Here is a 115,343-nt window from a genome sequence, read left to right as displayed (position 1 = left end):
CCGACGCCATGCCGGCCAGCGTTTTTCCGGTATGACAAAAAGGAATGCCGCAATCCATGCAACGGGCACCCTGATTTCTGAGTTCGTCATCCGTCAGGTGATCGTGAAATTCGTTCCAGTCAAGAATGCGCAATTCTGGTTTTCTGTCAGCACCCAGTTCTCGCGGAAATTCCATAAAGCCCGTTGGCTTACCCATAGTTCTATCTCACTCTTAAAAATGTGTTAGCTCTTGATTCTGATGAAGAAATCTTGTCTCGGAAAGACGTTCCTGCCGCCCGGATCGGGTCAGACAGGAACGATTTGTTTTGCTAGACGCTGGCAGCTGCTTCTGCCTCTTCAGCTGCCATTTCCAGCAAAGCCCGTTTGTAATCCACAGGCATGACTTTCTTGAACAACTCAAGCTCGGCGTCCCAGTTATCGATGATCGACTTGGCGACAGTCGAACCGGTAAACTTACGATGATTGTCAATCAGCGTTTTCAGTTCGGCGATATCTTCCGCCTCTTCCACTTGTTCCAGTTCAACAGTTTCCAGGTTGCAGTTTTGAAGCAGCAATCCTTCGGGATCGTAGACATAAGCCACACCACCCGACATCCCGGCTGCAAAGTTTCTGCCGGTTTCTCCCAGAATCACAGCACGACCGCCGGTCATGTATTCACAACCATGATCGCCGATGCCTTCGACGACAGCTTTCGCTCCCGAGTTTCTCACACAGAAACGTTCGGCTGCCTGACCGCGAATGTAAACGTCCCCTTCGGTCGCACCATAGAGGTTCACGTTACCAACGATAATGTTGTCTTCCGGCTCGAAGGTAGAACCTTCTGGCGGATAGATAATAATCCGACCGCCACTGAGACCTTTACCGACATAGTCGTTCGCATCACCTTCGTGTTCGATCGTAATCCCGTGTGCCAGCCAGGCCCCCAGACTTTGTCCGGCGGAACCTTTACTGTTGATGTGGATCGTCTCATCAGGCAGCCCCTCCGCCCCATGGTGCTTCGAAACTTCATGACTGAGCATCGTGCCGAAAGTACGATCTGTATTCTTCAGTTTCACATCCACCACGACCGACTCACGATTCTTTATCGCAGGCTGACACTGATCGATGAGCACGTTATCCAGAACGACTTCCAGACCATGCTGTTGATCCTGAGTACAATAGGTGCCCACATTCGGATGCGGTTTTTCAGCCAGTTTCAGAATTGGTGTCAGGTCGAGGTGCTTCGCTTTCCAGTGTGCGATGCCCTCATCCAGCTGCAGCACGTCGCTACGGCCCACCATTTCGTCCATGGTGCGGAAGCCCAGTTCTGCCATCAGTTCGCGGGCCTCTTCTGCCAACAGGAAGAAGTAATTCACCACGTGTTCCGGCTGACCGGCAAACTTCTTGCGGAGTTCCGGATTCTGAGTCGCAATTCCCACAGGACAGGTATTGAGATGACACTTCCGCATCATGATACAGCCCATCGTAATCAGCGGACCGGTTGAGAACCCGAATTCTTCGGCTCCCAACAGACAGCCAACCACAATATCACGGCCCGTTTTCAACTGACCATCAGTCTGCAATCGGACTCGGCTGCGGAGATCGTTCATCACCAGAGTCTGGTGCGTTTCGGAAATCCCCAGTTCCCAAGGCAGGCCGGCATGCTTGACGCTGGTCAAAGGAGAAGCCCCTGTACCACCGGACGCACCCGAGATCAGAATATTATCTGCATGACCTTTGGCTACACCTGAGGCAATCGTACCCACGCCGACTTCGGAAACCAGCTTGACGCTGATCCGTGCGGAGGGGTTCGTATTCTTCAAGTCGTAGATCAACTGCGACAAGTCTTCAATCGAATAAATGTCGTGGTGCGGAGGCGGACTGATCAACCCCACGCCCGGAGTCGAGTGACGGACCGAGGCAATGATCTTATTGACCTTATGCCCGGGCAATTCACCCCCTTCTCCCGGCTTGGCACCTTGAGAAATCTTGATCTGCAGTTCATCAGCGTTGGTCAGATACCAACTTGTTACACCAAAACGCCCGGAAGCGATCTGCTTGATGGCAGACCGTTTGGAGTCGCCATTGTCCAATGGCTTGAAGCGCGAATAATCTTCGCCCCCTTCACCGGTATTACTCTTGCCGCCTAGACGATTCATGGCAACCGCCAGTGCTTCATGCGATTCGGCTGAGATCGAACCGTAGCTCATCGCACCGGTACAGAAACGTTTGACGATTTCGGTAACTGGTTCGACTTCGTCCAGCGGAATCGATTCGCGTTGCTTAAATTTCAACAAACCACGCAGGTGACATTCGCGCGTCGTCTGCTCGTTAACGGCTTTGGCAAACTGCTTGTAGGCACTCTTGTCACCCGAACTGGCAGCTGCCTGCAGATTGGCGATATTTTCCGGAGACCAGGAATGCTTTTCGCCATTGGCGCGCCAATGATACACGCCGGGGTTAGGCAGACCGGGAACGCGATGCTGTTCCCGATGCGGATAACCGATGTCGTGCCGCATTTCGCATTCTTTGGCAACCACATCAAAGCCGATCCCCTTGATTCGGCTGGCAGTACCAGCAAAACAGGTATCGATGATTTCCTTATTCAAACCAACGGCTTCGAAGATCTGGGCGCCCTTATAACTTTGCAGCGTTGAGATGCCCATTTTGGCCATCACTTTCAGCATGCCTTTGCCAACCCCTTTGCGATAAGCGGCGACGATGGAGTCCCGGTCCCACTTGGCAGCATCCAGCTCGCCTGCTTCCAGAGAATGCCAGAGCGCTTCAAATGCCATATACGGATTGATGGCATCAGCACCGTACCCAAACAGCAGACAGTGATGATGCACTTCGCGGGCTTCGCCTGTTTCCAGTACGATTCCGATCTGGGTTCGCTGTTCGTTACGCACCAGATGATGGTGAATGGCACCACAGGAAATCAGTGCCGGCAGACCGATTCGATCCCGGCTCACCGCACGGTCAGACAGTGTGATCAGACTGAATCCGTCAGCAATCGCCTGTGATGCTTCTTCCCGGATTCGATCCAGGGCGGCACGGAAGCCGGCCTCCCCTTCTGACTTGGGATACGTCACATCGATGGTCTTATTTTTCCAGCCACGATAATCCATTGATTTGATCGCAGCCAACTCTTCATTACTGATGATCGGTTCGGGAATCAACAGCCGGTTACACTGCTCTTCCGAAGAATCGAGCAGGTTGCCTTCCGGACCGATGTAGCACTCGAGCGTCATGATGACTTCTTCACGAATCGAATCGATGGCCGGGTTTGTCACCTGGGCAAACAACTGATGGAAGTAATCATATAGCAAGCGAGACTTATCACTCAAACAAGCCAATGCCGCATCGTTGCCCATGGAGCCAATCGGATCTTTCTTGGCTTTGATCAACGGAATCAACATGAACTTCAGAGTTTCGAAAGTAAACCCGAATGCCTGCAAACGAGCGAGCAGCTCAGACGTGGGAACTTCTTCCACTTCATCAGCGGGCGGAAGATCATTCAGATGAATTCGCTGATTCTGCAGCCATTCATGGTAAGGCCGCTTTGTCGCGTACTTTTGCTTGATCTCTTCATCGGGAATCAGGCGCCCTTCTTCAAAGTCAACGAGGAACATTTTCCCCGGTTGCAGGCGGCCTTTTTCTTTGACGATTTTCGGATCAACTTCCAACACGCCGACTTCACTGGCCATGATGACCCGGTCATCGTGAGTGACATAATAACGGCTGGGGCGTAGACCGTTTCGGTCCAGCACAGCGCCGATACACTGACCATCGGTGAAGGAGACAGACGCCGGCCCGTCCCACGGTTCCTGCAGGGCCGAGTGATATTCATAGAAGGCACGCTTCGCGACCGAAATGGAATGATGGTTCTGCCAGGCTTCGGGAATCATCATCATCATGACTTCCGGTAAAGGACGGCCTGACATCAACAGCAGTTCCAACGCATTGTCAAAGTTTCCGGAGTCCGAACAGTGCGGCTCAATGATCGGGAACAACTTCTTCAGATCGGCCCCGAACAGGTCGCTGGACATCATCCCCTGTCGGGCATACATCCAGTTGGCGTTTCCGCGCAATGTATTGATCTCTCCGTTATGAGCCATGAAGCGGCATGGCTGAGCACGGTCCCAACTGGGGAACGTGTTTGTGGAGAAGCGGGAGTGAACCATCGCCAGATGGCTGGTGAAGTCTTCTGCCTGCAAGTCCGGATAGAAGGGCATCACCTGATCGGGAGTGAGCATCCCTTTGTAAACGACGACCTTACTGGAGAGCGAGCAGAAGTAGAACATCAACCCTTGAGGCAGGCTGCCTTCACGCAACTGTCGGCTGGATGACTTCAAAATGATATACAGCTGGCGTTCCAGATGTTCCTGATCAGCGATCTTGCCGTTAGGAGTCGAGATAAAGACCTGCTCCATGTGTGGCATCGCCCGCAGCGCAGAAGGTCCGATGTCGGCCTTTTCCGGGCTGACTGGCAATTCACGCCAGCCCAAGACAACCAGTCCCTGATTCTGAACGGTTTCGGTGACGACCTTTTTACAATGCTCCCGCTGGGCGGCATCGGTCGGTAAAAATACAACCCCCATGCCGTAATTGCCCTGCTCAGGCAGATCCAGACCCAGGTCCTGCTTGACAACCCGGGACAGGAAATCATGCGGAATCGAAACCAGAATTCCGGCACCATCGCCGGTATTTTCTTCGCACCCACATGCCCCACGGTGAGTCATATGACGCAGCATTTCGTCGGCATCCAGCACGATCTGGTGCGAACGCTCGCCTTTAATATGGGCGACAAATCCGACACCACAACTATCGTGCTCGAATTCCGGATCGTACAGCCCGTGAGCTTCCGGTAAACGTCCCACTTGAAAAATGGAGTTGCGTGCTTTGTTTTCGGAATCAATTCCACGTCGAACGGTTCGACTCGTCATCTTACTTCACCATTCAAACTAATGTTTAACTAAATCGATGCCAGTCTGGCATCCTGTTATCGCGAACAGACGTCGCACTCTTGTTTTCCTGTTGGCACCCTGTCCTGGAGAGACAAAGGCCTGACTCTTACCGGCGTTCACCGGAACGTTTTCTGTCAAAGATCTACTATCGATTCTTCTGAGTCGCTTCACTGGAGAGTCTTCTCCTGACTCAGAATCGCTGGATCCATCCGACCAAGAAAAAATACCTGCAGAGAAACAACCGATTTACTCTCGCGCTATCAAAGGACCGAATGAAAACGCATCCCGGTTCGAAGATTTCTCTCCGTCCGATGCATTCACCTCAGCCGATTCTCTGCGAGCGTGAGAGAAATTCGCGGGGTCTTCATGCAAGACTTCTATGAACTTCGATACCACATCGGGCGTCGATTTCTGTTTTCTTTGAATGATTCCAATCGGGCGAAACCATTCGACTTCTTCCAGGTGCACTACTTTCAGTGATTGATCCTGAACTTCTTTCGTCACCGTAGGCAAAGGCAGAATCGCAATGCCGGCTTCTGCTTCCACGGCACGTTTAATGTTTTCAATATTATCAAACTCATGAATCAACTGAACGTGAACACCAGCTTTTCGTAACCAGCGATCTATCTTTTGTCGAACGACTAGTTCTGATGTGAATGCCACAAAGGGCTCATCTTCAATGGCGCTGACCGGACACTGTCCCCGATCTGCCAGCTCATGACTGGGAGGAACCACCAAAACCATCGGCTGTTCCTGCCACAAAATGCTGGTGAGATCTTTGTCCTCCTTCGGAAAGGAGACTAAACCCAGTTCGGCCTGGTTTTCGCAAACCCGCTGGTAGACTTCATCCGGATGCAGGTAATCTAATGTAATCATGACATCCGGATAAAGAAACTGAAAATGCTCTACATAATCGTGCATTTGTGCTAATCCGACTGAGTAAATCGCAGCGATCCTCACTCGGCTTTTGGTTTGACCGACAGCCTGTCGTACGCGCTCTTCAACCTGTTCGAACGACCTTAATAACTGCTGGCAACCATCAAAATAAATCGCACCGGCCGGTGTCAGTTCAAATGGACGCTTGGAACGGTCAATCAGTTGCGCCCCCAGTCGCTTTTCCAGTGCATGCACGGCCTGACTGGCTGCCGACTGGGATACACGACGAACCTCAGCAGCTTTGGAAAAGCTGCCTTGCACGACGACATCACAGAAAAGCTCGGCATTACGCAGATGCATGGAAGTGAAACCTGCCCTATTTATAAGGAAAACTAATAATAGCCGGTTTGAAGTATTTCAAATTCGAATACCGCACAGTGTAGGGATCAAAGGCGCAGGAAGTCAAGCGCACGCCAGATTGAAAATCGCCCCCTGTAAACCTTACGAGAATACTGATTTACGCAAGATCAACATTATTAGATACTTACACAGACACCACTCTCTGAAACGCCAGACCAAAATAACCCGAGCCTTGGAACGATCTGGAATCACCTGATGTGAATAATGAGGAAAAACAGCCTTCCCTGAGCACTTTCTTTAATCCTATCACTAATTTTACACGTTGGCTGTATTAAATTTGCTAATAGTACACAGGAAGCGCGGGCTCAATTCTGTTTTTGAACTATGCTTGTCATAAACTGAGTCGAAATACAGCAGCGAAAAATACAGGAATCTCAAACATCGGACTCAGTTTATGTACAAACACCAATTTAGAAATCTGAAAAGACAAAACGATTCGCAAACCTACTCAACTCGCCCATGCAAAGTTAAGATCAACGTCTGCTACTGCAAATGAATACAGTTGGTCCTGTTCACATCCCGTCTTTGTCTTTCACTCGAACTAAAGGAACTCTGATGAAGAAATCACTCTCATTTCTCACCCTGCTGGCTCTGGCCTTTACCTTTCCGTTACTGACTGGCTGTGGAAAACCGGCAGAACAAGGCGCACAAGAAGCAGGACAGCCCGCCAAACCATTGGGGCCGGCAGAATCAATGCAGGCATTGATCGACGGCGTTAATAACCAGGAGATGCAAGCCGTCTGGAATTTCCTACCTGGCACCTATCAGAAAGATGTGAATGGCCTGGTACATGAGTTTTCCACAAAAATGGATCCGGAAATGTATAACGGCACGTTTCAAACAGGCCAGCGTCTGACCAAGCTGCTGAAAGACAAAAAAGAATACATTCTCAAAAACCCCATGATCCAGGGGCTGCCTGTACCCCAGGAGAAAGTCGAGCAATACTGGGCTCCCACCGTCAACATCCTGTCTGGAATCGTCAACAGCGACATTTCCAGCCTGGATAAACTGAAAAGCTTTGATGGCGGAAAGTTTCTCTCTACCACCGGTAATCAGGTAGCAAAAGATGTGGTTGTTTTCTCGGACCTGATCCCTGTAAAAGAAGGGGAAATGAGTCTCTCCGAAAAGATGAAACAGACCAAAGTCAGCGTTGTTTCCACCGAAGGCGATACCGCGACAATTAAAATCGAAGCGCCTGGCGAAGAGCCGAAAGAACAGGTCATGGTCAAGGTCGAAGAAAAGTGGATTCCTAAAAATCTGGCAGACAAATGGCAATCCCAGATGGAAGACGCCCACAAGAAATTGGCCGAACTCACACCGGAAAAAGTAACCGCTCAGAAAGAACAGACACTGGCGGGACTCAAGAAGACCAATGATGTTCTGGCTCAACTGGAAAGCGCGAAAACCGAGGAAGAATTTAACAAAAAGCTTTCTCCGATCCTCGCACCGGTCGCCATGCTTGCCCCGATGATGATGATGCAGTTAGGTGGTCAGCCAATGATGGGCGGTCCCGGCGGTCCCAGTCTCGGGGACAGCAAACCTGCTGACCCGAACACAATGGTGACCATCGTGATCGCCAAAAAGCTGTCGAATGCAGAGCAAGACCCGATTATTGAGGAACTCCTGCAATCCGCCGACGATTCTGACAACATCAATGTTGTTCCGACCGTTGAAGGAGAAACCACGATCTTCCAGATCTCTCCTGTCGCAGACGTCGAAGGCTTTGCCAAGAAAATCAAATTTGGTAAGGCCACCAAGGTCGATCCCAAAACCCGCTCGATTACCGTGGAACTTAAAAAGTAAACGTTGAGCCCACTGAGTAAGTAAGAACGAAAAAAGGCCACTTCCTGTGAACAATAGGAAGTGGCCTTACGTTTTGCTGGTTTGCGCAGCAATCATTGAATCGTCAAACGGAATCAGGCAGCTTCTGAGAGATCTTCGTCTTCTTCGCCGCAGGCTTCCACTTCGGAATCAAGTTCTTCTTCTTCTTCTTCATAAACGAGATAGTAAATCTCGTTCATCGCTTCTTCCAGATAAGAACGAATATTTTCGCTGTCTGTAGATTCGATTAATGTTTCCAGTTGTGCGACAACACGGTCAACTTCTTCACTGGTGATTTCTTCGAATTGCTCTTCGTTTTCTTCTGACATCGTTACCTCCATGTCCTGTGATAGAATACAATAAGCAGGAAAAGCACGAATGTATTTATCGGTCTTCCAGGCTTAAAGCATTAGCACTGCCCTGTGCAAAAATTACCAGACAAATCAACGAATTCCAAAAATCCGTGATTCGCCTCACGGTTCAATTTTTCAACTGACTCTGTCGGAAAAGAAGCGAAATGCATCATCATTTCTTTTTCTTTTTCGAATCCTTTTTAGCGGTTGTTTTTTTCTTGGTTTTCTTCTTTTTTTTCTCTTTCTTGACGGCCTTGTCACCAAAGATTTGGTCCCATCCCTTCGAGAAATCTTCTGTCGAACCTGTGTGGACCGTATACCCCGTCACGTGAGCTTCCTCCCTTATGAAAAATACAATCGAATCGAGTTTGCGTCTTAGGTAAATTATTTATGAAACCAGAATTTGTAGCAAGCCTAAAAATCGGTGAGCCCATCTTCCAGAAACGGCCTTCAATCAAACTTGACCACTTCCCCCTCGATCGAAAAGCTAGACTCCCGCCATGCAAGAAACACGTAAAACGCCCTGTTATGCGGTCATTTTCACATCAACCCAGACCGATACACAGCAAGGTTACACAGAAATGGCAGCCCGAATGCAGGAACTGGCCCAGCAACAGCCGGGTTTTATTAGAATGGAGTCCGTTCGTTCACCAGAGGGAAAAGGCATTACCATCTCGTACTGGCAAGATTTGCCCTCAATCCGAGGCTGGAAAGAAAACCCGGAACATCAGGAAGCACAACGACTTGGGAAGCAGAAATGGTACCGGGATTTCACCATCGAAATCGCCAAAATTGAATCCGTCTCTCACTTTCCCCAAGACTGAGTTCACGAAACCAGAACTACTTTTTGTCCTGCTGCTTCTCTTCGCCCTCTGATGCCTTGCTCTTTCCTTTTTCCTTTTGCTGTTTCTGCATTTCGTTCTTTGACTTTTTCGATTTTTCCAATTGGAAAAAAGATTTGCCAATTGTCCGTGGAAACTCATTGTTGGAAAGCTGCGTATCGGCGGTTTCCCGATGCGGATCAAGCGTCAGGCTCTTGAGAGGTTTTTCCGTTAAAATCAATTTGGACACACTCTGATTATTCAAACGCCAGATTTCTGCCGGGATCCGCAGCATCTGCGTCGTGTCATCATCAAACGTCAGCTTCAAAATCACCGGCATCACCAGTCCGCCATAATTTTTCAAATCGACCAGATAAAAATAGTGTTGCGTCTCCAGCAGTTTCTTTTCATCTGCATCTAACTGCTTGAGATGCGCTTCGAATTTTTTTCGATCGGCGTCAGTCACATCCAGATCGTCGTATTCATTATAGAAATCTTTCAATTCCGGGAACTGATCGGTTCGCTTGGGAAGTTTTTTGTTGCGAATCTTGGAGAGTGACTCCGGTTCTTCATCGCGTTTCTTTTTCCGCCGCACTTTATCGACGTAAGGGTCACCGGTTTCCAGCAGGTACTGCCGAACATTCTCGACCGCAATATCAGTATGGTCGGTCGTATAGAACCAGCCACGCCAGAACCAGTCCAGGTCTACGCCGGAAGCGTCTTCCATCGTGCGGAAAAAGTCAGCCGGCGTCGGGCGTTTAAACATCCATCGCCGCGTATATTCCTTGAACGCATAATCGAACAGTTCCCGCCCCAACACCGTTTCACGAAGCACATTCAAGGCCGTCGCCGGCTTGCCGTAAGCATTATTCCCAAACTGCAAAATCGACTCAGAATTAGTCATGATGGGAACCTGATAGCCGCTTTTCATATAGTTGACCATATTGCGGGGCTCGCCGCGACGTGAGGGATAATCAGGCTCCCACTCCTGCTCGGTCAGAAACTGCAGAAATGTGGTAATTCCTTCATCCATCCAGGTCCACTGCCGTTCGTCACTGTTCACAATCATGGGAAAGTAATTGTGCCCTACTTCGTGAATGATGACCGAAATTAAGCCATACTTGGTCCGTTTCGAATAGGTTCCATCCTTCTCCGGCCGGGGACCGTTGAAACAGATCATCGGATATTCCATTCCCCCTACCGGGCCATTGACGGAAATTGCCACCGGATACGGATAGGGAAACGTGTATTTCGAAAATACATTCAGCGTATGAATGATGGCATGCGTCGAATATTTACTCCAGAGCGGCTCACCCTCATTGGGATAAAACGACATCGCCATCACCGGGTCCTTCTTTCCCTTCAGTTGATGGCCTTGTGCATCCCAGATAAATTTACGCGAACTGGCAAACGCAAAGTCACGGACATTCTCGGCTTTGAACTCCCACGTCTTTTTGCCTGTCGGTTTTGACGATTCATTCTTTTTGGCTTCTTCCGGCGTGATAATAAACATCGGTTTTTTCGCCATCTCAGCCTGCTTCAGCCGCTTCTGCTGTTCTGCCGTCAGCACCTTTTCCGGATTCTGCAACAGTCCTGTCGCTGCCACGATGTGATCGTCGGGCACTGTAATCCGCACCAGATAATTTCCGAACTCAAGCGTGAACTCACCGCGTCCCAGAAACTGTTTATGCTGCCAGCCCGTGTTATCGGTATACGCCACCATTCGCGGAAACCAGTGGGCGATTTCATACAGAAAGTTTTTGTCCTTTTTGAAGTATTCATAGCCGGTGCGTGCGGGCCTGCTTTGAGAGTCATTAATCAGATAACTCCAGCTAACCGAAAACTGAGTACTTTCTCCACTGGCTAAGGGACGTGGCAGATCAATCCGCATCATTGTTTTGATCACGGCGTAAGGCAGCGGTTCCCCTTTCGCATCGCGAACCGCTTCGATTTTCATACTGCCATCAAAGGATTCTTTCGCGAGTAACTGCTTCATCGATTTATATCCGACTTTACCCAGCGGCGAACTGGTGCCGGTCAGATGCGCGTCCGAATCAAATGAGAGAATATTGGTGTCCAGCTGCAGCCAGAGATAGCTCAAAGTATCGGGGGAGCGGTTGGTATAGGTAATTTTCTCCGAGCCGATAATTTTCTGCAGCTTGTCATCCAGCTCGACATCAATTTCATAGTCGGCCTGCTGCTGCCAGTATTTTTCTCCCGGCGCACCAGAGGCATTTCGAAATCCGTTCGGCGTTGGCAGTACTTCGTCTAACTGCCGGAATTTATCTTCCTGCTTGAATTTCCCGTTGCTCACAGCCTGGCCATACACGAGAGATCCCGATGTCAGCAACAGTACCCAACACAGCAAACTGGTAAAAGGAGTCCCTTGAACAAGGGTCCGGCAATTCGTTTTCATGAAGTTCATCACGGTCCGTTTTCTTTATAATCACGCGTCAGGAAATGCGAGCAGAGAAACCAATATCATCATCACAGGCCCATTCTAACCGGTTTCATACCGTACATTGCAAGTGATTTCCCCTCGCCAGATCGACTTTCCTCCTGATGTCTTACGCCAGGAAACCGCATTTAGCGGGCCAGAATCTGGAGGATTCCCTCCCAGGGCTGCATATAAGTCAGAAAAGGAAGCCCATCAACGGTCGGCTCCCGCTGTTTCGTCACTCCGTCGACGGCGTTGGCCTGGCTGACCATCGCTTCCAGAACAGTTTGCTGTTCGTCTCTCTGCCACTCGAACAGAATCCCCGTTTCTTTTTTCTGAAGAGCAACCGCTGCCGCCAGCGCCGATGCCCCCCAGTTGCTGGTTCCTGCGACAATATTCCAGTCAGTTGCGATCCGGCAGGGAATCAATCCCGAATGATCGGAGGCAATCCGGCGGTCCAGTTCTTCCCAGGAAATCGCCCCCATTCCGATTTCATTGCCCCCATCCCCCACGCCAATTGTCTGCGCTTCCGGAAAAAAATCTGGCAATCGCTCAAATAATTGATGCAAGGGAGCCGTGAATGCATCGATGATTTCGCCTCGCATATTATGACAACAGTCAAAATGGTCCTGAGGGACCTTCGTATGAAAATCGCCTTGCTCGGTGCCGGGAGCCTTCTGCTGACCGGCCCAGGTGTCCGGCGTATGACTTGGCCCGACACGTTCGACCGAAATTAAATGGCTGACATTTTGTCGACCAAAAAATAACTCCACCCAATTTTCCTCATCGGTCTGCAGCACGTTTAACTGCGACTTGGGATAAGAATAGGCGTCCACAGCAGCAGACACGACGGGTGCACACAACTCATCGGTAACAACTGATGTATTGATTCCACAGGCTTCCAAAACCAGCGCCAGTAAAACAGCCCCTGGCGGGCCATCGGTTTCTGCCGCGGGAATGTCAGCTGAAGGAACGTAAAAACCTGTTGTAATCACGACTTGTGAAGAGTTTTGTACCAATGCCCGGGTGGCATTCAGTAAATGATCCTGACAGAGAGGCCCGAACTGAACTTCTGAGTCAATCAGCCCCCGTTTACCTGGATCGCGACGAATCAGGCGATCAAATTCACGAATGATGTCTATCTCTGAGTTGTCCATTCAAGCCCATTCACTTGCACAGACGTGCGGAACACGGGGGATCGATTGAAAGATCAAATGCCTGACGAGAAGTCAAAGCCAGGCCACCATCAAATCAAAAATTCATAGCGGAACGGCCTGTTTAGCCAGTTTACTCGGGTTCATAAGGAAACAACAGGCTGTACCGATTGAAAAAAGGGGACAAAGAAAATACCATATTCCGTGTGCGATTCCCGCGATTGGGACCATCACCATATTGACCTTCCTGCTTGTGAGAAAAGGTTCTCTTAAGGGAAACGCTGGTTGTCAGAACGTCTGGGCATTGCCAGAATTACTTAAGTAATCAGGCAGTAATGCCTCCCACCCCGCGCAAGCAAACCTGTCAGAAAATTATTGCGGATTTGAACAGCTCAGTCTCAGTATTTTTCTTTACAAAGTGAAAATTGTTGGCGTACCAGGATCGCCTGCAGGCTGTGGGGATCAGTAAGTACCTGTGGTTCTGTGGTATCCCGGCATACACGGGGATGGAACTGTTTCCATCAGAAAGAAACCGGTTTTCTGTCATAAATAAAAAGTGAGGATTCACTTCTGTGAGATTTGGGTTCAGTCGTCTAATCTTGTTGCTCCTCTTTCCGCTGATCAGCTTCCCGGGTTGCGAACAGCCGCAAGTCGAGTTCGTGTTCTCTAAAAAGACCAACGAGCTCATTCCGGAAGCCGCCAAGCCCGTCAAAGAAGCATTGGTGAAGCAGTTCGGAAATCCGTTTGCGCTCACGCAGTTTGAAGGCCTGCCAACCAACTTCGGCGATATTGAGGGAACGGTCAAAACCGTTGAACCGAGCGGAGCCGACCAGCCTTTGATCCGTTTTCAAGTCACCGGCCTGTCAGACGCTTACGACAAATTACAGGGACTGCCTCTCGAATGGACGTCCGGCAAAGGACAGGGACATTTTTCACGGATTAAAGAATACAATTTTGAGACCGGCATGATTGCCGTTGAAAAATCAGAGGAAATCGATCCTCAACCAGGCGATACCTTTCTGGTTGAGTGTGTCCGGTTGCAGTTTGGCCGCGATTTATATAACCGGCACTGCATGCACTGCCACGGGATGAGTGGCGAAGGCACCGGCCCCACATCACGCTATCTGAATCCCCCGCCCCGTGACTTCCGACTGGGCATTTACAAATACACGTCGACCAAGTCTACCAGCAAAGCCCAGGAGGCAGATCTGGAACGAACCGTCAAAGAAGGCATCGCCGGCACATACATGCCCTCTTTCAAACTGCTGACGGAAGATGAAGTCTCCGCGATTGTCAACTACGTGATCTGGCTTTCCATCCGCGGCGAAACAGAAAAGAAGCTCGACGACGAGCTGTTTCTCGATTATTCCCAAGAAGTGTACGACGAACGCACCAGTGAAGAGGGTGGCGAGACACGTGAAGAGGTCCTGGAAGAGTTAAAAGAATTTATGGAACTCGATTTTCCTGATACATTGGAATTTGCAACCGAGAGCGTGTCAGAAGCCTGGGAAGAAGCAAACGAAGAAGCGGCACTGGTCATTCCGAAAACGCCCCGGGTTCCGGATACGCTGGAATCCCGCGAGCGCGGACGCATACTCTATCTCAGTCAAAAAACGAAATGTGCTTCCTGCCACGGTCCGCAGGGTCGCGGCAATGGAACGGCTACCCAGGATTTCTGGACCAACCCCGCAACGAACGAGAAATACAAAAATCGTGGTCTGCACGATATCTGGGGAAATCAGCTTCCACCACGAGATCTGCACCGCGGCATTTACCGGGGCGGCCGCAGACCAATCGATACATACCGCCGTCTGGCTGCAGGCATCAAAGGCACACCAATGCCCGCCTTTGGTGGTTCTTTATCGGATGAAGAATTATGGGATCTGGTCAACTATGTCATGAGCCTGCCCTACGATGGAAACCGCTGATTCCTGACAGATCAATCGCGCTGACTGAATAACTGATTTTAAAATGACTTTGACAACCAATTGTATCCTCAACATGAAGACCGAACGGGAGACCTGTAGTGGGTAAAGGATGGTGTTTATTTTTTCTGTTCTGGCCAATCGCGGCCGTCGTGTCTTGCGCGATGGCTCCCTGGATCGGCTGGTCTTTCCCCTATGATAATGCACAAGCCGCCAGTAACCTGGGCATTCGCATTGACGGGTTGTTTTATTTAATCCTGGTCATTACCGCCATCGTGTTTGTCGGCACTCAGGCCGCAATCGTATATGCCCTGTGGCGTGGCGCCAATAATCGTGAAGAACGGGCCGACTGTGTCCACGGCAACCATAAACTGGAACTGGTCTGGTCGATCATCCCCGGAATCATTCTGCTGTTTCTGGCCATTTATCAGATGAATATCTGGGCCGACTTTCGTATCAAAAAATACTATCCGGAAGTCGCTGTGAAAGACCCGATTGCCGAAGTGACTGCACGGCAGTTTGAATGGCGTTTCCGTTACCCTGCCATCGGCAAAAAACTTCAGCAAAAGCCCCAGCCCGACGACCTGCATTCCGTGAATGAACTGCACGTTCCCTTCGGCAAACCGGTGATGATTCAGCTCCGCAGCGACGACGTGCAGCACTCGTTTTTTCTGCCCGCATTAAGAATCAAACAGGATGCCCTGCCCGGTTTACAGATCCCGGTCTGGTTCGAAGCCAACAAGCCCGGCACCTATGATCTGGTCTGTGCAGAGCTGTGTGGCTGGGGACACTATAAGATGAAAGCCCATGTCATTGTGCAACCTGAAGACGAGTATCAGAACTATCTGAAAACTCTCACCGAGCAACAATTCTATGACGGACTTGGAAAAATTGCCGCCACGGAGAATGACTCGGAGAGCGAGGCGACTGAGAAATGAGTGTATTGAATCCATCACCCACTGGACTGCAGCCAATCCTGAAACCACAGGCGCATCACGCTCCCGGTAACTTCATCACGAAATATATCTTTTCTACCGACCACAAAATCATCGCGATTCAGTTTCTGTTTACGACACTACTGATGATGATTGTCGGTGGCGCATTGGCATTGGCCGTCCGCTGGCAACTGGCGTTCCCCTGGGAATCGATGCCGATTGTCGGTCCCTGGTTGTTCGCCGCCGAAGGGGGACAGATTTCTCCCGAATTCTACACCATGCTCTTCACGATGCATGCCACCGTGATGATCTTTCTCGTGATCATTCCGATTCTGGCAGGAACGTTCGGCAACTTCCTGATTCCGCTGATGATCGGTGCCGACGATATGGCGTTTCCCAAGCTCAATATGTTGAGCTACTGGTTCATGTGGCCCGCGATTGCCTGCTTCGGCTTGAGCTTCACTTTTGCCGGTGGCCCCGCCGCCGGTTGGACCTCTTATCCAATTCTGGCTGATCTGGCCCAGGCTGCCCCCGGTTCCGGAACCGCACAAACATTCTGGCTATTGGGCGTCACCTTCGTTGGATTCTCCTCTATGATGGGTTCGATCAATTACATGACGACCATCATCAACATGCGTGCCCCCGGCATGACCTTCTTCCGTATGCCGATGACGATCTGGGGGTTGTTCATCACAGCCATCCTGCAGGCCTTCGCTTTGCCTGTTCTGACCGCTGGTGGATTCATGCAGGTTACCGACCGCCTGCTGGGAACCTGCTTCTTTTATCCGTCCGGTCTGGTTATCAATAACGCCGCCCCCACTGTCGGCGGTGGGCAGGCCCTGCTATGGCAGCACCTGTTCTGGTTCTATTCACACCCGGCTGTTTACATCATGCTGCTCCCTGTGATGGGCATGGTCTCTGATATGCTCAGCTGCATGTGCCGTAAACCACTGTTCGGTTATAAGCCGATGGTGATTTCGATGTCGGCCATCGCCAGCCTCGGATTCATCGTCTGGGGCCACCACATGTATACAAGCGGCATGAACCCCGCCGTCGGCATGGCCTTCATGGTCGCCACCATGATGATCGCCCTTCCCTCGGCCGTCAAAACCTTCAACTGGACCGCCACGATCTGGGGTGGAAAAGTTCAATTTAACACAGTCACTTTGAACTGCATCGGCTTTTTGTCGATGTTCATCGTCGGCGGACTCAGCGGAATCTTCATGGCTGCCGTCCCGGTCGATGTCTATTTTCACGATACCTATTTCATCGTCGCTCACTTCCATTACGTGCTGTTCGGTGCCACCCTGTTTGGTGTCTTCGCCGCCATCCAGTTCTGGTTCCCCAAAATGTTCGGCCGGATGATGAATGAAAAGCTCGGCAAAACGCATTTCGTGCTGACCTTCATCGGTGCCAATGGAACGTTTTTCCCAATGCATTTTCTTGGAATGCAAGGCATGCCCCGCCGCTATGCCGACCCCTATCTGCACGGCTACCTGGAGCATCTCCTGCCAATGAATCAGTTCATGACAATCTCTGCGATTGTCATGGGCGCGGCACAAATTCTGCTCTTCATTAACATTTTCTACAGTATGTTCTGGGGCCCCAAAGCAGGCCGCAACCCCTGGAACGCGACAACCCTGGAGTGGACCGCACCTTCGCCACCACCGCATGGCAACTTTGATGTACTTCCCGTCGTCTTCCACGGCCCGAACGAATACGCCGTCCAGAACGGGGATCACGACTTCCTGATGCAGACCGAACAGGAATGCGAGCCTCCCAAACCAGCTGAAACAGACGAAAACAACGATACAGACAACGAACAGGAAACTTCCCGTTAATCCGCGACAACGGAATTAAGTTAATCATATGAACCAGCAACAATACCATCCGTGGCTCTTTAAACTCGCACTGGCGACCGCGATCGCCACACTGCCGCTGATGATTGTAGGTGGCCACGTCACCACCGAAGGTTACGGCATGGCGTTTCCCGACTGGCCAACGTCCGACGGGCAAAACATGCTGACCTACTCCTGGCTTGATCGTGCTGCTGATAAATTCTATGAGCACGGTCATCGACTGCTGGGCATGCTGGTCGGTTTTTTATCAATCGCACTGGTGATCGTCGCCTTCAAAGTCGAACAGAAAAAGTGGATTAAAAGTGTCTGCATCGCGGTTCTGGTTTGTGTGATCATTCAAGGAATTCTGGGAGGCACACGCGTCACGGAAAACAGCAAGGCCCTGGCGATGGCGCACGGGCTGTTCGGTGCTTGCGTCTTTACACTGATGGCGTTTCTTGCCATGGTTACCGGCAAACGCTGGATTGAAATTGGCAACGATCCACCGGAACTCCCCGTCGGCCCACGTGGTCTCCCTTATGGATATGGATTGCGTCTGGCGATTTACGTCCCCCTGGTGGTGCTGTTTCAATACTTCCTCGGCGGCTTCCTCAGACACTTCCAGAAAGGCCTCCACCCCCACATGAGCTTTGCGTTTGTCGTGCTGATCTTTGTGATCATCGAATTTCGCAGTGCCCGCAAGTCGGAAATCAAATGGCTCAAACGTCCTGCCATGGGCATGCTGCATATCAGCATCTTCCAGATCCTGCTCGGATTTGGTGCCTGGATTACTAAATACGGCTTGCCCGCTGCCGGCTTTGTCGCAACAGCCGGTTCCTGGGAACAATCGATTTTCCGAACCGCACACCTGATTACCGGGATCCTGTTCCTGATGACCGCGACCCTATACTCCATCCGGGTCTTTCGTCTAAGTTGGCTCAATAAATACATTAATGCACAGTCGGAGCAAACTCTCTCTGCTACTGATTCCTTACCGAATTCTGAAGGTAACGCTTGAAAATGTCGACTACACAACAGTCCTATATCGCCGTTGAAGAATCGAAAGCTGCCGCCAAACCCATCAGTCTGGCCCGGTTTTCTGATTACATTGAATTGATCAAACCACGAATCTCAACGATGGCTTTGGTCTCGGTTGCACTGGGATACACCCTGGCCAGCGCACACTCCTGGTCATTGCTGCCTTTGATTCATGCGTTGCTTGGCATTGGCTGTGTTGCCGTCGGTTGCAATTCCCTGAACCAGTTGCTGGAAATCAAAAGCGATGCTTTGATGACGCGGACCGCGAATCGGCCACTTCCCTCCGGCAGAATCTCACTCTCTGAGGTGCTCATCTTCGGGATCGCTGCTGCCCTCTTCGGTATCTTCTATCTCGCCATCATGGTGAATTTGCTCACCGCCTTCTTATCAATGATGACGCTTGTCTTGTACGTTCTGGTCTATACACCTCTCAAACGCTTTACCTCACTCTGCACCACCATCGGTGCGATTCCCGGTGCCATGCCTCCGATTCTGGGCTGGACGGCTGCCGGCGGAACCTTAAATACATCGTCCTTCACCATCTTCGCGATTATGTTCTTCTGGCAGTTCCCGCACTTTCTGGCGATCGCCTGGCTCTATCGTCATCAGTACCACCAGGCCGGCCTGAAAATGTTACCCGCGGCTGAACCAGCACGCGGCACGGTCGGCTGGATGTGCGTGATCTATGCCACACTGCTGATTCCTGTCAGCCTGCTTCCGCAGTATGTCTCCCTCGCGGGTACACTGTATTCCGCCGTCGCGTTTGTACTCGGAGTTGGCTATCTGATCTTTTCGATTCGATTTTTAATTGATGAATCCCGGAAAACAGCCCGGGAGTTAATCTGGTTTTCACTGGTTTATCTCCCCATTATGCTGTTAACACTGACCTGGGATCGATTACAACTTTTTAACTGATTGTTCCACAAGAGACCGTTTCAGAGACCAACCGCTGGTTGCGCAACTGTGAAGTGAAAGATACCAATGAGTCACGAAAGTAATTCACCACAATATCGCATGGGGCTTCCCATACCACATTCCAAGTTAGGCATGTGGCTGTTTCTGGCAACAGAAATCATGTTCTTCTCTGCCTTCATTGGCGCTTACATCGTGCTCCGCGCTGGTTCTCCCGGCTGGCCCACCGATGCCGAAATTACGCACATCCATGTCTGGGCAGGCGGACTGAATACCTTCGTCCTGATTCTCTCCAGTTACTTTGTTGTCGTCGCACTGGAAGGCATGAAAGCGGAAGACTTTGCCAAAGCTCGCCGCTATCTGTTTCTGGTTTTACTGCTGGCCTGTGTCTTTCTCGGCATCAAGGCCTACGAATATTCGGGCAAATTTGAATACGATATACTGCCCGGTCACATTCCCGAAACGCCGCAAATGGCTATTGATAAATCGATGCGGGAAATGAAACAGGTCGTTGATAACCGCACGATCGCACTGGCCAACTCCAAACTACCGGAAAAAGCAGAGCCTGCGAATCCCGAAGAAACAGTCGAATTGTCTGGAGTCGCCGACGAAAAAACGGAAGCGCTCGAAACGCCCGTCGAAGAACTCCAACAACAACTGCGGACAGAACTGGACTCGCCAGACACTTCCGCAGCTCGAAAAAAAGAACTCACCGCGTTCTTTGCCCTCGATAACAAATACCGGGAATTAAATAAGCAGGCCCTCGATGAATCGATCACACTGCCCGAGATGAATCAGGAACTCGAGACACTCAAGAAAAATCCGGAATACGGTGCCTTCCTCGCCCCCGTGCATCACTTGCAACCGATTATCTACGGAAACCTGTTCGCTTCCGTTTACTTCCTGCTGACCGGATTTCATGCACTGCATGTCGTCATTGGCATGATTCTGTTCCTGATTGTATTGGTCCAGGGAAAACGACTTTGTGAGAAATGGAATGACTATGTCGAAAACATCGGCCTGTATTGGCACTTTGTGGACCTGGTCTGGATCTTCCTGTTCCCACTGATTTACATTATTTGAACGAGTTGAAATCATATGAGTTCGCAGAAAACACCTACGCGTCAATCTGCCCGTTGATCTTTTTGAGAGTTATTACACGATGTCTGAATCACCAGCTCACTCGTACGTCAAATACTCGACGATCTTCTTTGCCCTCTGTATCTGTACGGCTCTGTCGATCGTGTTTGATGTTATTGATTTAAAAGAGAAAAATTTCATCGGATTAAACGGCGTCGTTTTAGTGGCGTTGATCGTGCTGGCCATCGCCTGTGCCAAGGCGCTGTTCGTTATGATTTATTTCATGCACCTCAAGTTTGAAGGCAAATGGAAATACGTCCTGCTCAGCCCGACCATCATTCTGGCGATGGGCCTGACCATCGCGATGACACCCGATATCGGCATTCATTATTACACAAATGAATCACCACAAATCGATTATCTGAAACAGGCACAACAGGCGAGTTCCGAAAGTGACTCTGCCAAAAACGCCGAAAACAGTCATGCCCAATAATTCACAAATTCAGGAAACGGCTTCCCAAATCCGTGTCAACGAAATCTCCCACCGATACGGGGAACGGCTGGCTCTGAATCAACTCAGCTTTGAAGTCCGTTCCTCGGAAATCTTTGGCCTACTGGGACCGAACGGCGGCGGAAAAACAACCCTGTTCCGTCTACTCTCAACACTCCTGCCAATCCAGTCCGGTTCCGCCTCGATTGCCGAACTGGATCTCGCGACACATGCACGACAGATCCGCACGTTGATCGGTGTGACCTTTCAATCTCCCAGTCTGGACGGCAAATTAACGGTGCAGGAAAACCTGAAACATCAGGCTCACCTCTACGGCATTTCCGGAGCATTGATGCGAGAACGCATTCAATCGGCGCTGCAACATCTGGGACTGACTGACCGCAAACACGATCTGGCAGAATCACTGTCCGGCGGTTTGAAACGTCGCGTGGAAATCGCCAAAGGTCTGTTGCATTCGCCGCAGGTCCTGCTGCTCGACGAACCGAGTACCGGCCTCGATCCTGGCGCACGTCATGATCTCTGGAAATATCTGAAACAGCTGCAGCACGAAGAGAGTGTAACCATTCTCATCACAACCCACTTAATGGAAGAAGCAGAACACTGTGACCGATTGGGAATTCTGCATCAGGGTGAACTGGTGGCACTCGGAACGCCCGATGAATTACGGGCCTCAGTCGGCGGCGATTGCCTCACGATTCACTCGGATGACCTCGAACAGTTGAGCCAACAGATCTCAGCTAAATTCGGCGTCACTCCGCAAACCGTCAATCACAGCCTGCGGCTCGAACATCCTCGCGGACACGAACTCCTCAAAGATCTGATCGACGCCTTTCCCGAACTCGTCACATCCGTCTCCCTCGGAAAGCCGACGCTCGAAGATGTCTTTATCCATGAAACCGGACATCAATTCTGGCAAGCGGAGGAATTAGTATGAACCACCCCGCTTCGCTTCCGCCTGCTGGAACCACCAAATTGTTTTTGCTTCCGATATTGACACTCGCTCAGCGCGAAGTCGTGCGGTTTGTCCGGCAACGCACCCGCGTGATCGGGGCAATGATCCAGCCGATTCTGTTCTGGATTCTGTTCGGGGCCGGCTTGCGCGGTTCCTTTAAAGCCCCCGCATGGGCCACCGCCGGCATGACATACCAGGAATATTTCTTTCCCGGCGTGGCCGTCATGATTTTAATGTTCACGGCAATCTTCTCGACGATCTCGATCATCGAAGATCGGAAAGAAGGTTTCCTGCAAGGGGTTCTGGTCTCACCCGTTCCCCGTACCTCAATCGTGCTCGGAAAACTGCTCGGTGGAACCATCCTTGCTGTTTTACAAGCTGTCCTGTTTATTTTTCTCGGTCCCCTGTTAAATATTGTCGGACTAGCGCCCGACTTTGAAACGGGTATCACGCTGGCCGGCCTGGTACCGCTGATCCTGTTTCTGTTTCTGCTCGGCTTCAGCCTGACGGCCCTCGGCTATCTAATTGCCTGGCCGATGGAATCGACGCAAGGTTTTCATGCGATCATGTCAGTGTTTTTGATGCCGATGTGGTTGCTTTCCGGCTCTTTTTTTCCCGCTGGAGACTCCGGCTGGCTTTCCTGGATCATTCGAGCCAACCCGTTAACCTACGGCGTCACAGGCCTGCGCCGCATTCTGACATCGGGACCAGGGCTGCCGAGTGCCCCCGGCAATCCTTCGATGATTGTCTGCCTGACCGTCACGACACTCGTGTGTATAATTTATGTAGCCATTGCCATCTGGATGACCCAACAACGGGCCACGCGAAACGCCCGTTAGTATCGTAACTTCGAAGACTTAGAACTCAATAAAGATCTTTCAGTATGAACGAACCTAAACCAATCCGACGCATTCCCCGGTTTATCATCGTGCTACTCTGGGTGCTGGTCGCTATCAGTGCCTTTGCCACCTGGAATCTAAAAAAGCAACGTGATCTGGCTGTAGAAAAAATCGAAGCTGAAAAAGCAGCCGCTACGGAAGCGAAAGAAGACGAACCAGAAGATGGCACTATCGAAGTCAAATCCAAAGCTCCGATCTGGCCGGAAGAGGGCATCGAGGATTTCTCGCTCACCGAACGTAGTGGTAAGACAGTCTCGAAAAAAGACCTGCTTGGAAAACCGTGGGTCGCCTGCTTTGTATTTACCCGTTGTGCTGGTCCCTGCCCGCGTGTGTCGGGCCAGTTTTACCAATTGCAGAAAGATCTGAAAGACCTGGACTTCAGGCTGGTCACAATTACCGTCGACCCGAAAAACGACACGCCCGAAGTCTTAACCCAATATGCAGAGTCCGTCGGAGCCGACCCGGAAAAATGGCTGTTTCTGACCGGAGATCAGAAAGACATCTTCCACTTGATTGAGAAAAGTTTTCTGATGCCCGTTCAGGAAAACACAGGCCCGGCCCGCAAGCCCGGATTCGAAGTCATCCACACCACCAACGTCATGCTGGTTGATAAAAACGGACGTGTCCTCGGAAAATATAACGCCGTCAATGACGAAGAACTGGCGGCACTGCGAAAAGCAGTTCGCAAACTAATCGAGGACGACAAACCGGAAGAGCAGAAAACAGAGACGAAGGAAGTTAAACCAGACGAGCCTCCCAAACCAGTTGCGCCCCCGAAAGCCGGCATGGTTTCGCTGAGTCCGCTCTTATTTCCCATGATCTCAAAGTCACTGACATCGACATTCTTCGCACAAGCAGATACTAAATCTCCAGCTGTGGAAGAAGAAGTTATGGTTGCGGAAGAAACGGTTCAAGAACCCGCAGAAGTCAAAACCGCGGCGCCTGACTGGGTGATGCAGCTCCCCGCCCTCAACGCTGTCTTGAATTCACTGGCGACGATTCTGCTGATGCTGGGTTACTGGTTCATTCGCAAAGGGGAAAAAGAGAAGCATAAAAAAACCATGTTGACCGCCTTCGGAACTTCAATTCTCTTCCTGGGGTTCTATCTGCTGTATCACTTTGCCCTGCAAAGCTACACCGGAAATGCGTCACGCAAATTTGAAGGCGAAGGCCTGATCAGACCGATTTACTATTTCATTCTGATCACACACGTCGTGCTTGCCGCAGCAGTCCCGGTGCTGGCCTGGGTAACGATCCGACGCGGACTCAAACAGCAGTGGGAAGCCCATCGCCGGATCGCCAAAATCACCTTCCCGATCTGGCTGTATGTATCGATTACAGGTGTGGTGATCTACTTCATGCTATACCACTTGCCCGGTGGCACCGCCTGAAAAGTGTACATAATTCCGTTGGCATCGGCTCATTTTTTTGATACTGTAGATCTTGTCAGACCATTATTGTTTTAAAAGTGATTTCACTCATGTTCAAGCGACATTCATTAATTCGTTCCTGTTTACTAGCTACCGCGTTGCTCGGCCTGTTTTCCAGCCCCGCGGCCATCAGTCAGGCTGCAGCCTGCCCGATGTGTAAACAGTTAAATGAAACCGACGATAAGAAACCGCGCGCGTACATGTATAGCATCGCCTTTATGCTCACCATGCCCGCCCTGCTCTTTTCCGGTTTTGGTGTGGCGTTCTACAAGATGAACCGACGTGAGCAGCAGGCACTGCTCGAGCAAGAAAAAAACCGGAACCCGCATTCATCTGATGCAGACTCCGGTTCGAATGAGTGATTTTCACACCACGCTCATGAACTTAGTTGAGTCTTTGTCGGCGAGGCGTATTCCAGACAGTCGCAGCCGACGGTGCTGGCACAAATGCTCCTTTTGCGTTTGCAGTTCGTGAAGCAGAATCATCATACGCAGACTGTGTTTTCAAGTACGAATTCTGCGAAGGAATCGTCTGCCATTCTGAATTTGACTGAAGCTCCGGAACCTGAAGTAATGTCGGACTTGTTGAAAAGGCCGGTCCCGAACTTGCCAGAGCAGGCCCTGAAGTTGTTCCGCCCCAGGATACAGCCGGCTGGGCTGCCACAGTTGGATACGCAGGCACAGTTGGATAAGCTCCCACAGTCGGTGCCAATGTTGGATATGCGCCCATATCTAATGACGTCGACGACATCGGAGTAGGCGTGGGGACTGTCGAAGGAACCGGAGTCGGTGTCGAAGGAACAATCGAGGGACTGAGCATAGAAGGCGTTCCATTCATACAGTCGGTACAGGTCGAGGGAGAACTCATTACTGGAACTCGCTTACGAACCTGATATGGTTGTCGCACATACGTAGTTTCACGTCGATAGCAAGTCTGGGGAATCTGTTTGGTAACCATCTTAGGAACCCAGACACGCTGCCAGCACCCTTCATCCACGGTGACCTGCTTATAGGTGGTCACAGGCACGTTTCGAGTCTGGGGAATCATACGATACTCCGTGCAAATTACATCCTGGTAGCAGATCCGAGGAGGTGGTGGAGTACAAACTCCCGGGCAGCAAGACGTCACTGGAGCACAGCGACGGAAATAACGGCGTGCCAGCTTGCGGCATCGATGCCCACAACGACTGTGCTGTGGATAACAGCAACGTGATCTCAAGCGCCCAAAAAGACGGCCGCCGAAGATGTGTGCTTCCGCTTCTTCTCCAGTACCGGAAAATAATGTAACAATTGAGGCAATAACAATAAAATTTCGAATCCAGGGGGACATCGAAAAACTCCTTTTTTTGCTAAGTGTGCTGAATGGCACTCCTTGATTTCGTCTCTGTTTCCCACAATCGGAAACACTGGTTCTGTTGGATGAACCGAAACGAAGAACCCACCTTTCTCATTTATCGGCATAATCGTTAAAGTCTCTTTATTTTAAATTTCACAATTTACGAAATTCATTCGCCCCCGGTTCCAGTGACATTGGAACCATTTTTTGAGAAGATAGGTAAATGGAATCTGGCAGTCTTGCCGCATCCCATTCTCATAAATCAATATATATTTACAACTTAACACCATTAGAACACACAAAAGGAACCGACGATGGCCGACACGCAACTGGCACACATGGTTTATTTCACCCTCAAAGATGAGTCTCCCGCTGCCAGCGAAGCAATGGTAGAGGCCTGCCACAAATATCTGAAAGATCATCCGGGCGTGGTCTACTTTTCCGCCGGTATGCGTGCCCCCGAATTTCAACGGGAAGTGAATGATCAGGAATTTCACGTCGCCTTGAATGTCGTCTTTGACAGCAAAGAATCGCACGACAAGTATCAAGTCGTCGACGATCACCTCACCTTCATTGCAGAAAACAAAGAGAAGTGGGCCAAGGTTCGCGTCTTTGACAGCTACGTTCGCAGCTAACCAAAACGATATGAATCCGTCAGAGGACGGGTACAATCAACGGCGTCTGGTATTCCGGGTGCGGCACCACTTTGACTTTGGTCTGATAGACCTCCGTCAGCCGCGCCTCGGTCAGAACTTCTTCCCCGGTTCCCATCGCCTCGATGCGCCCCTGATGGAGCAACACAAACTGATCGGCAAAGCAACTGGCCAGATTCAAGTCATGAATCGTCAGCATCACGGTCAGATCCCGCTCATGTGCCAGGTCGCGAATCAAGGACAGGATTTCGACCTGGTATTTCAAATCCAGTCCAGTCGTAGGTTCATCCAGACAAAGTATGTTCGTCTGTTGTGCCAGGGCCCGGGCAATTAACGTTCGCCGCCACTCTCCACCGGAGATCTCGGTGATTTTTCGTTGCTGCAATTCAATCAGTCCTGTCTGCTGGAGCGCCTGTTCGACATGCGCCGCATCGTCGGACTGGAAAGGCTGCATCCAGCCTCGGTGTGAACTCCGACCCAGTTGAACCGTTTCTTCCACCGTCATCGGCCATTGTGGCAATTCCATCTGCGGTGAGAGCGCGAGTTTCCGGGCAAGCTCTTTTCGGGAGAGCCGGCTGATTTCCTGCCCTTCAATCAAGGCTTGCCCTTCTTTCACATCCACCAGATTAAACAGGGCGCGCAACAGGGTTGTTTTCCCCGAGCCATTGGGCCCCAGTAAGACAAGCACCTTGCCCGGTTCCACACACAGGGAAATCTGTTTCAACACCTCTCGGTCTGCGTAACCACAGGAAACCTGATTGAGTTCAAGCTGATTCATGCCGGTTGCCTTTGCTCATTTGGTTTGTTGTCCGCGACTGATTAACAGGAACAGAAAAAACGGGCAGCCCATCAACGCCGTCACAATGCCCACGGGAATTTCCGCCGGTGCAATGATCGTTCGTGCCAGCGTATCCGCGACGACCATCAACGTCGCACCCAGCAGGCAACTGCCGGGAATCAGCAAACCATGCCGCGGGCCGAGCATGATGCGTGTCATATGCGGCGCCATCAATCCCAGAAATCCGATCACGCCGGAAACCGCTACGCACGCCGCCGTACACATGGTGGCGGCAATCAAAATGAGCATGCGAAATTTGCCGATCGACAGCCCCAGCGTCATCGCAGTCTCATCGCCGAATGAAAGTAAATCTAACGGACGCGACATCAGCCACAGCACGATTCCACTGCCCAGAATGACTGGCCCTGCCATCACGATCTCATTCCAGTGTCGCCCCGAGAAACTTCCCAACAACCAACTGAAAATCGCCGTCAGCATTTCGTGATTCAAAAACATGATCAGCGACACCAGTGCTCCAGTAAAGCTGCTGAGTGCCATTCCCGCCAGAATGAGCGTTAATAGCGGTGCGTTGCGACCGATGTTGCTCAGCGCCGCAATCACAAACACCGCGCAGACAACCAGAATCGCACCAGCAAAAGCAGATAGGATCAACCACGGAATCTGCCAGGTCGCTGTGATGACAGTAATACTGCCCGCCATCCACAACAGTGCCAATGTCGCACCCAGCGCCGCACCACTCGAGGCACCAATCACAAACGGATCAGCCAGTGGATTGCGAAAGACGCCTTGGAACGCGGCTCCCGCAACTGCCAGCCCTCCGCCAACACAGGCCGCCAGCAGGAGGCGCGGCAACCGAATCTGCCAGAGGATCGTGTCAACGTGCGACGCATCGGATGAGTTTCCGAGTCCTTGCCAGATCTGGGCCAGGGAAAGCTCAACCGCTCCCAGATGAATTCCCACCACAAGCGCCGACAGCAGGAAACCCGCCAGCGGGATCATTCGCCAGACCAGAATACGTTGCCGGGGTTGCATGAACTATTGAGTCCGCTCTGAAGATGAGTGTGCCTGATATGCTTCAGGGTACAACGCCTGAGCCATTTTTTGTAGTCCCAGCACCACACGTGGCCCCGGCCGGGAAATGAGATCATCCTCAATCAGATAGATTCGCTGATTCTTTACCGCACTCATTTGCTTCCATCCTGGCCGTTCTCGCAAGCGGGAAATCGTCTCTGCCAAATCAGGAGCCTCCGCTTTTTTGGTTTGCGGCATCAGAATCACATCTGGATTGCGCACGATCAACGTCTCCTCGCTGACCTGGGGATACGCAATTTTCACATCCTCAAATACATTCTCTGCCCCAATCATGTCGATCAACTCACCAATAAAAGAAGCGGGGCCCACAGTCATCAACGGTTGATCCCACACCTGATAAAACACCCGCGGCGGCCCCTGTTTCTGATAAGGCTTGATCCGTTTTTGAATCGCGGCAATCTCGTTTTTGATCTTCGCGATTAATTCTTCCCCTGATTGAGCATGCCCGGTAGAACGAGAGATGCCTCGAATCGAGCGTTCGATGTCTGCCACCGATTGTGACTCAAACGATAAGACAGGAATCTTCAGTTTCGTAAGTTGCTCTGCCAACTGGCGTTGGTAATCGCCTCCCAGAAAGATCAGATCGGGCTTAAGGGCGACCAGCGTTTCCAGGCTCACACTGCCCGGATTCGATAGCGCCACTTTTTCGAGCTGCTCGGTTTCCGCTGGATAATTGCAGAACGTTGTACACCCCACCATTTGCTTCCCTGCGCCAACAGCATACAGAATTTCGGTATGCGACGGCAGCAACGAAACAATCCGTAACGGCTTTTGGGGAACACTGACTTCCAGTCCCCGGTCATCTTTAATGACGATCGGAAATTCCGCAACACTCTGCGCTTGCGTGATCTCAGTCGCAGGCGAATCGGAACGGGATGTCGTTTCAGACGCCCCGGAACCACAGCCGGAACTCACGACCAGAGCCAGAAGTATCAAAATCGATTTATAAGAATTGGTATTCATTAATCTGTTGGTATCGAATCCTCAAGAAAATTGGAAGCGGCATGCATTCCTCATTATCAAATCAGCCCGGAATGAACGTTTTTGTGCATTCCGGAGCTGATCACATGATTCTCCAGAAAACCATAACACTGGAAATCAGTTTGCAGGTTTCACTTTCTTACGCAGTACTTTTGCGGCATCCACCATGTTCTTTAATGACGGCTTCACCTCGTCCCACTTACGTGTTTTGAGCCCGCAATCCGGATTCACCCACAACTGGCGAGGCTCCAGAACGTCCAGTGCTTTTTCCAGCAACTGTTCCATCCACTCCACCGTCGGCACGCGAGGCGAATGAATATCATAAACGCCGGGCCCGATTTCATTCGGATACTTGAACCGGGCAAACACCTCCAGTAGCTCCATATTACTCCGCGAAGTTTCAATCGAAATCACATCCGCATCCAGGGCGGCAATCGCTTCGATGATATCATTGAACTCGGAATAACACATGTGAGTATGAATCTGCGTCTCATCTTTCACACCTGCTGATGCCAGCCGGAAACAGTCGACGGACCACTTCAAATAAGCGGCCCAGTCAGAATGTCGCAGCGGCAGGCCTTCACGTACCGCCGGTTCATCAATCTGAATGATCCTGATTCCGGCCGCTTCGAGATCCAGAACTTCATCGCGAATCGCCAGTGCGATCTGCTGACACGTTTCACTGCGTGGCTGATCGTCTCGCACGAACGACCATTGCAGAATCGTCACCGGCCCGGTCAACATCCCTTTCATTAGTTTCTCTGTGCAGGACTGCGCGTACTTTGACCATTTCACTGTCATCGGCCCCTTGCGAAGAATGTCACCAAAGATGATCGGCGGTTTCACACATCGGGAACCATAACTTTGTACCCAGCCGTTTTTAGTCGCAATAAAACCTTCCAGTTGCTCACCGAAATATTCAACCATGTCATTCCGTTCGGCTTCGCCGTGCACCAGCACATCCAGTCCGACTTCTTCCTGATATTGAATATCATCGGCAATACAGTTCTCTAAAAATTCTTCATAAGCCTCATCAGCAATTTCGCCTTTTTTATAAGCGGCGCGTGCTTTGCGAATTTCATCCGTCTGTGGAAACGAACCGATGGTGGTGGTCGGAAACAAAGGCAGCTTCAAACTTGCCGCCTGTACCTCATGCCGTTCCACATAGGAATGCTGGCGTTGGCGCATCGATTCGGTCACAGTCGCGCAACGGTTTTTAACTTCCGCCCGATGCACACGCGGAGAAGAACGACGTGCTTCCATCGCTGCCTGGTTCTCTGCCAGTTCGTCGGCCACATTTGCTCGACCCTGATTCACACACCGCGTCAGAACATCGATCTCCTGCAACTTCTGTTGCGCATAGGCCAACCACTGCTTGATCTCAGCATCCAGATCCGTTTCCTTATCCAGGTCCACGGGACTGTGCAACAACGAACAGGAAGGACCGATCAGAATTCGATCCGCGCCAATTCGATTCACTGCCTTTTCAATCAAAGCCAGCGACTGTTCAAAATCGTTCTTCCAGATATTGCGTCCATCGACGACACCTAATGAAAGCGACGTCTCTTCGGGCAGTAGATCCAAAACCGCATCAAGCTGTTCCGGCGCTCGCACCAGATCGATGTGTAACGTATTCACCGGCAATGAGACAGCGGTCTGCAAATTTTCCTTTAGCGATCCAAAATAGGTCGCCAGCAAAATCTGCATCCCGCCGGTATTGTTCACGAGCTCATTATAAGCGCGTTGATAAGCGACCTGTTGTGCTTCCGTCAGATCGAGCACCAGACAAGGCTCATCAATCTGCACCCACGCCGCTCCCGCAGCCGCCAGCTTTGCCAAGACGTCAAAATAAACGGGCAACAGACGGTCCAGTAAGCTCAACGGATCAATCTGTTCTTCCCAGGTTTTGCCGAGCAGCAGAAAGGAAACCGGCCCCAGTAAGACCGGACGGGTCTCAATCCCGAGGGCTTTCGCTTCGCAATATTCATCCACGGGTTTGATCGAAGAAAGTTGAAACTCCTGTTGTGCCTCGAATTCGGGGACCAGATAGTGGTAGTTCGTGTCGAACCACTTGGTCATTTCCAGCGCGGCCACGCCGGCAGTTGAAGCAGTCACCGACTTGCCCCCTTTTCCGCCCCGTGCCATTGAAAAATAGGTTGATAAATCTACATTGCCTCCGGCCCATTCGAAACGTTTGGGAACTGCTCCCACCAGCGCCGCCGTATCCAGCACCTGATCGTAGAGCGAAAAATCATTCGACGGAATCTGCGTGATTCCTGCTGCCTGCTGCTGCTTCCAGTGAGCGGCACGCAGTTCCTGGCAAACGGATGATAATTCCGCTTCGTCAATTTTTCCGGACCAGAATTTTTCGACAGCCCGCTTCAGTTCACGCTGAGATCCAATACGGGGGAAACCTAGATTTGTTGCAATAGCCATGTAGTGGCTCCTTTTATTCTTTAAAAAAAGTCATTCTTGAAATAATATGACGACCGGCAGTTTGCCATTTGCGCACCGGTAGCCGGAACGTGTCTGTCAACATTTTTGAATTGCCGGCGCACACTGCGCAGACCGAGACTGTGTTCACAAACCGTGATTAAAAAACAATGGTGGGGTCGATGAGTTTAATGGTCCAAAACAGGACACCGCATTCAGTCCGACTCCTGTTAAACAGAGTCGCCAGATGCAGGCTGCGCGCAGGTAGAAACGTTCTTCAGATCAAAGAAAGCAACAGACCTGAACTCTGCACAAAGAAACGCTACATTCTCCGCACAGAGACAGACGCATTCAGACCGCGATGCGCGCAAAAAGAGTGTCCGTTTCAGACCAGGGGCATGTCAGACTCAGAATCATCTGCGTCTCCCACTCCAACCCGTCTGTATTCGGGCGAGACATACAGTCGGTCACACCAGTGGACGCGCTGCATATAAAGAGTCATACCTGTTTTCCTGTGAAAACGAAAAGGGTGCAGGAAGAAAAAACCCATCAGGGAGCGTTCTCAATTCCAATTGCAACGAGAGTAACACGCACTTCCCGTTTCGTCAACTTGAAATCAGCCAAAACGGTCATTCGATGCAAGGAAGAATCCTGACATCATGACACACATATCAGCAGACAGGTTCCGGTCATTCTGCATACGACCGCAGCAGACCACATGTGGGGCAGCGGTATGTCATGATCTTTCTTGTTCCGGATTCATCCACATGGATCGTCTCGGTCCGGTTCTTCAACTGCATCCCGAACAACGTGCGGCTTTCCGCTTCGGGATCGCCTGGATGCCATCCCGTTTGCAGGGTCCCCAGGAACGTATTATCCGGGACAAATCCTTTTTCCATATCTTTTCCACAGTCAGCGCATTGCGGGGTCGTACTCATCAGAATCTCCAAAAAGTCATGTTTTCCGAAAGGTCGATCTGTATTTAACGCAAGATGAGCAGCATTGGATCATCAAATTTCCGGGCTGCGGATAGGGAGCGGCGCCTTCAGGTTGGTGGCGGACGCCGTTCCGCTCATTTTGGCGCGGGAGATTCTGCACGGGGGCCAGGTAGCATTCCTTAACTCTAATCCCCCTATCACTGTTGAACATATGGGGTTAGTACCCTGACGCTAACTGGGCTCTGCTGTTGTCCCAGTCCCTGAAAACAAGGGAAACAGTCCCCGACTGAATAATGCGGAGTGTTTATCTCAGAGGTGAGCTGGCAGAGCGGTCGGTCTTAGGCTGTGTCCAGTTTTACTGTAACGTCTCCAAGGCCATTTGGACCGAGTATATTAGATTAAGACACGCTATGGTTAAATGTGATGCGCTCTAGCTCCAACCTACGCGCATCAAAAAAGGGACCACCTGCTGGTGGTCCCTTCGAGGGTGCCTTATTTTTTGTTGCGGACGAATCAGTCCCAGTTCAGTGATCCTGAGCTCTGGTATTCGGTCACGCGAGTTTCGAAGAAGTTCTTTTCCTTCGAAAGGTCCATGGTTTCGCTCATCCAGGGGAAGGGATTGGAAGAACCGTACTGGGCGGGCAGGCCAATACGTTCCAGACGACGGTCAGCGATATGCTGCACGTATTCGCGGAACAGGTCGCCGTTTAATCCCAGAATTCCGGTAGGCAGACAGTCTTTGGCGTATTCAATTTCCAACTCGGCAGCATACTTGATGCGGTCGATAATCGTCTGCTGGAATTCGGGAGTCCAGAGCTCCGGGTTTTCCTGTTTGATGCCATTGATCAAGTCGATACCAAAGTTCAAGTGGATCGTTTCATCACGCAGGATGTACTGGAACTGCTCGCCAATCCCCGTCATCATGTTGCGACGATGGAATGACAGCACCATCACGAAACCGGTATAGAAGAAGAGCCCTTCCATGATCAGGTAGTAACCGATCAGGTTTTTCAGGAATGCCTGAGCTCCTTCAAAGGTATCCGTCGTGAATTCGGGATCAAGAATCTCAGACGTCAGTTCCATTTCCAGTTGATCTTTTTTAGCGATCGCAGGAACTTCGTGGTACATGTTGAATACTTCTGACTCATTCAGTCCGAGGCTTTCGACAATGTACAGGAACGTATGAGAGTGTACGGCTTCTTCAAACGCCTGACGTAACAGATACTGACGGCATTCTGCGTTCGTCACATGTTTGAAAATCGCCAACACAATGTTATTGGCAACCAGGCTCTCGGCTGTCGCAAAGAAACCGAGGTTTCGCATAATTACAAAACGTTCGCCATCACTGAGTTTGCTGGAACGCCACATTTCGATGTCTTTGGTCATACCGACTTCGGTAGGCATCCAGTGGTTGGCACAGCCATTCAGATAATGTTCCCAGGCCCAATGATACTTCAAAGGCATCAATTGATTGACGTCGACCTGAGAGCAATTAATCAGTCGTTTTTTATCTGCTTTAAAGCGTCCCGTGGGAGTATCTCCCACAGGGGTGACTGCTGGAGTAGCTGCTGTATTCGAATTAAGAATTGTCATCATAACACCTCTTTAAAATCCATTAGTAAACTTAAACTGAGCACAATTGATTGTGGGATGAAACATCAGGATTACTGACATGCTTCACAGTCACCATCCAGGTTGCAGGTCTCACCGGGAGTAATCAGCGTGGCTGCTGCCCGTTCGACTTGAATATCACCTGACGCACTTGCGTTTTTCATCCAGCGAGGCTGAATTCCGAATTTGTTGACGTCCACGGTTGATTTCTCAACCTGCGTCGCTGCCAGAGTTCGCAGATAGTAGGTTGTCTTCAACCCGCGTTCCCAGGCCAGCATATACATTTCATGCAGCTTCTTACCCGAAGGTTCTGCCAGATACAGATTGAGTGACTGTCCCATATCAATCCATTTCTGACGATGGGCAGCACATTCAATGGTCCACTTGGGCTCCACTTCGAATGCTGTCAGATAGCGGGCCTTCAAGTCATCAGGAATGCGTTCGATCTCTGTAACCGAACCATCATAGTACTTGAGGGCTTCCAGCATATCTGCATCCCATAATCCCAGCGCTTTCAAGTCATCCACCAGTAAACGGTTGACCTGAGTAAACTCGCCGGACAGATTGCTCTTCACATACAGATGCTTATAGGAAGGCTCAATCGATTGAGACACACCAATGATCGTCGAAATCGTCGCCGTGGGAGCAATCGCCATCACGTTGCTGTTACGCATCCCGTTCTGCGCGATTGAATCCCGCACGACCTGCCAGTTCAGGCGGGTCTGCCGATCCACTTCAATCGGAACTTCGCGTTCTTTTTCATGCAGATCCAGCGTATCGATGGGCAGTAAGCCACGATCCCACTTGGAACCAGCATAAGAACCGTAACGACCACGCTCACCCGCCAGTTCAGACGAAGCCAGAATCGCGTAGTAGGAAATCGCTTCCATGCTGGCATCGGCAAACTCGACAGCCTGCATGCTGGCATAGCTGATCCCCTGAGCGAGCAGAGCATCCTGGAAACCCATCACGCCCAAACCGACGGGACGATGGCGGGTGTTCGAATTACGGGCTTCATCTGTCGGATAGTAATTGATATCAATCACGTTATCCAACATTCGCATCGCAGTCCGTACGGTCTCTTCCAGCATTCCCAGATCAAGCTGACCATCAACAATGTGCAGTTTGAGGTTGACGGAACCCAGGTTACAAACAGCCGTCTCATCCCGCGAGGTATTCAACAGAATCTCAGTACAGAGGTTACTGCTGTGAACCACACCCGTATGATCCTGAGGCGAACGCAGGTTCGAAGGATCTTTCCAGGTAATCCAGGGATGACCAGTTTCAAACAGACGCGTCAGCATCTTACGCCACAACTCGACAGCAGAAATCCGACGGAAGAGTTTGATCTCACCGGTTTCGGTCATCTTTTCGTATTCAGCATAACGCTGTTCGAATGCCTGACCGTAAAGATCATGTAGATCGGGAACATCGTTCGGGCTGAACAGAGTCCACTCGGCATCTTCGCGAACACGACGCATAAACAGATCAGGAATCCAGTTCGCCGTATGCATATCATGGGTGCGTCGTCGATCATCGCCTGTATTCTTACGCAAGTCGAGAAACTCTTCGACATCCATGTGCCATGTTTCCAGATAGGAACAGACGGCACCTTTGCGTTTGCCACCCTGGTTCACAGCGACAGCAGTATCATTCACGACCTTCAGGAACGGAATCACGCCCTGGCTCTGACCGTTGGTACCACTGATGTGCGAATTGGTCGCCCGGATTTGAGTCCAGTCATTCCCCAGTCCGCCGGCCCACTTGGAAAGCTTGGCGTTATCAGCAACACATTTGAAAATGTGGTCCAGATCATCGTCAACGGTCGAAAGATAACAGGAACTCAACTGAGGATGCAAAGTCGCTGAGTTAAACAGAGTCGGTGTCGCCGATGTAAATCGAAACGTCGACAGAATGTTATAGAACTCAATTGCCCGTCCAGTAAAATCGCCGGCTTCCTGAATCGCCAGTCCCATGGAAACACGCATCCAGAAATACTGAGGCGTTTCAATACGACGGCCGTCAATGTGCAGCAGGTAACGATCGAAAATGGCCTGCAATCCCAAGTACTGGAACAGGTGGTCGCGTTCCGGCTGGAGCGCCAGAGCAATCCGGTTCAGATCAAACTTGTGCAGATCGGGAGTCAATCGTTTGGCTTCAATTCCATCATTGAGGAACTGTGTAAAACGATCTACATAGAGCTGATTCAATTCATTGACGTCAGAGGGCGCATTTCCCAGAGCGTCATTGTAGATAATCTTCAGCATCAAACGCGAAGCAACCGTATCGTAGGCAGGATCGCGTTCGATACGAGTCCGGGCTGCCAGAATCATGGCACGATACAACTCTTCGACAGAAATCCCGTCGAAAATCGAACGCATCACTTCTTCAAGCAGATCTTCCGCCGAACAATCGCCTTCCAAACCGCGACAGGCTTCGGAAAGCCGTGCTAAAATACGTCCTTCATCAAAGGGAACTTTGGTTCCGTCTTTGAGAATGACATGGAACCGGGGCGCCGTTGATTTGATTTCTTCAGACTCATCTACCAGATCATTAGATCCGCGTAATGCACGAAGCTTGGCGCGCTCAGCACGATAGACAATGTAGCGACGTGCAATACGGTAGTGCCCGCGTCGCATTAACATCATCTCGACTACGTCCTGAATCTTTTCTACTTCAACACCAGAATCACTACTGGCGGCGGCAGCAATTTCATTAGCCACTGACTCGACCATTTCCGGAATTTCCATCCGAATTTCATCGTCGAGTGGCTGATTATCTGCGAGATTCAGTTCTGCGCGGAAAGCGTTAGAGATTGCACGACCGATCAACGATGCATCAAAGGAAGCTGTTCTTCCCCCCCGCTTCGTGACGATCCATTCTGTTTGCGCTCGAATCATTCGATTGCCTCCTTAAAATGGAATGCTAAAAATCCGGCTGTGTCCATGCCGACAGCAGCTTGTTGTATTCATAATTGGGACGTGGTGATACCAGCATATCGTGGCACACAATACACTCGCACCAGATTGCCAGAAATGACAAACAGAAAAGAGGGGGAACATAAAGAGACAGGGACAGGCAGACAACATCACCTTAGTGTGTGAACTGGCAACTCCCTTTGCTCTTAAGAACCCTCACTGATCTGAAATTCAATTTCTAAAACCATCTGAATGTGAGAGCTAAGATTCCACCAAACACCTGAGAGACAGGTTTTTCGAGCAAAAACAGACACCATATCCGCTCTGATCAGAGACAAAAACACGGCCCGCATCTATTCAAAAACACACTGTTTTAAGATCTGGTAAAATCAACTTTATCGTGCCCCAAACAGAACCACTTGTATAGCGTTTTGTCTGAGCCACTCACTCATAACACCCAATATAGTGTGTATATTTCAGTAGTCAATACTAAATGTTGGACATCGTCCAAAGATGTCAAGAATCATTAGCAAGACTCAGCAAAACCCTATATTTGTAGAAACTACACACAATTTTCATTCAAATCCAATCCTGAGATCATGAAAAAGTGCAAAAGAAATCTTTCTCAATCCACTGACCGTCAAACTTTAAAATGCCCATTCATCTTGTGGGAAGACACCAGCTTGAAGAAGGGCAAATCGAGCAATGATGCGACTCTTCACGGGAACTTCATTTGCAGTTTAAAGAGAGACCAGCACAACTCATTTTCGATGGGAACCGGAAAACAACTGTCTTATCAGGCTCTGAGTCAGCATCCAGGCAAACTCAAAGCGGGACACCACAGGACGATTTTTCCAGACATTGAATTGCAGCCGTTCGATGTGATCCAGGATTTTCAGGCCACCCCGAATAAACAGATCAATGTCAACCTGCAATCGCCCGGGAAGCTGAGCAACCAGCGGCAAACCATCCAGCAGAAACTGACGGGCGCGCTGCACTTCAAAAGCCATCAATCGTTGAAATGATTCGTTAAACTCGTTGCCCTCTAATTGTGCGATGGTATAGCCGAATTGCCCGCGATCTTCGGCAGGAAGATAAATCCGGCCCATATCAAAATCGCGTGAGACGTCCTGCCAGAAATTTGCAAGTTGCAATCCGGTACAAATCGAATCAGACCATGCCAGCGTTTCAGGCGAAACAGACCGGCAGAGATGCAGTACCAGTCGCCCCACTGGATTGGCACTCTTCTGGCAATACTCCTCTAGCTGCGCAAACGACTGATACTCGGTGACACGCTGATCCTGCTCAAAGGCCTGAATCAGATCATCAAAGGCCTCTTGGGGTAGCGCAAATTCTTCAATTGTTGGTGCCAGAGCAATAAACACCGGATGCAGGCGCGGCGCGGGTGTTTGTGGATCGGCGTTAGTACCGGAGATCCCCTGATAGCATTCCTCTAGCTGTGATCGCCACCAGGCGAGCAGTGTGAGGGAGGTCTCTGCGTCCTGAATTTCATCTCCCAGATCATCGGCCCAGCGACAGAACGCATAAACGTTAAAAAAGTGCGGACGCAGTTCCCGCGGTAATGCCCAGGAGACAACGGGAAAATTTTCGTAATGCCCCAGTGCAATCTTACGGCAGTATTCCCGAGCCTGCTCCACGTCGATGGGAGCATCCGTTCCCTCATAATAGGAAGAATCGGGCCCCCAAGCGGTCAATTCTTGCTCAAATACCGTCATTTCGCCGGAAGTTCCCAAACGCAGTGCTCCAGTTGATTAACAATCGTCCGCTAACTGGATATTCTATAAACATATGACTCAGCCGCATAATATGCCATCACCGTCATAAGACGGTTTGCAGAGTTCTGTTTCTTGCCGCCCGGCATCAGCACAGGTTTATTTGTCAGCCCGGCTTATTTGTCAGCACAGAGAAAAACTCCGAATCGACGGGCGCTCAAAAGATTCTGATACCAGCACACTCAGGGATACAAGCCCCGGGTCTGGAAATCAAGCGAGCAACCTCAATCCCCGCCGATTCCAACTGAAAACGATTTCTTTAGAAAAACGTAAAATCATGGCCGTACCAAAAATTGCCATCGTGGGCCGACCCAATGTCGGCAAAAGTTCGATTTTCAACTGGCTTGCCGGACACCGTGTCGCCATTGTCGACCCGACGGCAGGGGTGACCCGTGATCGGGTTACGTACCTGGTTCATGAAAAAGAGCGCTACTTCGAACTGGTAGATACCGGCGGAATTGGAATCACCGATAGCGACGATCTCTCGGAAGATATCGAACGTCAGATTCAGGTCGGCATCGATGAAGCCGATCTGATTCTGTTTGTCGTCGACGGCTCGATGGGTCTTGCGCACCTGGATGAAGAAGTCGCCCAGAGACTAAGGTCGATTGAAAAACCGAAGATCCTCTGCATTAACAAATGCGACTCGACGAAAACCGATGACGAAGCGGCTCAATTTTTTCGCCTGACAAACGCCCCCGTGGTTTTAACCAGCGTCAAAGGAAATCGGAACCGTAACGAATTAATCGAAGCCTTATTGGATCACCTGCCCCCCGCCGAAGAGTTTGAAGAAACCGAAGGCGAAACGCTTTCAGCCGACCCCGAACTGAAAATCGCCATCGTCGGCCGCCGCAATGTCGGCAAGAGCACGTTCATCAACGCGCTCGCTGAATCAGAAAGAATGATCGTCAGCGAAGTCGCCGGTACCACGCGTGACAGTGTCGATATTCGCTTTGAATTCGATGACAAATCGTTCCTGGCCATCGATACGCCGGGCGTACGCAAGCGCAAGAGTCTGGCCAACAATATCGAATTTTACGGTTTAACGCGCGCGAAGCGCAGCATCCGTCGCGCCAATGTCGTGCTGATGTTTTTTGATTCGCAGCAAACGATTTCCAAAGTCGACAAACAGCTCGTCAACGAAATTGATGAAAACTATAAGCCCTGCATCTTCGTCATCAACAAATGGGATCTGGGCCGCGAGAGTAAGATGACCTCTGAAAAATGGGATGAATACCTGACGTCACAATTCCGCACCATGCGGCACGCTCCCGTGGCATTCGTAACCGCCCGCGATTCTCGAAACATCAAACAGGTAATCAATCTGGCTCAGGCGATTTACAAACAATCCCGCATTCGCGTTTCGACGGGCCGACTGAATAAAATCGTCCGGGCTGCAATTCAGAATAGCCAACCACCGTATTCTAAAAACCGTCGACCGAAAATTTTCTACGCGACACAAGTAGCAACCGAACCACCGACGATTGTCCTGAAGTGTAACGACGCTAAACTCTTCACCGACTCCTGGAAACGCTACCTCAGCGGCGTCCTGCGGGAACAGCTCCCGTTCAAAGAGATACCGATCAAAATCTATTATCGCTCGAAAGACCTCAAAGAAGAGGGCGGCCCCAGTCTGGACATGATCGACAACGACGATTTCCAGGAAGACTTCGAGCCGGAACGACCATAGCGACCCCAAAAAGGACAGGGTTTACGTTCAAACATCCGCTGATTCTCTCCCTTTCATGTCTGGCTCTTCTATTGTTGGAACGATATCAGGGTCAGTTCAGGCCCCGTCCCGCGCGTGTCATCCCTCTTCGAAACCAGCGCAGCATCTTCACCTCTGAACCTTCATCGCGCTCTGCTGAATAAATTCATCTTGACCGCCTCTCGTCTTTTGGAATGATGAAGCGTAGTTAGCGTCGCGCGCGAGAACACTACTGGTTCAGCTGAAATATCTGAATCACTGAAAAAACCGGCACCATAAAACCCACTCGTTTCAGCACGATTTCCCAAACCACTACTCACCCGCACCTCAGTTATCAAACGACATCGCAGCGTTTCACTCCGCAATCCCGGAGCTTCATAGAACGATCCCAGAGAATATATGCGAACGCCCCTTGACTCACCCACGCCATTGACAATGATTTTATTCACAAACATGATTTCTTCCACAAAAAGATAGGGGTAGGAAGGACCGGTTGCTTCCGGTCCCCCCTCCCTCCGAACCGGACGTGCGGTTCTCCCGCATCCGGCTCTCCGGTTGGTAGTTTTACCTCTGCGAGGATTGACTGGCCAGAACATGGGATTGTTTCAAGGAGAACAGTCCCTGTTCGGCAAAATAAGCATTGGGCCAGCGTAAATGATCGTGTCCTCGTCCGCGACCTTTGCCTTTACGACGTTTCCGAAGTATACTTCGCAGACGCATGCGAACCCACTGATCCAGGATGGTATACGTGGAAGGCTGGCAGTGTTGAAAATAATTGAACCAGCCACGTAGCGTCGGGTTGAGCTGTGCAATGATGCATTGAAGGCTATGCCCGTTCGTCCGCCTCGTCTTCTGCCGAATGGAGTCTTTGAATTTCTGGAGACTTTTCTTTCGAGGGAAGCGATAACGCCCCTGGAAAGTGTAACCCAGAAAATCGAAGCTCCCCTCGGCCATGTCGACGATGTGAGTCTTGTCCGGATGCAGCGTCAGGCCGGCTTCCGCCGTCCACTGCCGCACCATCTCCAAAGCTCGCTCGGCGTCTTCCCGAGTTCGACACAAAATCACGAAGTCGTCTGCGTAACGGACCATCTCAATTCCGGCTCCCGCCATCAAATGGTCGAGGGGATCGAGATAGATGTTGCTGAGCAACGGGCTGATCACCGCTCCCTGGGGGCTCCCACGATCGGGAGTCCATTCGGCAAGGTCATCTAGAATCTGTTGACGCAGAAACATCTCGATCAGCGTCAGCACCTGGCCGTCGCTGATTTTCTCCCGGACCCGATTCATCAACTTATCGTGGGGAATTGTGTCGAAATAGCTCTTCAAATCTGCATCCACCACATATGTGTAACCGCTTTCGAGCAGCGTATCGACACGCTGTAGCGCATCCTTACAGCCGCGCCCGGGACGGAAACCATAGCTTTGCTCGGCGAAATCCCGTTCGAAGATTGGTTCCAGCACTTGGCGTAATGCGGTCTGCACCACCCGATCCCGAGCTGTGGGAATCCCCAGAGGACGCAGTTCCCTGCTCCCCGGCTTGGGAATCCACTGTCGCCGGATTGCCTGCGGTTGGTAGTTTCCTTCCCGCAGTTGTTGCGACAGCTTTCTCAGGTTCGGGATCAATCGCTCGGCGAAGCGTTCGCAGCTGACGTGATCCACACCAGCTGCACCGCCGTTGGCGGCTACTCTACGAAACGCCTGATACAAATTTCGATCACGATCGACTTTATCGATCAGACTGAACCATTGGCCTCCTTTCACCCCCGTTTCGAGGGCCGTCAACATGCGGTCTGTCCAGACACATGGTTCTACCCAGTCCCAGCGGGACGAAGCTTCTCCGACTTGTTTAGCCGCAAACGGCACTCGCGTCGGTTTTTGTTCCCTGTTTCGGTTCATTCCACATCTACCTTCCTGCATCCCTTTGCTCCACGGGCGTTACCCCGCTTCTTCGCTAATATGGATGCTCTGACTCCTACCCAACTGGCTCTTCGTACCGGTCGGCTCCAGAGAATCCGGAATCCGGCACATGAACGCCATCCTTAAGATCGGGCAGGTCTCCCTGCTTCATCACATCAAACCTTCAGACCATTCCGTCTCCAACCACCCCTCGTTGCCCCCGGGACCGACCTGGTTTTGAACCACGGGGCTGACCGTCGCGGAACCGCTGGCAGCGGTCCCGCACCCACTCGGCAGAGTTTCGCACGACGTCACTTGGGCTTCGCCATTCCCTAGCTGGCTCACCACAACGAAAAGCCGAATCGAGTTCGTTATCCTACGGACTAGTCGTTCACATCCGGTTGCTCTCCACCTCCTCTCACGAGAACGCAGTTACCTTCTGTTACGAAGTTCAGGTCAAACTTCGGCAAGGACTTTCACTTCGCTGATTCAATGCGCTTGCAGGCGCACTAGGGAGCGGCCCTATGTGGCCGCCCGCCTCGCGAATCACGATCCCAATTCACCGCATTAATGGAACCAGAACGGTCCACAAAAAGTGAGCGGATCGGCACTAGCCGCCCTTTCAAACAGCAGTGAGAAATTCCCACCCCAGCGGCAAACAAATCCTACCCGATATCACCAGAACCGGCGCAGATGAACATTCCGCAGGAATCCCGAGAGCCCAGATTATGTCTCTTAATTCGCATTCGTCCTGATAAAAGAAAACACATCAAGATAGGCAGTCAAAAACGGACCGAGCAGGAACCGCAGCAAAGGTCACAAGGCGGCGATTCGACCAAGTGACACATTTTCTCTATGATGGCCAGGGAACTAACAGCGACTGTGGTGTGGTCGATCCCTGATTCCAGAGGTAGAAGCTTCCCCATCGCCAGTCTTCGGCCCACTGAACCAGATTAACCGTCAACACATACCGATCAACATAGAGGCAAATTAAAAGGCAAAGAAGAATCTGTGCGGCAGTAGTCAGATCCAACACCTGCGTTAGTGCGTTACAGAGAGGCCTTAGTAGACACACGTTGTAGCAGTCACATCGAAGCGATTTACCTGTCCTTACTGAAAAAAGGAAAATCAAAGAAGTGGACCATCACTGCCTGCATGCGAAAATTTCTTACGATCCTGAATACGATGAGGAAAAATAACCAAGCGTGGAATCAAACACTTATTGCCACTTGGCAGATTTTAACAGAACCACTGCCCCCTTTTCTGTCCTGTTCCTCATTTAATCTATCTCTTCCCAGTCAATATTAATACAGGCAAAGTCAATCTTTCGCACTGCAGGATATCCGATTTTTTTTTCAACAAGATCAAGTGCTTGCGACATGTCTGCTATTGCAACAAATAGTTCATCATCTGGTTTTAGTATCAATCCATACTCATTACTCCACGTTTCTCGAAACAGCGTAATGGTGTGCTTCAGTGATGAAGCTCTATTAGGTGAGGCGTTTCTGAGATGAATCTTCGATTCCCACTGCTCACCCACGTCCTGTGGGAAGATCCAGACTTCCGGCTTGCCTACTTTATTAGAGAGACTCACCAGTGAGTATTCTTTACCTTGAAGCTCAGAATTAATTTCATGGATGAGTTTCAGTCCACCATGTTGTTGAATCACTTTGTTTGCTTGCCATTGAAGTATTATTGCTAAGACTGTTGCACCTATCGCAACTACCACTACTGCAACTAACAAAAAAATGATTAGATAAATAATTACCATTTTGCTTCGTGTTTTCAATTGTTTAGTCGTTTAGCTCTTCTGCTACACGGAGTAAAATAGAACTCAGTAGATAAAAGGTGTCAGGAACCAAATAATGAAATGTAAAGGGAACCTCGCGAGAATTCCCGCTTACTGGTATCTACTCATATTCTACCCCTTTATTAATTCCACGAGAGTAGCGTTGTTCTGAATATGTTCGCTTTCTCTTCAACCTTTTGCTGCCTGTAGCAATTCCCATTTTGATTCGGGACGATCCTGTCACGCAGTATTCTTTTTGTGTCTTTTCGTGTTTTTCGTGGTAGTAAAATCACAACAGATCACACAATCGATGATTTAGTCGAAGTTCATTTTCTTGATGTGCTCAGCCGCGGCGTCTGCCAGGACGTCGCGGAACATTCGATCGGGATTGTCGAAAAAGGCGATGCTGATTCCGCGATCGACGGAGCGGGTCGCCAGCAAGGTCAACATGGGTGTCGGTGGCACATAACGCTCCATGTATATGAGCCGCATTCCGGGTCCCTCGAGATTCAGCAGGCGTTCAAAATACTGCATGGCCAGATTGTCCTCGCGGGCCAGCACGGCGCCTTTCACCGAGACGCGTAGTTTCTGCCATTCTTCAGGCGTCATTTCTTTTTTCCAGGCCATGACCTGCCGATGCATGGCATCAAGTTGGCTCGCCGCTGCTCCGGCAATATTCGCTTGAATCATCGGCAGCATACTCCGCGTGAAAGCGTGCAGCTCCTCGGTGCTGAACTGCTGCTGTTGAATCACCCTCTCCAGGAACTGCTTCGAACCCGCCAGAAGCTGTTTCTGCCGTTTGAGTTTTTCGCCTTCGAGCCCCATGTGATCAAGCTGTTTCTCGACTTGGTCGATCTTTCCGTGATACTCAGCCAGTTGTTGCAGGCGTTGCGTGTCGAGCTTGCCGGCGCCGGGTGGTCCGAGCATCAGGTAGATCGCGACCGGCATATGGGCAAAGACTTTGAATGTATCGTACCTGGGAAAAAGTATTTCCGATGTGGTCTCTTTCTCGTTCCGGATCAACACGAGCTTGCCATCTTTCAGCAGAATGATCGGCCCGCCAGAAGCAAGGTCTAGCTTTCTCGCGGCCGTGTGCGCATTGATGAAGTCACGATTCAGCTTAACAAGCGCGGTGCTTGCTGCTTCATTGATCTCTTCCGAATCAGCCGTATGGGGCAATATCATCAAGATAAGGCCCGCGAAAATCATTCGTCTCATATTCCTGCCTCCCTGGTACAGAATCAGCTTACGGATCTAATCACATTCGTAGATTGAATGATGTCATCCCTGTAGTTGATAAAACGCTTCTGCGTTGTCGTGAAACAGTTTTCGCTGAAACGTTTCTGATTGGTCCTGCACGATCCACTTCAGCGCGTTGAGCCAGGACTCGTACGAGGACGTCATGGTGCAGACCGGCCAGTCGCCGCCGAAGAAGACGTGGTCTTCCCCGAATGTGTCCAGACAGAAATCAATATTCTGTTTTAGATCTTCGGGCTGCCATTTCCCTTTGGTGGCGGTCGCGACGATTCCCGAAATCTTGCACATCACCTGTTCGCGTTCTGCCATCTGTTGCATGCCGGTTTCCCAAGCGGCTCGATCCGCCTGCTGATCAGGCTGCACACTCATATTGCCGCAATGATCGACGATGAACCGCGTCTCCGGGCAGGCATCGACCAGTTCGACCGCGTCCTGAATTTCGGCCGGCCGCATACACAAATCAAAACTCAATCCCAGCTCGCCCAACAGTTGAATGTTCTGTTTGAACTGTGGCTGTAAACACATGCCCCGCGGCCGATCCGGATCGTGTAAAATAGTCCTGACCCCTTTTAAGAACGGGTTGTCGGCAAACTCTTCGAGGTATGTGGCAAAGCTCGCTTCCCCCGGCCTGCCGCCTATCACCGCACCGGCCAGCGGATTGTCATCCTGACTGCATAGCTCCAGAACAGATCGCGCCTCCTGTTGCTGCAGGTCCGGGTGGACATTGACTTCCATATACACCGACTTTTCGATCTGACAATTCTGCGTGGCTTCGAGATAATCATCCATGCGAAAACTGCACCGCAGTGGGTCCATGCCGGGTAATTCGAGCCAGGGCAGGTCAAACAGATCCAAATCCCAGAGATGGTGATGAGTATCAATAACGGGCATTGGATGCATGGCAGGGCTCCCCTCTTAAGAAATAGAAATGATGCCTAGTGCTTTCTCAAGCTAGAAATTGAAGGGTTGGGAGTGTTGTTGACGTGCTCCGTTGTCGTACTCTCGTTATATTTATCAACCCAATATTTAAAAATGAAACTCCACTAGTGCTTTGTCAAGCCTAGAAATTGAGGGGTTGGGGGTGTTGTTGACGTGCTCCGTTGTCGCACTCTCGTTATATTTATCAACCCAATATTTAAAAATGAAACTCCACTAGTTTTACTCTGTACACAGACTCATTGCAATTCACATTTCACTTCTGTTTACGCTGGTATTGAGCCCTGCAATCGGTTAGAAGTGAGCTTTACCCAATCAGCGTTTTCGATGAATTATTAGCTCGATGCAACCTTCCCCAATCCAACAGAATCCCCAGTCAGAATATGAGCAACGGCTCGAAATCCGGGCAAGCAAGGTACGGGCACTGGTTAAACAAAGTGACCAGTTTTCCACTCTCAGAGGCCTGCTGTTCCTGACCGCGATTGCTATTTTGATGGCGTCCACGATCTGGGGACTCCTTAGCCTGAAATGGATCGGACTCCCGGTGTTGGGCTTCGTGATCCTGGTCGTTCTTCACGCCCGTTGCATCCGCCGTCTGAAGCAGGCGCGACAGGCAGAAGCCTACTACAAAACCTCTCTGGACCGGCTGAACGACCAGTGGATCGACGTCCGCCCGACGGGAGACGAATTTTATGATCCCGAGCACATGTATGCCGGCGACCTCGACCTGCTGGGACGTGGCTCACTATTTCAGCTCATCTGCAGTGCCCGCACGAAGCTGGGGGAAGAAACCTTAGCACGCTGGCTGCTGTCTCCCGCGACCACAACCGAAATCAAGCAGCGGCAAAAGTCCGTTGAAGAACTGCGCAACGAATTGGACTTTCGCGAAGAACTGGAATTGCTGGAAGCGAAGACCCATAGTGAGATCGAACAGACCCATCTGTCGGAATGGGTCAAGCAGCCTCTGACCGAAGTCCCCGCTGTTTTGAAATGGGCATCCATGATCACAGGTGGCTTCGCTGCACTCTCAGTCATCAGCTGGCTGCTCTCCTATAGCGGAATCGCGCCGATTTGCGTGGCAATCATCATTCAAGTCTGCCTGCTGTTTTTCATTGGTCCCCGCATTCGCGAACTACTGAACCAGACCGATGAAGTCCGCGACGGATTATCCGTCCTCTCGGATGTCCTGTCTCTGATTGAACAACGACAATTTGAATCTCCGCACTTAAAAGCAATTGTGACAGCGTTACAGACAGACGGCGTTCCTCCTTCACGATCAATTGCCCAGTTACGACGGCAGATTCAGGGGCTCAACAACTGTTTTCGCAATCAGTTTTCCGCCCCTCTGGCGGTTCTGCTGGGAATTCCCTTTCATTACATGTTTGCCATTGAACGCTGGCTCAAACATGTCGGCCCGCATTGTCCCGAATGGCTCTCAGCTGTGGGAGAATTCGAAGCACTCTGCTCGCTGGCCGGCTACGCATACGAACATCCCCAGGATCCGTTTCCCGAGATTGTGGAAACAGACGCTGATGGCCCCCGACTGGAGGGAGTTGACTTGGGACACCCGCTGATCCCCCTGCAGCAGGTCGTCCGTAACGATGTCACTTTGAACGCGGAAAATCGGCTGCTCATGATCAGTGGTTCGAACATGTCGGGCAAAAGCACCCTGATGCGAACTGTCGGCACCAACTTTGTACTGGCAATGACAGGCGCTCCGGTGCGCGCCACCCGACTGACGGTTTCCCCCATGCAGGCGGGAACCGCGATGCGGGTGCAAGACTCGCTTCAGCAGGGCGCCTCGCTGTTTTATCAGTCCGTCGCACGACTTTCCGCCGTGGTTCATCTGGCAGATGAGCCGATGCCGGTCCTGTTTCTGCTCGATGAAATTCTGCAGGGCACGAATTCACACGACCGTCGGATTGGCGCCCAAAGCGTGATCGAAACCCTCATCGAACGGGGAGGCATCGGCATTGTCACGACGCATGATCTCGCTTTAACCGAAATCACTGCGCAGTTTGGCACGCAGGCAAAGAATGTGCATTTTGAAGACCAGCTGATTGATGGAAAAATGACGTTCGACTACCGCATGCAGCCAGGCGTCGTCAAGCACAGCAACGCCCTGGAGCTGATGAAGATGATGGGCATCGTACTGAAAGATGTCAAAACGGAAACGGAACACGAGCCTTCATAAAGTCGATCAACAGCGTCTCAGCTGACCAGATACATGGCGACCTGAAAATAGATTATCAGGCCCAGAATATCGACCAGTGCAGTAATAAACGGGTTCGACATTAACGCCGGGTCCATCCCCAGCTTGCGGAATCCCATCGGCAGCATTCCTCCTGCCGAGATCCCCATCAACACGACTAAAAACACGGCCAGCCCCACAACAGACGCCTGAATCAACTGCCCGGTAAATGCCCAGGAAATGAAAAAGCTGATCAAAGACAGCCCACTCCCCAGCAACAGTCCCAGCTGCAGTTCTTTTCGCAATAAAGCACGTAAATCGCCTTGCTGAATGTTCGACTCCAGCGCCATCGCACGAATGATCAATGTCGCCGACTGAGAGCCTGCGTTCCCCCCACTGGCAAGAATCAGCGGGATAAACAGAACCAGCCACTCGTATTTGTCTGAGATGGCTTCGTAATGCTCCAGAACCTTCGCGGCGAGAAACGAAGGCACCAGCAGAAAAATCAGCCAGCCTATCCGCTTCTGAATCACCGTCCGCAACGACGTTGATAGATAGCTGTCCTCCAATGGCTCGACCGCAGCCAGACGGTAGGCGTCTTCGGTTGCTTCTTCCTGCATAATATCGATCGCATCGTCGTGCGTCACAATCCCGACCAGTTGGTTTTGACGATCGACGACAGGAATCGCTACGAAGTCATATTTTGCCATCTGCTGTGCGACAAATTCCTGGTCGTCATCCACACGTACGGAAATCACATCTCGATTGATCAGCTCCGACAGAGGACGCGTGGGACGGGCAAAGATCAATTCACGCAATGAAACAATCCCCTGCAGACGACGCCCCTCATCAACGACATAGATATAGGATATAATTTCACTGTCTGGTGCCTGCAGGCGCAATCTTTCCAGTGCCTGCGATACAGATATATTTTCCGGCAGAGACGCATATTCGGTCGTCATTATCGCGCCGGCACTGTCTTCCGGATAGGAAAGCAGCTTGCGGATATCTCTCCGTTCGGCCTGCGCAATTAACGGCAGGAGTTCCTCGACATGATCATCATCCATCCGCGACAACAGGTCGACCCGGTCGTCAGGGGCCATCTCTTCGATCAGCTTGGAGAGAGGCTCCCGGTCAATCACACCCACAATTTCAATCTGTTGTGGCAGCGCGAGAAATTGAAATATCTCGGCCTGCTTTTCGGGAGTACTACAGGCAAGCACGCGCCATACATCCTGGCTGTTAAGCTCTTCCAGGATTTCTGCAGTCACCGCGGGATAGAGGGCCTCACAGAACTCTTTGATACCTTCCGTATCATTTTCATTCAGCATCACCTGAAGTTCTGGCAGCAATAATCGCCCATACATTGTTGATGTCCTTCTCTCTCACTGATGTTGCTTGATCAACAAATTTGACCCGGGCAAAGTGCCTGCCAGAACAGAGACATTGATTCACGGTCGACTTGAGCCTGAGAAATACCGTAAAAAAACACCCTCACTGGAAAATGTCGCCAGTCAGGGTGTCGATGACTTCATACAGACAACACAGAACTGTATCGCCTGAAAATAACCATTCGCAGATCAACGCTTGGAGAACTGAAAGCTCTTACGTGCTTTCTTGAAACCAAACTTCTTACGTTCAACCATACGGCTGTCACGCGTCAGGAATCGTCCGGCACTCAAGGTTTCATGGAACTGGTTATTGTATGCTTCCAGAGCACGTGCGATACCCAAAACAATCGCTCCGGTCTGACCTGTGGTTCCACCGCCGTTAACACGGACCCAGACATCAACTTTGCCAAATGTCTCAGTCGCCTTCAGAGGTGCTTCGACCATCTGGCGATCGCGTTCGACTTTCAGGTAGTCTTCCAGAGAACCGCCGTTGATCGTCAGACTTCCGGAACCGGCTTTGATCCGAACACGGGCAACAGCAGTCTTACGACGACCAGTTCCCATGGCGACACCGTGCTTGTCCAGCTTACCACGAATAACAGGTTCCGGCTTGATGACGTCGTCTTCCGCATCGCCTTCACCTTCAGTCGGTAGAGTGGAGCCCAGAGTCAATTCAGGAACACCAGAAGTCGTCGTCATTGTGTCGGCAGTGGCTTCTTCTGAAGTCGCTGTCTCAGCTTCGACCGGTGTCTGCTGCTCTGTCGTTTCTTCTGTTACGTTTTCTTCCGGAGTCTCATTTTCCATGACGGTCAACTACTCTTATCTTATTATTTTGAAAAGGAATAAATAGAAGTTCGTATGCCTGCGATTCTACTTATGGCAGCAGATGAGCGGGCATATCTTGAGGTTGCTGCGACTGATGTTCGTGAGTCGGACCTGCAAATAACTTGAGTTTCTTCAGCATCTGACGCCCCAGCTTGTTCTTGGGAAGCATCCGACGAACGGCTTCAGAAAGGACTTGTGTTGACTGTCCCCGTTCCAGTTTTTTTTCGGCAGTAACGACTTTCAAACCGCTGGGAAATCCACTATACGAAGCATAGCCTTTATTCAGCATCTTCGTTGAGAAGTAGGGATGAGAGTCGTGAGCAAGTTCCTTTCCGGAAAACCTTACTCTGTCACAGTTTACGACGACTACGTAGTCCCCGGTATCGACATGGGGAGTATAAGTCGGCTTATGCTTGCCCATTAAAACGGTCGCAATCTTTGTGGCCAAGCGTCCCACAATCTGATTATCTGCATCAACAACGAACCATTGATGATCGACAGTAGACGCTTTTGCCATATAAGTTTTTGTCGTAGACACCGGTCATTCCTCAAACGTAAACAATATAATATTCTACACTTATGTCAATATGCACTTCAAAAAGGCATGTCAAATTGTAGTGAAATATCCTCTCAGAGATCAGAAAAACGCCGACAAAGCGAGCGCATACCAATCGCAAGGGAGCGGATAACAGTAACCTTTTTAAGGTCCCTCTTCAACTTCAGCGAGGCGGAAAATCTGAGCTGGAAGACAAAAAAGCACAGAAAAGCCACTTTTTTGCTCGGGGCTCCCCTGGAAATTGGGATACCCGAATCTCCCGCCCCCGAATTTCCATACATTATCATAGAGGAAGTCTCTGAACCATAATTCTGACGAGAGAATTCGGCAGATCAGAGGTAGGACAGCAAACTCAACTGGAGCGACTGCGAAGTGATTTTCAGATTCGCCTCAAACGCCGTCTGTCGCTGAGTAATCTCAACGATCACTTCTGTCAGATCAGTGTGAAATTCGTTGGAAATCGCCTCTTCTATTTTGACTTCCTGATCCTTGAGGCGGTTATCGGCCTCTTCAAGGACCTTCATGCGGCTCCCGATATCAGCCCGCACACGGGTCATTCGACCGATTTCGACATCCAGCAACGCCCCAATCCGCTCAATTTCACGATCATCGCCATTCCTCAAGCCCGTTTCCAGCCGAGACAGCAAACTGATGACGCCCGTTGACTCCTTGGGATTGGGATCTTTACCAACCAGTCCCACCAGTGGATCATTGCCGGTCTCAATACCATCAATGCCCAGTGCATAGGCAATTTCAATCGGCGGAATTTCCAGAGGCCCCGTTCCCGAGGCATCAAAAATCGTCAGACCGTTGCCGGTCGTATTCAGTGTGGCCTGCAGCTTGATCGGAATAAAGTTCCCCTGCAACGGCACGGTATTAATCGCCCCCGGCTCAGTCACCGCCAGCCCCAATGCATCAGAAACGACATTGCTGGCAATACTCAAGGGTCCCGCCCCCGAGTTATCGGTAATCTGAATGGCATTCGTTGTGGGATCTATACTGGCAACCAGATTTCCCGGATCCACGGCATTAATCGAATCCAGGACGTCCTGCACGGTCGCATCACCGGCCAGACTTACATTCACCACTGAAGCATCGCGGCGGGTAATATCCAGTGTGGTCGCGCCCACGGGAACGCCCTGCCCCAGATTCAGATCTGCCAGTGGTGTGGTTCCGTCGAACGTTTCAAAATCGTTGATCTTGTCAATGACATCCTGCACTGTGACCGAACCACTGAGATCCAGATTGATGGTTGTTCCATCACGACGGATCACCTGGAGCTGGTTCGATGAATCAACATCGACTCCGCGACCATAATTCAATTCGGAAAGAGGAGTACTCGCGGAGAACGTCTCGATTCCCAGGCCGACGGCATTCGTGCCTCCATTGTTCTCACCAATCGAGAAATCGGCTCCACTGATGCGGCTGGAAATTGCCAACCCGTTCTGACTCTGATTAAGCCCCAGATTGAGATCAGGGTCTTGTGTACGAATCAGATTGAAGACATCTTCGATCGTTGTAGCTGTTGAAAGGTCAACGGTAACAGTTTTCCCGCCGTTATTGATGACCAGACCAGTGCCGGTCGTTGAGCCAATCCCCGTGCCGCCGTTCAGCGATGCCAATGTCGTCTGCAATGTGATTCCCGGATCAAGATCCAGTCCATTAATCTGCGCGACAGCCGTACTGGCAATTCCCAGATCTGTGGCGGACGTCGATCCCACGACATTGGAAACGGCAACTGTACCCGCGGAAGGAGTGAACCGCAGGCCATTCTGGCTGGTCGGATCAACGTCAACCGTCAGCGTTAAAGGGCCTGCCGAAAATGCATCTTCCAGCACGGTTTTGAGGTCCTGGATGGTTTCCGCACCAGAGAGATCCACTGTTTGCGTTTGCGGAGTACCATTGTCCAACGTGACTGTGATGGACCCCAGATTGAGACCGCGACCACTGTTCAAATCCGAAATTCTAGTCTGTAGACTCAAAGCAGGATTGATATCGCTGCCGACCTCAGGGGTGCTGGCAGCAAATGCGGAAATCCCATCATAATTATTCGGTAACAATGTTTGCACATTGATATAGGATTGAATCTGATGATTATCACCATGATAAACTACCTGGCCGTCCGCCCGTTCCTCGAAGGGAGTCGTGTTTGTCTGACTTCCTGAAAAAAGGTACTGTCCTCGAAACGTCGTATTGCCGGCATTCACAACCTGCGTCCTGAGTGAGGCAATTTCATTCGCCAACGCAAGGCGCTCGGATTCAGTCACCGTATCCCCCACGCCCAACAGTGAAATCGACTTTGCCTGATTTAGTGCGTCTCCGACACTCGACAGAGACGACTCACTCATTGTCAATAAACTGAGGCTGGTACCAATATTTGTCTGATACTGCGTCTGGCGTTCGTACGTTGACTGCAGAATAATTGTGCGCAGCGCCGCCCCGGGCGCTTCGCTGGCAATGGAAAACAGTTGCCCGCTTGCCACCTGTTGTTGCAGATTGACTAATTCTCGCGCATTGTCATTCAGCGAAATCTTCAAGCGTTCGGAAAGCATTGTTGAAGGCAGGCGGCCTGGCAATATGGGACCAATACTCATTTTTCATCACACCAAAAGAGTCAACGAAACAGAAAGAGAGAACAGCTTTGATCTCAAAAACTTCGCTTTCAAATATTAAGTAAAATCGTAAACAACTCATCGATCGTGCTGACCAGCCGTGCTGCCGACTGATAGGCTCGCTGATACGTCAAAACATTGATTGTTTCTTCGTCAATACTGACGCCGGAAAACTGCTCGCGCTGCCCCAGCAGAGATTCTCTGAAAGCGAGCGCACCTTCGGATAGTGCGGCCTCAGAAGCAGAAGCCTGGGCGATGTTCGAGACGACTTTTTCGTAATATCCATCCAGACTGATCCCCCCCAGAGAATCAACCGGATTCTCTGCAAAAGCAGCCAGCAGGACGGCGTTGCTTCCGTCAGAGGGACCTCCTCCCTGACCGGTTGCCAGAAACTGCTGATTCTGCTGGACGACCGAATTGATTTGAATATCACTGGAGTCAGCCCCTGTGAACAGGGTATTAATGCCAATCGCAGCCAAGGCACCACTACTGTCATTGGAAAAACGAAATTCGTAATCAGAGCCGGCAGTAATCGAGAGTCGTCCATCGGTAGAAACCGAAGAACTCAAATTAGCGACGCCACCAATGGCTGCTGAGAGACTGTTCAAGGTGGTATCAGCGCCGATGCCATCCAAGTCAACGTTAATCGTCGTCGTATTGGATAACCCCGTGGTTTTGTTCGTCACCTTGATCTGAAAACTGCCATGCGTTGCCTGAAAAGGAAGCCCGGACTGCGTGGAATTCAAGGTAGCCGTCGGATCAAGTGCACTGGACGCCGCCGTCAATTGTTCAAAACCAGCCGTCCCCTCACCAGACGCATGAATTTTGTTAAACTCAAAAATCAAATTCGAAGTGTATGTATCCAGCTGATCAACGAAGCTGCCCAGAATATCATCTCGGCCTTCGATCACTCCTTTCAACTCGCCACCCGTACGCGAAATATTACTGTTCGTCCGCGAGAGTAGCACTTCATGAGTCACGACACCGCGATCAGTCCCCGTTTCTAACGTCAGCTTCTGAGAGGATCCCGCCAGAACCAGATAATCGGAACCGGTAAATAAATCAATGGCACCATCGGTACGTTCGCGATAGCGAATGGGAATCAATTCGGAAAGTCGATTCAGTGCAGTATAACGTTGCGTTCTGAGTGCGCCAGCGTCGCTTTGCAGCAGACCGGAAGCTTCCAGTTTGGAAATCTTGGGATTCAGTTCAATGATCGTATCAATCAGCTCATTGGCTTCTTTGACCAGATTCTCAACATTCACCGACTGCACTTCCCGGAGATCATTCACACGCAGGCGCAACGAGCTGATTTCCGCAGCAAACTTTTCCGCTTCATTGATGACAAATTCACGATCCGGAATCGAATTCGGCTGATTCACGACATTATTGATGGTCGCTAAAAACTCATTCATGCCCGAGGAAAGGTCGCCTTCTGTCAGTTCCCTTAACTCAGCCTCCAGCTGTTTATAAATCAGGTTTCGTTCTTCAATCGATGAGTATTCCGTATTTGCAGAATGAATTCTCGTTTCCAGAAACAGGTCTATCTGCTGCTGAATCCCGGAGACTTCAACCCCCGTCCCCAGAACGAGTGCCCCCTGTCGAAACGGATCGGCAGCGTTGAGAACTAATTCTTCACGGATGTAACCGGGAGTGCCCGCATTGGAAATATTCTGGCCGGAGACCTGGATCCCGGTCCCGAATATTTCAAGCGACTGCTTGGCCATTGATAGCGCTGCATTAAGTCCCATAGCGAGTATCCCGTAACGAATGACGCAATCTTAACGCATCCATTCGACCTCCAAACATGGAGAGAAGAACTTAAGCCGATGCGTCAAAAATCGCCCCCCCTGTACTGCTTTCATTTTGCCCGTGTGAATAGGTGGGAACTTTTTGTCCTGAGTGAGCAATCAGTTCCAGAATCTGCGAATAGTGCTGATACGAACGTTGTGAAACAATCCACTGCACCCAGCTCTCATGACGTAATTTCTTTGAGCGTTCTTGCGCTTCCTCGATCTGCTGAAAAATGGCGGCACTTTCAGGCACCCCCATGCCGGTGAGCAATTCCTGCAGCGAGCCCGAAGGCAATCCCTGCTGTTCGGCGGACTGAAGCAATTGCTGTCGTCGGAGCAATACGAATTGCAGCTCCCGCGTCAGTTCTTCTTCGGCCAAGGCCAGCCGGTCAATCTGTTTGACGTCAACCTGCTTGAGCGCTTTCGACTTTTCCTGATACAGTGCGAGCAACTGTTTTTGGATGGGCTCTAAATCCTTGATGACCCCAACCAACTGCCCCTGCAATTGCTGATAATTGGCCTGCGTAGACGCAGTCTGTTCTGCATGCATGGGAGCCCCCTTTCTCCCGGATTACATATTCCGCCCCGCAGAGCGGAGAAAATCGCCTATCGTTATAATCGGCACAATCGATCCATCTCTCGCGTCTGATTTAACCAGAATCCTTTTTTAGAGTTGTAAAACCTGACTAATTAAGGTGTTGCACTGGGAGCGGTTTCCAGCGATTGCACAGATTGTGCGTTCAATTGTCGCGAAAATGCCGAAAACAGCGTATCTGAGAACGCACCACCCTGACCTTTGGCAAGGTCTTCTGAGATCTGCTGATCGAGTTGAGCCTGAAACATCTCTTCTGCCTGACCGCCATGAAAATAGGCAGGCTTATTTTGGGCAGACCGAAACGCCTTGAACATCTGTTTGTAAAACGTACCGGCAACAAAATCCTGAAATGTCTCTTTCAGTTCAGAAGAGTTTTGGTTTGCCTGACCTAATCCCTTGGGCGCATTGGCCGCCTCTGATAATAAGGTCGTTTGGTTGAGCGATGGTTGAATTCCAGACAAGGGGGTCATGACTGGTTTTCCCTGAAAAAAGGTTTAAACAAACGGGAGATTTAAAAACATCAGCGATGATCAATGCTCGTCATACTCGGCATGCAGTTTTCCCGAACGATGCAACTCGCGAATGATGCTGATGACATCTTCGGTCGGAACGCGCAATTGATTCAAAGCTTCGACTAACTGCTGCAGGCGTTGTGTACTCTGTTGTCCCTGCTGATCAACGACAGGCACAAAACCTCCCGGTAATCCCCCCTCAACATTTCCTACACCCACAGTCAGATTCTTATGTGAAATCACGACCGGACTGATTTCCACTTCACCGGTCACAACAACCGTTTGTGATTTTGGATTCACCACAACACGTGCCTGCTGATGGGGGCGATCAATGCCCACTTCCATCACGGCTGCTACGAATTCGACGGGCGACTCCATGTACTGTTTGGGAATCCGGATAAAAACTCTTCCCGGCCCCTGTGCAATCGCCAGTGCCTGATTTCCCGCTTCGAAACTGAATTCCGAGTTAATCACACGTGCGACTTCACTGGCGGTATGAAAACCGGCATGATGCCTGTCTACCAGCAGCGTGATCGAACGTGTTCTACGATCAATAAACGGAAGATCGAAATCCCGTTCCATGACCAGTCCGTTGATAATCTTGCCGGTGGCCAGCGAGGTTTCATCTTCCAGAATCACCGCTCCCGAACAGAGCCCGGCACCGATCCCATTTCCGATTTCCGGAGTCGCCACTGGGGCGACTAGCAAACGTCCGCCACGCAAACTTTTGGCCCCCAGCATCGAGCTGACAAAACAATCGAGTTTCTGCCCTTTGCGAATTCCGCTTGAGGGGATAGTGGCTTCGATCATGACCAACGCCACATTATTAGCAGCAGCCAGGTCTTTTAAATCAACCACCGGATTATTCAAATGTTTCAATGCGGCTGCCAGGCTGCGAATGGTTGGCAGATTTTTGCCTCCATCGCCGGTTCCATCCAAACCGACTACCAGCCCCATGCCTGTCAACTTGATTTCTTTCATTCCGTACACAGTACAGATATTTTCGATTCGCGTACGCGCCCGGAGTTCCGTGGCAGTAGACTGCAGGAAACAGACTGAAAGAATCAGCATAACAACAGATTGGAATGGCCGGATTTTCATAACACCTTCTCGAGGTAGATCAACATAAAAACATTGGTTTAAAAAGGAAAGAACCAGTCGTACAACACAACGCCCCAGGGACGCTTCGTACTCTGATAGACTTTACCTCGCTGATGTTTCTCAATATTCAGATTCGCAATATTTTCGCTTAACGCCGTATTGTCACGGTTTACATCTTTACTGCGAATTTCTCCCGTCAAACGATACTCCCAGACATCGCGATTCGTACGAATGCTTTTACGGGCTTCCAGAATCAGATTCCCGTTCGGTCGAATATCAACAACGATCGCCGCGATGCGATATTGAATCCCTTCACGGTCTGCCAACTGACCGGTACTCTGTAATCGGCCCTGCAACTGAGTATCGATTTTCGGGCTGTTCAAGGCAGCTGGTGCCAGGTTGCCCATTTCATTGATCCGCATGAATTCTTTCAACTCGGCTTTCAATGTCTCAGTACGATTCCGGTTAAAGCGGGAATCGACTGTTACACTCGATTTTTCATCAACCAGAATCGAAATGATATCGTGAACTTTCACAACAATCGGTTCCGGAGCCGGTACATAGATCAGAGAATAATCCCGAATCAACGGCGGTTTGCGAGAGGACGTGTATAAATCTCCCTGGCCAAACGTGTTTGCCAGTGAAGAAGTCAGCTTCAGTGGCTCGGATGAAAACCCGAACTCATCCACCTGGGCTGCCACTCGTTCCGTTTGCCTCTGTCGCTTGATTCTGGGTGATTGTATTTGCCCTGAATCATTGGCGGCGGAAGTACCCTGGGATGATCGAGTTGTCGTGTTCGGATTTGCTTCAACTGCTCCCGGCACTGCTGGAGATTGTGCCTGAGCAACTGAGGAACAAAACAATACGATACATCCCAGGGAAATCGCCTCCCGTAATACTGCCGACAGCCCTTGCCGTTGACAGATTCGCTCTCTGATTCCATGAATATCTATAACAGATTGTCGCTTTGTGCTATTGCGCTTCATCTTCGAATTCCCCCTCTTCGAATCACTGGTCTCGTTGTCTTACGGAGTCCACCGGTACGCTGAATACTTCCACTCGGTTCTGCCGTCCCCGAAATGAACTGAATTCCTGCTGAACGTTGGATTTCACTGGCAGGCCGGTAATTGACTTCGGCTTGATTGTAACCAGTAATGGTCGCCGCCAAACGATCGCGGCCTTCGAGGGCAATCAGAGTGATGGAGTCACCCATCCCACCCGTGCCGCGTGCTCGCATTTCTCGTTTGACGCTAATCCCACCACGTCGTGCATAGACCGTCACGATGGCATTATCACGTACCAGAGGCACTTCCATCAGATCCTGGCTCCGCATCACATTCGACTGGTGCACCGTCCGTGTCAGTTCCCGACCAATAACCAACCGGGGATCAGTGATGCCTTCCTGGTTTTTCTCAGGTCTGACCCACACTAGATCATCTGCCCGAATCACGGTCCCTTTATTCAAGGAATACTTGGCTGCCAGAATTTCGGGTACATTTTGGATCCGACAAAAAACGCGTACCTGACGTACCGTCCCCTGAGTATCAAGAAAATTCAGGCTAACAACCTGCTCTGTCTCCGCAAACCGGTTCAGATCAGGAAACCGAAATGTATCGGCGCGATTGGAAAGAATCACTGGAGCATCTACTGGCTGAACCCGTATAGTAAGTGTAAAAGCACTCGCATCGGGGTAATATCGCTTGATCCAGCCTGACAATGCCAGTTGTACTTTTTCTTCTGCTTTTTGAATGCTCTGTTGTGTTGTCACAGGATTCGCGGCTGCCGTTTTGGATGCCTCTTTCAAAGTAACGCGTACCTGACTCCTTCCCGTCAGTTCCAGCCGACTGAGATCCACACCCAGTGCCTGCAATCGACTGCGAATCTCAGATATGGTGATCACACGAGTTCGTCCCTTTGATGGTGCGGGCAACAAAGTCATCTGCTCCATGCGGGCAGCCTGTTCCGGATCGGCATTCAGAACATCGGCAACGTCTCCCAGACGTACAATCGGTGAATCAACAACAGCTGCCGACTTTAGTCGCAGGATCTCCGCGTTCAACTCGGCTCCTCTGCTCAAACAGCAGAAGACCAGTAAACAGCTCAAACACGAATTGATCCAAAAACGAGACATAAAAATATAAACTTTGTATTGGTAATATTGGAGTATGATCAGATTAGAAACGACGCATGTTGGCGACAGTCTGTAAAGCCTGGTCTGCTGCCTGAACTACCTGACTGTTCAATTCAAAATTTCTCTGCGTTTTGATCAGTTCGACTAACTCACGAACTGGTTCCACATTCGATTGTTCCAGAAATCCCTGACGCAACTGACCTCGACCTTCTGTCCCCGGATCGCCTACCTGAGCATTTCCAGATCCCGTTGTTTCGGTAAACAGGTTGTCTCCCTGTCGGAGTAAACCCTGATTGTTAATAAATCTGGCAATTTGAATATTGCCGGCAATCTGAATCTGAGTTGATCCCTGCTGCTGATAACTGACAACGCCATCTCCCGAGATTGAAACATTGATCGCATCCTGGGGAATCGAAATGTTTGGCTCCAGCAGATAACCTTTATCTGCAGACGCCATTACGATATTCCCATTCGCATTCAATGCAAAGTTTCCGGCGCGGGTATAAAGTGTCTGGGTTCCGTCATTCACCTGAAAGAAACCATCGCCGACAATCGCCATGTCATATGTACCATCGGTAGGTAAGATAGATCCCTGGCTGAAGTCACCTTCCGTACTCTGAACCCGTGCCCCGAGACCGAGACTGATCCCTGTGGGGGTGATATTACCGGCATTGTCCTGCACACCAGGCAACTTGAAGTGCTCATAGAAAATGTCTTCAAAATTCGCTCGGCTCTGCTTGTAGGCAGTCGTACCTGCATTGGCCAGATTGTTGGCAATCGTATCGAGATTGAAATCATTCACAGCCATGCCCGAGGCACTAGTATATAAAGCTCTGATCGCCATTGGTCGTCTCCTTACTCCCACAGCCTGTGTAACGGATTACATCAGGTTCACTTAATTCTTAAACTGTTTTCTTAACGGCGAGGCATACTTTGCAGTAATCGCCCCAACGAATCATCCTGTAACTTGATCATGTTGATATTGGATTCGAACATCCGGGTCGTGCTGACGAGTTCCATCATCTCTTCGACTGAGTTCGTACCGGACGCTTCCAGAAACCCCTGCTGAATATTCACAGCTTCTTTTGAAGGATCAACGCGCCCCGCAGTCGTGTAAAGACTGTTCCCCACTTTGACTAAATCATCGAGCGAGGAAGGCATCATCACCGCCAATTGACCAACGGGCCCTAAAGACTGCCCGCCGCTGGCAAAAGGAACGACAGACCCATCTGTGGCAATCTCTACGTGCACCGCTTCGGGAGGAATTTCGATCGGGTTCCCATCTTTTGAGAGAATGGGGAGCCCCTGGTCTGCTGTCACGAGACGTCGATCAGCGTCAACGGAAAGCGATCCGTTGCGAGTCAGAAAGGATTCTTGCCTGTTCCCAACCTGAAAAAAACCAGGACCTTTGAGCGCGATGTCAAATTCGCCTTCGGTTGGTATCAGAGAGCCATTTCCAAAGTCTGTTGTAATGGCTTCCAGAGTAATGCCGCCGGTATGATTCTCTAAATCACCGGGCAACGGATTCAGGTTCCCCTGCTTTTCATCTCGAGGAGGATTCATACGAAACAACGGAACATCACGTTTAAATGATGTCGTGTTTGCGTTCGCCATATTGTTCGAGAGCACATCGAGCCGAACCGAATTTGCATCGGCTCCCTGTGCTGAGAGGTACATGCCGTAAATCATCTTGATACCTGACTTGAACCGCTGAAACAGACTTCTCAATCTGAAGGCAACGAGAACAATGAGTTTCGATAGACACTTCCCCCCTTAAGTCTATCGGACCTCTTTAACAGGCATCTTTAATTTAATCGGAAAATTTAGACCATACACCCCATTTTCACATCCATGAGAAAGAAAAATAGCTTTTCCTCCCATTTTTATGGGCAGCATTAATGGCCTGGCTCAAAGCAAATGCTGGTATTCGAACGTATTACAGGATGCCCCTGGTAAAAATGGGGCATTTAAGGGGGTAGGTAAAAACACTCGGGCCGTATCGTGAAAACGGAAAAGAAAAGTCCATTTACACGTTCCTGGAAGACCAGCCATACGAATCATGACTGATCAATCAGCGACCAGAGAGTCGGCTGAGCAACCCGGTTGATTGCTCAGAAACCACAGCTCTGAACGGGAACTCGCTCGGTCTTCTTCTCCATCTCGACTTCAAACTGTCCCAGAAACTTTTGGATCTCAGCTCGATTCACCTGCACGTCATCAGGAGCTTCAACTCCCAGGCGAACTCGGTTTCCCTTAACAGATAGCACTTTGACAGAAATGTTGCCATTAATCAGGATCTCTTCATCCTTGCGTCTCGTCAGTACTAACATTGATGGACTCCTTTCTTCGGGGTACATTCCTTTGAAAAATTAACCGGCCCTGACATTTCAGAAATTAGCGAGTTACATCCATCTCACTATTAATTATACGCAGCAAACCTGGTTCCAGTTGGCAGAAAATCCAGAAAATTTAAAATAATTATCATAACCCTTAAAGTTTCATGAAAGAACCCTGTCTCTCATCTATCACCACAAAACTTCCTATTTTGAACTCACACAATTCAATAACGCAAGACAATACACTTTTGCCACAAAAAAACAGCGCATTTTGCTACAGCAGGGTAAACTTATGATAGCAGTTTCGCCAAATCGATCATTCTTTTCGTCTGGGACTGAGTGAAAGATCTGGTCGATACACATTGAGAGCCGTCTTCTTATCCGAGTCACCTTTCAGGAGTGCACCCACTGATGCCATTTTTTCTCAATCAGCGATTCAGCGGCTTAATCATCGCCGTCCTGGTTCTGACAACGCCCGTCTTTGCAGCAGACCCGAAGAAAAAGGGGCAGGAAAAGGAGGCATTACCGGAAATCGTCCCCGAAACTCCCGGATCAAAGGAAATGCCTCCTTTGGAAGAAGTGCTCACCATCGTCCAGAATTACTTTACGGGCTGGAAAGGCTACCAACCGGGCGATTTTATCACCCGCAACAAAATCAAGCCTCTCTTCAGGCAGCTGCAGAAAGCGGATTGGACCGTCAAAGAAGAGAAAAATATTCTGAAACGAATCCATGCAGAGACTGATTATCTCTCACGACAATTGAGTACCCCGAAGGGACTCAAGTTTATGCGCCGCGTTTCCCGAATGCCGGGAGGCTATGATCGCCTCGACCGCCTGATGGCCATGCCTTATGGCAAACGCAATATCCGGGACTTTATCAATTCCCCGGGTGGCTTCACGATGATTGAATACATGACAACCACCAAAGGCGGGAAAAATCTCGGCAAGTACCTGTCTCAGGCGAAGACAGGCAAGGGATTTAACCAACCCACGAGCTACATCTACACCGAGACAGAATTGATCCAGGCAATTAAGCAGGCTTATGAAACAGAAACTGGGCAAAAGAAAAAAAAGAGGTAGAAAATTTCACCCTTCCAGATTGACTCCGAAGAACTCGGCACTCTCTGCAATATCTTGCTTACAGTCTGCAATTAATTTCTGGATCTGTGCTTCATCAAGATCAAAAAACGAGAGCAGGATATCTTCGGCTTCCAGATACTCTTCTGATGCGATATTCCATAATGAGCCAGCGAGCAGAGTCCCTGTTCGCAAAGCAACCCCCAGAGGACAACCATGCTGGTTTGTGTCATGATGGTTTTCGACGGCGGTCACGATTTCCACGGGAATATCCCAATGATCCAACAGCCGTGCTCCCAGCAAAGCATGATCAAAACCAAAATACTGGCGTTCTCCCGTGATCAGCGCTTCGCCATGCGGGTAGCTCTCATAAATCAGACTGTATTGTTCGCGTTCGACCTGGGAAAACACAAGAATTCCCACATCGGCTAACAAACCTGCGGTGTAGGCTTCGTCCTTTTTCAGACACTTATGGTGATCGGCCAGATAAGAGGAGATCGAAGCAATCGTCAACGCACGTTGCCAATAGTCACAAAAGATGCGACCTTTACTTCGTTTCGTCAGCGACTCCACCATCGAAAAGCTGATCGTCAACATCCGAATCGCGTCTTTTCCCAGATAGGAAACGCCATGTTTGATGCTCGTAATCTGACGGGCTACGCCATACTTGGATGAATTCACGACCTGCAGAATTTTGGCAGCCAAGCCTGGATCATGCTCGACACATTTCACAATATCATCAATGTTACTGTTGGGATCACGCGTTAACTGCAAAACCTGTTGCGCGACTTTCGGAGCAGAGTGTAATCGGTCCAAACGTTGTACAAATGCATCAGCAAGATCAATGGGGTCTACTCGATTATCTACTAACATGACCGTCCTCTTTTTTTGTTGTTGCTATCGTTTCTCAGTTAGAAAACCCGATGATTACCGTTCAAACTCGGGATCATCCAAGTAAATCTATCTTTGAGAAAAAGCAGGCACGGTCTTAAATTGAACTTCGAAAACCAATTTCATGATTCTCTGATGCGACTCTTCCAGAAAAAACGATCAGTCCGGTTATAGCGGAGTAAGACAAAAAACAGCCAACAGTGAAATCCCTCCCAACTCAGACAGTCAGCAGAATTTACTTCAGGAGTTGAAGCCCTGACTCCTGAATCTCGTAAGGCACGAGCGACTCATCGACGGGACTGCCCCGATGTTTGGCGATGTGCAGCGCCCGGCTCATCCGGTTTCCTTCCCGAATTTTTCCCATCAGAATAATGGTGTTGGCGTTGGATAAGACATCGCCGCTTTCAATGGGACGCTGAATTAAATCATCCAGCATCACTTCGTGTGTCGTCAGCAATAACAGACAGCCGATCTGCTGAAAATCGTAGCGGTGCTGTTCGACCTCGGCTTGATGACTGCGAAACTGAGCACGAAACAGATCACGGGCCACCCAGTCGCATTCTTTCCGCAAAATCTGGTGATACACATATTCAAAGGCATGAAACTGGAACGAATCACTGGCGCGCTCTGTTGGCTCGATCCCGTCAATCACCGTCCGCCGGACTCCATGCACAAAATTGGCGTAGAAATAGGCAATTGCGGCATCCAACTTTTTGACAAATTCCAGCTTCCATTCTTTCCACTCATCCAGTTCCATATCACGCCGGGTCACTCTGCGGCCGCATTGACGAAACAGATGCTGATAATCTTTCCGCGCCAGATCCGCATCCCAGATTTGATCCAGATCGAACGGCGCATCAACAAGCTGTTCTCGCAGCTTCCACTGAAACAATCGCTCCGCATAGTCGCTGTGACTTTGGGAATCACCGCGGGTTGCCATATCGAACAGAATCCCGGCTTGCCCTTCCTGCTGCAAACCCGCTTGTGCGAACTGCAGCCCCAGCTGCGTTTTGCCAATGCCGGTCGCGCCCAGCACCACCGTCAACTTGCCAGGCAATAAACCTCCTGAGAGCATTTCATCCAGTTCTGGAATTCCCGTTTGTTGTCGTAGCTCTGCCATGTTCGAAATTTTCTTCGCGGAAAGACCCTCCGCGCCTTACAGTTATATAAGTGATGAAATACTTGGAAGCCGAAGATTAGACTGAGATGAACCGATCGCGGGCAGCCACGTTCCAATGGTCGACGACCTTCCCGCCACTGACCACCGTAACCGATTTATGCAAGGCGGAAGTGGGGCAGACGTGACGGGGGATCGCCAGTAGTTCATCGCCAGGTTGAAATTCGTTCGCCCGCTCGGTCATCACAACCAGATGCTCTTCATTCTGTAATACGGCTTTCGCATCCGGCAGTTCGGGAAACCGGCAGCGATTTTGCATCGCCGGGTCAGAAGCAATTGCCTTGTAGCCTAAATCGAAGGTAACCCGATCCGGCCCGGGGCGACTGATCACGCGTGTTAAAACCAAAGCCGCAGGCGTAAATTTCAGATCGGGAAATAACTCACCATACCCTACATCATGCAGCACGCAGGTTCCCGGGCAGACTTCGATGTCCGGATCATCGATACCGGCGAAAATCGGGAACGAGCCCGTAGCACCCGCCACAATCCGAGACACCTTCAGGCCCTCGGTAAGCAACTGATCCCGAAGCTGACTCACATCGTTCCATACAGCGAGCACCGCTTCTTTGCGTTCCTGAAAATCGACCTGATGATTCTGGCCGTCATACACGTGCAATCCTGCGGCAATCAGTCCCGGTGTATTCGCAATCATCTGATATAATTCGACCGCCGCAACACCAGGTTCCAGTCCTGTTCGATTCTGCCCGGTATTTAAATCGAGCAGAACTTCGATCTCGACTCCAGCCGCCGTCATTGCTTCGCCCAACTGTTCGACAGGCGTTGGATGATCGGCTGTGACCTGCAGCGACACATCAGGCCAGCGTTTGCGGAACTCAACGGCCCGTGCAATGTTCGGCCCCACCAGGTTATAAGCCAGACAGATATCTTTGACGCCTGCCTCCGCCAGCATTTCCGCTTCCGCAAACGTAGCTGCCTTATGCTTGAGGATTCCCAGCGAAAGCTCCAGCTGAATGACTTCACGCATTTTATGCGTTTTGCAATGCGGGCGTAATCGGCTGGGATCGCCCACCAGTTCGATCATCTTCCGCAGATTGTCTTCAAGCAGATCCTTAAAAATAATCATTCCCGGCGAAATAATCTGACTCGTATCGTCTATCTGGTAACATGCATCCATGAGAAGGCCTGATTACTCGTTTAAAAATTAAATACCCTGGAAGAACACGTTTTCCGCCGTCTTTTCCAGAATCCACTCTTTATCATTCGCAGACAGAAACGGCAAGCCGTTCTGGATCAATCCGATGGATGCCTGATAAGAATGATCACCCTGGACCTGATAGGGACAATCTGTGGCCCACATCAGGCGATTGGCACCAAACGCCTGATACACTTTTTTGATCAGCGGCAACAGATCGTGATACGGCATCTTCTTCTTACCCAACGCATAAAAGGCGGACACTTTCACATACACATTCGGATGTTTGGACATCTTGCACAACAGATCGACTTCTTTCGGATCGATCTCACCTGTGACGCCGATTCTGGCGAGATGGTCAATCACCACGGTCGTATCTCGATGCTTCTGGCACATCTTATCCAAAGCAGGCAAGCCGTCGGGATTCATCAGGCAGCACATCGCCATGCCTTCTTTGGCACCGGTACTCCACATCTCTTCCATGCAGTCACCGTCCAGCCACTCATCCACCTTTTTGGTTTTGGGTGCGATGCGAAATCCACGCACGCCTTTCTTTTTCAGCGAGAGCATTTCCGGCGTTGGATTCTCGCCCTTCTGATTGATCACCGCCACACCCGAAAACATGCCCGGATACTTGGCCATGCAATCCAGCATGTAGCTGTTATCAAATCCGTAGAAGGACATCTGGATCAGCACCACCCGATTCACGCCAACGGTCATCATCTGTGCCTGCAGCTCTTCCGCAGTAAAACTGGGGGGCTGCATATCAGAGACCTTGTACCCTGGCGCCAATGGATATTTTTTAATATCAGGAGTCCAGACATGCGAATGTGCGTCGATATATTCCATAGCATGATCCTCTGATGAAAAGTGTTTGAATCACAAAGCCGAAATCAGGACTTGGCTTTGGTTGTATAAAAATATTTATGTACCAGTTCATCGGAAGGCGGGGCGGTCAGTTTAGTGACAACAAATCCGGAGATGAACGAGACAGACAGTCCGATGATGATCGGATCAAAGTTAAATAACTGATACGGCTTGAAGAAGCTGCCATTCACAAAAAATCCGGTGACGTACATTGCCAGATGCACGGAGAACCCGCCCAGCATTGCCCCCATCGCACCGGCGGCATTGACGCGTCTCCAATACAAGCCGTAAACAATCGGCGCCAGGAAGCTCGCGGCCAGACCACTGCCCACATACACGATAATATCCTGAAGGAACTTAGGCGGGTTAATCGCCACGATCATCGCCGCGGTTCCCACCACAAATGTGACCAGATAGCTTAACAGTTTGATCGTTCGCTCACTCGCTTCCGGATTCAGATTCCGTTGATACACATCGCGAACCCAGGCGGAAGAAATCAGCAACAGAAAACTGTCCACGGTCGACATGACCGCAGCAAAGGGCGCAGCCACCAGGAGACCAGCCAGCCAGCCCATCTGGATATTATCAGTCAGCAAGACCGCCATTTTCGGCATGATACTGTCCGGGTCGCCTTCCATTCCGGGAAGCAGAACCCGGGCACAACAGAAGATCAAAACGAGCGGAAAGTAAATCAACGTGTAATAAATGGCGACCGTACAAATCGAACGCTGCAGCGTTTTGGTATCGCGAAATGCCATCAACCGCACCATGTTGGCCGGCTGACCTGTTCCCGAAATCGCCCACATAAAGAAGAAGGAAATCGCCAGGCTCAACGGCAAAAAACCGCTGGAACTGCTTGGGCTCGGCCCCGGTCCGACCACATAGGTCCCCTGCTGGGTTCCCTCTTCTCCGTAGGCATATGCTTTTAAGTCAATGTTCGAAACACGGACTCCCTCCAGGAATTCTTCACTCTCCCTGCGTGCCAGAATGCGCTCGATATCATCCAGTGTTGTCAATTGCAGAACCTTGACCTCATTCACTGTCGTCTCACCTGCTGGAATCTGAGTGGCACGCGTCACTCGAAATAGCAGGGGAACATTTGAGTCGGGAATCGGCTTGTCGGTGATCCAGGTGCCCGCATCAATGCGCAGTAACTCCTCGCGGGGTTTGTCCAGCGTCAGAGTGATCCCCCCTTCATCTTCAGCCGATATCCGCGGCGGCGTCATCTTCGCCATTAACTTGGTGGTATGCTCCAAACCTCCAGACTGAGAAATCGCCAGAGGCAGCATGATGATCACACCAATCACCATCACAATCCCCTGCATCACATCGGTCCAGACCACGGCATGGAAACCGCCATAGGTAGTATAGAGAATCACAGCGATACCAAAGACGAGCAGGCACAGCAGATATTCAGGACTCTCCGCACTGTTTAAATAAGGAATCCCCGAGACAGCATTCGCCAGGCTGCCTGCAGTGCTTTCAAACACAGTCACTCCATCCAGTAGTGTCTGCAGGATTAAACTCCCCGCTTTGAATTGTGCGACCAGATTGATCGACATGAAAAACACGATCAGCGAAACGGCCATCAATCCGAGCATCTGACTATGAAATCGATCACGAATCACATCCGGCACCGTGATCGACCCCGAACGCCGCGCGACCTGGTTCAGCCGTTTACCGATCAGGCCCATCGTACAAATCGGCACGACCATATAACTGCCAATCCACAGTGCGAGAATCCAACCATGTGTATAAATTTTAGAGGGAAATCCGGTAAAGCTCCCACCGGAACTGCTGGTCGCGGCAAACGTCAAAGCAAATGCCCACACGCCCAATCCACGACTTCCCAGAAAGTATTCGCTCAAAAAGCTTTTGCTTTTCAACAGGCGATTCGATAAAGCGGCCAGCACAAACACAGCCGCCGTATAGATTAAGAATGAGACCAGCGCTGCATTGGAACCTTCTGCTGCCAGTACAAGCGGCAGGCTGTTAGTGGTATCAGATAGAAAATTCAAGACTCATCCCCCCCGGCAGTTGCATCCTCTTGTTTTGCGTGCATCTCAGCAATTTCTTCTGCGAGATCTTCACCTTCGTGAGCTACTCCGAGGTCGTCTTCTTTCATAAAAAACAGGCAGAACCAGATTGTGAAGACATCAGCCACCAGCCAGGGAAAGGCGATTCCCCAAAAGACCCAACTGGGAATCCCCATGGTGGTTTCCACAGTTTCAGGATCAAGGCCTGTCTGATAACCATTCATGTAACAATAGGGGACTGCCCACAATAACGCGACTACCCATAGGCCCAGAATGATCCAAGCCTCGCGTTTCGAGTGTAAAAAGACAGGGTCAAGTTCCATTGACTCTGTGTCGTTCGACGGTGTGGTGCTCATGGCACGGCCCTCACTTCTAATCGAAATACGCGCTTTATAAATCGTTGAGCGAACGATTGTACTCTTGATCCTGACGAGACACAAAGGACCTCCGCTGGAATGCAGATATTTTTTCATAACTGAATTCACCGTGACAGAAACGTGAACAGACTGTTATACTGTTTTACAAATAAAACGTTTGAGTTTTACCAGTAAAACCAGACGCGAATTTCATGCGCAATCCTGTTCCATGTTTGGGAGCGATCTTCTATGTATTTGAGGCACTCTGTATCTGTTTTCGTTTCGACCTTGTCCCTGATCTTCTGCGTCGGTTGCAGTTCCGATTCATCGGATACGCAAAATGCACCGGAAGAAGTCACCGTTGACCTGGGTGGCGGAGGCGTTGAACTGGGCTCAGGAGGTGGCATCGAAATGGAAAGTGATCTGGCCAGTGAGACGAATTCCCCAAAAACCAAGCCGGCCCGTCGCTTCCAGCCGATCACTCTCGGCGGCGGTTCCACTCCCACCACGACAACAGGGTCCGAAGTCCCCGACGAACAAAAATTCGACAACGTGCTTGAGGCTCTCAAACCACTGCAGATTATGCTCGGCGAATGGGGGGGCACCACATTCAAAAAAATTGGCGGCTTCAGTTCGGTGGAAACACTTGGCTGGGTCTGGGATCTGCAAACCAATCCCGCACAACCCGCGCTCGTGATGAATGCCGACAAAAGCCGTTACTATGAAGACGCGCGACTAACCTATCTCACAGACAAACAGAAGTATCAGTTGACGCTCACCGACAAAGCGGGGAAGAAACGAATCTACGAAGGTAATTTTTCTGTCCCCCTTAAAAAGGTACCCGGCGATGATGATCCCAATGTCATGCACTCAACGTACAAGCTGAGCCTGGCGATGGTTGAACCCGCGGACGAAAAAAAACATGCACAGATTATTCTTAACCAGCAGAACAACGATCGCTATATGTTTGAAATTTATGATCTGCGCGGCGACAGTTACGCCCGCATCGACACCATTAATACGCGCCGCAAAGGAACCTCCTTTGCCAAAAGTGATTCCGATTATGGTGATAAAACCTGTGTGATCTCAGGTGGACTGGGAACCTCGCAAGTCACCTATCAGGGAAAATCCTACTGGGTCTGTTGCAGTGGCTGTCGCAAAGCCTTTGATGCCAATCCGGAAAAATGGATTGCAAAATACGAAGCCAACAAAAAGAAAACTGCAAATCAATAGTGCTGCTCAGCTAGAAACGAACAGCACTCATGATTTCGTTTTCCAGCGAACCGTAATCTCATCCCAACCAGGAACCGTCGTATCCGGCAAGCTTTGCAGATAAGGTACGCGCTCAACGACTTGTTCGAATAATCCGGCAATCGCTTCGCCCATATCCCAGAGTGCGTGTCGCAGATTTGCTTTGTCCGCAACTTCCACCATTTCCGCGTACGAGAGTCCCCCCGTCGTGCGGCTCAGTTCTTCGTCACAAATCCAACTGGCCCCTTTTTGTTTCAACGCATATTTTTTAATCAGCCGCGGATTGCGTATTTTCTGATAGCGGCGGTTCTCGGCCAGCACGCGCAACAAAAGCGGCTCATGCTGTGGCGCCCACGCATCCGGAAAATCAGCGGCTAACATGCCGCGCGGCTGTCCTACACGCATGTAATGCAACTGCACCGGTTCGACCGGCGTCTCTGCCAGATCACTCAACAGACTGGCCCAGTCCAAACGCAATTCCTTCCGCCCGACTTCGTGAAAGGTCACCAGATCCTGAATCGGTCGATTCTTCGGCGTGTATTTACCCCCTAACAGATCCAGCGTAATCCCCGGCTGGACCGATTTAATCAGGCTGTCACCCACAATGTGCGCCAACCAGCCAAACAGGTACGCCAGCTTGCGTTCGCCGGGGCCATACAAATCTTTTGCATCCTGAAACACCATCGCCGCATAGTCCGGCAGGTGATCCCAAGGCACCGTGTTTTTTCGCTCTGCCGGCTGCCAGCCAAAGACCACATGCGCCCGCCCATAAAACAGGTGGTGTATTTCCCGAGGGCGATAGGCCCGGTCTCCAAATTGCAAAGACCATGGTTTGACTTCTCCGCCCGTCAACGGACTGCGTTCCAGTGGCGCGGTCCCAAAGCCGACTTCCTGACCGGTGTCAACACAAACCGCTTCCGGCATGATCTGTATATCACAGCCCATATATGCACCCGCCAGATAGCTGGCATAGTGCTGATTGATCACAGAGACAATCGGCAGCTTCTTCTGGGCAGCCGCCTTCCCCGCCAATATCGCATACATCGTATGACCGATGATCCCACTCATGACATTCCCCGAACTAAAATAAGTCAATCACTGGAATTTCAAAGTAATGAACCAGCAGTTCATCATACCAGAAATCGCGCCTCTTCTGTACTCCACCTCCTATCGAAAACAAACTCCCAGCAGTGATACAGGTGCTGATGCCAACCAAGTCAGGCACCGATTCGACTTCGATTCCTTCTGCGCTGCCTGACTTTGTCTGGTCACGCATGGACACAATCATGAAGAAGGCGTTTCTGAAGTGTGAAGATTCAGTGTATGTTCGGCAATTGTTCTACCAGTCCATTCAAGTTTTTTTCGAAGCATTTAGAGTTCCAGAAGCCTCGCATTTTGAGAGATGTCCAGCCAAATACATTCCCCCCTTTGAGTCAATTTGATTTGTTCTCAGACAAAATTAAAAAAATCTCTGATTTGCCTGAGAATTTTTTCGTCTGAAATGGGAGATATTACGAGGCTTTGTCATCTTCCCGTTTCATTTGACTAGCTCTGAAAAGCACGTTCCGAAAAGACTGTGATGGACTGTTCAAACTCATTTAGCAGCACAAATCGATCTATTTTTAACTCACACTCTGCAGACAAATCTGATGGGCCACTGCCGCATCAGCAACCGGCAGAAGATGAGCTGTTTATGCGTCTTTACTCAAACTCCTATTCCAAAATATTTCGCTTTATCCTCACGCTCATTCCCTGCCGCAATGATGCAGATGAAGTCATGCAGGAGACCAGCCTCGTTCTGTGGAGAAAGTTTGGCGAATATCAAGCGGACGGCAGCTTCACCCGCTGGGCCTGTGGTATCGCCCGGATTGAAGTATTGAGATTAATGGAACGCAAAAAACGCTTTGCGGCGTTCTTCGATGAACAACTCTTGACACAAATTGCCTCGACACATGCCAGATACGATGAACTGCTCGAAATCAGGCGCGATTTTCTGGGACAGTGTAAACGACAACTTCCTGAAAAAGACCTCTATCTGCTGCAACTAATCTATGAATCGGAACACGGAGCCAAAACGGCAGCCAGCATCATGGACCAGCCTTTAAGCACCATCTACCGGCATCTGGATCGAATTCGTACCGCTCTGTTTCGCTGCATTGAACGTAAAATGAACGCGGAGGATGCCTGATGAGCAACAAACTCCGTCATCAAAAGTCACTCGTAAAACTGATTTATGAAGTGCAAAATGAAACGGCCAGCAGTTCACAACTTAGAGAACTGGCCGATCTGCTGCGAGGTGATCCGGAAGCACAAAGACTGTATGTATTCTTAATGGACATGCACGCGGAACTGATTCTGGAAGAAGAATTCGTGGCCCCGGAGCAATGGGATTTGTTCAATGACCACAGTGCTCACGAACTACCCGCGAAAAAATTACCTTCCAAACGAAAGAGTGCGGCGCACTATGTCTTACTTACGTTCTGTTATTTCATTCCTTTAACGGTACTCTCCTTTTTTGCGTATCAGGCTGCACAACCGGTTCCCCATACTCAGGTCGCTGTCATCGACGAAATGGCGGAGGGACTGTTAATTCAGGAGAACCGCCACTTATCAGAAAATGAACCACTCCTGACAGGTCATACTTACCAACTGCAACAAGGGGTCGCCAAACTTCGAATGAACTCCGGAGCTGAAGTGATTCTGGAAAGTCCAGCCACGTTTGAGTTGCTGCATCACAACAGCATTCGACTCCGCAAAGGGACGTTGGCTGCGGAAGTTGAATCTGAGGCAGTCGGCTTTGTTGTAGAAACCCCATCACAGCGCGTCGTAGATCTCGGTACCCGTTTTGGGGTCAGCGTCGATGCCACGGGGACATCTGAAACGCATGTTTTTCAGGGAAAGGTGGTTTGCGCACAACAGGAAGAAGACCACGGTGAAAGCCTGACCCACCTCCTGACAACCGGACAGGCAATTCAAATCAAAAGTGATGGCAGTGCTCCGCTGCCTCTGAAAACGAACGAAAATAAATTCACACGCGCACTTAGATTCCAGGCGCAAATTGAGCGGCTGAAAGGCGCCATTGAATATCGGCAGGAAATGCCTGCACAGATCGGGGCCGGCGATTTCACCAGCAGCCAACACATTTTTCTGTTCCAGGAACGAAAAGGGTTGGTTCTCTCCGAAGAGATCACTGTCTGGAAACCACCTCATCCCGGGGCGCCTGCCAATCAGAAAGAGATCCGACAGGTGATTCCCAAAGGCACAAAAGTCAATGTGTTTCTACTCCATCTGGATGGACCACACCAGGATGCACAAGGCCAGGATCATCCCAGAGTTCAACTAAGCGGCACCATCCACTTTAAATATCCCGTATTGGGGGGCTTCAAAACAGACAAGGACTTTTATGCCTTCGATCAGATCCTCGGATCTGCTGATGTCAACTATGACAATCCGCAATTCGGACCAAGTGGTCGAGGCATCGACAGTAGTGACAAAACGGAACTCTCAGAAGAGGGGAAAACACTGAATGTTTCCTGGAGCCAGCGAGGCGGAGGTGGCATCGGCCGCGATCAAATCCGAATCCTTGTTGCTACAGAGGAGTAACTGACTCGCCCATTTCTTGTTGCGTTTTTTGAAAATGTTCCGGAGCCCGTTACCGGAAAAAGACAAACCCTGTTATCTATCCCAAGTGAGAAGAGACGAAAGATGAAAACCTGTTCCAAACATCCCAGCAGCCGTGGTTTCACACTGATTGAATTACTGGTTGTGATCGCCATTATCGCAATTCTGATTGCCCTGCTCTTACCGGCAGTACAACAGGCGCGCGAAGCAGCACGTCGCTCGCAGTGCAAGAACAACCTGAAACAAATGGGGATCGCATTGCACAACTACCACGAAACGTTCCGCATTCTGCCCCCCGGGTTCAACGTCGATCTCGTGGTCGCCAATACGTCAACCGGTAACGGCGGACTCGGCTGGAGCGGCTCCATCCTACCCGGCATCGATCAGGCCAACGTCTATAATACAATCGATTTCAACGCAGACTGGGGAACAGGCGCGAATGAAGAAGCCTGTGCCACTTATATCAGCGTCTACCGTTGTCCGTCTGATATTACTGTCAGTCACCGGAATCATGACGGCATCGACGCACGCGTCCCGACATCCTATCTGGCCTGCTTTTCCGGAACGCGGGGTTCCGATAGTGAAGCCAATGTTACGGGCGCCGATGGGACGTTCTTTCTGAACAGCTCGATTCGACTGCGCGACATCACCGATGGCACGACCAATACCATCGGAATCGGTGAATGCGTCAATGACTTCGATGTCTTCAAAGACCACTTCTATATCGGCTCCACTTCGATCGGCGGATGGGATGGGGCACCACGCGAGTACTCCGAATATGTCGCCAGTACAGACGTGCCGATGAATACCACAAACGAAGTCGCCTTCGGCAGCCTCCATACGGGAGGTGCCCATTTTATGCTGCTGGATGGTTCAGTACGGTTCTTGAGTGAAAACATGAGCCGGCAGATTTACTCCTATCTCGGCAGCCGCGCCGACGGTGAAGTAATCGGTGAGTTCTAAATAATAATACTGTTCCCACAATCCAGAATCAGCGCAGGAGGGCTTTGGAATTTCCACTCTCCTGCCAATGGATTTTCAGCTTTCAGTCAGGATTTAAAATAAAATGACCGTTCAAAAATACAAATATCAAAACCAGTTTGGCAAAATTTCTGCGACTCCATCACGGATTGCCTGCATCTGTCTTTTCCTGATCACCGTAGCAGGTTGTTCCAAAACAGAAATTGACCAGGCAGCCAGCAAACCCTCTGCGGCAGTCGAAACAGCGGTGACCGATCTCAATGAGAGTGGAGCAGAGATTGTGCTCGACTCTGATGGAGAAGTCGTTGCCGTGAAATTACCAGAAAAAACCACACCAGAAGTGATTGCAACCCTGACCAGTTTGAGTAAACTCAAACGAGTGGATGCAACGGAGACGGATCTCAAACAACCGGCGTTTGCTGCACTGAAATCACAAAATCCGAAAGTAGAAATTGAACTGCCACACTAGTGGAGTGTCATTTTTAATTTTATCTAAATGGATATCACGAGAGTGCGACGACGGAGCACGTAAACAACACTCACCACTCTCAATTTCCAGCTTGACAAAGCACTAGCGAGATCTTGTTTCCAACTTCATTCAAAATTGATCCACCACTGACACTGATCGTCTTACCTTGGAATTGTTGACCAAAATGAACTTTTCAAAATTATTCACCATACTCATTGCCATCGCTGCGTACGCCTTTCCTGTTCACGCAGAGGAACTTCCTCCCGCGGAAGAAGGCAGTTTCACAATCGCTGTCATTCCCGATACGCAACACTATCGGGGTAAAGGAACCAACCGAAAATCACAGGCACAATCGCCGACGACCAATCCGGTTTTTGAAGCGATCACTGACTGTATTATCGATGAACTCGACCGCCAGCGCATCGTATTCGTGAGTCATGTGGGCGATATTGTAGACATCAATAATGACGAACAATGGGCCGTCGCACAAAAATGCATGAATAAACTACACGGTAAAGTCCCCTATGGAATCAGTGTCGGCAATCACGACATGATCACAAAGACCGGCGATTCTTCACTCTTCCAGAAATACTTCCCCCAGTCGCGGTTCAACGAATTTGACTGGTATGGTGGCTGTTACGAATCTCCCAACGGGAAACCGGAAATCTCGGGAAACAACGCGAACAGTTTTCAATTGTTTTCTGCAGGCGACATGGATTTCCTCATCCTGCATCTGGAATGCAATGCCCCTGATTCAGTCCTGGACTGGGCAGACAAAATTTTAGAACAGCATACCGACCGCAGAGCCATCATCACCACCCACATGGGACTGGGGCCACTCAAGCATCCCAAACAACCTCGTGACTATTTTGACGCCCCCAAAGGACGCATGACCTGGAAAAAATGCCACGGCTCAAACGGCAATACGCCACAACAGATGTGGGATCAATGTTTCAGCAAACACAAAAACCTGTTTCTCATTTGCTGTGGCGATCAAAGCCGCACCCAGGCATTGCATCAGTCCGTAAAAGGTCAGCACGGCAATACAGTTCATGAACTGCTTTCCGACTACGGTGCAAACGGGTTTCGCCTCATGCGATTTTTACCCACACAGAACAAAATTGAAGTCCGGACCTGGAACCCGGTCGAAAACGAATTCTGCGAAAAAACCAGTATCGTTCCTGAAAAGAACCAGCACCAGTTCACACTGGAATATCAGATGACAAAGTGAGTCTGAGTCATTCGGTCCTGATTATTTTTCACTTACCGGCAGTGAGATAATCAGGCCTGCGAAACGCGTGGCGGTACTGCGGCGGTTGGGCATGTGACATTTGAGGCATTGGGAAGGCAGACAAATCGTCCCTACATGGCGATAAACACCTTTCTCAACCTGCTCGAATTCTTTTTTCCCTGAAGAAAGGGCTTCAGCCGCCTGTTTTTCAAACTCGGTTTTTGGCTCATGATCAATATTCATCGCTTCCGCATTCACCGAGATCCAACGAAACTTGATGTTCCGAGTCCGCTGCATTTCTTCGAACACATCGTCCAGCACACTGGAGGGAATCGGAAGTTTTTCATCCTCACGGTAATACTTCCGATGGACGATCAACAGCGTGGAATGCAGAGTATCATGTAATAACCGTGCCTGTTCGCGCGCGGCCTCGACAGATCCGGTTTTAGGATTTCCTTTCCTCCCCTCGTCAACTCCCTCTTTCTCGGCACAGGCTTTTTCTTCTTTCACCCCATCCGCAGCAAACCCGACCGCCGTCAGAACGCCAGCAACACAGAGTAACAAAATCAAGAAACGCGGTATCTGCCACTTCAAAAACATCGTTATCAACTCTCCTGAGTAACTCAAATCAATAATGGATAATCGCATCCAATATAAAGCCCCTCGGCCCCTCTTGTCAACAAAAAGATCCGTGATCCAGGTGCCTGATTGAAAACAGAGACAACAAACTACGGCTCGTCAGATTTCTCAGCTGCTACCAAAATGAACTACTCATGGATATAATGCAGAATGTTCTCTAAATCATTACTCACAATTGTGTGTTATGCCTAAACCACGTGATGCCGAATCGTTTCTTGGTCTGCTCCAGGAGAGTAAACTACTCTCGCCGGAAAAGGTCCGCACAGTTGTAGACAATTTTCAACTGGAAGAAGCAGAGTCTGCCAAGCAGGCGGCTCAAAAACTGGTCACAGAAAAAGTGCTCACCCGTTACCAGGGCGAGCGTCTATTGGCCGGTCGCACCCGGGGCTTTTTTATCGATCGCTATAAAGTTCTGGAAGTCCTCGGTTTCGGCGGGATGGGCAGTCTGTACCTGGCGGAAGATGTGGAAACGACGGTTCCCGTGGCCTTAAAGGTTCTGAATGACAAATGCCGTAACGACGCGGGCATGCTCACGCGGCTCAAACTCGAAGCCACCGCCGGCGCCCGCTTAGAGCATCCACACGTGGTACGCACCATCAAGTATGATGACACCGGCGCGATCTGTTACATCGCAATGGAATTTATCAAAGGCATCAGTCTACTGGAGTTGGTGCTACTCAGACAAAAATCACTGCCGACACCCCAGGTCTGCGATGTGATCCTGCAGGCAGCCCTCGGCCTGCAGAACGCGCATGAGGCAGGAATTGTACACCGCGATCTAAAGCCGGAAAATCTGATTATTGATTCTCAAGGGTTGGTGAAAGTTCTCGATTTCGGTCTGGCTTTGCTCAAAGATAATCCCGAGGCAGAATTTTCGCTGTCCATGATCTTCGGACACGGCTGTGTCGGCACCCCCGAATATATCGCCCCTGAACAATCCCGGGATGGATCGTCAGTTGATTCACGAACCGACGTCTACAGTCTCGGTTGTACCATGTATTTTCTTCTGACAGGTAAACTCCCTTTCCCCAAAGGGACCGTCTCACAGAAAATCCAAGCCCATCGTGAACAGACGCCACGCCCCATTACCGAAATCGCGCCCAAAGTTCCTGCGGACGTGATCGCGATTGTGGAAAAAATGATGGCGAAACGACCAGAAGACCGATATCAGTCCATGGAAGAAGTCGTGGAGGCTTTAAAACCTTTCGCAAAACGAACGCCAGTTGAATTCCGTTTTAATAAAATTGTGTCTCAACGCGTACGTGAAGCCAAAGCGCGGAGTGCGATCGCCCAGTCGAGCATCGTCAAGCCACAGCTTTCGTCTCGCATCGCTACCGCCAGCCATGTCGCAGAACAGGCGCAACAAAAAACAGAAGGCATCGAACGCTTGACACGCGGAGAATCAGACATCTCCAAAAGCGGTATTCTGCGTCATGCCGTGCCCGCGGAATCGACAGACCAGATGGCACAACAGGCAACCAATGCCCTCAGCGAAAAAATACAGCCGATCGAAATCATTTCAATCGATGATAAACAACGTTTCCCCATTACCCGACAGCGGGTAGTACTAGGCCGCAATGCCGACTGCGATATTCAATTCAACCAACCCGGTATTTCGGGAGAACACTGTGCCTTCCATTTTGAGAATACGGGCTGGGTTGTCTCCGACCTCAATAGTAAAAACGGCATTGAAGTGGATGGGAGACGCATTCAAGAACAGATCATCTTCCCCGGCAATACACTCACACTCGCCGGCAAGTATCATTTCCGCGTCGCCTCTCCCAACCAGTACGCGGCGAAAGGCAAACACAAAAACCTGGTCATCGCCGCCTCTGTTCTCGTCGGCATCGGTCTGATCGCCGGCATCGGTTACTGGCTGCTGTCATAGCAAAGTTGCTGAAACAATCCAACCTGTGAGCGGTACGTTTACGGAACCGATATTGATATCTTGCTCACTCCTTAATTCTGTTTCAACGAACGTTCTATCTGCTTCGCCACTTCTTTACCCAGCATGTCGTAGCCTTTGCCGTTGAAATGCACGTCTTTGGGATTCTGCGTTTCTGCCAGGTGTGGCGTGATGAACGTAAACAGATCATCGATTTCCACACCATTGCGTTTCATGACACGGGCCGCGATTGCGTTCTTTTCTTCGAGTGCCGTCTTGATCTGCGGTCCCTCTTTCCAGTCAGCGGGGATCGGCGTGCTGCTGGCCCAGACCAGTTTGGCACCCGTTTTCTTCAGACGTTTCACAATTTCTTCCAGCCGTTTCTCATAGTCGGCTACGGGAGTTTTACGGTCATGAATCCCAAAGTTGAAATGAATCAGATCCCAGTTCCCATCCCCGAGCCAGACATCCAGTTTCTTCAACCCAGTCGCCGTCGGTCCACAATTCGCCGGTGCCCGATGCACGTTTGCTTTTCCTTCGAGCGCCTTCCGAGCAGCCCGGGTATAACCGCGCGAAACAGAGTCCCCTATCAACAGCACACGCGGCAGTTTCGGATCGTCGGCGACATAATCCCAGGCAGTCACGCGGCCGGTCACTTTCTGCTTTTTATAGATCGGCAGATAAAAACCACCCAGATTTTCTTCCAATACCGTTTCCCAGGCCTGCTGTTCGGGAGAGAGCGTCGCTTTCCAGGCAGCGAATTTTTTATTGATCTCGGCTTCCTGCTGCGCTTTCTTCGCTGCTGCCTCGGCGGCGTTTGTCGGCTCGGTATTCTTGTCTTTCGCCCACAGGGGAGCTACGATGAAGCCTGTTAACAGAAATACAAACAGAGTCGATCGCAAAGAGAAAACGGATTTGCACATCGGTTATCTTCCGGTATTAGGATGAAATGATAAAAGGTAATACACTCATTTCAGAATACCGCACACTGACAGCAGAAACAATCTCACCAGCCTGATTGTTTCCCTGCTCATTATAGATCTCTCGAACCCACACAAAGATGATGAGGACTACCCCGTGACACACAACTTCCGCTCGAAACTGAAACAAGGTGAACTGCTGATTTCCCCCATGGTCACTCTCTCCTGCCCGGAAGCGGCTGAGGTTCTGTCAGACGTCGGTTACGACTGGCTGTTCCTCGACGCCGAGCACAGCACGTTTGCACCGGCGGATCTGCAGGCAATTGTCGGTCGCGTCAGTCATAAACTACCCAGTCTGGTACGGCTGCCTGCTCCCGAAGAAGTCTCGATCAAGAAAGCGCTCGACCTGGGTGCAGCCGGGATTATTGCCCCCCAGGTCAACTCTGCGGAACAGGCAGCAAACATCGTTTCCTGGTCCCGTTACTCCCCGGAAGGAACCCGCGGCGTTGGTCTGGGCCGCGCCCACGGTTACGGCTTCACCTTTGACGACTATCTGGCGAAAGCGAACGAAGAAATCACCGTCGTCGTCCAGGCCGAACACATTGACGCGGTGAATTCAATCGAAGAGATCGTCAAAGTGTCCGGCGTCGATGCCGTCCTGATTGGCCCTTACGATCTTTCCGCCAGCCTGAAACGGATCGGCGAAATCGATCACCCCGAAGTGACTGGCGCAATTCAACACGTGACGGAAGCGTGTCAAAGCAACAACATCCCGTTGGGGATTTTCGGCGTCACCGTCGACGCCGTCAAACCCTACATCGAAAAAGGCTTCACCCTGATCACCGTCGGCGTCGATACCGTGATGCTGGGACACGCCGCCCGCAGAATGCTGGGACAGGTCAGGTGAACGTGGAATCGTGTTGTGGTTCCAAAAAACGCAGGTGATGAGCGGCGTGGGTGGTGTAAACTGTTTCGAGAATTTCGGGATCAAGGCGACCAAAACCGGGATGTGGTGCATAGGGGCCTTGATGGGCTTTATAACGGGCCACGCTTGCCGCGAATTTTTCTGCTTCTATAGCATCATCCAGATCCTGAACTGGGACAAAAATCGGAGTCGTGGGAATTCCCTGAGGGGAATCGCCTTTCAGCAAGCGCGGCAGCAGAATGCGTCGCATTAATGGTCGGAGCGGAGCAAACAAAGACATCCAAATCGGATAGCCATCAACCCCCGGATCTTGCACCAGACACAGATGCCGACAGACCTGGGCCAGATTCCACTGGCCCCGCTGGGTATACCCCGTTTTCAACAATGATTGAATTTCCTCAACCGCATCCTCTAAACGGTCAAACTTCAGCTCGCGCAGGTCGTTAATCATCAGACGTTTCTCTCAATTCACTTTCATTCAATTCTCAATACAGAATTCAGTTTATTGATCTGAATTCTTGCCTACGCTCCGTTAGAGAGTTGTAGTATACTTTTTCAAACAGTCAACTACAGGAGTTTCGACTGGTTTTTCATATTTTTCAAACCTTCAGATGGTGCCGTTGATACTTTGATTTGGAAATAGACAACCATGATCACCACACGCGATGCGACCATTGATGACCTGCCTGCGATAGTTGAGATATATAATCAATCGATTCCCGCCGGGACGGCAACAGCCGATACCAAACCGATCACGGTGGAAAGTCGGCTGCAGTGGTTTGCGCAGTTCTCGCCGGACAAACGGCCGATCTGGGTGGCGGAGGATGAAACGGGCCAGATTGTAGGCTGCATTTATGTGAGTTCGTTCTATGCGGGCCGCCCTGCGTATGACAAGACGGCGGAAGTCAGTCTGTATCTGGCCAGTTCACATCAAAAGCAGGGGCTGGGATCGTTTCTGTTACAGAAAATGATCGACGCCTGCCCTGCTCTGGGAATTACAACGCTCCTGGGAATGCACTTTGATCATAATGAGGGCACAAGACACCTGAATGAAAAATTCGGGTTCGAAGTCTGCGGACACCTGCCTGAAATTGCAGAAGTAAAGGGAAAAAAGCGCGGGCTGCTGATTTCCCTGCTGCGGATTCCGGAAGCAGAATAAAACACCGCGTTTATTCTTTCCCCTGCGTCTCGTTTGATTCTGGCTCATTCTGCTCAGACTTTTCAGACTCAGCCTGTTTTGTCTCTGGTTCCTTGTTGTCCGGCTGTTCTGTCTGCACCAGCGGAAACTTCTTGAATTCTTCCGCCGTCAGTTCCACTGCACGTCCTGCGGCCGTCAATGCAAGTCCGCCATTTTCGCCGATATCAGCTTTATACGCCAGCAGATATTGATCATTTTCCTGACCAGAGTCCGTTAAAGTGGCCGACCAGATAACCACCAGACTCCCCTCGCGAATCTGTTGGATTAAGGAATCGGGTAGCAAGATGACGGCAACAGGATCGGGGGGAACGATGCCCTGTGCTTTTGGCGGAGGTGGCGGATTGTCCAGAAAGTCTTTTAGTTCATCCATGCTGGCTGGCGACTGTTCGCGAACCCGATGAAATTCGTGATACGCCAGACCCAGCTTCTGTAAGTCTTCCTTAAAAGAAGGCTCTTTGGATTGGGGTTGGGTGATTTGCTCCGAAAAAACGCTAATCAACACAATAACCAGTAATGCAAACACCAGCCCTCTGACAATCATGGGTGTGCGGGTCAATTCCTCACTAGAGCCTGCCTCTGACGTTACTTGTGATGTTTCGTTGCGCTCTGTTGAATCCATGCTGGTTCCTCGATTTCCCAACTTCCTGACATAGCCCACACTCCAACGCACCATGCGACTATGAAATTTTGAATCTGACCGCTGAGATCACTGTAATCGGAAAGAGGGGGCAATTCAAGAACCGTCCCAAATTACTCGCTGTCACTTGCACCGGATGAACCACCGCCCTGATCGCGCCAGAGATTCCAGTAGCCCTGCATCCGCCGGGCAAACGCCCTTGGTTTCTCGGTAAAAATGCGATCTGCCATCTGAAACGCTGATGCCTGTAGAGCATGCCTCTGTTGACCGATCAGCGACAGAAGTTGCTCCACATTCGCAGAGGAACCGAAGGAGTCTGCTTCACTTGTAATCAGTTGTGTCATCACTGTCAGATCATGATCATCGCCCAGATAATCATTCAGCAGGTCCAGTTCTGAAATACGAGCCGTCAATATCGGCTGCCATGCAGCATTGATGAGCCGCATATGATACAGATGATACTTGCTCCGCTTGCGGCACTCATGAAACAGCTCATCATTCGGACTCTGATGCAGTATGGCTAATGCTTCTGAACCCCGTTGGTAGGTCTGTTGCAAACCATCACGAATTATCTTCGCCGCTTTCCCATTGATCTTCCAGCCTTGAACGGCTTCCCGTTCTGTTTCCAGTTGCAGTAAGAGAGTTTGTAGCTCAGAATCCAGATCAATCCATTCTTCCACCAGCTTTTGTTTCCGGGCAAGAAACCGATTTTCGAATTCGGAAAACAGCGTTCCATATTCGGGATCGGAAAAACGGTCTTTCAGTTTCTGCAGCGATTCCAGCATCGACTCGGCGTCTCTGACGCGCGACAGACGCCGCCCGGCATCCCGGAACCAGACATTCAGCCGCGCATAGTCATTGCCTAATCCATAACGAACCAGACGAATTAAACCACGCAATTTCTTGAAATGTTTCCGTACCTCGTGAATTGTCTGGTGCGGGTTCTGTTCCGCATTCTTCAACTCTCGAATCGCCTGACTCAATTGCTCTCCAGCAATCCGTCTGACTCCGCTCGCCAGTGATTCCTGCTGCTTGAATTGATATCCCATTACATAACCCGAGTGTTCTTTTTGCAAAATTGAATCAGAGAACTGCGCCACTTTCGAACCATACCATAAACGTCTGCCAATTTTAACCGGTCGATCCGATCAAAGTCCCGGATGGCCTGTTCTAATTAGCATTTCCTTCTGCCTCAGGGGTTTCTGCTTTTGATTCCACCCAATGCATCACCAGCGTGATCAGCACGCCCGAGACCGCAAACCCGCTAATCACAGGGATCACGGTGCCATTAAAACTGTGACCAATCAAAATGCCACAAGGAACGGCAATCAACGTGGACAGCGCCCCCATCACCGCGGATCCTACGCCGGCAATATGCCCGAGCGGCTCCATCGCCAGCGCGTTCAAATTTCCGTACATGATCCCAAAGCAGAACAGAATGGTCATCATATACCCCATCATGGCCCAGAGCGGCGGATGCCCGCCGACAGAGAGCACGTACAGAAAAAACAAAATGGAAATGACAGTCGAAATTCGTTTGGACCAGCGCGTCAGATGGTGCATCCCGAATCGTCCTACCAGTCGGCCGTTTACAAATGAGGCCCCGCCGATACACAGCGCCAGAATCGCAAAATAAAGCGGAAACATCGTTCCCAGTTCGTACTGTTTCTGAAAGATGAGTTGCGCCGAACTCAGGTATCCCAGGAAGGCACTTGTAATCAAGCCTAGCGAAATCGTATACCCCAGGGAAACCCGGTGCGAACAGACTTCACGTATGGCGCGATAAATTCGTCCCAGGGAAAACGGAATCCGATGTTCCACTGCCAACGTTTCAGGCAGCCGCAATGCAAACCAGGTCAGCGTCAGCAGGCCACATCCCAGCAGCGCGGCGAAGATCGTCCGCCAGTGCGCCAGCAGCAAGATGCCTTGCCCCAGCGTTGGCGCGATGGCTGGCACGAAAATAAAGATCGTCATTACGAACGACATGACCCGCGCCATCGCGGGACCTTCATATTGATCGCGGACAATCGCCACAATCACACACCGCGGCCCCGCCAGCCCCAGTCCCTGCAGGAATCGGCCGCAAAGCATTACAGTCAGATCCGTTGCAAACAGAGACAGACAACATCCCGCCAGAAACAGGCTAAAACCAAGATACACAGCCGGCTTTCGCCCCGTTGTATCAGATAAAGGCCCATAAATGCCCTGCCCGAACGCCAGCCCCAGAAACAGAATGGTGACGATCAACTGGCTGTCGTTGACTGCTTTGGCCCCCAGTTCCTGACCAATTTCGGTCAGTGCAGGCAGCATGGCATCAATCGATAAGGCTACCAATGACTGCATCGAAGCCATCAAGGCTACAAATTCGCCAAATGCGATGGCAGCAGGTTCTCGTTTATGATTCAAGGAAGGTCGTTTTCTGAAAGGAATTCATCCATGTGATCGATACAGGCACGACGCACGCCTGTGGAATCATATCGTGTGCATGGCCGTCTGAAAACCGAGGAAAATCCCGTTGGTGGAAAATGTTCCTCTTGCCCAATTGATTCTGAAATCCTATCTTTCGCGTTGTGAATGAGTTTTTTCTCGACCACTTACTAAAGAGAGAGATTATGCAAAGCGCAGAAAGTTGGCGTTCCATCCTGGAAAACTGGCCGGAAGTCATCCCCAAATCGGGAATCGTGGTCACCACGTACCAGGAATCCATCCCGTTTCAGAACTTTTTACTTTCGACAGGCGTCGTGCTGTTCGAACGCGATAAACCGGATTCGCTGGGCGCACGGAAAGTGATGCTGTCTTACGAAGCGATCTGTGCAATCAAAATGACAGACACAATGGAACTGGCCCGTTATCAGGTGATGGGATTTCAGCCAGCCATGTAGCCGCTGAATCAGGTGACCGACATCCAGCGGGAGAGTAGAATTGTCGGAAGCAGTAACGCTGCAGTGATAATGGCATACTGCGGGTTCGCGGTCCAGACAAAGACCAGGATCGCGTTTAGCATCACGTAAGAAGTGAGCATGGTTTTGACCGCGATCTGAACATTTTGCGGCACCGGATTCAAAACGGCCTGAACCAGACGCCGATTGATCGTCAGTATCACCACGCCGATCGCTGCCAACACCATCGTCAGATTAATCTGTTGAGGCCAGGGATAAGTCGCCAACATCCAGACCAGTGCACCGAGCCCTGCATTGATCACCAGCATACCACCAATTAAATGTCCCCGATGACTCTGTTTGGCTTCCATCCGCGCGAACCAGGTGAGTCCCAAAATAAACAGACCGAGAGCGGCGGCGATGCGGAGTTGTGGTTTGACCCACAGATTGATTTCGCGTGCGACAGCACTCGCCCCCAGCATCACGTTCAGAAAACGACAGATGCCCATCATCACCGGGCCCAGAAACGTTTTTTTCAGAATCGTGTCATAACCGAGTATGGCCACGACCAGCAGACCAGCGACAATCAGGCTCTGTTTACCAACCGTCTGCGCGGCACCAACGCCTGCCAGCATCAGTAAGCCACCTAAGGCAGCTGCTTTTTGAGTCGAGATGCGTCCGGAAGGAATGGGCCGCGAAGGACGTTCTTCCGCATCGACTTTCCGGTCGAATACATCATTGAACACCATGCCTGAAAGATACAGACCGGCAGAGGCGACCAACAGTAATGCAAATGAGACCGGTGGATTGAACGAACCGTGTGTCAGCAAAAAGCCGAGAATGATATCTGACATCGCTGTAAAGACAGCAGGCAGACGCATCAATTGAAAGTAAGCCAGACACTTCTTCATGTTGACGTTGATTCTATTCCTCAGAGACGGTGTTGGCCCATTCCTCAAGCTGCTGATACTGACGCTCAAATTCGGGCGTGGTTGCCTGCATCGGGCTCTTGAAGAACGAGCTCAAATGCGTCATCACGCCACTGCGATTGCCACGACGCCATTCCCGCTCTGTGAAACGAACCATATCGAGCACCAGTGGTGCCGCCAGAACTGAATCCGTTCCCTGCCAGGTAAACTGCAGCGACATTTTTGTATCCAGAAACCCTTTGAAGTGAATGTGATCCCAGGCCGTTTTCCAATCGCCCATCGATTCAATATATTCAATGGAGACCAGAGTCTGTGGTTTATAACCGAGAATTTCCGTCAACAGATGATCTTTGGAATGCACCTTGTTGGATTTATTGACTGGATCATCGAGGACTTTCCCGTCCAGGTTCCCGAAAATGTTATGTCCGACCCAGCTCATCACATTCAAATTTCGGTGAGCAAACATGGGGGCAAGCACACTCTTCATCAATGTTTCGCCGGTTTTGCCGTCGCGGCCGCCGTGTAAGATCTGTTTCTCTTCCGCCAGCTCAATCAACGCTGGCAGGTCTGTCCCTGCGGAAGGAGTGAAGTTCAAGTGCGAGCAGCCGGCATTCATGGCAGCGATCGCATACAAGGCACTGGCGGGAACCGGCGATGTCTCTGCCGAAGCGAGTTGTTCTTTCAACTCAGCCAGTGACAGTGCTTTGGCAGATTCTTCGACCGGTGGTTCGGTTGAGGCCAGATTGACCACGACTACATGTGCCAGATCATGCTGCTTCTGGAATTCGGTCATGTCTGCGGAAAGCCGTGCCAGCGTATCCTGCAGAGATTCCTGGTCATACTGCTTGACGGAATCACCGGCCAACGAACGAATCGTATCGCCGACATGAATCAGTGTTCCCGGCTTCACATTTTTATCGAACTCGTTGAGTTCCGGCTCCACTGCCTGTAGTAGAGCCGGATGAAAGACACCCGAGGTTTCGCTGAAATGTTTGGCGGCTTCTACAAACGAAGTCTCGCGGATTTCATGTCCGCCGATAACAACTTGATCCCAGCCCACCAGATCCAGCTTTTCAAAATAAGGATGTTCTGAAACGAGTCCGCTGGTCCCCGTGAGCCCTTTCTGAAGCGATAACAGTCCGATAGCGGCTGTCGTTGAAACGCCACCCCATGCTCCGATGATCCAAATCCCGATACGCTGTTTCGTCATGATGTTGCCTGAAAACTGATTAAATTTGATTCAATTAAAATCACTGATGATATAGTGCTAGGTGGGAGCAGACAAAGGAAAGACTGCTTTACTCGCGGTCTGGCAGATTCGTTTGCTGCTTTCATGTGAAGTTCATTTCTGTGAGGAATATGTGACGAATTCCCTTGTCACAGAATTTATGTTAATCATGTTTATAATTGTAGGTCCGTACCGACACGACACAATCGAAAGATTCTTGATTCCGTCGAATTTTTTGCACGGGTTTTGATTGAGAAGCGAAATTAACTGGTTTCGAGGGTTTGATCAATCCAGTCCATCAAAGCCTGTTTAAAGCCTTCAATCGTCGTCAGCACCCCACTTTTAGTTTCTGCCAGTTGAGCGGGATCCGTCACTCCTGCCTGGGCAAAGTAATAGAACTTGATCTTGGGCTCCGTACCTGAAGGTCGCACTCCCAGCTGTACAGTCAGAGGCGAACCCTCTGCCTGTGCTTCAAACATCAGAACATTTCCCTGAGGTTTAGAAAAGGTCTCGGACGGGCTATTTTCGGGTAATGCGCGAATTTCAAGGTTTTGATAGTCCCTGACCAGCGTAAATGTAAGATTTCCCATTTTTTGAGGGGGTGTCTGGCGAAATGCTTTCATCAATTGCTTGATCTGTTCATTTCCTGAAGACCCCTTACAGGTTTTGGATATTTGCCCTTCCAGATGATACCCATGCTCGATATACAGCTCATCCAGACGATTCAGGAGTGTTTTCCCCTCACTTTTCAGCTCTGCCGCCAGTTCACAGATCCAAAGTGCTGCGATGGCGGCATCTTTGTCACGGCAGTATTCGCCCGCCAGATAGCCCAGAGATTCTTCTGTACCAAACACAAATTTGCAAGGGCCTTCTTCATCCATCGTTTCTGCGATGTACTTAAATCCGACCAGCAGATTATTAATGATCCGCACATTTGCCGCACGCGAGACGGCTGCGATTAAGGGAGTTGTGACAATCGTCTCGACCACAAAATGATCCGGCGTCAATGTGCCTGCTGTGTGACGCTTTTGGAGCACATAATCAGCCAGCAAAGCACCGACCTGATTTCCCGTGAGATGCACAAAGTCCCCTGCCTCGTTGCGGGCACAGACCCCCAGGCGGTCTGCATCCGGATCACTGGCCAGGATAATCTCGGCACCGGTCTCGTTGCCCAGTGCAATCGCCGGCTGGTAGACTTCTGTCCGTTCCGGGTTAGGAAGTTGATCGGGCACATTGGGAAAATTCCCGTTCTGTTCACACTGAGGCTCAAACCGCTTGACGCCGTCAAAACCCACCTGCTGTAAAACATGAAATACCGATGTTTCTCCGACCCCATGGAGGGGCGAAAACAGCCCATTCAGATCGCGGTTAGTGGAATGGCTTTGTGCGATGACCGAACTGCGATATTCACTGGCAACATCTTCGTCAATATACTTGATCAGTCCCTGCTCGACTGCCTGATCGAAGTCCAGCATCGGAACATCAGTCGCCTGATACACTTCATCAATAATGCCCTGATCGTGTGGCGGGAGCACCTGGCCTCCGGTAGACCAATATGCCTTAAAACCGTTATCCGAGGGGGGGTTATGGGAAGCCGTGATCATCGCACCAACATCACAGCCAAGATGCCTGACTGCGAAAGAAAGTTCCGGCGTGGAACGTGATGTTTTGTAAAAATAAACCGTCAATCCATGGGCGGCAATGACACTCGCAGCGATGCGGGCAAAGCGATTTGAATTGATTCGTGAATCGTGGGCGATAGCTGCTTTTCCGGTCTCGTTGCCGGAGGCTTTTTTATAATAGGCAGCCAGTCCATGAGCCGATTCTGCAATCGTTCGTTCGTTGATTGTGGCGGAACCCAGATCGCTCATTAAGCCACGTCGGCCCCCCGTTCCGAAGGGAATCACTTCCCAAAAATAAGTATCCAACGTCCCGAAATCTCTGTCTTCAATCAACTGTAACAGCGCGGCCTGGTAAGGAGCGTACTGAGGTTCAGTAAGCCAGCGCTGCAAATTGGTGAAAGCAGAGTCAGAAAGTTGTTTTTCCGTGACAGCTGAGCGGGCGATTTCGATGGCCTGCTGGGAATCCAAAGAAGGGGACGGCTCGTTCATCCTGAGATCATTTCCGTATTGGGAATCGCGGGGGTTGTTTTTAACGTTTTTCTACTTAAAAAACGCATTTTTCACTCTCAGGCAGACTCCTTTCACAGAAGCTGACTCAAGCACAACAGCATGAGCACTTCAGGAATGAATACCTGATATTGAACTAGATTGTAGAGCGAACCTCTCTGCGAGCCAACCCTCACGCGAATTCCACTTTCGCGGGTAGACGGGGTTTCCCATCAAAGGAGTGGAACAACACGAACTTGAATTCGCACAATAGAGTGTACTTTGCATCCAAACTCGATATAATTTCATTAGTCAGATTAAGCTGAATCTGCCAATTATACAGCTTGGGGCAGCACTGAAATTTTGCCCATAGAAGAGAATTTCATTTCATTAAGACTTTGCCAGTTTTTGTTTTCCCACCAATCAAGTCCTTGATTCCCCATCATAACAGTGGCAGAATAGGTGGATTGAGTCAGCATATACGAAACTGGTAATACAAATCTCGAGATCTGAGAGTGAAGAAACAAGCAGCGATTTCCCCTGGTCTGTTTCCCATTTCTCAAAATTCCACTCATACGTCCTGTTCCATGATGAACCTGATTGAATAACGAAATTAAGGTAGCACTATGAAGTTTGTTGAAGGTCATACTGTTGGCATTGATTTAGGAACAACCTACTCAGCAATCGCACAACTTGACACTGATGGTCAGCCCATCTCTTTGAAGAATACCGACGGGCGTTCGATTACTCCTTCCGTTGTTTTACTGGGTGAAGAAGGCCGGGTGGTGGTGGGCCCTTCGTTTGAACGAACCGCCATTGAAGACGATCCCACCCGTATCGTTGAAGCCGTCAAACGACATATGGGCGATGATCATTTTTATGTGGTCTATCAGGAAAAGAAACTGACCGCCGAATTTCTTTCTGCTCTGATTCTCAAAAAGATGAAGCAGGATGCAGAAAAAGAAATTGGCACGATCGCGAATGCGGTAATTACGGTCCCTTACTACTTCAATGATGTTCGGCGTAAAGCGACTCAGGACGCCGGCCGGATTGCCGGTTTGAATGTGATCGATATCATCAACGAACCAACGGCAGCGACACTGGCTTATGCCTGGAAGCGGGACGAATTAGGTAATCCCGATGCGATGCCGAATGGCGAACGCACGATTCTGGTTTACGACCTCGGTGGTGGTACGTTTGATGTGACCATTGTCCGTTATTCGCCGACCCAGTTCCGCGTGCTCGCGACTGACGGTGATGTCATGCTGGGGGGACTCGACTGGAGTCAACGTATCGTCGACCACGTCGCAGAACAGTTTAAAAAGAAATTTGGCAGTGACCCGCGCGAAGATCCCGTCGCCATGCGGACCTGTGTGCAGGAGTGTGAAGACGCCAAACGCGAGTTGAGTCAGAAAGCACAGACTCCCGTCTCCATTTACCATAAAGGGAATACCTTAACAGTTGCCCTCACACGTGGCGATTTCGAACGCATGACAGCCGATTTGCTGCAACGAACCCGTGACACGACCGAACTGGTAATGCAACAGGCGGGCGTGGAAAAAGGTCAGCTCGACGATGTCGTGCTGGTCGGTGGTTCGACATTGATGCCTGTAGTCGAAGAAATGTTGAAAAAAGTCTGTGGCAGCGAACCATCTCGTACGATGAATCCCGAAGAAGCAGTCGCACAGGGAGCGGCGATTCATGCGGCGATTCTGGAAGCCCGGGCAACGGGTGGTGAAAGCCGAATGGCGCAAGCCGTCATCAAGCGATTGCGTAGCGTCAACACAGCTGACGTGAACTCGCACTCTCTGGGGGTAAAAATCACCGATCCCAATGATCGCACCCGCAAGATCAATCATATTATGATCAAGCGCAATACAGAGATTCCCGCGAGTGTCAGTCAGAAATTTGTGACAACCTCAGACAATCAGCAGCGGATTCATGTGGTCATCCTGGAAGGAGAGGCCAGTGATCCTGATGCCTGTTCTACCATCGGCGATTTCCGGATTTTGAACCTGCCTGCCAATCTGCCAAAAGGATCGCCTGTCGAAGTCACCTATCGTTATGATGCCAACGGTCGAATTCATGCTTCCGCACGGGAATTGACGGGCAATAACGAATCAGCAACTGAGATCGTCCGTGATTCTGGTCTGGATACGGAAGGTATCGACCGCTTCGAAGTTCTGGCGAAGGACTACGTGGTCGAGTGATGGTTCTCTTCAGTTCAGAGCCTACACGTCAAATTCTGCTCTCTCTGAATGTCCGTGATTGGATAAGTTAAAATTGATATCGTACACTTCGTTTTTGATCTAAGAGCAAGGAGTCCTCTGAGGTGGCAATAGATGTCTACAAGGATTGGCTGGGAATTCCGGAAGGAGATCGTCCTCCTCATCATTATGACTTACTGCGATTGGTCAAATTCGAAGACGATGAAGAAAAGATTCGCGCTCATTATAAAAAATTAAATGGGCACGTTCGAAAGTACGCCTCCGGAAAATACTCAAATGAGTCACAGGAACTGTTAAACGAACTGGCAAAGGCCATGCTTTGTTTAACCGACCCGGAGCGTAAACGAGAATACGACGAAAGCCTGGGACGAGAGTTCGACGAGGATGAACAGACCGGCCCGCAATCGATCGAACAAATCCTGGTAGAACAAGGCCATATCACAAAAGACCAGGCTGCGGAATTGAAGCAGTTTGCAAACCAACGGGGATTATCCACGAGAGATGCCGCCGTCCAGATGCGGTTCGTCAATCCTGAAATCGCGACCCAGGCAATGGCCCGTTCGCAGGGAATGCCTTATATCGATCTGGAAGAAACGGTACCCGACACCAGCATCCTGCTTCAGCTTCCGGAACACGTGGCCAAACGGAATACAATTCTGCCCCTCTTCATCGATGACAATGTTCTGCTGGTTGCCTGTGCGGATCAACCGACCCATGACCTGGAAGATGACCTGCGGATGCGCTACCAGGTTCCCTCCCGCTGGGTACTGGCGATGCCCCGTTCCATTAATACGGGCATCAAACAATTTTACTCTGCTGCAGAAGAGGTGGAAGAAGAAGTTCCTGCAGAAGAAGCTGCCACAAAAACCAAATCGAAAAAAGAGGCCAAACCTGCTAAAAAGGTCGAAAAAAAGAAACCAGCCCGTGGCCCTGCCCAGCTTTCTCCCGAAGAACTCAAAGAGAAAAAACAACTCGCATTCATCTTCAGCGGCTGGGCATTTTGCGGTGCGATCTTAATCGACCAGTTTCTCCTGAAAAACTTTGTTTTCCCACAGACGTGGCCCTGGCATTTCATGCTGACCACACTGGCCGTGCCCATCATCGCCTTTTACCTGATGTCCGGGATGTGGAAAAAGTAAATTCGCCTTGATCGCGACACGTCTTATAACCGGCATAATCGCCATGGTCTGGAGTATTTTCGCATCTGCCGGTTTGTGCGGCGCCCCGCTCTGATTCCTGCCGACCAGAGTTCCGATGATATGGTATATAGATATGAGGGATAGTAATCATTCGTTGAATCTACCTCCCTGCAGCCTGCCTGATTCCGTTTCACATCACTCAAACGATTCAGACTTCGGAGCCTCTGATGGCAATTTCTTCTGTCACTTCTGCAATGAATACGGCGCTCTACAGCATCGACCGTACCAGTCAACGTGTCGCAGAGATTGCAGAGAATGTCTCGTACGGAATTGAAAGCGAAACCGGAGAAAGCAGCCCCCTCATCGACAGCGGCATCGCAGAACTACCACTGCTCAAGCACCAGATTGCCGCGAATGTCAAAGTGTTCGAAACGGCTGAAAGCCTGTTTAACACCCTGCTCTCACAGCGACGCAGATAGCTGATCCAGTCTTATAACTGATCCGTTTTGCATCACACTTCATCGGCAGGAGCTTCGTTGGGCGGCTCCATTTTGCGAAGCTCTGCAATCAAATGCCCCAGCTTGCGGACCTCAATGACCTTCAACTGAAATCCTTGCCAGTCGCAGACGTCTCCCACTTCTGGAATGTGTTCCAGCTTTTCATGGAACATTCCGGCGACCGTTAATAAACCGTCATCCGCGACTTCATAATCCTGCTGTAGCTTTCGGCACAGATAGCGGAGCGTTGTGATCCCTTCGACATGATAGACGCCGGGCTCTACTTCGCGAACCGGTTCCCGTCTCAAGATCCGTTTGGCCCGGCTTGGTTCGGGTGAAAGGATGGTATCTATGATATCATCGTGCGAGACAATACCGATCGTTTCACCATATTCATCCACCACGGAAGCAAACTGACATTCTTCCGTCTGAAACCGGGAAAAAACATCAGACAGATTCGCACACCAGGGAACATGAATTACCCGTTTCGATTTTTGATTCAACGTTTTTTCGGTAAACGAAGATAATTCTGTCAGCGAAATAATCCGATCGATTTCATCTGAATCGTTCTCGCGTTTACGCAAGATAATGTAGTCGGTATTCGGCGTAATTTTTGTCAGGTCTTCCAGCTTTAAAGGCATATTAAATGTGAGGTAGGTGCCCCGGGGACGCATTGCCTCTTCCACCAGCATTTCAGAAAGGTCCAGAATGTTATGCAGAATCTGCCTTTCATGACGAATCACCTCTTCACTGGCCCCTGAAGCATCCACGGCCCGTTCGAGATCTTCCGAATGTAAATACGATTCTTTCTGAATGTGAGGCCAGAATGTCCGTCGCATCATCCGACTGATATTTTGCAGCAGCGGAATGACAGGATCCAGAATTCGCACTGAAACCGCTAACGGCCAACTCACCATGATCGCGATTTTCTTACGAAAAACGATCGACAGACTCTTCGGTAGAACTTCGCCGAACAGAATAATCGCCAACAGACTTCCGACAGTAAAAATACCGGCTCCCGCTGTCATGCCGGCATCAGCCAGTTTCTTGGCAATGACTCCGGCGACGGCAAAATAAGACAAATTGATCAGCAGGTTCCAGAACAACACAGCCGTCAGTAACCGATCCGCATCCGCGGCCAGTGCTGCCACAATCTGTTCGCTGGGCTTCCCTTTGCTGAACTGTCTGAGCTCTCCCCGCGAGAGATAAAAGATGGCCGTCTCGCTCCCCGAAAAGAAGCCGGAAGCACAAATCAAAGCGAATAACGCCAGTGATCCTGGAAACCAAATTGCAACGGAATCAATAAATGCGATCATCATGAATCGGGGGCGCCACTCTATCCTTTATCAAAAGTGGTTTTTCCCAGAGCAACATCAAATTCAGACACTGCCGGAATATACATGGCAAGAACGGGAAGCCCATACGCAAACAAAATCGTAATCAGAACTCCCAGAGTTCCTCCCAGTAAAAACGACGTAATAGCATAGAAGGTCAAAAACGGGAGCAACCAGGCCGAAATCGCCAGCGCCCGCGAGGGGTTCCGGTGCGTCAAAGCCGAATGGAGGGCCGCACTTCCTACTACGATAAATACGAGAAAACTTTGCAGCTGGAGCGCAAATGAAGACCGTGCCTGCACCAGCAGAATCATAAAGATACCAATCCCGATAAACAGGAAAAACATGGTACCCAGGCTGCCGCCAATAGCCGAACGACTATTGTCATAAGTCAGCCCCATATGCAGGCCCAATACGACAGAAAAAATCATCAGTGCGCTAAAGCCGATCAGAGCACATAGAAATCCTTCTGTCGAAAAAACGCCCTGACTGATCAGATATACCAGAATCAGGATCGGGGTCAGAATCAATTCTTTACTGTTATAGAAAATTCCCCCTAATTTCCCGAGTACAAATTCTCTGGCAGAAATATCGGTGACCAATAACAGCTCCAGCGTTTTACTGTCTTTTTCTGACGTAATGGACGTCACGGCTTGTGTATTTGCCAACACCAGACTCAGCCAGGCAATCCCGGCAAAAGCCAACCCCTGGGGAGGAATCACGCCGAGATACAACGTTCCCTCGGCCACCGCGTCCGATGTGACGGCGGCCCAGAGCGTGAATCCAGCCAGCAGAAAATAAGCCAGCTTGATCACATAGATCTTTCGTCCATAGGCCTTGGTCATGATTTCCCGCCAAATAACGGGATTCGTCCAGATGGTGCGCGCCTGCTCCTTTGTAACAACTTCTTCGGTTTCTTCCTTAGGTGTCGCTTTATAAACGGATCGAGATGGATTCCAGACCCGCAGCCTCAAAACCGTGTATGCTTTGAGAGCGAAACCCAACACAAACAGGCTGATCAGGGAAGGCCAGGCACTGATCGAAACCGGTTGCAATCCTGTATTCAGCGAGAGCGGATTCAAGATCTCATACAAAGCACGAAACGGGTCCAGGCCGGCAATAAAGGGCCGCACCGCTGAGTGTGCTCCCAACAGACTCACGATCAGCTCGACCACTCCCAGAAAAACAACCATTCCCAACACACTGATCGCCAGAGTCTGAAAGGTTTTTTCGCGCCAGAATGCCACTAGACCAGCCCAGCTACCCGTTGCGAAAACGGTCATCAGGCACAAAAGTTCCATCCAGAGAATCTGGGATAATTCAATCCCTCCCAGCAGATAGAGAAACACAAATACCGGAATGGAAGCCGCCAGCAACACATAAACCACCAGCAGGCTGGACTGTGTTTTCCCACTGACCAGTTCACGGTCTTTGAGCTCGGTCATTAGCAGGAGAATCAAAGTTCCGCGATCTTTTTCCTGAGCTATACTGCCCGCAGAAAATAAAAGTGTGAAAAATAGAACCAGCAGCAATTGCAGGAATGCAATCATCTGAAAGATCAGATTTCCCAGGCGGGCAAATTCCCCGATCGTCGTGGTCTGGATCTGCTGAGTTCCCAGAATGGTCTGACCAGCAGTGAAGATCAAAATAAAGATCGCAGCCACATAACCGGAACGAATCAGGTAGTGGCGAATCTGACGGGGTGAAGTCAACGCTTCCCGAATAAATATTGGATTGCTAAACAATGTATTTTGGCCTCTTTTACCCGATAAGTAGCAACATTCTATAAGAGACGCCGTTCTCCCCACGATCGCAGCATGCCGGTTTGTGTTCGCATGCTTCCTGTATCATATTAGATCGTTCTCTGGATCGCAAATTCTGTCAGTTCCTCAAGGATCTGTCTGGCCGGTGACGCGGGACAGAATTTGAGCGATTCCCGGGCCTGTTTCGCAAAGTCACGTGCCCGATTCGCTGCATACTCGATGGCATCACTGTTTTTAATAAATTGGGCGAGCCGCGATTTGGTCTGTTGATCCGGCTGGGACAGGATTTCCTGAATCGTAGCCTGGTCCTCGGGGCTACTTTGATCCAGCAGTCGAATCAAAGGCAGAGTCAGTTTTTCTTTTTGTAGATCCGAGCCTAATGATTTGCCCATTTGAGCTTCATCGCCGAGTAGATCAAGTAAATCGTCGGTAATCTGGAACGCCACGCCGAGCGCACGTCCATAGTCTTCCAAGGCTTCGACAATTTGCTCATCCGCCTCCGCATACAGAGCTCCGAGCTCCGTACTGATGGCACACAGTTCGGCTGTTTTCCCATTAATGATCTGCAGGTACTGATCTTCGGAAAGATTCAGATTACCCCGCTCATAAATCTGGGCCAGTTCACCTTCACAAACCAGATTTGTGGCACGCCCGATCAGTCGACAGGCGCGGGCATCACCCAGACTGGCACTCAAATGAAACGCGTGTGTGAATAAAAAGTCGCCGACCAGGACGCTGGTTTCATTGTTCCAGCGCGAATTCACGGTCGCCACATGACGGCGGATGAGTGCGTCATCCAGAACATCATCATGCACTAACGTAGCCAGATGAATCATTTCCACAACGGAAGCGAGCACATAGTGACTGTCTTTGATTCCCCCGGTGGCTGCAGCGGAAAGCAGCAACAGAATCGGACGCAGCCGCTTCCCTTGAAAACGGGTGATATGCTGCAAAACATCATGAACATAAGGATGTTTCGAGCTGACTTCGCTCAAAAAAACGCGTTCTGCCTGTTCCAGCTCACCGCCAATTAACTCTTCGACACGTGCCAACAGGTCATGTGTCGTAAGATGGTCCCCCATTACAGCCTCACCACAATATCGAATCGATTTTCCAGTTTTTTCTGGCGGTCGGTTATTCAAAACACAGAACATATGACCTCTTATTTCAGATCAGTATGCGGAGCCATTGTAAGCATTCTCTTCGCAGATAGGAATGCAAACAGGGCCTCCGTGGATGATTTCATGAAGTGAAATTCATCTTTCCGGCATTACCCGAACAAATCGGCGGTTCTCGATCGGAACCGGAACGGTGCAATCAGCCCTGACACGCTCAAATCAGTCTGATTCTCTGAGATAATGTCCGCTTTTCCCGCCTGATTTTTCGACAAGCTGAGTGGGTCCCAGACTCATTCCCCGATCGACGGCTTTACACATATCATACATCGTCAAGGCAGCCACACTGACCGCGGTCAGTGCTTCCATCTCCACACCGGTCTTACCGTCGACTTTGACCGTGGCTTCAATTCGAATTTGCGTTTCACCCAGAGACGCAAATTCGAGACGCACACTATTAATACTGAGTGGATGACAGAGTGGAATCAGGTCGGACGTTTTTTTCGTCGCCATGATGCCGGCGATCCGGGCAATTTCCAACACATCCCCTTTAGAGATCTCGCGATCTAGAATCAGTTTGCGGGTTTCCGCTTTCATCGTGACAAACGATTCCGCAACCGCCACTCGCGCAGTAATTTCTTTGCCCCCCACATCGACCATGCGGCTGGCGCCTTCTTCATCAAAATGAGTCAAATCAGACATCGGAACCTCAATCACATCGTAGGGGACTTATTCATCTCTACAAGATCATCAGATCGGGAGACGTGTTTCGACTAAGCCGCGTCGGAGGCACTGTCAGTCGCATCGGTAGACGCCGATTGCTTGAAGTTTCCATCTTCACTGATGTCATCAAACCGCACCGACATCCGTTTCGAAACTCCCGACTGTTCCATTGTAACGCCATACAGCACATTTCCGACAGTCATCGAACGCTTATTATGCGTGATCATGATGAACTGCGTCGTATCCTTGAAGTCGTCAATCAGACCGGCATAACGCTCAACGTTAGCTTCATCGAGGGCCGCATCAACTTCGTCCAGAATACAGAACGGGCTGGGACGGCTACGGAAGATCGACATTAACAGCGCCACTGCGGTTAAGGTTTTTTCACCACCACTTAAAAGCGTTAATCCACGCAACTCTTTTCCGGGCGGACGCGCCACGATTTCAATTCCACATTCCAGCACATCATCGGGATCTTCCAGAATGATATCCGCTTCACCACCGCCAAACAGCTTTCGGAAGATTTCCTGGAAATGGCCGCGGATCACTTCAAACGTATCGTAGAATAATCGCTTACTCTCGGCATTGATCCGACGAATGATTTCTTCCAGGGATGATTTCGCTTCGTTCAGGTCGTCCAGTTGCGATTTCATATATTCAAAGCGGCATTCCAGTTCGTCCAGGTCGTTCAGACTGTCCGAATTGACGCTGCCCATCATCTTGATTTTTCGTCGCAGTCGATTTACCTGTGCTTCGATCTCGGGGCGAATCTCAAGATAAAGCGCGGCATTAAAACCCGGCTCCGTCTGATCCACGTCTTCGTTTTCAACCAGTTCTATCTCGACCGGCTCCACATCGCTTTCCGAACTGGATGAAAGATCCTCTGAAGCAGCTTCGCTTTCCTCTTCGGTCAGTTCCGCCTGGGCATCCGCTTCACTCTGTTCCTGCTCTGCCTCGGCCTGTTCCTCAAGGTATTGCTTCAAAATCGACTCACCCGTGGAGACAATTTCTTCCAGTGAGAGTTGGTACTCTTCCTCGATGCGTTCAGTCAATGTGCTGATCTGATGCTCGATATCACGAGTTTTGAATTCTTCCTCGTGTTTTTTATCGCCCAGTTCACGGCGTTCTTTTCGTAGCGCTGCTTCTTCGGCACTCAACTGCTTTTTGAGTTGCCGTTTTTCGTCACGTATGGTTGCCAGACTTCTGGCTTGCTCCAGAAATGTCTCCTGAATCAAAAACTGTTCGTCCAGCATTGCCCGTGTATTTAAGATGTGCAGCTTGATTTGCGAATTCTTTTCCAGCGATAATTCATACCGCCGACTCGATTCTTCCTGCTGCTGTTCGCGCTGTTCGAATTCCAGCTTCAAACGGCCAAAACGCTGCGTCAGGCCGGTTAAACGCTCCTCGTGCGTCGCCAGTTCCAGCTGGCGGGCGTTTTGCTGTTCTTTCATCTCCTGAACTTCGCACTGCTTGTTAAGCAATACTGATTCGTCCTGCTGAATCTCTGACTGCAGCGCTTCCAGCCTGGTTTCTGTCTCCTGTTTTTCCACTGCCACCACTGCCGATTCGGTTTGCAGTTTCTGAGCGTGCAACTCCAGATCCTGCAGATCGTTTCTGACTGTTGCTAATTCTTCGTTTAACTGCTCCCGTTTATGCTCAGCGGCGACCTTCGCGGCCTTCTCTGTGGAAAGTGCTTCGGAGGCAATCTGCATCTGCTCCTGGCAGATGCTCCGTTCTTCGTCCACCGTTGATAACAGGTCATCCAGTTTCTCGAGCGAGGATTCGTTCTCGTTTAAGGTCCGATCAATTCTGATCAGATCGTTTTTCAGTTTTCGTAATTCACTCTTACGAGTGAAAATCGCAGACTCGCCACCAATCGCGCCCACAAAAACCGACTGATTTTCTTCAATCAGCTCTCCTTGCAGTGTGACAAAACGGCACTGTTGCCCCTTGGTTCGAGACAAATTGACGGCAGTTTCTAACGAATCCACGATCCAGGTATCCGACAGCAGCAGTTCAGCCAGTGCCTGATTTTCAGGCGTCGGTTTGACTAACTTGTCAGCGCGGTAAATCACCCCTCGCTCTGCAGACAAATCGAGTGACTCTTCGTCAGGTTCTGTGGTAAATGATTCCGGCTGTGTCGTCTCACCTTCCATCGAGAAACCGTTTACAACCGGTATTGTCTGTTCGTTTTCCGGCTGACTGAGGGGCCGAGTAATAAAACCGACGCGTCCCGAAATCGAATACTTGCCTTCTTTCAGAAATTGATACAGTGGATCAAACTCACGGATCACTAACAGCTGCGAACGAATTCCTAAAGCAACTTCCAGAAGTGCTGCCTGCTCCAGATCGACATCCAGCAGATCAGCCACGCTCCCGATAATTGTATTCCAGGGAGAATAATTTGATGTCTGAGCGCGATTCAAGATTTCTTTGACGCCGATACTGATCCCTTCCTGGCGTCGTTCCAGATCTTCCAGCACACTTTTGCGGGCCTGATACGCACTCCGCTTTTCTCGCAGGTCAGACAGAAGCTGCGTCTTCTGGTCCTGTTCGCTTAACAAATTCTGCTGCTTTTCATCCACATCAGACAGACTTTGTGCAAACGTAGCTACCTTTTCGCCCGCCAATCGGAATTGTGCTTCGCATGCCGCCAGGGCAGACTCTGCTTCTTCGACCCTTGCTTCCAATTGCAGTCGCTTTTCGTTCGCCTTATCTGTTGAAGTATGATATGTCTCCAGTTGCGTTTGAATCGAAAACAACCGATTGTCCAGAGCCAGTGACTCCTTATTCAACCCATGCACCTGCTGTTGCTTTTCTTGAATTTGTGCATTTGCCGCATCCAGCTCTTCAGTGACCAGCTTAATCCGCGAATGCGTTTCTTCCAGCTTTTCGCGCTGCAGTTGAAACTCAGACTCGGAACTGATTTTTTCATTCTCCACTGCTTCCAGATCTTTCTGGATTTCTGATGTGCGCTTCGCCATCAGAATTCGCTGCTTGCGCAAACGAATGATCTCGGCTTCAAATTCATGTTTTCGTTCGAGCTGGTGTTCGATCGCGGTCTGATTACCGGCGATGCCTTCCCGGTGCGATGCCAGTTTTTTCTCAACCGAACGCAGCTGGTCATCGAACTCTGCAACCTCGGAATCAATGGCTGCCAATTTTTCTTCGTACGTCTGATATTCGTTGTTCAACTCGTCAATACGTTGCTGATACTGTCCGATGGTTGCCTGCAGGGAAGACAGCTGAGAGGTGAGATGCCGCCAGTCATCCGCAGCCATGCCCATCCACAGCTTTCGCAACTCGGTCGAAGCTTCACGGTATTTCGCTGCTTTTGAAGCCTGGCTGCGCGTGGAATTCAACTGGGCTTCGACTTCATCGACAATATCAGTCAGTCTGAGAATATTCTGACCGACCCGCTCCAGTTTCCGTTCGGCGTCGACTTTTCTCGATTTATAACGACTGATTCCCGATGCTTCTTCAAATACCACGCGGCGTGTCGCAGCATTGGCTTGTAAAATCTGATCAACGCGTCCCTGCTCGATGATACTGTAAGCCGAAGTCGCCGCCCCGGTTCCCATGAACAAATCACGAATATCTTTGAGGCGAACCGGATTCCGGTTCAGCAGGTATTCGGAATCACCGTTTTTCCACAAGCGACGGCCGATGTGCACTTCATCGGCGTCAATATCCAGAAAGCCTTCTTTGTTATTAAACGTCAGCGTGGCTTCAGCATACGCGTTCGGCTTGCGTCCCTGCGAACCGTTGAAGATCACATCGGTCATGTCTTTGCCGCGCAGGCTCTTCGGGCTCTGGTCTCCCAACACCCATTTGATACCGTCCACGACATTACTCTTACCACTTCCGTTGGGCCCGACAACGCAAGTAATGCCTTCCGAAAATTCAAAGATGGTCCGGTCGGCAAAACTCTTAAAGCCGAACAGTTCCAATGATTTCAGCATCACGTAACCTTACACGGGAAAACAGATCGTGGGAGCCTGACTTTAAACTGGCAATCACAACGCAAAAGTAACAGTTCTTAAATTGAAGAGGATTCGAAACTGGCTTATTTTTTGAAGTAACGGAACAAGCTCTGGAAAGTGGTCTGTTTGATAAATTTATCATCATCGTCATCGTCTGATGATTTTGACTTGCGGTAATCCGCTAAACTCGCTTTACCATTTTCATCTTCATCTAAGTCATACTTAGATTTTTTTGACGTTTTCTCTTGAGGTCCGCCCGAGTGGAAAATATTCGGAACCACATTCTGATTTCCGATACGGGCCCCCTTCTTCCGCTTAGGCTTGTTGGATTTCATCGTCCCCGATTTCAGAGCCATCAAAGCATCTTCCTCGGTAGGCCGATAGTACATGCGCCCCCCTTCTGGTAAGGCATCAATTTCTACCTGGCCGTCAACATTCCCCTGTTGATGTGCCTGTAGAATCATTTGGGCAATATCAGGATAACTGGCGCCCATCTCGACAGCCGTTCGAATCACAACGGCAATATTTTTAGGAACACGCTTCCGCTGATCCGGTTCGCCAACCTTGTATTTACTGACAGTGATTTCTTCCGTCCCTGGTGCACCCGTGATTAAGACTTCTCCCGCCCGCACGGCGATCGGCACTCGAAACTCCTGTTTCGAACCGAACAGAACCACTTCCGGGTGTTTCCGGTGGGTGATATGAATCATCGGTCCCCCATTTTTCGGGTTCCCCTCTTTGGCATCCGGATCATGATCGACGACAGTTTCCAGTTCGGTCTCCAGCACATGCAGCAGGAACTGCCCATTCATGTCTTCGCCGCGAATAAACGGATCGTTTTTATCCAGAGTCCAGAGCGCCCGAAATGCACCATAGCGGGTTTCGGCACTGGTCATACTCATCAAATCGCGTAAATACATGTGCGCTTCAGGCTCATCAATGGCCGACATCGCCGCCAGTGCATAGACGCGGAACGCCGGCTCTTCCCGGGCCGCTTCTGCCAGTGCTTTAAGGCCCGACCCGTCATCCAGATAAGCCAGTGCGACAGCCGCATGAAAACGGACTTCCAACAGCGGGCTTTTCAGCGCCGCTTTCAGAATCGGAATTGATTTTTTACCGATCGCTTCCAGCTGAATCGAAGCACGTTCGGCCTTCTCGGGGATCATGATTTCCTCGGTCAGCTTTTGCATCCGTACACGTTGCGCGACATCGGTCTCACGGAAGGCAATATTTCGTACCACCTGCAGGTAGCGTGAATCGTTATGCTTATAGCGCGGCTTCAGCTTTAACACGACTTTCTTATCAGTCTTCGCTTCTGCCAGTGGTTCTTCAATTCCATATTTATCAAAGTGATGGAAGCGGCCACCGATTCGATTAGCAATACGTTGCGCGTTACGAATACTCTTGAAATCGTTTCGCAGGTAGAGTGCCAGATCGCGGTCTTCGGCTACGGAAATCCCGCCAGACAGAATCCGTCCACGTCGCAGAATTCCGGCGGTCCCTTTTTTACGATCTTCTTCCGACATCGGCGGAATCAGAATGGGCCCCTGCGCCTTGGCCAGGATATGGCCTTTCAAAAGTCCGCGTCCCTGAATCATCGCCTGCTCAGCCAGATAGGACTCCATTAACCAGCCCCCTTCCAGGCTGGTCGCTTCACTGTTTCCGGGCAGATAGACTTCCACGTCGAACGTTTCGCCTTTACGAATCAGAGGCGGCAGATAGGCTTTCACAATCACGAGTGCTGTGGAGGGACTGCGTAAAATATGGTTCGGATTTTTGACATTGCGGCGGCGCATCTCGCGGAGAAGTGCTTCACGGTGCACGGAAGGGGGCGGATTCCCACCAGTCCCATTTAAGCCCGTGATTAAGCCCACACCTTGCAGTGCGATCAGGTTTTTCCCCGTGATTTGTGTATATTCCCCAATGAATGGGGTCTCTACTTTCACTTCTGTCTCAAATTCTTCTGTCAGAGACGTTTCGTCTTCATCCGGACTTTGCGAACGTAGACTGGCTGGATTCAACCAGTTCTCCGGATTCAAATTCAGTTTTTGACAGCCCGTAAAACCGGCTGTCAGCATGCTTAAGACGATGAATAGATTGACTGAGCTCTTCACAGTACGACCCCGTTTGTGAGAAAATAGTCTTTTCAGAATGTTTGTTTTCAACAGAGACCAGTCCCGAACGCAATTTGATCCTCAAGCAGCCAGGTGGTTTCAATACAACCTGAGCCTGTCCAGTTTTTAAACTGAAGTACGCATTGAGTCATCAAACATTGTCAGAACTGACAAAGCAGAAAACCTGAAGAGAATTGAGATTTGATTTGAGAGAGATTTGTGTGGATCGGAAGCTTATTGCAAAGCGAAAAACGGGTCAATACCGTTTTTCAGCTTGAAAAACAGCCGAAGTTGGTCTCGGTATTGGAAACTGTTGCGTGGAGATCGTCATGACGGAAGCTTATTTAAGCAGTTGCAGTTTCTCTACTTCCGCCCCTGTCTGACGAATTTTCTTTGTGCTTTTTTTCGATTTGATCTGGACATCGGTAATCGAAATTCCGTCAAAAAAATCAAACTCACTCTGGGTTGAGGACTGAATCTCTACAAGATCAGTCGATCTAGCCGGACGTACCTTGATACTGACTTTATCAATGGGATAAATCTGAAGAGTATGTTGATCGGGAAATAAAAGTTGAATCCGGGAGGCTTCGATCTGCGTCGTTTTCTGCTTGCTGGTTCGCAGTAGTGTGACATGCCCACGATCCCGGCTCAGGAGCATCACCCCACGTCCATACGCATTGTTGAATAGACTGGCAGTTCGTGCGAACATCCGCAGTTGATCCCGCTCGTTTTCAATTTCAATATTCCCTTGCAAGGTCATTTGCAGATCCTGTGGATCTTTATAGGAAACATCAATTCGGTCTGCCGAAATACGGGTTTGGCCACATACAAGCCGTGCATTTTGTTTCAAAGTGATGATTTTTTGACCAGGACTCTTAACCCGAACGCTCAGGTCTTTGCCCTGCATGGAAAAGGGGCCAAACTGAAGCGTATTGGTTTCTGTCAACCGGACCGCATCGATTTTTGACTTTTTATCCGCGTCAAATGCGGGGTCCGTTGCCTGGCAAAACGTTTGAATTCCAGCCAAACAAAGCAAGACAGTCAAACTTCGTGCCAACATCACTAATCTCCCATTCCAAACTGATAGAGCAACTCTATTTGATCCTCTTATAGAACTGACTTGTGATCTTTACTGTTTCCGTTTTTACTTACTTGAAGGACTGAAAATATTATTTCCTGGACTGGAAAACGGTGGAGACTCAAAGCCCGTACGAGGAGATTGAGGAACTCCAAATAGATCGCCCGGACTGGATTGAGGGCTGAAGAGCTGATCTTCTTTGGTCGCATTCCGTTCCGAGATCGCGACAGGTCCCTGAGATTTGATCGATACGACATTTTGATCTTTAAATTGAATTTCAATCTCGGCAGCTTCCATACGAGTGGTTTTGGAACCAGTATACCGGATCAAAAGTGCGTCCTGCTCTGCTTCTCCTTTCAGCGTAAGGGATTTCGCGCCAAAATCAAACTTCGCTTCCACCGCATTGGCCCGCAGTTTGTCGCCTTTGCTGAAAATGGTGACGTTCCCCTTCAGGTCGAGAACCGCATTCTCAATTTTCGAGTATGTCACATGAATGAAGTTGGCAGTGATCACGATTTCGTCTATTTTCAGTGCAGATTGGCCGCGCAGGCTGATGTCATGCTTACCATCCCGCTGAACATTATAGTCAATTTCCTCTCCCTTTAATTCCATTCCGGGAAGTGCGAGCGTATGCACCTTTGCCGCAGCAGCGGCTTTCTTTTCCTCTGCCGCAGAGCCAGAAGTCACAAGCCCCAGAAAAATCACCGAAATCAGGCAGAGTGAGAAGACTTTGTTAGACATGGTTTGACTCCACTCGCATTAAGGAAAGAAATGATCCAGACTCCGGGGCAAGGTGTAGCACTGTTCTAACAAACACGAGTCAAAGGGTCCATGCCAATTTTCGCGGAAAGGGACTCTTTGCTCGATCGCAGAATATCTTTGCCGAAACAGTTTTCAAATCATCGTCCGTGCGGCATGATAGTAAGAACAATGTTAGTCACGATCGTTTAAGAAGTTACAACATTCCCGATCATCCGATATCCTGCGAGAGCCCCCCTATGATTTTTCCACGAAAATTTATTGTCAAAACTACAATCGCGTTGGCCCTGTGTGCGATACTTTCCCCTGCCTTAGTACACGCTGATGGCCCGGCTGACAACATTCCCGACAAAGTCCGCCGCATCCCCTCACTCGGTGTTGAAGTTCCTGCTGAGAAAAAACAGGAGTTGCAACAGGGACTGACAAAACTTCAGGCATCGCTGGATCAATTGAACAAGAGCAAAGACGCGCGAATCAAGGCATTGATCCCGGACGTCGAAATCTATCACCGAGCCGTACGGTGTGCGCTCGACTATCAGGAGTTCTTTCACGAACGCGAAATTGGCAACGGGCTCAAGCTGTTACAACAGGGCCAAAAACGGGCCGACCAGTTGCTGAAAGGGGAAGCCCCCTGGACACGTCAGACAGGGCTGGTCGTCCGCGGTTATGTCTCGAAAATCGACCAGACCGTGCAACCTTATGGCCTGGTGATTCCCGACAGCTATACGTTTGATGGAAAAAGTCAGTATCGATGTGACCTCTGGTTTCATGGCAGAGGCGAACGGCTGAGCGAAGTCAACTTCATCAGCCAGCAACAACGTTCGCGCGGGCAATATACGCCTGCCAACACCATCGTGTTGCATCCTTATGGTCGCTATTCCAATGCCTTCAAGTTCGCCGGTGAAATTGATGTACTGGAAGCACTGGAATCAACAAAGCAGAATTACCGTATCGATGACGACCGCGTCTCCGTACGTGGCTTTTCAATGGGGGGCGCTGCCTGCTGGCAGTTCGCCGTGCATTATGCGGATCGCTGGTTCGCTGCGAATCCCGGAGCCGGCTTTTCAGAAACACCTCTGTTCCTGGATGTGTTTCAGAAAGAAACCTTGAAACCGACCTGGTACGAAAAGAAATTGTGGCAAATGTATGACTGCCCTGGTTACGCGCTCAATCTGTATCAGTGTCCGACCGTTGCCTACAGTGGGGAAATCGACCGTCAGAAGCAGGCAGCCGACGTGATGGAAGACGCCTTGAAAAAAGTCGGCATTGATCTCGTGCATATCATTGGCCCCAACACGGCACACAAGATTCACCCTGATTCCAAACTGGTCATCGAAGACAAAATGGATTCCCTCGCACGCGTGGGCCGTCAACGTATTCCCCGCACCGTGCATCTGGTGGCCTATACTTTAAAATATAATCGGATGGCATGGGTCACACTGGATGCGATGGAAGAAGAATGGACACAGGCGCAGATTGATGCTCGTCTGCGTTCGCGAAATCGGGTTGAAGTCAAAACCAACAATGTCACCGGATTCACACTGAAGATGGCAGCAGGAGAGTCGCCGCTGGATATGACGCAACCAGTCACCGTCGAAATTGACGGCGTCCAACTCGAAGCACCGCGTCCGAAATCAGACCGGTCCTGGAATGTTTCATTTCACAGAGCAAATTCCGTCTGGCAACTGGGGCCCGCCGTTTATGAACCGGGTCAACTCGTTAAAAAACATAATCTGCAAGGCCCCATTGACGATGCCTTCATGGATTCCTTTATTTTTGTCTCCCCTTCCGGAACGTGTGCTTCACCGACTGTTGACAAATGGGTTCAGTCAGAAATGCAACACGCCATCGTGCATTGGCGTCAGCAGTTTCGCGGCGATGCTCGCGTTTTGAAAGATTCTCAAATTACCGACAAAGAAATCGCTGCAAGCAACCTGGTGCTGTGGGGCGATCCCCAGAGTAATCAACTCATCAAAAAGATTGTGGACAAGCTGCCGATTCAATGGAACAAGGATTCGATTGTCGTAGGCGATAAGCAATATCCTGCCGATCATCATGCTCCGGTTCTGATTTTCCCGAATCCGTTGAACCCCGAGAAATATGTGGTCCTCAACAGTGGATTTACTTATCGCGAATATGCCTATTTGAATAATGCCCGACAGGTGCCGATGCTGCCTGACTGGGCGATCATCGACTTGCGTACGCCAGCGAGTAGCCAATATCCGGGCAAAGTCGTGGATGCCAATTTCTTTGATGAATTCTGGCGCGTAAAATAATACGATCCGATTTCGAAGCGCGCCACTTCGGAATGAACTGAAAATCAAACCTTTCAGAATGGTGAAACCATCCATGAAATTCTTAACAAATTCGCTGATTGCTGTATTGTTGATGTCAATGACAGGCAGGGTCACTGCCGAGGTCTCTTATTATAAGCCCTCGTCAAAAACAGGGACTTCGCTCTGTGTGATTGTCAAAGACGATGTATTGGTACACACATCTCAAATCCTGCCTTTAAATATTAAAGGGGGTCGGATTACTTCAGAAAGTGGCAGCGATCAATGTGTGCTCGTGCTCAAGAATTTGAATTACCTACTGGAAAAAGTGGACAGCAGTCTGAACCAACTGGTGAAATTGAATATCTATGTCACCCATGAAGACCTGATCCAGGAGGTGCAACGGCTGATCAAGGAACTAAAGTTACCAGCTCAACCCGCGTGCACTTTTATCGTGACAAAGCTATCTGATCCCAAAGTATTGGTCGCCATGGATGCCGTCGCGGTAACAGGTTCAAATCAGAAACTGTCGAAAGCAGTGATATTTAACGATGACGTTTCCGGCTTCCGTGCCGCTTTACTACCGGCGGGGCGCACCGCCTACATCTCAGGTCAGGCGGTCAAAGCTGACACCCTGGCTGAGTCCACCAAAAAGACAATGGAAGAACTATTTCAAACGATCAAGTACCTGGGAGGTTCACCGGAAAATATCATCCAGATCAAAGCCTTTCTGACTCCAATGTCCGAGGCAACAGCAGCCAGTCAGGTCATCGACGGTTTTTTCCCGTATGATAGCAAGCATCCCATCTCACTCGTCGAATGGTATTCTTCGCTACCGATTGAAATTGAAATGATCGTCGCCCTGCCGGGTGAGGCACCTGCGTCTCGTCCGACGGAGACCGTCACCTATAAAACACCCACTGGTATGAAAGCCTCTCCCGTTTACAGTCGGGTCGCGATTGCAGAAGTCAGTGACCGGATTTATGTCTCGGGAATTACTTCCAAAGAACCTGGCAACAACAGCACACGAATTCACAGTGTTTTCAATCAGCTGAAGGAAATCGTCGGGGAAGCCCATAGCGATATGCAGCATCTGGTGAAAGCCACGTATTATGTTTCGGAAAATGAAATCAGCGGCGACTTCGGCAAAATCCGCAAGGAATACTACAATCCGAACCGACCGCCGGCCGCCTCTAAAGCCACGGTGAAAAGCGTAGGCATTCCGAATCGAATTCTGCTGCTGGATATGATCGTGGTACCTGCGAAATAGTGCAGCACCCACATTGATGAGTCAAACAAAAAACGCCCTGGTTCAACAGGGCGTTTTTTATCGATATGTATCGGCACATTTACTGACTGAACTCAGGCAATGATTTCATTCACAATGCGACAGGGTTGACCGTCAATCAGTGTCTGCTCTGCAGCATTGCGGGTGAAGGTCAGTCGCTCGGCATCGAGGCCGAATAGATGCATCAAGGTCGCGTGATAATCACTATGGCTGACCTTATCTTTCACCGCATAGTGACCGAAATCATCAGTCTCGCCGTATGTCATACCCGATTTTAAACCGCCGCCCGCCAGCCACATGCTGAAGCCGTAGGTGTTATGATCGCGGCCCTGTTTCGCAACGCCGGCGTCATTCTGGATCACAGGCAAACGTCCCATTTCGCCGCCCCAATGCACGAGCGTTTCGTCCAGCAGACCGCGTTGCTTCAGGTCTTTGACCAGGCCGGCAGAAGGCACGTCCACCCGTTTACAGGTTCGTGGCAGCGAAGTTCGCATACTGGTGTGGTGATCCCAGTGCTGATTCCCGGTCATAATCTGCACAAAACGCACGCCACGTTCAATTAAGCGGCGGGAGATCAGACAACGTTTGCCGAACTCGGCTGATTCGGGCACATCAATCCCGTACATGGCTTGCGTGGCTTTCGTTTCTTTACTCAGGTCAAGTGCTTCCGTCGCCGCGGTCTGCATCTTGGCTGCCAATTCATAGCTGGCGATGCGGGCAGAAAGATCGTCTTCGCCCGGATGCTGATTCAGATGACGTTGATTCAGTTTACCGAGGAAATCAAGATATTTTTCCTGCGCTGTTCCGCTGAGGTGCGGGGGCGCATTCAGATTCAGTATCCGTGGCTCTTTAGGACGAATCACGGTTCCCTGATAAAGGGAAGGCAGCCAACCGTTGGTCCAGTTATCTACGCCGAGCACAGGTGCGCCGCCCGGGTCCACCATCGCGATATACGCGGGCAGGTTTTCAGATTCACAACCCAATCCGTAAGTCAGCCAGCTTCCCAAGGTCGGCCGACCGGGAAGGATCCGACCACTGTGCATCGCATAAATCGACTGACCATGATTATTCACGCCGGTATGCATCGACCGCATCAGTACGATGTCGTCCACAACTTCACTCAAACCGGGCAATAGTTCCGATAATTCGGTACCACATTCGCCATGCTTACTGAATTTCCAGGGACTGCCAAGCACTTTGGAACTCGCCTGGGCGGCATTGTCATATTTAATATCGCCCGGGAATTTCTTGCCGTCATATTTTTGCAGCATTGGCTTGGGGTCGAACATGTCCAGATGACTGGGGCCGCCCTGCATGAACATGGAGATCATGGCTTTCGCTTTGGGAGCGTGATGCGTGGGCTTCAGCTTCAGGTCAAAATGTTTCTTCTCCAGCTCAGGCCGCACCACGGGAGTCTTGGCCTGTAACTGTTCCTGATTCAATAACCAGGATAACGCGACAGAACCAATGCCCATGGAACTGGTCGCCAGAAAGTGGCGGCGGGAATGGGCGGCTGAGATAGTTGGTTTATGATTCATAATTCGATACCGATCTGATACCAGGCGTCAATAAATTTTAAAGCTGATTCAATGTCAATCGATTCTAGTCAACATACAGAAACCCGTTGCTGCTCAACAATGCCTGGCAGAAGGTTGCCAGTGCCAGTTGCTCCGGCGTTTTACCGGCAGCCTTCGCTGTTGTCTTGAACTGGGGGACCTGCGACTTGATAAATTCGACTGACTGCTGCACTTCTTCAGTGGAAGGTTCTTTTCCAAACGCAAGCATCCAGGCTAGTTTGACCTGTTCGGCTTGATTTCCGGCCTGTTCTTTTTCCAGTCGCTCTGCAAAATATTCGGCATGTTCGACCATAAAGCCGCTGTTCATCATCAACAGGGATTGTGGCGCGACGGTGGAAGAAGAACGCTTTTCACAATTCGGCTCCATTTTCGGAGCATCGAACATATCAAGCACCGCCAGGGGCTTACTGCGACTGACGGCCACATAGATACTGCGACGGAATTTGCGATCATCCATTTTGATCGCTTTTCCCTGGCGGCCCGCCGAATCAACGTTTGCGACGCCGACAACGATCTGTCCGACTTCATCTTCTTTCACGGGTACAGGCTGACCATACAGGTCGGTTTTGAGTTTTCCGGTGACCGCGATAATGGAATCGCGAATCGTTTCCGCTTCCAGACGGCGAACGGGCATATGTCCGTAAAGCAGATTGTCCGGGTCGGCTACATCGTATTCGTCGGAACGTTGCGAACTTTGCTTATAAGCGGTGGACGTCATCAGCATTTTATGCAGACGTTTGATTTTCCAGCCATGCGATACGAAGTCGTTCGCCAGCCAGTCTAACAGTTCCAGATGTGTTGGAGGGATGCCCAGCTTTCCGAAATCGGTGGGTGAGGCGACGATGCCTTTGCCGAAATGATGCAGCCAGAGTCGATTCACGAAAACCCGTGCGGTCAGAGGATGCTGGCCGCTGGTGATATACTTCGCATATGCCAATCGGCGCCCGGTGGTCGGCAATTCCTTATTAACGGCAGGGATCTCAACCGTTTTTTCCAGATTGGATTTAATCACCGTCAGGCCGGCCGGCAACAATTCATGCTTGGGTTGCTCGAAATCACCTCGATTGAAGAAGAAGGTTTTAGGGACCTTGCCGGGCACTTCCGTCAACACCCGAATGAACTCTTCTTTCGGTTTCTTGTCGCGGATCGCAGTTGCTTTGTCGCTGTACTCCTTCAGAATCGCCGTCGTTTTCAGTTCCATGAACCGTTTGGCTTCATCCTTATGATGCTGGACCTGTGCGGCCCCTGCCTTATCAAACTCCGCGAGGTTGGAAGTGGAAACCAACAGCGCCGGAAATTCGGCAATAATTTTCTTTTGTTCTTCCGTCCGTTTTTTCGCATCCGCTTTCTGGGCTGCTAATGCGGCTGCCCGTTGTGCTTCCGGAATTTTCTCCAGCGTTTCTTTTTTGATTTTTTCGACCAGCGTTTTGGCCAGTTCTTTGGCTTTCTGAGTTTCTTTGCCGGATTGCTCATGCAGAGTCCGGTCATACAAATACAGCGAGCCGGCCGACAGACGGTTAATCCGCGGATACTCTTTGAGCATGGCGACCTGCTCTTTGGTTCGTTTCTTTCCGGTTGTTTTATAAGCTTTGCGCATTGCGTCCCGTTTCTCTTCGGGAACATCCAACAGCTCGCGTTCTAATGTCCGGTCGATAAACTTGTTAACCAGTTCGGTGCGTTCCGCGAGGATTTTTTTTGCCTCGGCTTCAAATTCATTGGCGATTTTTCGGTCTGCATCCGACATGATCGAAATACGACGCGCTGCGGGCGTTCGCCAGTTTTTCCAGTCAAACGCCGGTTCAAAAATGGCGCGGAAGCGATAGTAGTCGTTCTGAGGAATGGGATCGTATTTGTGATCGTGACACTGGGCACACGCGACCGTCAAACCCAAAATCGATGACGAGACAATATCCACCGTATCCGTAATCACCTGATTCTTCGCGACCTCTTTTTCGGCGGGGTTGCTTCCCGTACCATCCGGGGCCATCCGCAGGAATCCGGTCGCCACCAGTTTTTCCATTTCTTCCGGCTTCAGCTTATGATAGGGGGGCTTGACCATTTCATCGCCCGCCAGTTGCTCCTGCAGAAACTGATCGTAGGGTTTATCTTCATTGAACGCGCGGATCACATAATCGCGATAACGATATGCCCAGGGACGTTCCATATCTTTGTTGTTGTAACCTTCAGAGTCCGCATAGCCGGCAACATCCAGCCAGTGACGTCCCCAACGTTCGCCATAGTGTTTTGATGCCAGTAGACGGTCGATCATTTTTTCGTAAGCGTCGGGGCTTTTGTCATTGAGAAACTGTTTCAGTTCTGCAGGTGTCGGAGGCAGACCGATCAGATCAAAAAATGCACGACGCGCCAGTGCTGCTTTTGAAGCCTCTGAAGTATAGGTCAGATCTTTCTCTTCAAGCTTGGACAAGAGAAACGCATCCACGGGCTGGCGAACCAGTTTGGATTGTTTGACTTTGGGAACGGCAT

General features: G+C 50.3%; 92 protein-coding genes and 1 pseudogene (2 of these 93 cut by a window edge). 33 read left to right on the top strand and 60 right to left on the bottom strand.

Annotated features, from left to right (window positions below; genetic code table 11):
• From Enr17x_RS04905 to Enr17x_RS04895, 3 genes are all read right to left on the bottom strand, one after another.
• On the bottom strand, positions 1 to 196 hold the start of the coding sequence (locus tag Enr17x_RS04905) for a glutamate synthase subunit beta (RefSeq protein ID WP_145306441.1). The gene continues 1,313 nt to the left of window position 1, outside the view; the window shows 196 of its 1,509 coding nt (coding positions 1–196); its start codon is at positions 194 to 196; its stop codon lies beyond the left edge, outside the window.
• Positions 197 to 308: 112 nt separating this feature from the next.
• Positions 309 to 4,925 (bottom strand): glutamate synthase large subunit, encoded by a 4,617-nt coding sequence (gltB, locus tag Enr17x_RS04900; RefSeq protein ID WP_198000971.1) that lies wholly within the window; start codon positions 4,923 to 4,925, stop codon positions 309 to 311.
• Positions 4,926 to 5,192: 267 nt separating this feature from the next.
• Positions 5,193 to 6,182, bottom strand: a complete 990-nt coding sequence (locus Enr17x_RS04895) for a LysR family transcriptional regulator (RefSeq protein ID WP_145306439.1) — start codon at positions 6,180 to 6,182, stop codon at positions 5,193 to 5,195.
• A gap of 615 nt (positions 6,183 to 6,797) precedes the next feature.
• On the opposite strand from Enr17x_RS04895, the gene Enr17x_RS04890 reads away from it, so the two are divergent.
• Complete coding sequence (locus Enr17x_RS04890) at positions 6,798 to 8,045, top strand: hypothetical protein (protein ID WP_145306437.1); 1,248 nt, start codon at positions 6,798 to 6,800, stop codon at positions 8,043 to 8,045.
• A 113-nt stretch (positions 8,046 to 8,158) separates the two neighbouring features.
• Here Enr17x_RS04890 and Enr17x_RS04885 read toward each other — a convergent pair whose 3' ends face one another.
• Positions 8,159 to 8,392 carry a hypothetical protein gene (locus tag Enr17x_RS04885; RefSeq protein WP_145306435.1) on the bottom strand — a complete coding sequence of 78 codons (234 nt, stop codon included), beginning with the start codon at positions 8,390 to 8,392 and terminating at the stop codon, positions 8,159 to 8,161.
• Positions 8,393 to 8,916: 524 nt separating this feature from the next.
• Between Enr17x_RS04885 and Enr17x_RS04880 the strand changes: the two genes are divergently transcribed.
• Positions 8,917 to 9,240, top strand: a complete 324-nt coding sequence (locus Enr17x_RS04880; RefSeq protein ID WP_145306433.1) for an antibiotic biosynthesis monooxygenase family protein — start codon at positions 8,917 to 8,919, stop codon at positions 9,238 to 9,240.
• Between the two features lie 16 nt (positions 9,241 to 9,256).
• Here the strand turns inward: Enr17x_RS04880 and Enr17x_RS04875 are convergent, their stop codons facing one another.
• The gene (locus Enr17x_RS04875; RefSeq protein ID WP_145306431.1) at positions 9,257 to 11,653 is read right to left on the bottom strand and encodes a M1 family metallopeptidase; all 2,397 of its coding nucleotides are present in this window, start codon (positions 11,651 to 11,653) and stop codon (positions 9,257 to 9,259) included.
• Between the two features lie 170 nt (positions 11,654 to 11,823).
• Positions 11,824 to 12,831 (bottom strand): glutamate cyclase domain-containing protein, encoded by a 1,008-nt coding sequence (locus Enr17x_RS04870; RefSeq protein ID WP_145306429.1) that lies wholly within the window; start codon positions 12,829 to 12,831, stop codon positions 11,824 to 11,826.
• Between the two features lie 656 nt (positions 12,832 to 13,487).
• Here Enr17x_RS04870 and Enr17x_RS04865 point away from each other — a divergent pair.
• The 11 genes from Enr17x_RS04865 to Enr17x_RS04815 all read left to right on the top strand — a co-directional run bounded on the left by Enr17x_RS04865 (position 13,488) and on the right by Enr17x_RS04815 (position 24,710).
• Positions 13,488 to 14,756, top strand: coding sequence for a c-type cytochrome (locus Enr17x_RS04865; protein ID WP_232100951.1), 1,269 nt, complete (start codon positions 13,488 to 13,490; stop codon positions 14,754 to 14,756).
• Positions 14,757 to 14,854: 98 nt separating this feature from the next.
• Positions 14,855 to 15,691 (top strand): cytochrome c oxidase subunit II, encoded by an 837-nt coding sequence (coxB, locus tag Enr17x_RS04860; protein WP_145306425.1) that lies wholly within the window; start codon positions 14,855 to 14,857, stop codon positions 15,689 to 15,691.
• A complete protein-coding gene (locus Enr17x_RS04855) occupies positions 15,688 to 17,529 on the top strand; it encodes a cytochrome c oxidase subunit I (protein ID WP_145306423.1) in 1,842 nt (613 codons plus the stop codon). The genes coxB and Enr17x_RS04855 overlap by 4 nt, the downstream gene beginning before the upstream one ends.
• 28 nt (positions 17,530 to 17,557) lie before the next feature.
• Complete coding sequence (locus Enr17x_RS04850) at positions 17,558 to 18,544, top strand: COX15/CtaA family protein (RefSeq protein WP_145306421.1); 987 nt, start codon at positions 17,558 to 17,560, stop codon at positions 18,542 to 18,544.
• A 2-nt stretch (positions 18,545 to 18,546) separates the two neighbouring features.
• Positions 18,547 to 19,479 (top strand): heme o synthase, encoded by a 933-nt coding sequence (cyoE, locus tag Enr17x_RS04845; RefSeq protein WP_145306419.1) that lies wholly within the window; start codon positions 18,547 to 18,549, stop codon positions 19,477 to 19,479.
• A 66-nt stretch (positions 19,480 to 19,545) separates the two neighbouring features.
• On the top strand, positions 19,546 to 20,559 hold the full coding sequence (locus tag Enr17x_RS04840; RefSeq protein ID WP_232100950.1) for a cytochrome c oxidase subunit 3: 1,014 nt from the start codon (positions 19,546 to 19,548) through the stop codon (positions 20,557 to 20,559).
• A gap of 79 nt (positions 20,560 to 20,638) precedes the next feature.
• Positions 20,639 to 21,049, top strand: coding sequence for a cytochrome C oxidase subunit IV family protein (locus Enr17x_RS04835; RefSeq protein ID WP_145306417.1), 411 nt, complete (start codon positions 20,639 to 20,641; stop codon positions 21,047 to 21,049).
• The gene (locus tag Enr17x_RS04830) at positions 21,039 to 22,001 is read left to right on the top strand and encodes an ABC transporter ATP-binding protein (protein ID WP_145306415.1); all 963 of its coding nucleotides are present in this window, start codon (positions 21,039 to 21,041) and stop codon (positions 21,999 to 22,001) included. Before Enr17x_RS04835 ends, Enr17x_RS04830 begins: the two co-directional genes overlap by 11 nt.
• Complete coding sequence (locus Enr17x_RS04825) at positions 21,998 to 22,858, top strand: ABC transporter permease (RefSeq protein ID WP_145306413.1); 861 nt, start codon at positions 21,998 to 22,000, stop codon at positions 22,856 to 22,858. The genes Enr17x_RS04830 and Enr17x_RS04825 overlap by 4 nt, the downstream gene beginning before the upstream one ends.
• A gap of 44 nt (positions 22,859 to 22,902) precedes the next feature.
• On the top strand, positions 22,903 to 24,309 hold the full coding sequence (locus tag Enr17x_RS04820) for a DUF420 domain-containing protein (protein WP_145306411.1): 1,407 nt from the start codon (positions 22,903 to 22,905) through the stop codon (positions 24,307 to 24,309).
• 89 nt (positions 24,310 to 24,398) lie between these two features.
• Entirely contained in the window at positions 24,399 to 24,710 is a 312-nt protein-coding gene (locus tag Enr17x_RS04815) for a hypothetical protein (RefSeq protein WP_145306409.1), read from the top strand.
• A gap of 22 nt (positions 24,711 to 24,732) precedes the next feature.
• Here Enr17x_RS04815 and Enr17x_RS04810 read toward each other — a convergent pair whose 3' ends face one another.
• Positions 24,733 to 25,677 carry a hypothetical protein gene (locus Enr17x_RS04810; RefSeq protein WP_145306407.1) on the bottom strand — a complete coding sequence of 315 codons (945 nt, stop codon included), beginning with the start codon at positions 25,675 to 25,677 and terminating at the stop codon, positions 24,733 to 24,735.
• Positions 25,678 to 25,997: 320 nt separating this feature from the next.
• Here Enr17x_RS04810 and Enr17x_RS04805 point away from each other — a divergent pair, with 320 nt between their 5' ends.
• Positions 25,998 to 26,318, top strand: coding sequence for a Dabb family protein (locus Enr17x_RS04805; protein ID WP_145306405.1), 321 nt, complete (start codon positions 25,998 to 26,000; stop codon positions 26,316 to 26,318).
• Positions 26,319 to 26,337: 19 nt separating this feature from the next.
• On the opposite strand, the gene Enr17x_RS04800 is transcribed toward Enr17x_RS04805, so the two are convergent.
• From Enr17x_RS04800 to hpnC, 8 genes are all read right to left on the bottom strand, one after another.
• Complete coding sequence (locus Enr17x_RS04800; protein ID WP_145306403.1) at positions 26,338 to 27,114, bottom strand: ABC transporter ATP-binding protein; 777 nt, start codon at positions 27,112 to 27,114, stop codon at positions 26,338 to 26,340.
• 15 nt (positions 27,115 to 27,129) lie between these two features.
• Positions 27,130 to 28,167 (bottom strand): FecCD family ABC transporter permease, encoded by a 1,038-nt coding sequence (locus tag Enr17x_RS04795; RefSeq protein ID WP_145306401.1) that lies wholly within the window; start codon positions 28,165 to 28,167, stop codon positions 27,130 to 27,132.
• Between the two features lie 3 nt (positions 28,168 to 28,170).
• Positions 28,171 to 29,190, bottom strand: a complete 1,020-nt coding sequence (locus tag Enr17x_RS04790) for an ABC transporter substrate-binding protein (protein ID WP_145306399.1) — start codon at positions 29,188 to 29,190, stop codon at positions 28,171 to 28,173.
• Positions 29,191 to 29,325: 135 nt separating this feature from the next.
• Positions 29,326 to 31,644 (bottom strand): 5-methyltetrahydropteroyltriglutamate--homocysteine S-methyltransferase, encoded by a 2,319-nt coding sequence (metE, locus tag Enr17x_RS04785; RefSeq protein ID WP_145306397.1) that lies wholly within the window; start codon positions 31,642 to 31,644, stop codon positions 29,326 to 29,328.
• A 686-nt stretch (positions 31,645 to 32,330) separates the two neighbouring features.
• On the bottom strand, positions 32,331 to 32,579 hold the full coding sequence (locus tag Enr17x_RS04780) for a PF20097 family protein (RefSeq protein WP_145306395.1): 249 nt from the start codon (positions 32,577 to 32,579) through the stop codon (positions 32,331 to 32,333).
• 513 nt (positions 32,580 to 33,092) lie between these two features.
• Positions 33,093 to 34,172, bottom strand: coding sequence for a ribonucleotide-diphosphate reductase subunit beta (locus tag Enr17x_RS04775; protein ID WP_198001177.1), 1,080 nt, complete (start codon positions 34,170 to 34,172; stop codon positions 33,093 to 33,095).
• A gap of 71 nt (positions 34,173 to 34,243) precedes the next feature.
• On the bottom strand, positions 34,244 to 37,090 hold the full coding sequence (locus tag Enr17x_RS04770; RefSeq protein WP_145306393.1) for a ribonucleoside-diphosphate reductase subunit alpha: 2,847 nt from the start codon (positions 37,088 to 37,090) through the stop codon (positions 34,244 to 34,246).
• A 779-nt stretch (positions 37,091 to 37,869) separates the two neighbouring features.
• Complete coding sequence (hpnC, locus tag Enr17x_RS04765) at positions 37,870 to 38,844, bottom strand: squalene synthase HpnC (protein ID WP_145306391.1); 975 nt, start codon at positions 38,842 to 38,844, stop codon at positions 37,870 to 37,872.
• 334 nt (positions 38,845 to 39,178) lie between these two features.
• Here hpnC and der point away from each other — a divergent pair, with 334 nt between their 5' ends.
• The gene (gene der, locus Enr17x_RS04760) at positions 39,179 to 40,591 is read left to right on the top strand and encodes a ribosome biogenesis GTPase Der (protein WP_145306389.1); all 1,413 of its coding nucleotides are present in this window, start codon (positions 39,179 to 39,181) and stop codon (positions 40,589 to 40,591) included.
• Positions 40,592 to 41,173: 582 nt separating this feature from the next.
• Here der and ltrA read toward each other — a convergent pair.
• A complete protein-coding gene (gene ltrA / locus Enr17x_RS04755) occupies positions 41,174 to 42,505 on the bottom strand; it encodes a group II intron reverse transcriptase/maturase (protein ID WP_198000725.1) in 1,332 nt (443 codons plus the stop codon).
• 171 nt (positions 42,506 to 42,676) lie between these two features.
• The gene (locus Enr17x_RS29450; RefSeq protein ID WP_198000726.1) at positions 42,677 to 42,850 is read right to left on the bottom strand and encodes a hypothetical protein; all 174 of its coding nucleotides are present in this window, start codon (positions 42,848 to 42,850) and stop codon (positions 42,677 to 42,679) included.
• Between the two features lie 711 nt (positions 42,851 to 43,561).
• Here Enr17x_RS29450 and Enr17x_RS30430 point away from each other — a divergent pair.
• A pseudogene (locus tag Enr17x_RS30430) lies at positions 43,562 to 43,735 on the top strand (IS110 family transposase); the annotation flags it as partial.
• A gap of 49 nt (positions 43,736 to 43,784) precedes the next feature.
• Here the strand turns inward: Enr17x_RS30430 and Enr17x_RS04750 are convergent.
• The 3 genes from Enr17x_RS04750 to Enr17x_RS04740 form a co-directional block, all read right to left on the bottom strand.
• Positions 43,785 to 44,276: a hypothetical protein gene (locus tag Enr17x_RS04750; RefSeq protein ID WP_145306387.1), complete on the bottom strand. Its 492-nt coding sequence runs from the start codon at positions 44,274 to 44,276 to the stop codon at positions 43,785 to 43,787.
• A gap of 333 nt (positions 44,277 to 44,609) precedes the next feature.
• A complete protein-coding gene (locus Enr17x_RS04745) occupies positions 44,610 to 45,512 on the bottom strand; it encodes an LUC7 domain-containing protein (RefSeq protein ID WP_145306385.1) in 903 nt (300 codons plus the stop codon).
• Positions 45,513 to 45,575: 63 nt separating this feature from the next.
• Entirely contained in the window at positions 45,576 to 46,451 is an 876-nt protein-coding gene (locus Enr17x_RS04740) for an amidohydrolase family protein (protein ID WP_145306383.1), read from the bottom strand.
• Positions 46,452 to 46,830: 379 nt separating this feature from the next.
• On the opposite strand from Enr17x_RS04740, the gene Enr17x_RS04735 reads away from it, so the two are divergent.
• Complete coding sequence (locus tag Enr17x_RS04735; protein WP_145306381.1) at positions 46,831 to 48,681, top strand: MutS-related protein; 1,851 nt, start codon at positions 46,831 to 46,833, stop codon at positions 48,679 to 48,681.
• Positions 48,682 to 48,698: 17 nt separating this feature from the next.
• Here Enr17x_RS04735 and mgtE read toward each other — a convergent pair whose 3' ends face one another.
• The 13 genes from mgtE to csrA form a co-directional block, all read right to left on the bottom strand.
• Positions 48,699 to 50,045, bottom strand: coding sequence for a magnesium transporter (mgtE, locus tag Enr17x_RS04730; protein WP_145306379.1), 1,347 nt, complete (start codon positions 50,043 to 50,045; stop codon positions 48,699 to 48,701).
• Positions 50,046 to 50,258: 213 nt separating this feature from the next.
• On the bottom strand, positions 50,259 to 50,873 hold the full coding sequence (rpsI, locus tag Enr17x_RS30335) for a 30S ribosomal protein S9 (protein ID WP_390622520.1): 615 nt from the start codon (positions 50,871 to 50,873) through the stop codon (positions 50,259 to 50,261).
• 70 nt (positions 50,874 to 50,943) lie between these two features.
• Positions 50,944 to 51,411 (bottom strand): 50S ribosomal protein L13, encoded by a 468-nt coding sequence (rplM, locus tag Enr17x_RS04720; protein WP_145313909.1) that lies wholly within the window; start codon positions 51,409 to 51,411, stop codon positions 50,944 to 50,946.
• A gap of 371 nt (positions 51,412 to 51,782) precedes the next feature.
• Positions 51,783 to 54,044: a flagellar hook-associated protein FlgL gene (flgL, locus tag Enr17x_RS04715; RefSeq protein WP_145306377.1), complete on the bottom strand. Its 2,262-nt coding sequence runs from the start codon at positions 54,042 to 54,044 to the stop codon at positions 51,783 to 51,785.
• 68 nt (positions 54,045 to 54,112) lie between these two features.
• Positions 54,113 to 55,813, bottom strand: a complete 1,701-nt coding sequence (flgK, locus tag Enr17x_RS04710; protein ID WP_232100947.1) for a flagellar hook-associated protein FlgK — start codon at positions 55,811 to 55,813, stop codon at positions 54,113 to 54,115.
• Between the two features lie 70 nt (positions 55,814 to 55,883).
• A complete protein-coding gene (flgN, locus tag Enr17x_RS04705; protein WP_145306375.1) occupies positions 55,884 to 56,405 on the bottom strand; it encodes a flagellar export chaperone FlgN in 522 nt (173 codons plus the stop codon).
• Between the two features lie 140 nt (positions 56,406 to 56,545).
• Positions 56,546 to 56,920: a rod-binding protein gene (locus tag Enr17x_RS04700; RefSeq protein ID WP_145306373.1), complete on the bottom strand. Its 375-nt coding sequence runs from the start codon at positions 56,918 to 56,920 to the stop codon at positions 56,546 to 56,548.
• Positions 56,921 to 56,980: 60 nt separating this feature from the next.
• Entirely contained in the window at positions 56,981 to 58,063 is a 1,083-nt protein-coding gene (locus Enr17x_RS04695; protein ID WP_145306371.1) for a flagellar basal body P-ring protein FlgI, read from the bottom strand.
• Between the two features lie 38 nt (positions 58,064 to 58,101).
• Positions 58,102 to 59,049, bottom strand: a complete 948-nt coding sequence (locus Enr17x_RS04690; RefSeq protein ID WP_145306370.1) for a flagellar basal body L-ring protein FlgH — start codon at positions 59,047 to 59,049, stop codon at positions 58,102 to 58,104.
• Positions 59,046 to 60,122, bottom strand: a complete 1,077-nt coding sequence (gene flgA / locus Enr17x_RS04685; RefSeq protein ID WP_198000970.1) for a flagellar basal body P-ring formation chaperone FlgA — start codon at positions 60,120 to 60,122, stop codon at positions 59,046 to 59,048. Before flgA ends, Enr17x_RS04690 begins: the two co-directional genes overlap by 4 nt.
• A gap of 115 nt (positions 60,123 to 60,237) precedes the next feature.
• Positions 60,238 to 61,038: a flagellar basal-body rod protein FlgG gene (gene flgG / locus Enr17x_RS04680; protein ID WP_145306367.1), complete on the bottom strand. Its 801-nt coding sequence runs from the start codon at positions 61,036 to 61,038 to the stop codon at positions 60,238 to 60,240.
• 71 nt (positions 61,039 to 61,109) lie between these two features.
• Positions 61,110 to 61,883, bottom strand: coding sequence for a flagellar hook-basal body protein (locus Enr17x_RS04675; RefSeq protein ID WP_145306366.1), 774 nt, complete (start codon positions 61,881 to 61,883; stop codon positions 61,110 to 61,112).
• Between the two features lie 422 nt (positions 61,884 to 62,305).
• The gene (gene csrA, locus Enr17x_RS04670) at positions 62,306 to 62,524 is read right to left on the bottom strand and encodes a carbon storage regulator CsrA (RefSeq protein ID WP_145306364.1); all 219 of its coding nucleotides are present in this window, start codon (positions 62,522 to 62,524) and stop codon (positions 62,306 to 62,308) included.
• 417 nt (positions 62,525 to 62,941) lie between these two features.
• On the opposite strand from csrA, the gene Enr17x_RS04665 reads away from it, so the two are divergent.
• The gene (locus Enr17x_RS04665; RefSeq protein WP_145306362.1) at positions 62,942 to 63,610 is read left to right on the top strand and encodes a hypothetical protein; all 669 of its coding nucleotides are present in this window, start codon (positions 62,942 to 62,944) and stop codon (positions 63,608 to 63,610) included.
• A 6-nt stretch (positions 63,611 to 63,616) separates the two neighbouring features.
• On the opposite strand, the gene Enr17x_RS04660 is transcribed toward Enr17x_RS04665, so the two are convergent.
• The 6 genes from Enr17x_RS04660 to Enr17x_RS04635 form a co-directional block, all read right to left on the bottom strand.
• Positions 63,617 to 64,480: an HDOD domain-containing protein gene (locus tag Enr17x_RS04660; RefSeq protein WP_145306360.1), complete on the bottom strand. Its 864-nt coding sequence runs from the start codon at positions 64,478 to 64,480 to the stop codon at positions 63,617 to 63,619.
• 253 nt (positions 64,481 to 64,733) lie between these two features.
• On the bottom strand, positions 64,734 to 65,618 hold the full coding sequence (locus Enr17x_RS04655; RefSeq protein WP_145306358.1) for an RAD55 family ATPase: 885 nt from the start codon (positions 65,616 to 65,618) through the stop codon (positions 64,734 to 64,736).
• Between the two features lie 76 nt (positions 65,619 to 65,694).
• Positions 65,695 to 66,810 carry a D-TA family PLP-dependent enzyme gene (locus Enr17x_RS04650; protein ID WP_145306356.1) on the bottom strand — a complete coding sequence of 372 codons (1,116 nt, stop codon included), beginning with the start codon at positions 66,808 to 66,810 and terminating at the stop codon, positions 65,695 to 65,697.
• 27 nt (positions 66,811 to 66,837) lie between these two features.
• Positions 66,838 to 67,677 carry an amidohydrolase family protein gene (locus Enr17x_RS04645; RefSeq protein WP_145306354.1) on the bottom strand — a complete coding sequence of 280 codons (840 nt, stop codon included), beginning with the start codon at positions 67,675 to 67,677 and terminating at the stop codon, positions 66,838 to 66,840.
• A gap of 44 nt (positions 67,678 to 67,721) precedes the next feature.
• Positions 67,722 to 69,713, bottom strand: a complete 1,992-nt coding sequence (locus Enr17x_RS04640; protein ID WP_145306351.1) for a sodium:solute symporter family transporter — start codon at positions 69,711 to 69,713, stop codon at positions 67,722 to 67,724.
• On the bottom strand, positions 69,710 to 70,087 hold the full coding sequence (locus tag Enr17x_RS04635; RefSeq protein WP_145306349.1) for a DUF997 family protein: 378 nt from the start codon (positions 70,085 to 70,087) through the stop codon (positions 69,710 to 69,712). The genes Enr17x_RS04640 and Enr17x_RS04635 overlap by 4 nt, the downstream gene beginning before the upstream one ends.
• 249 nt (positions 70,088 to 70,336) lie before the next feature.
• Here Enr17x_RS04635 and Enr17x_RS04630 point away from each other — a divergent pair, with 249 nt between their 5' ends.
• Positions 70,337 to 71,320, top strand: a complete 984-nt coding sequence (locus tag Enr17x_RS04630) for a hypothetical protein (RefSeq protein ID WP_145306347.1) — start codon at positions 70,337 to 70,339, stop codon at positions 71,318 to 71,320.
• A 27-nt stretch (positions 71,321 to 71,347) separates the two neighbouring features.
• Here the strand turns inward: Enr17x_RS04630 and Enr17x_RS04625 are convergent, their stop codons facing one another.
• Both Enr17x_RS04625 and Enr17x_RS29915 read right to left on the bottom strand, forming a co-directional pair.
• Positions 71,348 to 72,406, bottom strand: coding sequence for a hypothetical protein (locus Enr17x_RS04625; protein WP_145306345.1), 1,059 nt, complete (start codon positions 72,404 to 72,406; stop codon positions 71,348 to 71,350).
• Positions 72,407 to 72,419: 13 nt separating this feature from the next.
• A complete protein-coding gene (locus Enr17x_RS29915) occupies positions 72,420 to 72,614 on the bottom strand; it encodes a hypothetical protein (protein ID WP_145306343.1) in 195 nt (64 codons plus the stop codon).
• A 417-nt stretch (positions 72,615 to 73,031) separates the two neighbouring features.
• Between Enr17x_RS29915 and Enr17x_RS04615 the strand changes: the two genes are divergently transcribed.
• The 5 genes from Enr17x_RS04615 (at position 73,032) to Enr17x_RS04595 (ending at position 77,640) form a co-directional block, all read left to right on the top strand.
• Positions 73,032 to 73,526 carry a sigma-70 family RNA polymerase sigma factor gene (locus Enr17x_RS04615; protein WP_198000969.1) on the top strand — a complete coding sequence of 165 codons (495 nt, stop codon included), beginning with the start codon at positions 73,032 to 73,034 and terminating at the stop codon, positions 73,524 to 73,526.
• Entirely contained in the window at positions 73,526 to 74,941 is a 1,416-nt protein-coding gene (locus tag Enr17x_RS04610; protein ID WP_145306339.1) for a FecR domain-containing protein, read from the top strand. Before Enr17x_RS04615 ends, Enr17x_RS04610 begins: the two co-directional genes overlap by 1 nt.
• Positions 74,942 to 75,043: 102 nt before the next feature.
• Positions 75,044 to 75,922 (top strand): DUF1559 domain-containing protein, encoded by an 879-nt coding sequence (locus Enr17x_RS04605; RefSeq protein ID WP_145306337.1) that lies wholly within the window; start codon positions 75,044 to 75,046, stop codon positions 75,920 to 75,922.
• Positions 75,923 to 76,025: 103 nt separating this feature from the next.
• Complete coding sequence (locus Enr17x_RS04600; RefSeq protein ID WP_145306335.1) at positions 76,026 to 76,409, top strand: hypothetical protein; 384 nt, start codon at positions 76,026 to 76,028, stop codon at positions 76,407 to 76,409.
• 184 nt (positions 76,410 to 76,593) lie between these two features.
• Positions 76,594 to 77,640, top strand: a complete 1,047-nt coding sequence (locus Enr17x_RS04595; protein WP_145306333.1) for a metallophosphoesterase — start codon at positions 76,594 to 76,596, stop codon at positions 77,638 to 77,640.
• A 21-nt stretch (positions 77,641 to 77,661) separates the two neighbouring features.
• Here Enr17x_RS04595 and Enr17x_RS04590 read toward each other — a convergent pair whose 3' ends face one another.
• Positions 77,662 to 78,240, bottom strand: coding sequence for a c-type heme family protein (locus Enr17x_RS04590; protein ID WP_232100946.1), 579 nt, complete (start codon positions 78,238 to 78,240; stop codon positions 77,662 to 77,664).
• 223 nt (positions 78,241 to 78,463) lie between these two features.
• On the opposite strand from Enr17x_RS04590, the gene Enr17x_RS04585 reads away from it, so the two are divergent.
• The gene (locus tag Enr17x_RS04585) at positions 78,464 to 80,167 is read left to right on the top strand and encodes an FHA domain-containing serine/threonine-protein kinase (protein ID WP_145306329.1); all 1,704 of its coding nucleotides are present in this window, start codon (positions 78,464 to 78,466) and stop codon (positions 80,165 to 80,167) included.
• A 71-nt stretch (positions 80,168 to 80,238) separates the two neighbouring features.
• Here the strand turns inward: Enr17x_RS04585 and Enr17x_RS04580 are convergent, their stop codons facing one another.
• Positions 80,239 to 81,087, bottom strand: a complete 849-nt coding sequence (locus Enr17x_RS04580; protein WP_145306327.1) for an SGNH/GDSL hydrolase family protein — start codon at positions 81,085 to 81,087, stop codon at positions 80,239 to 80,241.
• Positions 81,088 to 81,241: 154 nt separating this feature from the next.
• Here Enr17x_RS04580 and Enr17x_RS04575 point away from each other — a divergent pair, with 154 nt between their 5' ends.
• Complete coding sequence (locus Enr17x_RS04575) at positions 81,242 to 81,991, top strand: HpcH/HpaI aldolase family protein (RefSeq protein WP_145306325.1); 750 nt, start codon at positions 81,242 to 81,244, stop codon at positions 81,989 to 81,991.
• Here Enr17x_RS04575 and Enr17x_RS04570 read toward each other — a convergent pair.
• Positions 81,984 to 82,460: a DUF1569 domain-containing protein gene (locus tag Enr17x_RS04570; protein ID WP_198000968.1), complete on the bottom strand. Its 477-nt coding sequence runs from the start codon at positions 82,458 to 82,460 to the stop codon at positions 81,984 to 81,986. The genes Enr17x_RS04575 and Enr17x_RS04570 overlap by 8 nt on opposite strands.
• Before the next feature lie 198 nt (positions 82,461 to 82,658).
• On the opposite strand from Enr17x_RS04570, the gene Enr17x_RS04565 reads away from it, so the two are divergent.
• Positions 82,659 to 83,168: a GNAT family N-acetyltransferase gene (locus Enr17x_RS04565; RefSeq protein WP_145306323.1), complete on the top strand. Its 510-nt coding sequence runs from the start codon at positions 82,659 to 82,661 to the stop codon at positions 83,166 to 83,168.
• Positions 83,169 to 83,178: 10 nt separating this feature from the next.
• On the opposite strand, the gene Enr17x_RS04560 is transcribed toward Enr17x_RS04565, so the two are convergent.
• The 3 genes from Enr17x_RS04560 to Enr17x_RS04550 all read right to left on the bottom strand — a co-directional run bounded on the left by Enr17x_RS04560 (position 83,179) and on the right by Enr17x_RS04550 (position 86,250).
• Entirely contained in the window at positions 83,179 to 83,826 is a 648-nt protein-coding gene (locus tag Enr17x_RS04560) for a hypothetical protein (protein ID WP_145306321.1), read from the bottom strand.
• A gap of 131 nt (positions 83,827 to 83,957) precedes the next feature.
• Positions 83,958 to 84,893: a CHAD domain-containing protein gene (locus Enr17x_RS04555; protein ID WP_145306319.1), complete on the bottom strand. Its 936-nt coding sequence runs from the start codon at positions 84,891 to 84,893 to the stop codon at positions 83,958 to 83,960.
• Positions 84,894 to 85,014: 121 nt separating this feature from the next.
• The gene (locus Enr17x_RS04550; protein ID WP_145306317.1) at positions 85,015 to 86,250 is read right to left on the bottom strand and encodes a multidrug effflux MFS transporter; all 1,236 of its coding nucleotides are present in this window, start codon (positions 86,248 to 86,250) and stop codon (positions 85,015 to 85,017) included.
• Between the two features lie 206 nt (positions 86,251 to 86,456).
• Between Enr17x_RS04550 and Enr17x_RS04545 the strand changes: the two genes are divergently transcribed.
• Positions 86,457 to 86,726 carry a hypothetical protein gene (locus tag Enr17x_RS04545; protein ID WP_145306315.1) on the top strand — a complete coding sequence of 90 codons (270 nt, stop codon included), beginning with the start codon at positions 86,457 to 86,459 and terminating at the stop codon, positions 86,724 to 86,726.
• Positions 86,727 to 86,734: 8 nt separating this feature from the next.
• On the opposite strand, the gene Enr17x_RS04540 is transcribed toward Enr17x_RS04545, so the two are convergent.
• The 3 genes from Enr17x_RS04540 to Enr17x_RS04530 all read right to left on the bottom strand — a co-directional run bounded on the left by Enr17x_RS04540 (position 86,735) and on the right by Enr17x_RS04530 (position 90,991).
• On the bottom strand, positions 86,735 to 87,634 hold the full coding sequence (locus tag Enr17x_RS04540; protein WP_145306313.1) for a UbiA family prenyltransferase: 900 nt from the start codon (positions 87,632 to 87,634) through the stop codon (positions 86,735 to 86,737).
• Between the two features lie 13 nt (positions 87,635 to 87,647).
• The gene (locus tag Enr17x_RS04535; RefSeq protein WP_145306311.1) at positions 87,648 to 88,862 is read right to left on the bottom strand and encodes an inositol-3-phosphate synthase; all 1,215 of its coding nucleotides are present in this window, start codon (positions 88,860 to 88,862) and stop codon (positions 87,648 to 87,650) included.
• 281 nt (positions 88,863 to 89,143) lie between these two features.
• Positions 89,144 to 90,991 (bottom strand): phospho-sugar mutase, encoded by a 1,848-nt coding sequence (locus tag Enr17x_RS04530; protein ID WP_145306309.1) that lies wholly within the window; start codon positions 90,989 to 90,991, stop codon positions 89,144 to 89,146.
• Between the two features lie 623 nt (positions 90,992 to 91,614).
• Here Enr17x_RS04530 and Enr17x_RS04525 point away from each other — a divergent pair.
• From Enr17x_RS04525 to Enr17x_RS04515, 3 genes are all read left to right on the top strand, one after another.
• Positions 91,615 to 93,198: an Hsp70 family protein gene (locus Enr17x_RS04525; RefSeq protein ID WP_145306307.1), complete on the top strand. Its 1,584-nt coding sequence runs from the start codon at positions 91,615 to 91,617 to the stop codon at positions 93,196 to 93,198.
• 122 nt (positions 93,199 to 93,320) lie between these two features.
• Positions 93,321 to 94,355 (top strand): GspE/PulE/PilB domain-containing protein, encoded by a 1,035-nt coding sequence (locus tag Enr17x_RS04520; RefSeq protein ID WP_145306306.1) that lies wholly within the window; start codon positions 93,321 to 93,323, stop codon positions 94,353 to 94,355.
• A 227-nt stretch (positions 94,356 to 94,582) separates the two neighbouring features.
• Positions 94,583 to 94,834 (top strand): hypothetical protein, encoded by a 252-nt coding sequence (locus tag Enr17x_RS04515; protein WP_145306304.1) that lies wholly within the window; start codon positions 94,583 to 94,585, stop codon positions 94,832 to 94,834.
• A 32-nt stretch (positions 94,835 to 94,866) separates the two neighbouring features.
• Here Enr17x_RS04515 and Enr17x_RS04510 read toward each other — a convergent pair whose 3' ends face one another.
• From Enr17x_RS04510 to Enr17x_RS04475, 8 genes are all read right to left on the bottom strand, one after another.
• Positions 94,867 to 96,171, bottom strand: coding sequence for a CNNM domain-containing protein (locus tag Enr17x_RS04510; RefSeq protein ID WP_145306302.1), 1,305 nt, complete (start codon positions 96,169 to 96,171; stop codon positions 94,867 to 94,869).
• 17 nt (positions 96,172 to 96,188) lie between these two features.
• Entirely contained in the window at positions 96,189 to 97,931 is a 1,743-nt protein-coding gene (locus tag Enr17x_RS04505; RefSeq protein ID WP_145306300.1) for an ABC transporter permease subunit, read from the bottom strand.
• A gap of 107 nt (positions 97,932 to 98,038) precedes the next feature.
• On the bottom strand, positions 98,039 to 99,031 hold the full coding sequence (locus Enr17x_RS04500; protein WP_145306298.1) for a polyprenyl synthetase family protein: 993 nt from the start codon (positions 99,029 to 99,031) through the stop codon (positions 98,039 to 98,041).
• Between the two features lie 255 nt (positions 99,032 to 99,286).
• The gene (gene moaC, locus Enr17x_RS04495) at positions 99,287 to 99,766 is read right to left on the bottom strand and encodes a cyclic pyranopterin monophosphate synthase MoaC (RefSeq protein WP_145306296.1); all 480 of its coding nucleotides are present in this window, start codon (positions 99,764 to 99,766) and stop codon (positions 99,287 to 99,289) included.
• Between the two features lie 71 nt (positions 99,767 to 99,837).
• Positions 99,838 to 103,749 (bottom strand): chromosome segregation protein SMC, encoded by a 3,912-nt coding sequence (smc, locus tag Enr17x_RS04490; protein WP_145306293.1) that lies wholly within the window; start codon positions 103,747 to 103,749, stop codon positions 99,838 to 99,840.
• Between the two features lie 104 nt (positions 103,750 to 103,853).
• Entirely contained in the window at positions 103,854 to 105,884 is a 2,031-nt protein-coding gene (locus Enr17x_RS04485) for a flagellar basal body P-ring protein FlgI (RefSeq protein WP_145306291.1), read from the bottom strand.
• Between the two features lie 340 nt (positions 105,885 to 106,224).
• Positions 106,225 to 106,944 carry a hypothetical protein gene (locus Enr17x_RS04480; RefSeq protein WP_145306289.1) on the bottom strand — a complete coding sequence of 240 codons (720 nt, stop codon included), beginning with the start codon at positions 106,942 to 106,944 and terminating at the stop codon, positions 106,225 to 106,227.
• 84 nt (positions 106,945 to 107,028) lie between these two features.
• Positions 107,029 to 107,703 carry a hypothetical protein gene (locus tag Enr17x_RS04475; protein ID WP_145306287.1) on the bottom strand — a complete coding sequence of 225 codons (675 nt, stop codon included), beginning with the start codon at positions 107,701 to 107,703 and terminating at the stop codon, positions 107,029 to 107,031.
• A gap of 257 nt (positions 107,704 to 107,960) precedes the next feature.
• Here Enr17x_RS04475 and Enr17x_RS04470 point away from each other — a divergent pair, with 257 nt between their 5' ends.
• Both Enr17x_RS04470 and Enr17x_RS04465 read left to right on the top strand, forming a co-directional pair.
• On the top strand, positions 107,961 to 109,997 hold the full coding sequence (locus tag Enr17x_RS04470; protein WP_198000967.1) for a prolyl oligopeptidase family serine peptidase: 2,037 nt from the start codon (positions 107,961 to 107,963) through the stop codon (positions 109,995 to 109,997).
• 73 nt (positions 109,998 to 110,070) lie between these two features.
• Positions 110,071 to 111,264 carry a RidA family protein gene (locus Enr17x_RS04465; RefSeq protein WP_198000966.1) on the top strand — a complete coding sequence of 398 codons (1,194 nt, stop codon included), beginning with the start codon at positions 110,071 to 110,073 and terminating at the stop codon, positions 111,262 to 111,264.
• 92 nt (positions 111,265 to 111,356) lie between these two features.
• On the opposite strand, the gene Enr17x_RS04460 is transcribed toward Enr17x_RS04465, so the two are convergent.
• Both Enr17x_RS04460 and Enr17x_RS04455 read right to left on the bottom strand, forming a co-directional pair.
• Positions 111,357 to 112,820, bottom strand: coding sequence for a DUF1501 domain-containing protein (locus tag Enr17x_RS04460; protein WP_145306283.1), 1,464 nt, complete (start codon positions 112,818 to 112,820; stop codon positions 111,357 to 111,359).
• A 64-nt stretch (positions 112,821 to 112,884) separates the two neighbouring features.
• A protein-coding gene (locus Enr17x_RS04455; protein WP_145306280.1) for a PSD1 and planctomycete cytochrome C domain-containing protein crosses the window boundary here: on the bottom strand, positions 112,885 to 115,343 show its 3' portion. Its footprint extends 451 nt past the window's final position; only the last 2,459 of its 2,910 coding nucleotides appear in the window; its start codon lies beyond the right edge, outside the window; the stop codon is at positions 112,885 to 112,887.

The sequence above is a fragment of the Gimesia fumaroli genome (assembly GCF_007754425.1).
In the GTDB taxonomy this organism is placed as follows: domain Bacteria; phylum Planctomycetota; class Planctomycetia; order Planctomycetales; family Planctomycetaceae; genus Gimesia; species Gimesia fumaroli.
Note: the sequence above shows the minus strand (reverse complement) of the source record. Positions and strands in the feature narration are given on the sequence as shown.

Excerpts from the sequence above, each read along its gene's own strand:
- gltB (WP_198000971.1), bottom strand. The coding sequence starts at position 4,925 with ATGACGAGTCGAACCGTTCGACGTGGAATTGATTCCGAAAACAAAGCA.
- Enr17x_RS04895 (WP_145306439.1), bottom strand. The coding sequence starts at position 6,182 with ATGCATCTGCGTAATGCCGAGCTTTTCTGTGATGTCGTCGTGCAAGGC.
- Enr17x_RS04890 (WP_145306437.1), top strand. The coding sequence starts at position 6,798 with ATGAAGAAATCACTCTCATTTCTCACCCTGCTGGCTCTGGCCTTTACC.
- Enr17x_RS04885 (WP_145306435.1), bottom strand. The coding sequence starts at position 8,392 with ATGTCAGAAGAAAACGAAGAGCAATTCGAAGAAATCACCAGTGAAGAA.
- Enr17x_RS04880 (WP_145306433.1), top strand. The coding sequence starts at position 8,917 with ATGCAAGAAACACGTAAAACGCCCTGTTATGCGGTCATTTTCACATCA.
- Enr17x_RS04875 (WP_145306431.1), bottom strand. The coding sequence starts at position 11,653 with ATGAAAACGAATTGCCGGACCCTTGTTCAAGGGACTCCTTTTACCAGT.
- Enr17x_RS04870 (WP_145306429.1), bottom strand. The coding sequence starts at position 12,831 with ATGGACAACTCAGAGATAGACATCATTCGTGAATTTGATCGCCTGATT.
- Enr17x_RS04855 (WP_145306423.1), top strand. The coding sequence starts at position 15,688 with ATGAGTGTATTGAATCCATCACCCACTGGACTGCAGCCAATCCTGAAA.
- Enr17x_RS04850 (WP_145306421.1), top strand. The coding sequence starts at position 17,558 with ATGAACCAGCAACAATACCATCCGTGGCTCTTTAAACTCGCACTGGCG.
- cyoE (WP_145306419.1), top strand. The coding sequence starts at position 18,547 with ATGTCGACTACACAACAGTCCTATATCGCCGTTGAAGAATCGAAAGCT.
- Enr17x_RS04840 (WP_232100950.1), top strand. The coding sequence starts at position 19,546 with ATGAGTCACGAAAGTAATTCACCACAATATCGCATGGGGCTTCCCATA.
- Enr17x_RS04835 (WP_145306417.1), top strand. The coding sequence starts at position 20,639 with ATGTCTGAATCACCAGCTCACTCGTACGTCAAATACTCGACGATCTTC.
- Enr17x_RS04830 (WP_145306415.1), top strand. The coding sequence starts at position 21,039 with ATGCCCAATAATTCACAAATTCAGGAAACGGCTTCCCAAATCCGTGTC.
- Enr17x_RS04825 (WP_145306413.1), top strand. The coding sequence starts at position 21,998 with ATGAACCACCCCGCTTCGCTTCCGCCTGCTGGAACCACCAAATTGTTT.
- Enr17x_RS04820 (WP_145306411.1), top strand. The coding sequence starts at position 22,903 with ATGAACGAACCTAAACCAATCCGACGCATTCCCCGGTTTATCATCGTG.
- Enr17x_RS04815 (WP_145306409.1), top strand. The coding sequence starts at position 24,399 with ATGTTCAAGCGACATTCATTAATTCGTTCCTGTTTACTAGCTACCGCG.
- Enr17x_RS04810 (WP_145306407.1), bottom strand. The coding sequence starts at position 25,677 with ATGTCCCCCTGGATTCGAAATTTTATTGTTATTGCCTCAATTGTTACA.
- Enr17x_RS04805 (WP_145306405.1), top strand. The coding sequence starts at position 25,998 with ATGGCCGACACGCAACTGGCACACATGGTTTATTTCACCCTCAAAGAT.
- Enr17x_RS04800 (WP_145306403.1), bottom strand. The coding sequence starts at position 27,114 with ATGAATCAGCTTGAACTCAATCAGGTTTCCTGTGGTTACGCAGACCGA.
- Enr17x_RS04795 (WP_145306401.1), bottom strand. The coding sequence starts at position 28,167 with ATGCAACCCCGGCAACGTATTCTGGTCTGGCGAATGATCCCGCTGGCG.
- Enr17x_RS04790 (WP_145306399.1), bottom strand. The coding sequence starts at position 29,190 with ATGAATACCAATTCTTATAAATCGATTTTGATACTTCTGGCTCTGGTC.
- metE (WP_145306397.1), bottom strand. The coding sequence starts at position 31,644 with ATGGCTATTGCAACAAATCTAGGTTTCCCCCGTATTGGATCTCAGCGT.
- Enr17x_RS04780 (WP_145306395.1), bottom strand. The coding sequence starts at position 32,579 with ATGAGTACGACCCCGCAATGCGCTGACTGTGGAAAAGATATGGAAAAA.
- Enr17x_RS04775 (WP_198001177.1), bottom strand. The coding sequence starts at position 34,172 with ATGACAATTCTTAATTCGAATACAGCAGCTACTCCAGCAGTCACCCCT.
- Enr17x_RS04770 (WP_145306393.1), bottom strand. The coding sequence starts at position 37,090 with ATGATTCGAGCGCAAACAGAATGGATCGTCACGAAGCGGGGGGGAAGA.
- hpnC (WP_145306391.1), bottom strand. The coding sequence starts at position 38,844 with ATGACGGTATTTGAGCAAGAATTGACCGCTTGGGGGCCCGATTCTTCC.
- der (WP_145306389.1), top strand. The coding sequence starts at position 39,179 with ATGGCCGTACCAAAAATTGCCATCGTGGGCCGACCCAATGTCGGCAAA.
- ltrA (WP_198000725.1), bottom strand. The coding sequence starts at position 42,505 with ATGAACCGAAACAGGGAACAAAAACCGACGCGAGTGCCGTTTGCGGCT.
- Enr17x_RS04750 (WP_145306387.1), bottom strand. The coding sequence starts at position 44,276 with ATGGTAATTATTTATCTAATCATTTTTTTGTTAGTTGCAGTAGTGGTA.
- Enr17x_RS04745 (WP_145306385.1), bottom strand. The coding sequence starts at position 45,512 with ATGAGACGAATGATTTTCGCGGGCCTTATCTTGATGATATTGCCCCAT.
- Enr17x_RS04740 (WP_145306383.1), bottom strand. The coding sequence starts at position 46,451 with ATGCATCCAATGCCCGTTATTGATACTCATCACCATCTCTGGGATTTG.
- Enr17x_RS04735 (WP_145306381.1), top strand. The coding sequence starts at position 46,831 with ATGCAACCTTCCCCAATCCAACAGAATCCCCAGTCAGAATATGAGCAA.
- mgtE (WP_145306379.1), bottom strand. The coding sequence starts at position 50,045 with ATGTATGGGCGATTATTGCTGCCAGAACTTCAGGTGATGCTGAATGAA.
- rpsI (WP_390622520.1), bottom strand. The coding sequence starts at position 50,873 with ATGGAAAATGAGACTCCGGAAGAAAACGTAACAGAAGAAACGACAGAG.
- rplM (WP_145313909.1), bottom strand. The coding sequence starts at position 51,411 with ATGGCAAAAGCGTCTACTGTCGATCATCAATGGTTCGTTGTTGATGCA.
- flgL (WP_145306377.1), bottom strand. The coding sequence starts at position 54,044 with ATGAGTATTGGTCCCATATTGCCAGGCCGCCTGCCTTCAACAATGCTT.
- flgK (WP_232100947.1), bottom strand. The coding sequence starts at position 55,813 with ATGGGACTTAATGCAGCGCTATCAATGGCCAAGCAGTCGCTTGAAATA.
- flgN (WP_145306375.1), bottom strand. The coding sequence starts at position 56,405 with ATGCATGCAGAACAGACTGCGTCTACGCAGGCCAATTATCAGCAATTG.
- Enr17x_RS04700 (WP_145306373.1), bottom strand. The coding sequence starts at position 56,920 with ATGACCCCCTTGTCTGGAATTCAACCATCGCTCAACCAAACGACCTTA.
- Enr17x_RS04695 (WP_145306371.1), bottom strand. The coding sequence starts at position 58,063 with ATGAAAATCCGGCCATTCCAATCTGTTGTTATGCTGATTCTTTCAGTC.
- Enr17x_RS04690 (WP_145306370.1), bottom strand. The coding sequence starts at position 59,049 with ATGAAGCGCAATAGCACAAAGCGACAATCTGTTATAGATATTCATGGA.
- flgG (WP_145306367.1), bottom strand. The coding sequence starts at position 61,038 with ATGGCGATCAGAGCTTTATATACTAGTGCCTCGGGCATGGCTGTGAAT.
- Enr17x_RS04675 (WP_145306366.1), bottom strand. The coding sequence starts at position 61,883 with ATGATTTACGGCATGTACCTCTCAGCACAGGGAGCCGATGCAAATTCG.
- csrA (WP_145306364.1), bottom strand. The coding sequence starts at position 62,524 with ATGTTAGTACTGACGAGACGCAAGGATGAAGAGATCCTGATTAATGGC.
- Enr17x_RS04665 (WP_145306362.1), top strand. The coding sequence starts at position 62,942 with ATGCCATTTTTTCTCAATCAGCGATTCAGCGGCTTAATCATCGCCGTC.
- Enr17x_RS04660 (WP_145306360.1), bottom strand. The coding sequence starts at position 64,480 with ATGTTAGTAGATAATCGAGTAGACCCCATTGATCTTGCTGATGCATTT.
- Enr17x_RS04655 (WP_145306358.1), bottom strand. The coding sequence starts at position 65,618 with ATGGCAGAGCTACGACAACAAACGGGAATTCCAGAACTGGATGAAATG.
- Enr17x_RS04650 (WP_145306356.1), bottom strand. The coding sequence starts at position 66,810 with ATGGATGCATGTTACCAGATAGACGATACGAGTCAGATTATTTCGCCG.
- Enr17x_RS04645 (WP_145306354.1), bottom strand. The coding sequence starts at position 67,677 with ATGGAATATATCGACGCACATTCGCATGTCTGGACTCCTGATATTAAA.
- Enr17x_RS04635 (WP_145306349.1), bottom strand. The coding sequence starts at position 70,087 with ATGAGCACCACACCGTCGAACGACACAGAGTCAATGGAACTTGACCCT.
- Enr17x_RS04630 (WP_145306347.1), top strand. The coding sequence starts at position 70,337 with ATGTATTTGAGGCACTCTGTATCTGTTTTCGTTTCGACCTTGTCCCTG.
- Enr17x_RS04625 (WP_145306345.1), bottom strand. The coding sequence starts at position 72,406 with ATGAGTGGGATCATCGGTCATACGATGTATGCGATATTGGCGGGGAAG.
- Enr17x_RS29915 (WP_145306343.1), bottom strand. The coding sequence starts at position 72,614 with ATGCGTGACCAGACAAAGTCAGGCAGCGCAGAAGGAATCGAAGTCGAA.
- Enr17x_RS04615 (WP_198000969.1), top strand. The coding sequence starts at position 73,032 with ATGCGTCTTTACTCAAACTCCTATTCCAAAATATTTCGCTTTATCCTC.
- Enr17x_RS04610 (WP_145306339.1), top strand. The coding sequence starts at position 73,526 with ATGAGCAACAAACTCCGTCATCAAAAGTCACTCGTAAAACTGATTTAT.
- Enr17x_RS04605 (WP_145306337.1), top strand. The coding sequence starts at position 75,044 with ATGAAAACCTGTTCCAAACATCCCAGCAGCCGTGGTTTCACACTGATT.
- Enr17x_RS04600 (WP_145306335.1), top strand. The coding sequence starts at position 76,026 with ATGACCGTTCAAAAATACAAATATCAAAACCAGTTTGGCAAAATTTCT.
- Enr17x_RS04595 (WP_145306333.1), top strand. The coding sequence starts at position 76,594 with ATGAACTTTTCAAAATTATTCACCATACTCATTGCCATCGCTGCGTAC.
- Enr17x_RS04590 (WP_232100946.1), bottom strand. The coding sequence starts at position 78,240 with ATGTTTTTGAAGTGGCAGATACCGCGTTTCTTGATTTTGTTACTCTGT.
- Enr17x_RS04585 (WP_145306329.1), top strand. The coding sequence starts at position 78,464 with ATGCCTAAACCACGTGATGCCGAATCGTTTCTTGGTCTGCTCCAGGAG.
- Enr17x_RS04580 (WP_145306327.1), bottom strand. The coding sequence starts at position 81,087 with ATGTGCAAATCCGTTTTCTCTTTGCGATCGACTCTGTTTGTATTTCTG.
- Enr17x_RS04570 (WP_198000968.1), bottom strand. The coding sequence starts at position 82,460 with ATGATTAACGACCTGCGCGAGCTGAAGTTTGACCGTTTAGAGGATGCG.
- Enr17x_RS04565 (WP_145306323.1), top strand. The coding sequence starts at position 82,659 with ATGATCACCACACGCGATGCGACCATTGATGACCTGCCTGCGATAGTT.
- Enr17x_RS04560 (WP_145306321.1), bottom strand. The coding sequence starts at position 83,826 with ATGGATTCAACAGAGCGCAACGAAACATCACAAGTAACGTCAGAGGCA.
- Enr17x_RS04555 (WP_145306319.1), bottom strand. The coding sequence starts at position 84,893 with ATGGGATATCAATTCAAGCAGCAGGAATCACTGGCGAGCGGAGTCAGA.
- Enr17x_RS04545 (WP_145306315.1), top strand. The coding sequence starts at position 86,457 with ATGCAAAGCGCAGAAAGTTGGCGTTCCATCCTGGAAAACTGGCCGGAA.
- Enr17x_RS04540 (WP_145306313.1), bottom strand. The coding sequence starts at position 87,634 with ATGAAGAAGTGTCTGGCTTACTTTCAATTGATGCGTCTGCCTGCTGTC.
- Enr17x_RS04535 (WP_145306311.1), bottom strand. The coding sequence starts at position 88,862 with ATGACGAAACAGCGTATCGGGATTTGGATCATCGGAGCATGGGGTGGC.
- Enr17x_RS04530 (WP_145306309.1), bottom strand. The coding sequence starts at position 90,991 with ATGAACGAGCCGTCCCCTTCTTTGGATTCCCAGCAGGCCATCGAAATC.
- Enr17x_RS04525 (WP_145306307.1), top strand. The coding sequence starts at position 91,615 with ATGAAGTTTGTTGAAGGTCATACTGTTGGCATTGATTTAGGAACAACC.
- Enr17x_RS04515 (WP_145306304.1), top strand. The coding sequence starts at position 94,583 with ATGGCAATTTCTTCTGTCACTTCTGCAATGAATACGGCGCTCTACAGC.
- Enr17x_RS04510 (WP_145306302.1), bottom strand. The coding sequence starts at position 96,171 with ATGATGATCGCATTTATTGATTCCGTTGCAATTTGGTTTCCAGGATCA.
- Enr17x_RS04500 (WP_145306298.1), bottom strand. The coding sequence starts at position 99,031 with ATGGGGGACCATCTTACGACACATGACCTGTTGGCACGTGTCGAAGAG.
- moaC (WP_145306296.1), bottom strand. The coding sequence starts at position 99,766 with ATGTCTGATTTGACTCATTTTGATGAAGAAGGCGCCAGCCGCATGGTC.
- smc (WP_145306293.1), bottom strand. The coding sequence starts at position 103,749 with ATGCTGAAATCATTGGAACTGTTCGGCTTTAAGAGTTTTGCCGACCGG.
- Enr17x_RS04480 (WP_145306289.1), bottom strand. The coding sequence starts at position 106,944 with ATGTTGGCACGAAGTTTGACTGTCTTGCTTTGTTTGGCTGGAATTCAA.
- Enr17x_RS04475 (WP_145306287.1), bottom strand. The coding sequence starts at position 107,703 with ATGTCTAACAAAGTCTTCTCACTCTGCCTGATTTCGGTGATTTTTCTG.
- Enr17x_RS04470 (WP_198000967.1), top strand. The coding sequence starts at position 107,961 with ATGATTTTTCCACGAAAATTTATTGTCAAAACTACAATCGCGTTGGCC.
- Enr17x_RS04465 (WP_198000966.1), top strand. The coding sequence starts at position 110,071 with ATGAAATTCTTAACAAATTCGCTGATTGCTGTATTGTTGATGTCAATG.
- Enr17x_RS04460 (WP_145306283.1), bottom strand. The coding sequence starts at position 112,820 with ATGAATCATAAACCAACTATCTCAGCCGCCCATTCCCGCCGCCACTTT.